This is a genomic window from Allobranchiibius huperziae (genome assembly GCF_013410455.1).
GTDB classification, from domain to species: domain Bacteria; phylum Actinomycetota; class Actinomycetes; order Actinomycetales; family Dermatophilaceae; genus Allobranchiibius; species Allobranchiibius huperziae.
Map to the genome: position 1 here is coordinate 1936639 of NZ_JACCFW010000001.1, position 115343 is coordinate 2051981.

Below are 115343 nucleotides of genomic sequence, written 5' to 3' on the forward strand. Positions count from 1 at the left end.
TGCACGTGAACGCGGCGGTGCAGCAGGGCATCTGCGATATGGCCTGATCCGGGCTCCTGTCACCGATGGCAGCGTGGGCGACGTCTTCTCGTCGTCCGCGCTGCCGACGCGCGACCGCCTGGCTGATCCGGACGTTGATGGTGCTCGCACCAGATCCGACCGCCTCCTAGTCACCGCCGAAGATCTCGCGGACTTCTTTGAGTGCGTAGTAGACCAGGACGTATCCGGCCACCGGATCCGCCCACCACCACCCCGCCAAGAGATTGAGCAGCAACCCGAGAAGCACGGCGGCCGCAAGCAGGCCGTCGATGAACGTGACGCGACCCTCGGTCGCCAACACAGGGTTGTCCAGAGCAGCGCCGGTGCGGGCCTTGCCCGCTGCGAGGACGAACATGACCGCCGCGGTCACGGCCGTCCACACGATGCCCAGCGGTGAGTGGCGTGGGTGATACCCGATGGCCAGCACCCAGGTGGACTGCACCAAGAGGTAGAGCGCCAGTGCGCCGAACGCACCGCCGATGAGGCGCAGCGCGAAACGCCGACGCTTTTCGCCGCTGCCGGCCAGTTCCCAGATCACGACGGTCGATGCGCCGATCTCGATGACCGAGTCCAGTCCGAAACCCGCCAGAGCCACCGATCTCGCGGCGACCGCCGCAGCCGCGAGCACCACGATGCCGACGACGTTCCAGGCCAGCGTCACGTACTCCAGCCGGAAGCCTCGACGTAGGAGCACCGCCCGCGCGGAGGCATCGACAGCAGTCACAGCCGAAGTATCGCCGCCGAAGGTTGAGGTCAGCTTCCGGGCGGCACCGGTGGGTCCGTGCTTCGTTCGGTGCCGACACATCCGCCGGGCCGGGTGGGCATCAGTCCGGGGGTGAGGTCCCAGGTGACACCGGTCGTGGTGACCTGAGCGGTGAGCAGGTCGCGGTGCACGATGGTGTGGTGGCGGGCGCACAGCAGCGCTGCGTTGGTCAGTGTTGTCTCGCCGCCGGCCCACCAGGGCCGCACATGATGTGCATCGCACCAGTCCGGTGGGCGGTCGCAGCCGGGGAAGGTGCAGTGCTGGTCTCGGTGAATGATCGCGGTGCGTAAGCCCCCGGTGAACAGGCGTTTGGCGCAGCCGACGTCCAACGGTTCCGACTCGGTGCCGAGGACTGCGGGGATGAGGTCGGCGTCGCAGGCCAGCCTGCGCAGGGTGCCCGCGTCGAGATAGTCCCCGTCGGTGGTGCGTCCAATCCCCGGAAGGTACGTCGGGGCGAATCCGTCTTCGCCCGAGCCGTGTTGGCCGAGCCGACCCGCGTCCCAGAGCCCCTCGTACAGGGTGTTGTAGTCCATCGTGACCAGGATCTTCGCGGTGCCGCCGAACTCCCCGACCGGCCGCGGGCTGGTGCCGTCGAGGACGCCGGCGGAGGTCTCGACGAGTCGCACCAGCGCATCCGCTCGCCGCTTGGCCGGGGTGCGGGTGTCCCGCCCGGGCGCACTGGTCCCGGTTTGCGGCAGCGGCCCGACGTTCGGTGCGTCGCACGGGTCGTCGGTGCTGGTGGCGCAGGGCTGTGGTGCAGGCGCGGACAGGGCGCGCAGGGCGTGTTTGACCACCGCGGCGTGGCCACCGGACAGTTCGGCGACGAACCGGGTCAACCCACTGGGTAGGTCAGCCCAGAACACCGACTCGCATTCCTGCTGGCGCTCCTCATCCCGCACCAACCGCTGCGGGGCGTACTCCCCCAAGATCCGGGTGGTCAACTCCCGCAAGGCGCGCGGCCCATGCTCCGACAGCGACAGGTACCGGCCCAGCAGCTCATCGCGGTCGGCGCTGGGTAGTTGCGGCAAGACGTGCGGCACCTCACGAAAGGCCGCCGCGGCGACCGGCACACTCGCCGACCCGGTCGCGAGGGCCTCGGCCACGACTCGGTTGCGCGGATCGGCGCAGTCCACCCCGACCGCCCCGACACGGCGCACCACCACCGGGTCCACGCCGGCAGCCTGCCGGGCCACCCACGCCGGAGCACCCGTGGCGGTGGAATTCGCCACGGTGCCCCGGCTCAGGGCGTCGGTCGTGGCCAGCGCGGCGACGTTCTCCGCCCGGGTGGTGATCCGCAGCATGCCCCCGACCACGTCACCCAGTGCCGCTTCGTCCAGCTGCCACAGGGCGCCCGGCCACTCGTCCAGGCCGTTGGTGAATTCGTTCAACAGGGCCACCAACCGGGCGCCGGTGCCCGGCGCTGCGGGCCGATGGGTGTCGGTCGTCGACTGCGCCATGGCCCCTCCTGCGCTGGCGATGGCACCCCTTGCCATCTACTGTGAATCATACGCCTGTTCGATGTATCGCGCAAGAGCAAAGATGACGAATACGACTGCAGATGATGATGATTCGAGCAATAGTTGTCCACATCCCCCTCGCGTGGCGTGGACGTTCTCGGGGTTATCCACACTGTGCTGCAAGCACCTCGACCCGCGATCCATGACCTCATCGCATCCGACCATTGAGGAGGTGCGTCAGCCCTCTTCAGCCCGTCCAGCGGGTGTGGAACGTCTCGGCGACCGGCACGCCATCGGGTGTCGCCAGCGTGCCGTGCTCGAGGGCGATGCCGCCGACGTTCTCCGCGAGGGCGTGATGCCGACGGAGACGACGGCCCCGGCCACCCCTATTCCTGCGATGGTCAGCCAGGCCAGACGGAACACGTGGTGTGCCTGTGTCAGGCCGACGGGGGTGCCGAGGATCGCGACCAGGATGGAGACACCGAGCACGGTGCCGATCTGTCGGTTCATGTTGATCACCGCACTGCCGGTGGCTGTGCGTTGCGGGGCCAGGTCCGACGTGCCGGAGGACAGGATCGTCGGCAGTGCGAAGCCGACGCCGCCACCGATCAGGAGTTGCCCCGGCAGCATCTGCGTCACCCACTGCGGATGCACTCCCACGGAGAACGCGATGAAGACGTATCCGGCGGCGAGCATCAGACAACCGAGCGCGGCGATCAGGCCGGCTGGGACGCCGCGCCGGGCCAGTCGGTTCGAGATCAGGGCGGTCACCTGGACCGTGGCCGGTCCGGGCGCGATCGCGAGACCGGATCGCACCGGGCCGTAGCCCCACACCTGCTGGAACCACAGGATGGTCGACAGCAGACCTGCGCCGAACGCGATGCTGAAGACCAGTGAGGCGATGTTGGACCAGGCGAAGGTGCGCACGGCCAGCATCGCCGGCTCGATCACCGGCACGGGGTGCCGGGTGGTGCGGTACGCGAAGAAGGCGATTCCGACTACGGCGACGACGAACCCGGCCACGTCGCGCGCGTCCGACCAGCCCCAGTCCGGCCCCTTGACGACGCTGAGCGCGAGGGCACCGATCGCGATGGCGAGGACACCGGCGCCCAGCAGGTCCGGTGTTCGTTCGACGGTGGCGTCGCGGGAGTCCGGGACCCAACGGATCGCGCTGATGACCGCGACGATCGCGATCGGCACGTTGACGACGAACACCCACTGCCACGCGGCCTGGACCAGCAGGCCCCCGACGACCGGACCGATGGCCGCAGCCAGTGCGCCCGTCGCCGCCCAGATGCGTACGGCGCGCGCCCTCCGGTCCGGCTCGGTGGCGCGTAGAAGCAGCGACAGGCTGGTCGGCGTAAGGGCCGCGGCACCGGCCGCCTGCAGGACGCGGAAGGTGACCAACCACCACAGTCCGGGGCTGAGGGCACAGGCAGCGCTCGCCAGTGCGAAGAGGGCGAGCCCGGCGAGGAAGCCCTCCTTACGGCCGTACCGGTCGGCGAGTCGACCGAGCGGCACCAGCAGTGCCGCGTACGCGATGGCGTAGCCGTTCAGGATCCAGCTGAGATCCGACAGCGACGCGCCGTGGAAGTCACGCCCGATCGAATCGAAGGCGACGTTGACGATGAACAGGTCGAGACTGGCCATGAACGCCGCCGCCGAGAGCACCAGGAGGACCCGACCTTGCCGATCCTTGGGAGCCTGCTCGTCGTTCGGCGACGTGGACCGCTTGTGGTTTCGGGTTGCAGGCGACACGTCGTGAGCCTGGCACCTAACTATGCAAATCACAAGCCAGGCTAGGATGGAGACATGGCTTTCGCCCTTTCCGGCGTCATGAGGCGCCGCAGCCGCACCTCACCGGGTGACCGCTGCCCCATCGACCGCACGATGCAGGTCGTGGGTACGCGGTCCGCGATCCTGTTGATGCGCGAGGCGCTCTTCGGGACGTTCAAGTTCGACGATTTCGTCGGCCGTACCGGGCTGACCGAAGCGGTCGTCGCCTCCCGCCTCCGTGCTCTCGTGATCGCCGGCCTCCTGGCGCGCGAGCCGTACCAGGAACCGGGCCAGCGCACCCGGCACGGTTACACGCTCACCGACAGCGGGCGCGATCTCATGCCCGCCGTCCTCTCCCTCGGGCAGTGGGGCGTCAAGCACGCCCCGGGCACGATGGGCCGCCAGTTCTGGCACGCCGACTGCGGAGAACCCGTGCGGGTCGTCGTCGAGTGCGCGGACCACCACGAGCTCGACGTCGAAGAGATCACCGTCGGCTGATCCGGGGCACCGCCTTCCCAAACGACCTCGGGGTGCCTAGCTTCGACGGGGACGATCGGTGACCGGGAGGCAGAGCAGTGATCGAGAGCGCCCTGAGCGTCGACACCGGCGACATCACCATGGAGACCTTCGTCGACGGAGTCGGCCCAGACGTCCTGCTCGTCCATGGCTTCCCGCATACCAGGCTCCTCTGGTCGCGCGTGGCGGACCGACTGATCCAGCGGCGCCGAGTGATCGCGCCCGACCTGCGCGGGACCGGTGGCAGCACCCGCGCGGCGGACGGGTACGACGCGGACAGTCTGTCGACCGACCTGGGCCTGCTGCTCGATCGGCTCGGATCCACCTCGACGGACATCGTGGCGATCGACGCGGGGGTGCCACCGGCGTTCCTGCTGGCCCTGCGTGAACCGGATCGGGTCCGCCGCCTCGTCCTGATGGAGTCGACGCTCGGGGTGCTTCCGGGAGCGGAGGACTTCTTCCGCGCCGGCCCTCCGTGGTGGTTCGGCTTCCATCAGGTGCCGGGCCTTGCGGAGGTGGTGCTCGAAGGACATGAGGACGACTACCTCGACTTCTTCTACCGGACAGGCACGTTCGACGGATCCGGGATCGATGCAGAGGTGCGTGACGCGTTCGTCGCTTCGTACTCCGGTCGCGAATCGCTGCGCTGCGCCTTCGAGATCTACCGGGCGATGCCACAGACCGCCGCGCAGATCGCTGACGCCGTCGCGGGTGCCAGGCTGCGGGTGCCCACGCTCGCGATCGGCGCTCAGCCGGTGGGTGATGCCCTGCACCGGCAACTGACACCGATCGCGGACGATCTGCGCGGCGCCCTGGTCCCGAAGCGCGGACACATCATCCCGCTCGATCAGCCGGATGCGCTGGTGACGTTGCTCGACCAGTTCCTCGACTGAACCCCGAGGCGCCGCAGCGCTCCACCGATTGCGCCCTGCAGCACTCCCCCGGCCGGCGGGTACGTTGGCGGCGTGGCAGGTCCGCCGCGGCAGGTGACGGCGGTGAGGGAGTTGACCCGGATGAGCGCACGGTTGCAGGAGCTCGCCTACAGCGAGACTCCGCGCGGCACCATCAGCCTGCGTCGCCGCCGGGAGCCCACGCTCGACGTCGACGTCTACGAGGTGAAGCTCGACGACGAGTTCCTCATGTCGAGCCTGTTCACCGTCGCGGAGATCGAGCTCGCCAGGCTCGGCCTCGCGCAGACCCGGGGCAGCGACCTGGACGTCGTCGTCGGCGGCCTCGGCCTCGGCTGCACCGCACGGGCCGCGTTGGAAGATCCCCGAGTGCGCTCGATGATCGTCGTCGATGCGTTGGCCGAGGTCATCGACTGGCACGAACGAAAGCTGCTGCCGGGAGCCGACGACCTCGTGGACGACCCGCGGACCCGGCTGGTGTTGGCGGACTTCTTCGCCATGGCCGCCTCCGACGACGGCTTCGACCCGGACGCTGCCGGCCGCCGGTTCGACGCCGTACTGCTCGACATCGACCACACGCCGCGCCACGTGTTGCACCCCGACCATGCGGCCTTCTACAGCCTCGACGGGTTGCGCCGGCTCAAGGGGCATCTGAAACCGGACGGTGTCTTCGCCCTCTGGTCCGACGACCCGCCGGACGATGACTTCATCACGTTGCTGGACGGGGTCTTCGACTCCTCGGAGGCGCACGTCGTCACCTTCGCGAACTTCCTCACCGGTGGCCACTCGGCCAACACGGTGTACGTCGCGCGGTGACCGCGCCGCGGACGCGGCTGCGGATGCACACCTCGGGCGCCCCACGGGTCTAGCCTGGCGAGACGCGCGAAACGAATAGAGGACGCACCGTGACCGTGAGCGAGCAGGACACCGCGACCGGCGAAGAGGCGCGTGGGCATTTCACGCCGGCGCTGTGGCTCGCGGCCATCGCATCGGCGATCTCCTCGTTCCTCTACGGCTACGACACCGGCATCATCTCCGCCGCGCTGCTGCAGATCCGCAAGGACTTCAACACCGGCCACAGCTCCGAGCAGGTGATCGCCGGCAGCATCCTCTTCGGAGCGGTCCTCGGCGCACTCGCCTGCAGTCGACTCTCGGAGCAGCGCGGCCGACGCGGCACCATCCTCATGCTGGCGTGCATCTTCATCGTCGGTGCTCTCGCGTGCGCCCTGTCCCCGAGTGCGCCCCTGCTGTGCGTCTCGCGTGTCATCCTCGGCTTCGCCGTCGGCGGCGCCACCCAGACCGTGCCGATGTACGTCGCCGAACTCGCCCCGCCCGCGCGCCGCGGTCAGCTGGTGCTCACCTTCCAGGTCGGCATCGGCACCGGCATCCTCGTCTCGACCATCGTCGGCGCGACACAGAGCCTCAGCTGGCGCGTCTCCATCGGACTCGCCGTCGTGCCGGCGACGATCCTGCTGCTCACCGTGCTGCGCCTGCCGGAGAGTCCCCGTTGGCTGGTGGCGCAGGACCGAGCGGACGATGCCCGAAGGTCGTTGTCGCTCATGCGTCCTCGAGGTGCATCACTGGACGGGGAGATCGGCGAGATCACCCAGAACGTCACCGAGGAGCTCGATGTCAAGGCCAGTCAGCGCGGATGGTCCGGGCTGCGGCAGGCATGGGTGCGGCCCGCCATCATCGTGGGCTGCGGCATCGCGATGTTCACGCAGTTGAGCGGCATCGAGATGATCATCTACTACGCGCCGACCATCCTCACGGATGCGGGATTCTCGACCAGCACCGCGCTACGCGTGAGTGTCGGACTGGCGAGCACCTACCTCGTGATGATGCTGGTCGGCCTCAACATCATCGACCGTGTCGGCCGACGACGGCTCACCCTCATCATGGTGCCGGGCACCGCGGCTGCACTCTTCGTGCTCGGCCTGCTCTTCGTGACCGGTCACAGCGGGCGGCACGACATCCCGTTCATCATCACCTGCCTGATCGTCTTCATGTTCTTCAACGCCGGCGGCTTGCAGCTGATGGGCTGGCTGACCGAGTCGGAGATCTACCCGCTCGCGGTGCGCGGCGCAGGATCGAGCCTGCAGGCGGCGGTGCTCTGGACGACCAACCTGGCCATCACACTCACCGTGCTCACCATCATCGACGCCGTCGGCGTCGGGCAGACGATGTGGCTCTACGCCCTCTTCAACGTCGCGGCATGGATCTTCGTCTTCGTGAGGATGCCGGAGCTCACCGGCCGCTCCCTGGAACAGATCGAGCACGCCCTGCGCGAGGGGCATTTCACTCCGCGCAGCTTCGCCCAGGCCACTCGCGACGAGGCGACCTGACCACCCGGGACAACGATGCCGTCGGCCGTCATGCGTCGACCGCTCGGGTCCCCGGCCCGCCACACCCCTTCCACCTCGCTATCAAGGAGCGCACGTGAACATCGTTGTCGGATACATCCCCAGCCCAGAAGGTCTGGCGGCCATCGACCACGCCGTCACCATGGCCAAGCTCGGCGAAGGACGACTCGTCGTCCTCAACTGCGGCACCCGTGGCAGCGACGCCGACCCCAGCTTCTCCGAGGCGGCGGACTGGGACGCCGTCGATCAGAAGCTCACGTCGCTCGGCCTCACCCACGAGATGCGTCAGCCCGCGCAGGCCAGGACACCCGCGGACGAGATTCTGAAGGCCGCGTCCGACATCGCCGCGGATCTCATCGTCATCGGCATCCGCCGCCGGTCCCCCGTTGGCAAGCTGATCGCGGGCAGCACCTCGCAGCAGGTGCTGCTGGACGCGAACTGCCCCGTCCTCGCGGTCAAGCGCCCCCTCGACGGGAGTTGACCGCGGGTCCTCGACAGGCGACCTGATTCGAGCCGACTTCCGTCGTCCCCGGTGATGCGCAGTGGTGCGGCCCGGTATGCAACGAAGCGGCCGGACACCCGATGGAGGGGGTCCGGCCGCGCCGCGTGCCGGGAGGTCAGGCGGGCATGAAGGGCAGCACCTCCTTCGCCGGAGTCTCGGTGCTCGCCATAGGTCGTGGAAGCCGTGGCTCAGGTGCACCACGTCCTCGGTGCGTTGGATGACGATGTCCGCGCCGACATTCACGGCGCCCGGCGGAGAGCTGCCTGGTCCAGTCACCGGCGGTGGCGACGGCCTCGAGCTGACGGTGCTCGGGATGGCTCGCCTCGGACTGGACGCCGTCGTGCTCGAGCCCCGGGCCATGACACGCCTCGAGCACCTCGCGGTCGCCCCTCACCCCGCGCTCGACACCGAAGGGACGGGCCGGGCAGGGACATGGCGGTGCATGAAGTCGCGGATGACACCCTGGAAGCGCGCGCGTTCCTCGGTCTGCGGGGAGTGACCCGATTCCTCGAAGACCACGAGCTCCGAGTGCGGCACCAGGGCGGCGATGGTCTCGGAGGAGCTCACGGGGGTGACCCAGTCGTGGCGGCCGACGGTGACGAGCACCGGGACCTCGATGGTGGGGAGGCGGTCCTTGAGGTCGTAGCTGCCCCAGTTGTGCTGGAAGCACCAGTTGTGGGCCTCGTGCCGGTAGTGACCGTTCTCGACCGCCTCGGCCGACCGGGCCGGGTCGTACTCGTGATCGTAGAGCCCGATCATCTCGCTCCAGCACTGCTTGAGGTCGGCGTCGTCGCGGATGCGGCCGCTCCAGTACCGGTTGAAGTTGTCCCAGTCGATCTCGATGCGGTCCTGGTTACGGGCGTTCTCGAAGGCGAGCTTCAGGTTCGATCCGTCCGCGGACGTGTCGCGCAGCATGACGGCCTCGACGTGCTCGGGGTAGGCCAGCGCGTACTCCAGAGCGATGAAGCCGCCGTACGAACCGCCGGCGACGGTGACCCTCTCGACACCGGCCCACCGACGCAGCGCGTCGACATCGGCTGCCCACTGCGCATGGGAGTACGGCGCCACGGCCTCGCTGACGCCGCAGCCGCGTGCGTCGAAGACGATGACGCGGTACTCATCGGCCAGCGGACCGAAGGTGTCCCGGGGTTCGGCGAGGGAGCCGATCCCTCCCCCGCCGTGGTGGGCGATGACGAGTGGTGCGTCCCTCGGCCCCAGATCCTCGACGTTGAGTCGGCATCCGTTGATGAGCAGGTCCATTCGTTCTCCTCGGGTCAGGTGATGAGGTCGCGGTCCACGAATGCCCGCTCGGCGGCCGGGTCGGTCAGAAGAGCGAGTGACCGCCGTCGATCGACAGGGTCTGTCCGCTGACCCATCCGGCGTCGGGGTCGGCGAAGAAGAGGACGCCGCGGGCGATGTCCTCCGCCCGCCCCGTCCTGCGGGTCGCGATGCGCGCGAGCAGCGCCGTCTGCCCGTCGGATCCGTAGCTGTCCCACTGCTTCTGGGTCGTGGGGTTGGAGAGCACGAAGCCCGGTGCGATGCAGTTGGCCGTGATGCCGTGAGGACCCAGTTCCCAGGCGAGTTGCCGCGTCAGGCCGATGAGCCCCGCCTTCGCGGACGTGTAGGCCTGCACGCCCGTCAGGCTGACGCTGCGCCCGGCACCGGACGAGATCGTGACGATGCGCCCGAAGGACCGCCGTTTCATCCCCGGTGTCACCGCTCGGACCACGTTGAACGCCGTCCGCAGGTTGGCGTCGACGACGGCGTCCCAGGCTTCGTCGGTGACCTGCTCGATCGGGGTGTGGGTCTGACCGCACACCCCGCCTGCGGAGTGCACGACGATGTCGACGTCACCCAGTCCGCGCAGGTAGTCGGTCGCGACGGACGCATCAGCCAGGTCGACCTGTTCGCGGTCCACCCGGTGCACCTGGGCTCCGGCCCCGGACAGCGCGTCCGCGATCGCTCGTCCGATCCCCTGCGCCGTCCCGGTCACCACGGCCGAGCGTGTGTCGAACGATGCCACTGGACTCTCCTCAGAAACAGTGCGAGTGCTGCGAGCAGTGCCGCCGGACCGATCCGACCGGCACTGCTCACGCCGATGCAGACGCGGCTAGGCGTACACCGCGCTGTGGTCGCCGTCGCCGTCCCAGTGACCGGCGAACATCGCGTTGCTGTTGTGCGCGATCAGCGCTTCGCCCTGCGGCGTGAGCGCGATGGTGCCGCCCGTCGCGCCACGGCCTGCCAGCTCCTCGTCGTAGGTGGCGCGCGTGGACCCCTCCAACGTCGCCCCTCCGTAGCGCACCCGCGCGGCGATGTCGTGGCCGACGACGCCTTGGATGAAGGCCTCGCCCTCGCCGGTGCAGGAGACGGCGATCGACTTGGAGCTCGCGAAGGACCCCGCGCCGATGAGCGCGGTGTCGCCGACGCGGCCGACGGCCTGCGCGACCATCCCGCCGGTCGAGGTCGCGCACGCGACGCCTCCGGAGGCGTCGATCGCGACGGCACCCACGGTGCCGGACTTCGACGGCGCGATCTCCCGCTGCAGGACCTCGTCCAGCTGCTTCTGTCGGTGGGCCGTGACGAAGTAGTCCGGCTCGACCGTCGCCAGGTACCATCCGGCAGCGAGCTCCGCGGTGGGACTCACGAGCAGTACGTGGTCGGTGCGCTCGAGTACCGCGCGGGCGGCGAGCACCGGATTGCGCGCGTACCGGCTGACGGCGACGGCTCCGGCCCGACCATCCCCGTCCATGACGGCGGCGTCCAGTTCGGCCGTCCCCTCGCGGGTCAAGGATGCCCCCCGCCCGGCGTTGAAGAGAGGGTTGTCCTCCAGGACCATGACGGCCGCGCACACCGCGTCCAATGCACTCTGACCGGCCACCAGGGCGCTGCGGCCGGAGTCGAGGGCATCCTGCAGTCCGCGTCGATAGTCCTGGGCGGCCTGCAGTGCCAGCTCGGTGGTGCGCGGCCCGGCTCCACCGTGGATGAGCAGCACCGGGCGGATCTCGCCGCGTGCCGAAGGCTGCCGCGAATAGAGGATGTTCATCCCGTCCACGGCTGTCAGCGCCCGCCGGCTTGGCGGGTGATGTAGTTGACGGCGACGAACGATTCGAAGGCCGCCAGGGAATCGTCCGACTCGATGCGGATCGTCCGGGTGCCGATGCGCTCCGCGCCCTTGACCCAACTCCCGACCTCGGCCATGTCGCCGGTCTGGACGTCGAGGTCGAGCTGGACGGGGTGGGTGAGATCCACCCGCGCCAGGCGTCCGGATGACGCGCGCTGCACCGCCTCCAGGGCACCCGCTCGGATCAGCCTCCGGGACGCTGTCGGGTGCAGATTCTTCGCGCTGAACCGGGAGTCGGAGTACTTCGTGACGACCCGGACCGCATTGCGCGCGAACGGCGCCGTCTGCTGCTGGGTCGCATCGTCACCGGTGACCAACCCGATCGGCACCGAGTAATGGTCGGCGACGAGAGCGTTGATCCCGCTCTCCCCCACCTCCACGCCGTTCACCCGGGCGGCGGAGAAGACCTCGGGGTTGTAGGTGTGCGAAAGCGTCGAGGCTGCACCGGAGATCGACCCGTGGTAGCCGACGAAGAAGATGACGTCGAAGGAATCGTCCAGCTGCTGCATCATGTAGTGCTGCTTGTGCCGGCCGGAGACGTACATCACCTCGTGGGCGAGCGCGCTCGGATCCAGGTTGCGCATGGTCGAGTGCGAGTCGTTCACCACGATCTCGTCCGCGCCGCCCTCGACGGCGCCGTCGATCGCCGCGTTGACCTCACCGAGCATCAGTTCGCAGCCCAGGGCGTACGCCGCGCCGCCCTCGCGGCACTGCTCCCAGTCCACGATCCCGGCGACGCCCTCGAAATCGAACGAGATGTAAACCTTCATGCAGACTCCTTCGTTGCTGCGATGGACCGGGGTTGCAACGCTCCGGCGAACAGGCATGCGGCCAGATGGTCGGGTGCGCCGGCCGGCTGCAGCGCCGGGTCCGTGTCGAGACACGAAGACTGCGCGTGCGCGCACCGCGGGTTGAACCTGCAGCCCTCGGGCAGATGGATCGGACTGGGCGGTTCGCCCTCGATGGCCGGCGCACGCTCCAGATCGACGGGTCGCATCCGGGGGACGGAGGCGATGAGCGCCTTGGTGTACGGGTGTTGCGGGTCGGCGAACAGGGCCTGCACCGGCGCGACCTCGACGATCCGGCCCAGGTACATCACCGCGATCCGGTCCACCAGATGCTGCACGACCGCCAGGTTGTGCGCGATGAAGAGGACGGACAGCCCCAGCTCGGTGCGCAGCGATCGGAACAGATCGAGGATGGTGGCCTGCACCGAGACGTCGAGGGCCGAGACCGGCTCGTCGGCGACCAGCACCTCCGGTCGCACCGCCAGAGCCCGGGCGATCGCGATGCGCTGCCGCTGCCCACCGGAGAACTGACCCGGATACGCATCGAGCGCACTGTCGTCCAGACCCACCAGGCCCATCAGGCGGGACACTTCCTTGTCGATCTGGTCCCGCGGCACGATCTTGTGGACCCGGAGCACCTCCGCCAGCGTCGAGCGGACGGTCAGCCGGGGGTTGAGGGATGAGTAGGGGTCCTGGAACACCATCTGGATCCGTCGGTGCTCGCCGGCGTTGCGACGTATCCCTATCTCCGACCCGTCGGACAGCACTCGTCCGGAGGTCTGACGGGTCCCTCCCGCGATGATCTTCGCCAGCGTCGACTTGCCGGAGCCGGACTCCCCCACCAGCCCCAGGATCTCCCCGCGCTGCAGCTCCAGGGACACTCCGTCCAGGGCCCGCAGGATGTTCCTGCGGCTGCCGTACTGCTTGGTGACGTCCTCGACGCGGAGCGCCTCGTTCACGCCCGAGTTGATGCTCATGCGTTGACCTCGAAGATCTCGTGGACGCGGTCGCAGGCCGAGAGCCTGCCGCCCGCCACCGGGGCGAGCTGCTTGGCACTCGTCGTGCACGCCTCGACGGCGTGGCGGCAGCGGGGAGCGAATGCGCACCCCGGGAGCGGATGGGTCAACGACGGTGGCAGTCCCGGGATGGGCTTGAGCATCCTCGCCGGGTCATCGAAGTCCGGTGCGGATTCGAAGAGGGCCTCGGTGTAGGGATGCAGGGGCGCGCGATACACATCGCGGACGCTGCCCTCCTCCATGATCTGCCCGCCGTACATCACGCTCAGGCGGCTGCATGTCTGGCTGATGACGGCCAGGTCGTGGGTGACGAACACCAGCGCGCTGCCCATGTCCTCGCACAGCGTGGCGAGCAGCCGCAGCACCTGGTCCTGCACGGTCACGTCCAGCGCGGTGGTGGGCTCGTCGCAGAGCACCAACGTCGGCTGGCACGACAGCGCCATCGCGATCATGACCCGCTGGCGCAGACCCCCGGACAGCTCGTGCGGAAAGGCCCTGGCCCGCCGTACGGGGTCGGGGATCCCGGTACGCGCGATCATCTGCACGGCCAGGTCCATCGCCGCCTTCTTCGACAGTCCCAGGTGACGACGCGGTCCCTCCGCGATCTGCGCGCCGACCCGCATGGTGGGGTTCAACGCGGTCATCGGCTCCTGGAAGATCATCGACAGCCTCGGGCCCATGATCTGCCGGCGTCTGGCCGCCGGCATCGACAGCAGATCCTCGCCGCCCAGCCAGGCCTGCCCCTCCATGACCTCCACGCCCCGGGGCAGCAGGCCGGCGATGGCCTTCAAGGTCATCGACTTGCCCGACCCCGACTCCCCCACCAGGCCGTACCGCACACCGGCAGGGACCTCGAAGGACACGTCGCGCACCAGGGGATCCCAGTGGCCTTCACTTCGGCGGATACCGAGGCTCAGGTGCTGCACGCTCAGCACCGGCGTCGACGGTGTGTCGGTCGGCACTATCTTCTCCGCTCCGGGGACATCAGGTCACCCAGGCCATCGCCGATCAGGGACAGTCCGAGCCCCGTGATCACGACGGCGACACCGGGCAGCACTGCCATCCACCACAAGGTGGTGATGAATTCCTGCGCATCGGAGATCATCGATCCCCATTCGGCGGTCGGTGGCGTGATGCCCAGGCCCAGATAGCCCAGGGTCACGATCACCATGATGTCCATGATGATGTCGGACATGGCGTAGGTGATGGCCTGGCTCACCACGTTCGGGCCGACGTGCCGAGCCAGCACCCGCAGATTTTTCAGGCCGCCGAGGCGGGCGGCCTGCACGTACTCCTGGCGCCTCGCAACGATCACCTCACCGCGCACGATCTTGCAGTAGGAGACCCACGAGACCAGGGCGATCGCGAGATAGATGCTGCGCTCGCCGGACCCCATGACGAAGACGAGGGCGATCACCAGCAGATACAGCGGGAAGGCGTAGAAGACGTCGACCACGCGCATGATGATGATGTCGACCCAGCCCCCGTAGTAGCCGGCGATCGCGCCGAGCACGGACCCCACCACGAAGGGGATGAGGACCGCGAGGAAGCCGATCTTGAGGTCGACGCGTGCGCCGTACAGCAGTCGGGAGAGGACGTCGCGACCGAGTTTGTCCGTCCCGAGCCAATGCGAGCCGCTGGGCCCCTGGAGCGCCTGGTCGAGGTTCTGGTGCAGCGGGTTGTCCGGCGAGATGAGCGGGGCCAGGACGGCGAGTAGCACCATGATCCCGACGATGATCAACCCGGCGACGAGCGAGCGGTTCTCATACCAGGGACGCAGCCGACGCGACGCCGGCTGCCCGCCGCGGCGTGACCGACGCAGCGTGGCGACGGCGCTCATACGTCACCCCGACGGGTGAGATCGACGCGTGGATCAAGGAGCGTGTAGACGATGTCGGTGAGCACACCCACCGCCACGACGAACACCGCGACGAACAGGGCCACAGCCTGCACCGACGGGAAGTCGCGCGCCTGGATCGACCCGATCAGCAACGATCCCAGTCCGGGAATCGCGAACACCTGCTCGATGACGAGCGTGCCGCCCACGAGGTAACCGACGTTCACCCCGACGATGCTGACGGCGGGGATCACCGCGTTCCGCAGGACGTGGCCTGAGAACAGCGACCAGCCACCCGCGCCTTTGGACCGTGCTGTCGCCACATAGTCGCTCTCCAGCACGTTGAGCATCGAGGACCGCAGGCTGCGGATGATCACCGGTGACACCGAGATGGCCAGCGTCAACGCGGGCAGGAAGAGATACCAGAGGTGTTGGGAGAACGTCTGCCCGTAGCCACCCACCGGGAACCACTTGAACCCGACCGCGAAGACCAGCAGCAGCATCACTCCCACCCAGAACTGGGGCATACCGAGCCCCACGAGCGGCACCACCCGCACGGCATGGTCGCGGGCTCCGCCGGGGCGGCTGGCAGCCCATGCCGACAGTGGGACGCTGATGATCAGCATCAGCACCACGGAGTAGAGGACCAGCAGCAAGGTCACCGGCACCCGCTGCAGGACCAGACTCAGGACCGAGGTCTGGTAGGTGTAGCTCTGCCCCAGATTCCCGTGCGCGATGTTGTCGAGGAAGTGCAGGTACTGCTGCGGCAGTGACTCGTCCAGACCCATCTGCTTGCTGAGCGCCGCGACCCTGGCGGGTGTCGCCTGGGCACCCAGAATGGATTCGGCCGGATTACCCGGAATGAGATGCACGAGCAGGAAGACCACGACGGTCACCCCGAAGGCCACCGGCACCGCCTGCACGATGCGCATGGGCACGAACTTGAGTCGCCCTAGCATGAGATCAGCCCTTCTCTCATTCGACGGAGGCCGGGGGCGATTACTTGCTCTTCCACACGTCGGCGAGGGGGTAGTTGCCGAGCGGTGTCACCTCGAACCTGTGCACCTTCTTGGAGACCCCATACGCGAACGGCGCGTAATACAGGTACGCCAGCGGGGCATCGTGCGCAGTCACGTCCTGCAGCTGGTTGTAGAGCGCGGCTCGCTTGGTCGGGTCCACCGTCTGCTCCGCCTCGCGGTTGAGTTTGATGGCGGTCGGGCTCGAATAGTTGGTGTAGGCCGACTTCGCGCCACCGGCGGGGTCCACCGCGAAGCTGGTCCACTCATCGGGGTCCGGAATGTCCATCGTCCACGCGGACAGACCCATCTCGTACTGCATGTTCTGCTGGGCGTTGTGGTTCGCGGTGGGGTCCAGCTGCTTGATGGTGACGTTGATGTTGTAGGGCTTCAGGTCGCTCTGGATGATCTGCGCGGTGGTCATCTTCGAGGCATCACCGGACGGGATCAGCAGCGTCGTACTAAAACCGTTCGGCACTGAGGACTGGGCGAGTTCGCTCTTCGCGAGGGCTGCGTCCTTCATGATCCCGGGTGTGCTCTTCTGGTAGAACGGCACACCGGGCATCAGCAGCGAGTTCGCCGCGGTCCCGTGGTTGAAGAGGACCGCCTTCACGATGGCCTGGCGATCGATCATCGCCGAGATCGCGCGGCGTACGTGGATGTCCTGGAACGGCTTCTTGGCCTCGTTGAACGCGACGTAGTCCAGCTCGGTCGAGGGGAACGCCGTGGCGGAGACCGTCGGGGAGCCCACCGACTGGAACGTCGACCAGTCCGGGTACTCGTCGACGTCGGCCTGCCCGCCCTGCACCTGCAGCTTGCGCGTGTTGGAGTCGGGCACGACGTTGAAGGTCACGGACTGCAGGTGGGGGTAGCCCTTCTGCCAGTAGTTGGGGTTGGCGAGCAGCTTCAGGTACTGCCCGCGCTTCCACTCCCCCCACTTGAACGGCCCCGTGCCCACCGGCGCCTGGTAGAAGGCGTCCATCGTCTTGCCGCCGTAGTTGTTCGGCACCACGGCGTTGGAGAAGAGCGCGAGGTCGGCGATCAGGGGTGCCCACGGGTGCTTCAGCGTCACCACGACCACGTACTTGCTGGGGGCCGAGACCTGCTTGATGGAGCTGTTGATGTAGCCCCAGCCCGTGGACGCGTACTTGGTGTCCTGGTCGATGGAGAACTTCACGTCGGCCGAGGTCATCTCCGTGCCGGTGGAGAACTTGATGCCCGGCTTGAGCTGGATCGTGTAGGTCATCTTGTCGGCGGAGATCGTGTATCCCTTCGCCAGCAGAGGGGTCGTGCCCTTGCCGTCGGGGGTGACGGTGAACAGGGGCTGCAGCATCTGCTCGAAGGTGAAGATCGACGTGTTGTCGAAGGTCAGGATGTTGTTCATGGACTTGGCGTCCTGGGCACGTGCGACGACCAGGTTCCCGCCCTGGACGGGGGTCCCCACGTCGGCGTTCGTCCCAGAGGTGCCGCCGGAGGCACCACCCGAACATGCGCTCAGCGCAACGCTGCCCATCGCGAGAGCACCCACGGTGGTCAGACTCAGAACCTTGCGTCTCATGGCCTACTCCTCGATGTCGGACGACCCGAGACCCGCGGCGCCAGTGCCCCGCGGGTCGTTGTGTCGAACGTACGGACGCTGCTCCCCTGGTACCAGGAGGGTGAGCAGGTCGTTACGCAAACGTTATTACGGATGTGTCTTGATCTCTGATTTTGTGTGGTCTGGTTACATCTGTTACGCACCGTCGTGACCCGTCCCGGTCATGCGATCGAGAGTGGAGGCCCTTGTATGCCAACGGAACCCTCGGCGTCGTCCACGGTCGACGCGCGGGTGCACCAGATGATGGACGGGCTGAGCGACGCCGAACGACGCGTCGCCAGGCGACTCCTGGCCGACTATCCGGCGTGCGGACTCGGCACCAGCCACAGCCTCGCCGCGGAGGCCGGGGTGAGCGCGCCGACCGTCGTGCGCCTCGCCACACGTCTGGGCTTCACCGGGTTCAGCGACATGCAGCGGGCGCTGCGCTCCGAGGTCTCCAGCGGGGCCAGCAGCCCGGTGCAGCGCACGATCGCGCAGAGCCATGATCCACACGGGCCCACGCCGTTCGCGGAAGCGATGCAGCGACGTGCCGATGCCGTCACCGCGACCGCGCGCAGGCTGCCCCCGTCCGAACTGGACTCGGCCATCGGCCTGATCACCGGTTGCACCAAACAGATCCTCATCACCGGCGGGTTCTTCTCCCGCTCCATCGCCCAGGTCCTCGCCCTGCAGCTCTCCCAGGTGCGCGGCGACGTCGTGTACGTCGACGATCCACTCCGCCACGACGCAGGGCTCATCCTGGATGCCCGAAGGCGTTCTGTCCTGGTGCTTTTCGATCTACGCCGATACGAGCCGGCGTCCCTCGAACTCGCCCAGCAGGTCAAGGCCGCCGGACTGGACGTCATCCTGATCACCGATCGATGGATGTCACCGGTCGCAGCGGTCGCCGACGTCGTCCTCACCGCGGAAGTCGAAGCCGTGCCCTTCGACACGTTCGTCGGGCTGCTCGCGCTGGTCGAGACCATCGTGGAGTCCGTGATGTCCCGGATGGGGGGACAGGGCATCCGTCGGATGCGCAAGTGGGAGGCCCAGGCGGTGGGTCACACCAGGGCCCACAACACCAACCCGCCACGTCAGTGACCACCAGCCGGCCGGGGAGGCCGGACTCGCGAACAGACCGCAACGAGGAGACACGATGACCGAGAACCTGCAGCACAAGACCGCGATCGTCACCGGCTCCGGCAACGGGATCGGTCGGGCCATCGCGACCGCTCTCGGTGCCGCGGGCGCACGGGTGATGGTGTCGGACGTGCTGGTCGACGACGGCGAACGCACCGTGCGGGAGATCATCGATAACGGCGGCGAGGCCGCCTTCACCGCCGCGGACGTCTCCGATGCGGACCAGGCGCAGGCGTTGGTCCGTACGACGGTGGAGCGCTTCGGATCCCTCGACATCCTGGTCAACAACGCCGGCGTCGGTGGGGGCAAGCTCCGGCTGCACGAGATCGAGCCGGCGGACTTCGACCGCGTGATCGACGTCAACCTGCGGGGCACCTTTCTCTGCACCAAGTACGCCCTGCACCACTTCCTCGAGCAGGGCAGCGGGTGCGTGGTCAACACCGCATCGACGTACGGACTCATCGGCGCACCGAACGCCGCCGCGTACTGCGCGTCCAAGGCGGCGATCATCAATCTGACCCGTCAGCTCGCCGTCGACTACGGTCACGACGGCCTGCGGTTCAATGCCATCTGCCCGGGATACATCGACACCGGGCTCGGGCGGCGCGGCCCACAGTTGTCACCTGAGGAGTTCGACGCGGCCACGGCCATCAGGGAGAAGGCCGCCGGCATGCAACCGCTGGGACGTCAGGCCCAGCCCAGCGAGGTGGCCAACCTTGCCGTCTTCCTGGCCTCCGACTCCGCGTCGTTCATGACCGGGTCGATCGTCACCGTGGACGGCGGGTGCACGACGACGTTCAACTACGGCGAGGCCAGCAACTAGCCGCCGCGTGGCAGCGTGTCCCGCCCGGGGAGCGCAGCCTCGCCGGCGTCCGAAGGTGTCGGGGCGCAAGTCCGCGCGGCGGGTCCACCTCGCGTGCATCAGGACGCGCACGATGTCGGGATCCTGCGCTCGTCCCGTGCGACCCGGACACAGCCACGACAAGAAGCGCTCTGGGGCGCGACGTCCGGGCGGCGAGGACCGCGTCCGTGCTGCCGAATCGGCCCGCACATCGTGGGTCACCGGCAAGACTAGGGCACCTCTCCCCCGCCACGTGGTCGCCGTGCGTGTGCCACTCAGGAATAGAGCCGGAGTCCGTCATGGCTTTCCTTCCGCTCCCCCGCAGCGCCGCCTGGTCCCACCGATACACCCGCACCGCGCTCGAGGTCGCGTTCTTCGAATCCAGCACTGAAGGCTACGTATTGGCGGGGTGTACGACCGCCGTCGAGGACGCGAGCCCGTGGCTCGTGAGCTACCGCATCGCGGTCGACACGCAGTGGCGCACCCGCCATGCCGAGATCACCGGTCGCTCCGAAGGCGGCCACCGCTCGCTGGTGCTGGACAGTGACGGCGAAGGACGTTGGTTCGTCGACGGGGTGATCCAACCCGGGCTGGAGGGGTGCTTCGATCTGGACCTCGAGTCATCGGCGCTCACCAACACCCTTCCCGTGCACCGACTCGCCCTGCCCCCAGGTGCCAGCAGCCAGGCACCAGCCGCGTACGTCAGAGCCCACGACCTCAGCGTCCATCGCCTCGAGCAGCAGTACGCACGCACTCACGACCCCAGCGCCCAGCGATACTCCTACGCCGCTCCGTCATTCGACTTCTCCTGCGAGTTGACCTACGACGCGGCGGGCCTGGTGCTCACCTACCCAGGGATCGCCACCCGCCTCGTTTAGGCGGGTGGCGGTGGTTTCGTGGCCCACCACGTCCTAACACTCAGAGTGACCCATGCCGCCGCGTTGCGGAACGTGGGCTCAGGCCGGGGGCAGCGCGCCTGCCAGCTCGCAGTAGATCTGGGCGATCGTGTCGGCGGTCAACAGTCCGTCGCCCTGCAGTTGGAGGCGAGCGCGCGTCGATCCCACGCGAGACTGGTGAGATTTGCCGGTCCGGCGCACCGACCCCGTCGGAGCCGATGCGCCGGTGATGCAGGCCCGGTCAGCCCTTGTGGCGGGGCCTGCGAGTCGGCCGGTCCTGGAAGGACTCCGCGGAGCCCTTTGTGCCGTCGTCCTCGGCCAGGTCGATCAGCCTGCCCGAGATGCGGGTGGTGCGCAGCTTGTCCCAGACCTCGGGGGGCAAGTCGGCCGGCAGCTCGACGAGCGAGAAGTTGGGCCGGATGGAGATGTTGCCGAAGTCGCTGTGGCTGAGGCCGCCCTCGTTGGCGATGGCGCCGACGATCTGGCGCGGCTCCACCTTGTGCCGCTTGCCGACGTTGATCCGGTAGCTCGCGAACGTCGTGTGGCCGGACCGGGCCCGCCGTTCGTGCTTGGCGCCGCGCTCGGGCCGGTCGCCCCGATCGCCCCGGCTGGACTTGCTTCCGCCGCGGTCGGGTCGCTCTTCACGGGCGGGGCCCTCCGCGCGCCGCGACTTCTCGGCGAGCGGGTCGAGCAGCAGCGGCTCCTCGCCCTGGGCCACCACGGCCAGCGCGGCGGCCACGTCGACCTCGGGCACGTCGTGCTCGCGGACGTAGTGGGCCACGATCTCTCGGAACCCCTCGATGCGATCCCTCGCCTGCAGCGCCTCGGTGATCTGGTCGTCGAAGCGAGCCAGACGCGTGGTGTTGACGTCCTCGACGCTGGGCCAGGACATCTGGGTCAACGGCTGGCGGGTGGCCTTCTCGATGTGCTTGAGCAGGTACCTCTCCCGCGGAGTGATGAACGAGATCGCGTCGCCGCTGCGCCCGGCCCGGCCAGTGCGCCCGATGCGGTGCACGTAGGACTCGGTGTCGGTCGGGATGTCGTAGTTCACCACGTGGCTGATCCGTTCCACGTCGAGGCCGCGGGCCGCTACATCGGTGGCCACCAGGATGTCCAGGGCGCCGGACTTGAGCTGGTTCACGGTCCGCTCCCGGACGTTCTGGGCCACGTCGCCGTTGATCGCCGTGGCCGAGAATCCCCGGGCCCGCAGCTTCTCGGCCAGGGTCTCGGTCTCGTTCTTGGTGCGGACGAACACGATCATGCCCTCGAAGTTCTCGACCTCGAGGATCCGCGTCAGAGCGTCGACCTTCTGCGGATAGCTCACCGTGAGGTAGCGCTGGGTGATGTTGGCCGCCGTGGACGTCTTGCCCTTGACGGTGATCTCGACAGGGTCGTTGAGGTACTTCTTCGACAGCCGGCGGATCTGAGCCGGCATCGTGGCCGAGAACAGCGCGACGTTCTTGTCCCTGGGAGTGTCTGCCAGGATCGTCTCGACATCCTCGGCGAAGCCCATCTTGAGCATCTCGTCGGCCTCGTCGAGCACCAGGAAGCGCAACTGGGTCAGATCGAGAGTGCCCTTGTCGAGGTGGTCCATGATCCGACCGGGAGTGCCGACGATCACATGGACGCCCCGGCGCAGCGCGGAGAGCTGCACGCCGTACCCCTGGCCGCCGTAGACGGGCAGGACCTTGACACCCTTGAGGTGGGCTGCGTACTTCTCGAAGGCCTCACATACCTGCAGCGCGAGCTCGCGCGTCGGGGCAAGCACGAGCGCCTGCGGCGCCTTCTGCGTGAGGTCCAGGCGGGACAGGATCGGCAGGGCGAACGCCGCGGTCTTGCCGGTGCCGGTCTGCGCGACGCCGACGACGTCACGGCCCTCGAGCAGCGGCGGAATGGTCGCGGCCTGCACGGCCGACGGGGTCTCGTAGCCCACGTCACGCAGCACGGCCTGCACCTTCTCGGGCAACCCGAGCTCGGCGAAGGTCGGCATCTCGCGTGCCGCCAGGGTCTCGTCCGCTACATCACTCACCCGTCGACGGTAGTGGGTGCGGGCACCCGCACCCGATGCAGCGTCGCGGTAGCCCAGTTCATGGCACGAGTGACTTCGTCGCGAATGCCCCATTCCGCCGCCCGTGACGCTCCGCCGGTTCGCCAACGCGTCCACCAGCAGCCGACGGCGCGGCACAAGCGCGGGTCGACGCCGGCTCGTGTCGATCTGCCTGCCGCACAGCACGGATCCCACCGCGCAGCGTTCGCGCGGCGGGACCCATGCGTCACCGATCGGTCAGGAGGTAGCGGAGGAAGAGGATGTGGTGCGTTTGCCAGCGTGTGAGTGCGGGACGCGGTCCGCGGCCTTGGCGATCGCGGCGTTCACGTCCTTGTCGATGACGGCGGTCAGGGTGGCGGTACTGACGTGCTGCGCGGTCGCGATCTGCTGCAACGTCTCACCCTTCTTCAAGTCGGCCGACAGTGTCTGCGGGCTCAGCTTCAATGTCGCGGCCACGTTCTTGTACGCCCCACCGAGCCCATGGCGCTTGGCCCACGCGTGGGCAGCCGGGTGCTTGCCCGTCTTGCGCACGGGAAGCTTGGTGTTGATCAGCTTGGTCACCCGCGCATCCGCGGTCGCGTCGAGGCGGGACAGCAGCGTCGCGCGGGACACGTGATGGCGGGCAGCGATCTGAACCAGCGACTCACCGGCCTTGCGACCCGCCTTCAGGCCCGCGACATCGGTGCCGGCGTCCTTGGCGATGGCGGCACGAGTCAGGCCCAGCTCATGAAGCCTGTCCCGGTGACCCTTGTGGTGGTGATGACGAGTGCTCTGGGCGGTGCCGGACTGTGTCGTGGAGGCCGATGACGCATAGGCCGGAACCCCCACACCCACCGCGGCGACCGCGGCCAGGCTCGAGCCGGTGATGATCTTGGTCCTGCGAAGCATGCAACTACCTTTCAACAGCGTCGGGCGAATGCCCGCTTACCCGCTCACAGTGGGGTCTGCGTCTGCAACAGGCCTGTGGGGCCCTGTGCTGAGCCTGTCAACCATGGGCGGGTGACCCGGATCGGGGCCCAGATCGGCTCATCTATCGCGATCACATCGTGACAAGTCGGAGTCCAGGTAGGCAGCTAGAAAGCCGATTACACAGTCACCTCGTGTTCATCCGACGACGCAGCCGACACGAAGACACCCGGTCCAATGACGACTCGACGAATTTCCGTGCACTGCAGGTCCCCGCGAAGCCAACCGGAAGACCGACCACCCTCGGCACTGCAACCTGGCGGCAGGTACGCCGGTCGGTCCCTGCGCAACCGGATGGGTGCTGGACAGGGTCGCGCGGTTCGTCAGTCGCGGTCGTCGCCTTCTTTACGCCGCTCGTCCTGGGAACCCTCGTCGTCCACGCCGCCGCCCGTGTCTTCGAACACCTCGTCGCGTGACTCCTGACGGCGCTCATCGTGTTCCAGCCGCTCTTCGGACGTCTCGTTCGGCTTGTGGTGGCCCATCGCGTCAGCCCCTCCGTCAGTCCAGTGACGTCATTCAAGTCATTGAAGTCTAGGAGAGACCGCGTCACCGGTCACCCGTCACCAGCCGCTCCCACGACAAGGCGGAGGATGACCTCCTCGTCCGCACGGAAGAGCCGGAGAGACCGCGTCGCAGAGCCCAAGGCCCGGTCGTCGAACGTGCCGAACGCGATCCGTCACGGTCCTACCCTTGCCGCATGGTGCTGGACTGGTGGTCGCACGAAATCATGCACGGCCACAAGCTTCCCCTCGTGTTGGCTCTGGGAGCCTTCCTGGTCACGTTCGTCACGACCCGCACGATCACTCGCCTGATCCGGGCCGGCAAGGGACCGTTCCACAACGTGGCCAGTGGCGGCGTTCACCTGCACCACTCCACTCCGGGCACGGTCCTGCTGGTCGCAGGCGCCTTCACCGAGGTCGGGGCGGACGGTCGGTCGCCCGGCTCCTACGTCGGCGCCGCGCTCATCGGTGTCGGCTCCTCGCTCGTCCTGGACGAGTTCGCCATGATCTTCCACCTGCAGGACGTGTACTGGTCACAAGAGGGCCAGCTCTCGGTCACCGTGGTCAGCCTCACCGCGGCGTGCGTCGCCCTCGCAGTCGTCGGAGTGTCACCCACCGGCGTCACCGGCCTCAGCCCTACTGCCCGGTTCATCCGCGGCGGCCTCACGACGGTGTTGGTCATCCACCTGGTCTGCGAGGCGGTGACCGCGCTGAAGGGCAAGATCCCGACGGCGTTGATCTCTCTCTTCCTAGGTCCCTTCGCGTGGTATGCGGCAGTACGAATCGCCCGGCCACGATCGCCGTGGGCGAAGTGGTTCTACGGGCCACACCGGATGGAGCGCGCGTCACGCCACACCCAGGAATTCGATGACCACTGGTATCCGGTACGACGACATTGGGACGACTTCATCGGAGGCGCACCTTCCGTTGCCGGCCAGCCCGCTCGGCGGCAGCAGACGCGCTGACAGATCCGCGGCCGCGCGTGAACAGGGGCTGCGGTCGAACCACCCGGCACCACCGCGGCCCGAGCGTGGGTCAGATTCGTCTGGCCGAGGTCGATCTCAGGCTTCGCGCGATGCCCCACGCCGCGACGAGTGTCCACACCGCCTGCAGGATGAGAAACCCCCATTGACCATCCAGATAGGCGACCGCGGTGAGGACCGCGGAGCCGGCCAGGTTCAGCGCGAGGTAGGCATAGCTGTGCTGCGACAGCCGGCCGATCTGCAGTAGTGCGAAGGGCACGAGGATGCCGATCGCGCCGATGAATTGCAGAGCAAGATCCATTGCCATCACCCCCCACTCAATGAGCAGCTCGCGGCGTGCGGCCCCGCAGCCGTTCGGTGATGCCCCATAGGGAGACGAGCGCCCAGACCGCTTCGAGGAAGACGAAACCCCACTCGGCGGTGAGGACGCCCGTGACGGTCATCGCGGCGGAGCCGATGGCGTTGGGAATGAGGTAGGTGTACGAGCGCTGGTCGAGCAGGTCCGCCTGGGCGGCGAGGAAGCCCGCGAGCACGAGCAGCGCTCCGATGATCTGAATGAATTGAGTCATAGGTTTCGGGAGCGTCGTCTTCACTGGGCCGGGTACGGCGCACATCTCGTCCGGGGCAGCCACATGACCACCTATGGTTTGCGCTCTCAAGGTAACGGCCGAGCGCGGTTCCCAGCCACTCGACGGCACGCAGGCCGCGCTGAATTCGTTCGGCCATCAGGCCCCGACGAATGCGTAGGACCAGCTTGAGGGGCGTCCGGCCCGCTGATCAAGTGCACTCCGACGATTCCGCTGATGCTTGATCCTCACATCTGCAGTGCAGAGACCTACGAGACATGGACGTGAACGGACTCGAATCAAATCGGGACCGTTCTTGCAGGCTCGAGTCCACCCGTGCGAACTACGCCACGGACTTCTGCGCATCGCCTTGCGGCGCCGCGATGTCCACCTTGCTCTGGGAGTCGTGCGCGTTGTGCGCAACGCAACACGTGCTGGCGGACAGAAGATGGTGGGTCCTTCCGCCCGGGACAGACGCCAGCAAACGGAATGTGTCGCGCTGCCGACCATCGTGGTGGAAGTTTCCACGACCACTTGCGGAACACCGCCGTACGTCGTCGCCGCGGCCTCATCTTCCTGGCCAGAACGGAGACCTGCTGGGCCCGACTGCGCTGGATAGCCGAACTGCCGCGTCGAGGCACGCAGCGGAAAGCGCGATGAGAAGAACGGATACGGCTTCTATGCGGCGCCGCGCATGTCGGGTAAACGGCGACGGCGGCGCACCCCAATGTGGTTCGATCGCACGGTCGCAACCTCTCGTTGCTGACGCTCACGAAGCTCGCTACAAGAGCCCGGGGGTAGCCCACGGCAGGGAACTTGAAGGTCGACCTCCAACGCGGTGACCGCGTTGGAGACTTCACGGTGCTTCGGAGGGTTCACTCCGGCGCACATACAGAGATCGTTCACGCACGCGACCAGAACGGGAATCTCGCCGCACTCAAGTTCGCTGCGGACGGCAATGAGGCCTCCCTTGCCGGCGAGCGCAGCCGCCTTCTTGAACTTGTCGGGTGCCCGTTGCCGACGGTGTTAGGACACGGTGATTTCGCGGGCGCCGAGTACCTCGCCTTGGAGTGGCGCTCGGGCGTGGACGTGCGACTGGCTGCCGGAGACGCACGTGGGGATTCTCTACGCGCGGCCGTTGCGCTCGCTTCGGACATCGTGCGCGCGTTTGCCAGTATCCATCAGCGCGGAGTCATTCACGGGCAGATCCACCCGCGCCATGTGCTCGTCGACGGCGATGGCTTGGTGTCGATCGTCGACATGGCGCAGACGGCTATAGACGTCGGTCAGCTCACCGACCCAGCGGCGGCGCGCCGATGGCTGAACGGGGACGCCGCACACATCCCCACTTTCGCCGATGAGCAGTATTCGGTTGCTGCACTGGTGGTTCTCCTGGTGACTGGGCACGCCCCGTTCGCGGCGACCCGGTCTCGGACAGAGCTTGCGCGGCAGGTCCTACAGGGTTCGGTGCCGACCATCTCCCAGATCCGGGGCGAATCCCTCCCGTCACTGGATCGGATACTCCGTCGGGCACTGCACCTAGATCCGGATCGCAGGTATCCCTCGCTGGACTCCTTCGCGGACGCCCTGGATACAAGTACCTCCCCCACACGCACCCGCGACGTGGCTCTCGGTCCTTCGGGCGATCTCCTTGCCTCTCACCTCGCCGACTTCCGGGCGCAGGCGACGGCACTCGACCCCGCCACCAACCCGATCGCCACGGCACCGACTTGCTCGGTGAACTACGGCGCGGCCGGTGTCGCCTATGCGTTGATCCACGTCGCGCGAGCACAGTCCGAACCAGAGCTGTTGGAAGCGGCCACGTGGTGGCTCGATGTTGCGCAGCACGATCAAGGGCGACCCGACGCCTTCTATGCCGATGGCCTCGAACCAGGAATGATCGGACGGATCTCGCCCTTTCACACAGGCAGCGGTCTCGCCGTCGTAGGAGCCCGACTGAGCCACGCGACCGGCGATGTTCAGGGCCACCGACGTTGGCTCGCGACGTACCGCGACCGAATCCGCCATCCCACCCGGAATCCCGACTCGACTCTCGGACGGTCCTCGGTGGTGCTCGGTGCCTGCCAGGCGCTGATCGGTGCGGACCCGACCTGGCCAGAGGTCCGGCAACTGGAGGACGACGTATCTGCGCTCTTGGACCAGGTGTGGCGCGACCTCGGCCCGTTGTCGTCGCTGGAGTACCTGGGAGTGGCGCACGGGTGGGCAGGCATCCTCTACGCGAGTCTGCTCTGGAGCGACACCGCGTCGTGGGCGCTTCCGGAGGATTTTCACTCGAGACTGCAGGATCTGGCGTCTTGCGCAGAAGGACTGGGACGCGGCGCGACGTGGCCCGTGTTCAGCGCCCTCGACCGACCCGACACCTGGTGGGGTTGGTGCAACGGTCAAGCCGGACACGTCATGCTCTGGGCCCTGGCGTACACGGTCCTCGGCGACGAGCGCTGGCGCCGGCTCGCAACGAGTGCGGCTTGGAGCGTCGTCGATGCACCCGTGGGTGTGTCGAGTCTGTGCTGTGGGTGCGCGGGTGAGATCTACGCTCTGCTCAGCGCGTACCGGTGCACCGGGGACGCGTCCTGGCATGCACGAGCCGTGGACAAGGCGCACCAGGCCTCCGTAGACGCCGTTCTTGCGAGCGATGCGCCGACTCCGCTGTCGTTGTACAAGGGTGATACCGGTTTGGCGATCCTGGCCTGCGACCTGATGAAGCCCGACACGTCGGCCATGCCTTTGTTCGAGGTCGAGACAGGGCGAGCGCCGTGACGTCGTGGGGAGTCTTGGACCTAGGTCAAGCGCTCGAGGATTGCCGTCCCGAGGCTCGAGTGGCGCTGACCGTACAGATGGCAGAGCTCGCCGAAGACCGTGGAATGACGCGGTACTGGGTGGCAGAGCACCACAACACGCAAGTTGGTCTCGCGGCGCCTGAGGTCGTCCTCGCCGTGATTGCCGCCCAGACAACATCGATCGCGGTGGGGTCAGGAGGCGTCCTTCTGCAGTACTACAGCCCGTTGAAGATCGCGGAGGTGTACCTCACCCTTGCCGCCTCGTTCCCGGGTCGCGTCGAACTAGGTGTGTGCCGCGGCCCGGGCGTCGCGGACGACGCCGTGCGTCTGGAGCTGGTTTCGGGCCACGACACGGAACTCGCGGCCGATGTCTATGACACGAAGGTCGCCGATCTCGTCAGATTCCTCGATCCGTCAGAAGATCTCGGACCTCTTGAGCCCGCACCCCGGGGCGTCTCGGCTCCGCCACTGTGGGTGCTGGGATCCAGCTCGTCGAGCATTGCCCAGGCGATCAGGCACCGCTCTCGGTACGGCTACATGTGCTTCTTCCCGGGGAGCGATGAGATCGGTCCACCGCTCATCGAGGAGTACCTGGCCGGGCTCGGAACCGACCCCGCCGACGGCCCGATCATCACCGTGTCCGTGATCTGCGGGCGCACTGAGGACGATGCGCAGGCGATGCACTCCCGGCTACGCAGCGCGGGCTACATGGTGATCAATGTGGTGGGCGACCCCGGCCAGTGCGTCGCAGCGATTGAAGCCCTCTGCGAGAGATACCACGCGCGATCGGTCCTCGTCGCGTTGGTGGCGCAATCCGGTGCTGAACAGCTGGAGCAGCTACGACGTCTGGCCGGGGCCGTTCGCCATTGATCGGTTTGCGGTCGTGCCCGCCTATTCCATGACCGTCGCCACGCACGAGGGGTTCAAGCAGGTGTAGGGCGGGCAGGTTGCCTGACACCTCATGTGCGGGTTGGCCTTCTCGGCGGGGGCCTGAAGGTCCTCGACGACATCGTCGCGATCTGGTTGTTCAGAGCGCTCGGGGTGCTCGGAGTCTGCCATGTCATCTCCTCAACGAATGACTGTCTTCTTGCAGGACTCGCCTACACAGGTGGGCTCACAGGTCGCGTCCGGGGAAACTCTTCTCCGCTCGGCCGGCGCCTCGAGATTCTCGACTTTCTCGTCGTCATCGCTCGGGGTCGTCTTATCGGTGGGATCGCTCATGTCGCCTCCATAGAGCTGACACGGTGTGGTGGATGGATGTGTGGCACGAAATCGTTTCGTGATCGTAAACCTGCGTGCATCCACGCGTCAGGAGATCCCCAGGATTTTGCTACCCCCGCGAGCCAATCTTTCCCTACTGATGCGAGCCACGATGTCGTGCACTCGAGCTTCATCTGCGCCGCCCCCATCACGCAGCAATCTGTTGAGCGCCATGTGCGCCAACGACTGGACGATGGCGAGATAGGGCTGAGAAAGGCGCCCCCTGGCGTCCTCACCACGAAGGTCCGCCAGGACAGGCGCCTGAACCGCCGAACGGTCGGCGAGGATGACCTGCACCCCTGGGTGGATGAGCTGCCCGTCGCCAGACGCGATGTCTGTGATCCTGTCGCGGACGGAACGAAATTCCGTGCCCAGGCGACGCGTTCCGGCGGGAGTGAGTCTGCGTACAAAGGCGTCCCGCAGCTGACGTGCGCACTCATCGAGCTGGTCGGGGTTGAGTCCTGCGTCGGAGTACAGCGCCATCACACTGGCGACGGCCAGGTCCAACCGCGTTTGCGACCTGACAGCACCAACCTGCAGGAGTGCGAGGAACGCGTCCGAGTCGGCTTCGGCGATGCGCTCCATCGCGCTGACTCCGGCCGCTCCCCCATATCGCTCGACCTCTCGTTCGTACGTGTCGAAGCTCATCGTGTGAAGGTCCCCGGCCGCGACGGCCTGCGTCACGGCGTCATGCAGGCGCGGCATCGCGACCCGTGTCAGGGCGTCCGGATCGCCGTTAAGGCGGAGGCGCACATGGCGATCGGGATCGGCGTAGCGGATGAAGAACCACTGTTGCACCACGTTCTCGTCCCGAAGTGAGGCAATCAACGGGGCGAGCCGCTCGGTCAGTACCCGGTCGGCGGCAGATGCCGGCCCGTACAGCTTCCCGAAGAGCCACGACGAGCCGGGCAGGAATGTCCGGTCCACATCTTCCGCGGCGCGAACGTCCGGGGGCCCACTCGCCACGAGCGCTGGTCCGGGCAGGTTCGTCGAACTGAACGCCACGACGAGTTCATGGGCGTACCGGCCGTCCGGGCCGCATACGGCACTCGCACCGGGCGCCACCGTCTCAGCGAGCCGCACGATTGCAGTACCGGTGGCCGTCGTGGGGGCGGCGGCCTCTGCACGGCGGCACTCGGTGAGGACGGCACCGACCATCAGAATGTTCTCCAGATCGACGAGCATGGGACCTTTGGAGAGCTCGAGCTGCACCCACCGTGGTAGGCCGAGTCCCTCACGCCAACACCTGACGGCATTCAGCAGATCGGCGCTCTTTTCGAGCGCGACCAAGTCTCGTGTCGGCACCATCCATCGACGCCCGACGAGCACGACTCGACCGCGCCGAAGCCTCGGCAGGAACGGCGCGTCCACGAGGTCTCCCCATGACCACCCGCGCGAATGCGACTCGCCCTCGGCGAGGAGTGCGAGGAATCGGGCCGCCGGCACTGTCAACCACTGCAGGTTCATCGCCGAGGCCATGCGAGGCCGGACTCGGCGGTTGTGCCGACGTGACCACAACACGACCTCGCCATCTGCGACCGTCACGAGCAGGTCCGCGGGTGACAGGACACCGGGATCTCTCGGGTTCGATGCGCCACCCATGTCGATCTGGAGGTCCCTGAGAGCCGGACGGTGGGTGACGTTCAGACCCCAGTCGACGTCGGGACACACTGCGATCTCGGCGAGCAGGTCATTGGGCCAGACCTGGGCCTCTCGGGCGAAGTGCCGGCGGACCGCGTGCGACAACTCGTCGTCGCCGTGGCAGAACCGACCCACGAGACGGCCGCCGCCGGGTGCGCTGATCGACGGCGTCCAGATCTGGTAATCGCCACGCTCGATGGCGTCGCCGTTCTCTGCCGCGATCGATGCCACCACGCTGAACGCGCCGTCCAGGCGGGGTGCGGACGGATCGGTCAGCGCCGCAACGTCGTCCGCGGTCAGCTCGACCTCGCCATCGGGACTTCGTGCACCGCGAACCAGGAGCGACTGAAGCGCTCGCCGCCTGCGGCGGGCGACGACATCCTCTTCGGTGGCGGCGCCTTGTTCGTCCTCGAGTCGAAGTCCGTGGTCTGGATCGAGCGCCTCCAGCAACGGGACGGCGCGTGTTCCGAATCGCCGGGAGAACGCGTCGACGAAGGATGCGAGCGGGTGAGGCGCCCTGCCCGCGACAGTTGTGACCAGTTCCGCCGCTCGCCGCAGCTGGTCGGTCGTCGCCGACGCAAGCCGGATCGAACCCGGTCGCACCGTGTCGACCTGAATCGTCCGTCGAGGCGGCGGCTCAAGGCCCACTCTTCTCAGAAGATGACGTACCTCTGTCGCGGCGGCGGCCAGATCGTCCGCGGACTCGATCACGTTGACGACTGCGTCCAGCGCGGCGCGCACGTCGTATGCGCCGAGTTCTTCCAGCAACTGCGACGCCTGCTGCGTCGGCTCGGTCCCGATGACCCCCACCGCCGGTGCCGGGATCACCAGCTCTCGGGACAACGCGCGCTGCACGATCGTCGCCGGGTCGGGAAACCCTTGACCAGCCAGCATCTCCATCGCTCGCTCGACCGTCGGCCATTCTGCTGCTGCGGCCACCGCGGCGTCCACGGATGGTGTCCCCAGCACGGCGAGCAGCGTTCGGCCGTTCGACGACCCGACATGAGCGGGCACCCTGTACCGATTGCCGATGCGGTAGGCGAGTGGATTCGGCCGGATCCGCAAGGCTTCCGCAGGAGCCCGGTCCGAGGCCGTCTGTGCCACCACTCGCTGCGTGTGGCCCGGGTCGAGGCGACGGACTGACCGCAGATCCCGGCGGTCGCCAAGCATCAGCTCGGTAGGACCGTCGAATGTCACGAGCGCATAACTCGCGAGCGACCCGAACGGGGTCGGGCGACCAGCCATGCGCGACAGGTAGCGCACCAGGGATCGCTCCGCGGCTGCGCCCTTTCGACTGTGCGGGTCGTCGCGCCAGTGTCGCAGTCCCTCACCGATATCGGACGAGCCCGACGCTAGAGCGTTCGCAATCGTGCTGTCGGCCAGCAACTTCTCGAGACCGCTGCGCAGGACCGCAACGTCATCCGCCCCCGCGTCGGTCCAGCGGGCGAGGTTGTCGACGGCGAGCAGTGGCGCACGGATCACGCCGAAGTCCGCGACCCACCTGCTCCCCGACGACCTGGCCACCGCCCAACCCTAGAATCTCGCACTCCGCGAGGGAGACGAATCCCGACGACAGGCGCCGAGGAACTGCTCCGTCATAGCGGTCTGGTGTTTGCCTTGATCCCAGTTCATCGCACGAAAACCCAACTGGACGATCGGATCAATCGCATCTTCGCAGGTCAGAAGCCTGCGATGTGGTGGACGTGAAGGGACTCGAACCCCTGACCTCTCGCGTGTGAGGCGAGCGCTCTAACCAGCTGAGCTACACGTCCGTAGACGGCGCAGACGAGCAGGTACGTCGTCCGGGCGCGAGGGAGAGGTTAACCCGGCGCCGTCGTCCACCGCCAATCGGCCCCGACCGACGCAGGTCAGAGTCCGGGAAGCCGGCCGAGCGGGGTCTCGACGAAGTCGGGCAGCCATGTCGGCACGCCCTTCCAGAGCAGGTAACCGTAGAGGCACGCCACCACGATGGCGGCCACGCCGAGACCCGCCAAGCCGCGTACAGCGGGGTTCTGCCGCCCCAGCCACGCCGTCCAGGCTTTGACCTGCCTCCTGGTCCAGGCGAGCAGCTTTGCGGCCCAAACGAATTCGGAGGCCCACACGCCGAGGCCGATGAAGATGATGACCCACCCAGGGCCGGGCAGGGGCAGCAGCACGATGCCGAGCGCGATGATCGCGAAGCCCAGGATGCCGACGAAGACGCGGTAGATCAGGTGGGTGGTGGCGTTGGCGCGGATCTTGCGCTGCCACTCCCAGCGCGCAGGGGCGGCCGCGCGCGCCGGGGACTTCTCGTCGTCCTGGGTCGAGGTACTCATGACGCGCCGTCGACGGGCTGAACGGCGTACCTCACGGTGCGGGGTCGTTGTCGAGGGCGGCGGCATCGGCGAAGACCCGAGCGGCCCGGGCGGTGACCGGACCGGGCGTGAGCGTTCGCGAGCCCACCGCATGCACGCCCTGCACCTCACGCAGCGAGGAGGTCAGGAAGATCTCCTCGGCCCGGTCCAGCACGTCGAGGGGCAGGGTGGCCTCACGGATCGGCAGTCCGGCCGCCTTGCACCACCGCAGGACGAGCGCCCGCGCGATGCCCGCCAGCGGACCGGCCGACAGCGGCGGGGTGAGGATCTCGCCGTCGACCACGATGAAGATGTTGGAGCCGGTGCCCTCGCACAGCTCATCGCGGGTGTTGGCGAAGATGCCCTCGTCCGCCCCGCGCTCCTTGGCGTACGCGAGCGCGACGACGTTCTCGGCGTACGACGTGGTCTTCAGTCCGGCGAGCGCGCCGCGTTCGTTGCGCACCCAGGGCACGACCTCGACCTTCGAGGAGACCGGCGGCGGGTCGGCGGGGCCGGCGGTCACGATGTAGGTCAGCGCCGAGTCCAGGCGCCCCGAGCCGAGCGGCCCTGCTCCCCCGGTGACCATGTAGCGCACCCGACCGAGCGGCATCGGCTCGCGCAGCACCGCATCTATGCCCTCGTCGACGCGGTCGCGGTCCGCTCGCGGCAGCCCCAGCCCGGCCAGCGTGCGGTCGAAGCGGGTGTGGTGCATGGTGCGCGCGAACACCTGCCCGTCGATCACCTTGCAGGTCTCGAAGCCGCCGTCGCCGACGGTCACCCCGTGGTCCAACGCGTTCAGGCTGGGCTTGTCGTCGACCCGCTCGCCGTCGACCCACACACGGATGCTCATTCCGACCTCGCGATCACCGATTCCGCGAGCGCCAGTAGGCGCCGCGCCTTGAGAGCAGTTTCCCACCACTCCCCCGCCGGGTCCGATCCCCAGGTGATGCCGGCGCCGGTCCCGTACCGCAGCCAACGAGTGCCGCCGCGGTCGTGTTCCAACCAGAACGTGCGGATCCCGACGGCGAGCGACGCCGTGCCCCGGTCGTTGTCGACGTACCCGATCGCGCCGCAGTACGGGCCCCGCTCCACCGGCTCGAGATCCCGAATGGCGGTCAGGGCGCTGGACTTCGGAGCACCTGAGACCGAGCCGGGCGGGAACGTCGCACCCAGGATGTCGGCCCACTGCGCCCCCTGGTCCAACTGCCCCGACACCGTGGACTCCAGGTGCACCAGCCCGGGGTTGTACTGCGGGGCGAGCAACGCGTCGACCGCGACGGTGCCCGGGCGGCATACGGCGGACAGGTCGTTGCGCACCAGGTCGGTGATCATCACGTTCTCGGTGCGGTCCTTGGGGAGCAGCTCTTCGACCGTCGGTGCGGTGCCTTTGATCGGGGCAGACCACACCCGGTCCCCGCTGCGACGCAGGTAGAGCTCCGGTGAGGCGCAGACGACCTCGAGCCGGGCGTGGGGGGTGTCGATGTACCCGTGTCGGGGCGCCGGATTTGCCTGTCGCACCAAGCGATTCAGCTCAGCCATCGAGAAGCCGCCCGGCACCGCGCGACTGAGCACCCGGCAGAGATTCACCTGGTAGACCTCTCCGGCCGCGATGCGGTCGCGGATCGCGCGCACGCCCCGTTCGTACGCCGATCGGTCCAACGAGGACGACCATGCGGACAGGTCGGGGTCCGCCACCAGGGGCTCGACCACACCGGCGGCGTCGGGGTGCTCCAGATACTCCACCGATCGCATCCGGACCGCTGTCAGCTCGCGCTCGAAGGTATCGACGACCACCCAGAAGCCCGGCTCGTCGAGTGCCACGAGGTCATGCCGCACCTCCACGACCCCGGTGGCCGTTACACCGGCGAACTGCGCCCGCCCGTCCTCGTCATCCATCGCGGCCCAAGTATGCCGACCACGCGACAGTCCCCCCGCTCCGCGTGGTCCACCCGTGGCCCGACGCGAGGACCCACCCGGATCGGTACGACACGGTCGGGCGCGGACTCGTCGGCAGTCGCATTCGGTCGTCGGAGGCGTAGCGTGCAGAACGCCCCGCAGGCGGTCACCGACCGCCCGCAACCGCCCCTTTGTCGGTGCGGAACGAAGCCCTCGGCCCAGACGGGTCGGGGGCTTCGCCGCCTAGCACTGCTGCCATCGCGTCGACCTGCACAGCCCTGATCAGGGAATCGACCGCGGCCGACCTTGGTTGCCGATGACATGACTTCTTCGACGAATATCGCCGCGCAGTCCGGGACGTTCTCCATCGGAGGCGACCTTCCCGTCGTTCGCCTGGGTTACGGCACCATGCAATTGACCGGGGACGGGGTCTGGGGCCCGCCGCGGGACCACGACGAGGCGGTCGCCGTCCTGCGTCGCGCGGTCGAACTCGGCACCACCTTCTTCGACACCGCCGACTCCTACGGGCCGGTCGTGGCCGAGGAGCTCCTGGCCGAGGCGCTGCACCCGTACGCCGACGACGTCGTGATCGCGACCAAGGCCGGACTCACCCGACAGGGCCCGGGCATCTGGACTCCGGTCGGTGTGCCTGCCTACCTGCGGCAGCAGGCCGAGCTCAGCCTGCGGCGCCTGAAGGTCGATGCCATCGACCTCTTCCAGTTGCACCGCATCGATCCCGCGGTCCCGCTCGAGGACCAGGTCGGCGAGCTGGCCAAGCTGAGGGACGAGGGCAAGATCAAGCACATCGGACTGTCCGAGGTGACCGTGGACGAACTGCAGGCCGCCGAGAAGATCGCGCCGATCGTCACGGTGCAGAACCGTTTCAGCCTCGGAACCCGTGACGCGGACGCACTTCTCGCGCACAGCGAGGCGAACGGTATCGGTTTCATCCCGTGGCGTCCGGTGGCCGACCACACCGGTGCCGCCGGAGCCCTTGCCGAGATCGCCGACGCCCACGACGCGACGGTCACCCAGATCGCCCTCGCCTGGCTGCTCCAGCTCTCCCCCGTGATGCTTCCCATCCCCGGGACGTCGCAGGTGGCACACCTGGAGTCCAACACCGCCGCCGCGAGCATCACACTGACCGCCGACGAGGTGAAACGACTCGGCGATCTGACCGACTGACACCCGCACCTATCACGACGAAGCCCCTCCACCCGCGCGGGTCGAGGGGCTTCGTCGTGCGTCCCGCGGGTCGGTCAGGTGCAGGTGTTGGCGAAGTTGCTGATGGTGATGTCGTCGCCGGTGGTTCCCGTCGCCGCGACGAAGTCGTATCGCAGCACCACGGGCGAGGTGACCGTCGTCGTGGGCGAGTACGTCACCGTCTTGGTGCCGGACCCGCCGTTCGTCGTGCTCGTGTCGATGGCGCCGGTCGATTGCGCCACGCCGTTGATCTGGAAGCTCATCGTCAACTTCCGAGGGTTCGATGAGTACGTCGTGTAGTTGTAGGTGAATTTGTACGTGCGGCCCGCGAGGAAGGTCTGGCTCGGGCTCTGCACCACTTCGGACGCCGCGGCGGTCGACGCAGGATCCTGCAGCAGGACGTACCCGTTGTTGGTGAACTGATCGGTCCCGCCGTTGGTGGACATGTTGGTCTTGGTGACAGTCCACCCCGCTGCCGTGCTCGGTGCCGCCACCCCGCCGCAGGCCGATGCTGCGGCGACGGGAACGACTGCACCGACCGCGATCACCGGCACAGACCAGGCTGTCGTGCCCAGCACGGCACGACGTGTCACCCGGCGCGTGTCACCGTCCACGTCCCGCTCCCGCTCCCGCCCCGTTGAATCGCTCCACCGAAGATACCGATCGCATCTCCTGTCTTGGTCAAGAAAGGGTAAGGGTTCGGCCAAGTCGGCGGTGTCGTATCAGTGACACGGTGATCAAAGATTTCGCCGTCACCAGGCCGCAACCGATCGTCTCGACCCCGCACGGTCCATCAGGGTCGTGGATATCGTGATCGGTCGTGCCTCCGGATACCGAGCTCCTCTTGGAGCAAGCCCACCTGACCTATGCCCGCGAGCAACTCACCCGAATGCGCGAGCGCACTTCGGCACTGGATCCGCTGAAAGCCAGCGACGCCGACTCCTCCGCCCAACTCCAGCGGACCCTGCGTGACCGGATCGCAGCACTCACGGATGACCCGCGCACCACGCTCTTCTTCGGTCGGCTGGATCTGGACGCCTCGGGCGCTCCGGGGGCGCGCGACCTGCCCCCCACGCTGCACATCGGCCGACGCCACATCAGCGATCTGCACGGCGACCCGGTGGTCATCGACTGGCGTGCGCCGGTCTCCACCGCCTTCTATCGCGCCTCCCCCGCCGAACCAATGGGAGTCCTGCGACGACGTCGTTTCGGGGTCGATCACGGTGCACTCACTGCCATCGAGGACGAGGACCTCGCCGCTCCCGGCGTCGACGCCGCCGGCCGAGACAGTCGAATCCTGGCCGAGGAGATCGAGCGGCCGCGGACCGGGCCGATGCGCGACATCGTCGCCACCATCCAGCCCGAGCAGGACGAGATCGTGCGAGCCGAGCTGGGTCGGTCGATCTGCGTGCAAGGGGCACCCGGGACCGGCAAGACAGCGGTCGGGCTGCACCGTGCCGCCTGGCTCCTCTATGAGTTCCGGGATCGTTTGGAACGCAGCGGGGTGCTGGTGATCGGACCGAACGAGGCGTTCCTGGACCACATCGGGGCGGTGCTGCCCGCACTGGGCGAGGTGCGGGTGGTGCACACCAGTCTCGAGGGCCTGGTCGCCTCCTCGCCGGTCCGGGGTGAGGACCTGCCGGAGGCCGCGGCCCTCAAGGGTGACGCCAGGATGGCCGAGGTCCTGCGTCGAGCGGTGTGGGCGCGGCTGGTCGCGCCGACCGAGGCGCTCGTGGTGCCGCGGGGCGTCCGGCGCTGGCGCGTCCCCGCGTACGAGGTCGCCGAGATCATGGAGCGGCTCCGGGCCCGCGGGGTGCGCTACGCCGCCGCCGGCGAGATGCTGCCTCAACGGCTCGCGCACGAGGTGCTGTTGCAGATGGAGCAGGCCGGTGACTCCCCCGACGACCGGGTGCAGGACGCGGTCGCGCGGAGCGCACCGGTACGTAGCTACACGAAGTCGGTGTGGCCCAAGGTGGATCCGCGTCAGGTGCTGTTCGAGCTCCTGAGTGACCGGGTGCTGCTCGCCGCGGCCGCCGACGGCATCCTGACCGAGCAGGAGCAGACCACCCTGCTCTGGCCGCACCCTCCACGCGCCAAGGGCAGCGCTCGGTGGTCCATCGCGGACCTCTTCCTTCTCGACGAGCTGGGTGACGTGCTCGTCCGCACCCCCAGCCTCGGACACGTGATCCTGGATGAGGCGCAGGACCTGTCACCGATGCAGTTGCGCGCGGTCGGCCGCCGATGCGCAACCGGTTCGGTGACCGTGCTCGGCGACCTGGCGCAAGGCACGACGCCGTGGGCGACCACTTCATGGGATGTCGCGATGGCCCACCTCGACAAGCCCGACTTCCATCTGGAGGAGCTGGAGCGCGGGTTCCGGGTGCCGGCCGCGGTGCTCGGTTTCGCCTCCCGGCTACTGCCCCTGATCGCACCGGATCTGCGAGCACCGCAGGCGATCCGTACCAACCCTGGAAGGCTGTCCATCCTGCCTGTCCCGGAACCGGTCGTCGCCGTCGTCGACCGGGTGCAGGTGGCCCTGCGGTCCGCCGGGACCGTGGGAGTGATCGTCCCGGACGCCGACCTCCCGGATCACCTGGCCGCCATGAAGGATGCGCGGATCGACTTCTCGGTGCTGGGAGTCCACGACCCCGGTGCGGTGGATCACCGGGTGCAACTGGTCCCCGCCGGTCTTGCCAAGGGTCTGGAGTTCGACCAGGCGGTCGTCGTCGAACCAGCCCGGATCGTCGCCGCAGAGCCGGACCTGCGCACCGGCCTGCGCCGCCTGTACATCGTGCTCACCCGAGCCGTTTCCGGGCTGGACGTGGTGCACGGCATGCCGCTGCCCGGGCCCCTCGTGGACTGAACGACCAGTGCACCGGCGCACGTACGTCAAGGCCGCCCCGACGCGCCCGATCGACCGACCGTCGAGCTCAGGGCCAGTCGGCAGTGGTGACCTGGGCGCCCACGACCGAGACGGTCAGCACGGTCGGCCCGTCGGGCCGCACCCACAGGTCGTAGGTGCCCTCGACCAGTCCGGGATACACCGCGCACGGGTGCAGGCCCGTGGGCGAGGGACGCGGGATGACCGCCACGTGCGGCCATGCCGCATGGGCATGGTGATGACCGTGACCGACAGGGCCCCCGGACGGGTGGTCGTGAGAGCGCCACTCACCGATCCACCAGTCCAGGCCCTCGTCGGGTTCGTGCCCACGACGCCCACTGGGACAGATCTCGATCTCCACGCCGGCCATGTCGGCCGGCGTGGAGACGACGAGAGCGCCGACATCGCCGCCGATGTCGAGGACCACCATGCCCTGACCGGCATGCGGATTCTCGGCGTCGGTCAACTGACGTGCCCCTTGCCTGCGAACCGGCGGATCAATTGACGGTCTGCCCGCCCGGCTTGCCCGGCTTGGAGGTGAAACCACTGTTCGGGTTCGACAGGTACGGGAACGAACTGAGGTACGCCACACCGTACGGCGCATTGTCGTTGGCCGTGCCCTCGGTCGAACCGTCGTTCAGCGAGGTTGCCGCTGCGTCCGGCTTGTAGCTCTTGTCGACCAGCGGGATGGTCGCTCCCGCCACCGCACGCAGCTCGATGGCGGTGACGTCGTCGATCGGGCGTCGCCCGTTCGGGAATCCAGCCGCATCTCCGGCGATCAAGCCGATCTTGTTGGCCTTGCTGGGGGCCGTGGGCGGGACTGCCAGATTCAACCGCAGCATGTCGGCCTGGACCGAACCGGTGTAGTTCTGGAAGCCCGGGACAACACCCTTCGGGATGCCCGTCAGCAGGATGGCTGCAAGGTCCGCACGCGGCTTCTTGGACTTGACGTACGCCGCCAGGTTGGGGAACGCCGTCGGGTAGAGGACGTTGGCGATGAGGTTGGCAAGCTCGGGCTGCAGCACGTACTTGGCGAACTGGCTGTCCAACCGGGGCGGGTTGATGTTCCAGAGGTCCTTCTCGCCCATCGGGTTGATGACCTCGTTGACCAGCGGGTTGCCCAGTCGCGAGACCTGCGTCCACGCACCGTAGTTGTCGTACTTGCCGGTCTTCTTGTTGAGGATACGGCTGGTGGAGCGGCTGGCCGTGGCCCACACACCGATCACCGAGTTCGCGGACATCACGTCCGTCGGGGTCTTGCCGTCGACCGTCAGATCGGACAACGGCACCTGGATGGCGATGGTGTGCACATTCAAGTCCAACAGGCCGTTCACACCGGGCATGTTGGCCAGGACCGGTGGGATGCCCTTGTTGTACGCACCCTGGAAGGGACGCAGGTCGCCCAGGTCGAAGATGCTGCCGAGGTCGACGTGGAACCCATCGGCGCGCTGTCCTGCGAACACCATGCGCCCGCCCGCGAGCTGGTGGTAGCTCTTCGCCGCCAGGGTCGGATAGTTCGGGGTGCTGCGGATACCGACGTTGACCGGCGGGCAGGTCAGATCCTTACCCAGGATCCCGCTGAGGTGTCGCGGGAAGTACTTCGGCGGCGGCGTGAGGTCCACGCGCTCCACGGTGAACGTCTGCGGGCGGTTCCAGTTCGCATCGGTCGGGGAAGAGATGGGCCCCACGTTGTAGAGGAAGGAGTTGGGGTTACGCACCTGCGTCTTGAAGGTGAACTGGTAGGAGATGTCGGCGAGAGCGCGGCCGCTGTTCGACACGTTGATGGTGTAGACCACCGTGTCCGCGAATTCGTTGAAATTCGGTCCGCCGTAAGGCAGTTCGAACGGCATGAAGTTGGCGATCAACGTCACGGTGCCCGGTTTGTCGGGGCTGACGAATGCATAGACATCCGTGTTATCAGCGGAGGGATCCTTGGAGATTTCTGGCGCTTCGCGGTGCGAGGACATGAACGACCTTTCAAACGGGCGGAGGGTGAACGACGAGCTAATTCCCGATGAACGGGACCAAGCGGGGAGGCCGGGTCTCAGGCTCGAGTTGCGTGGTGGAAAGCGTGGGCCAACCGAGCGGCCAGTTGCTTGTCGGTCACGGTGACCTCGTCACCGTCCACCATCAGGGTCACCTCACCGCGATGGACGTCGCTGACGAACGCAGCCATCGACGATGCGGCACCGCGAGGCACCTGCACCCTGTCCGACGCCTGATCCACCGTGGCCGCGTTCGCGGCCGACGGCGCGGCCATCGCTGCGATGCCCACCGCCGTGCCCAAGCCGGTGATGGTGACGAAATTCCGCCGAGATGACTTTTCCATACGATCTCCGATCGCAGAATTCTGCAGTCCTCGCAGGGACCTGCACCACGGCGCGTGGCGCTCGCTGAATCTAACACCCGAAGTCAGTTTTCCCCGAGGAAATCTGGGCATCGTGTTCAGCCAATATCCTGGGAATTGGCTGGGCGGCTTCTTGACAGTTTGGAATTTCCATGTTAATTCGTAGCCGATCCACTGTCGGATTGCTTTTCTTCACGATCTGGTTACGGGTCAAAACTCGTCTTCGGCTCGTATGCTGCCGACGTGAGCGGTCGCTCACGACCGGCTCTCGCAAAGGATGCAAGCATGCTGAAGAAAATCGCCGTCGCGGTAGGGGCCACCGCGCTCGCCGGCACCGGCCTCGCGTTGTCGAGTCCCTCGGCGCACGCGGCACCCCTCCACCCGGCAGGTTCGATCTATCTGCACGGCACCACGCACCTCGCCCACTTCTGGAGTCGCACCGACTGCGAGGCCCACGCGAAGTACGAGGTCGGTCTCGTCACGAAGGCGTCGGCGACGCAGACCCTGCTGCCTGCGGTGCAGCGCGCCAACGACGAGGGCCCGGAGTACCGATTCGCCTGCTATCCCTTACGCAGCGGTCAGTGGAGCTATCTGACGGCATACATGTCGAAGACCGGGAATCCGATCCAGTCCGCGGATCTCTACCTCGACACCACCAACCGGCAGTCGCAGGTCGAAGCGGGCACGAGCATCGACACCCAGGACGTGTGGCCGTTCGCTCACGTGGTGACGCACGACGCCGCGACCACCAAGACGTCGACCTGCAACGCGCAGCGCAACTACATCGTCAACGAGATCAAGAAGAGCCTCAGCCTGCGGTTGATCGGAGCCGACAAGGTCTGCACGGTGTCCAACGGCAAGGTCGGCTATGAGGCCGACTACGCCTCGACGGGCCCGAGCGGGCTGCCCTACGACCACGTGTCCCCATCCGCCTCGGAGTTCCAGCCCATCCTGGACGTGCTGGGCTACAAGTACCCCGGCGCCCCGACCTACAACAAGGTGAGCTCCCACCACCTGGTGGCCTGGAAGTAAGCACACCCGGCCCACACGGGCCCGACCTACGACAGCCCCTGCCCGCCATCGCGGTCAGGGGCTGTCGTAGGTCGGGGGTGGATCTGCACCCGGCGCCGCGCGCGCTCCACCGGCGTTCTCTCCTGCCCATCACCCGATGGAGATCTGTCCTGTCACTCAGGGGATCGGGAAGATCCGTAGCTGCAGTAGAGCGGCGAACCGCGCGTCCGGATCGGCAAGGTCCAGCTCGCCCACCTCTGCCAGGCGACGCAGCCGATAGCGGAAGGTGTTGGGGTGCACGAAGAGCACGGCCGCCGCCGCGTTCACGTCGCCGAACGCGTCCAGCCACGCTCGCAGGGTCTGGACCAGATCCGTGCCGTGCACGGCGTCGTACGACACCAGCCGCGCGAGCGGACCGGTGACCCGGTCGCCGCGAACCGTGACCTGGTCCCGCAGCTCGGACAGCAGCGACGAGATGTAGACATCAGACATCTGGGCGACTCGAGGGGCGCCGCCCAACTCTCGCAGCACCCGTACGGTCCGATCGGCGTACTGCCGGGCGTGCGCGAGCCCTTCAGCATCCAACGCTGTCGGGCCGACACCCACGATCGAGGGCAACCGGTCGCCGATCCTGTCGATGAAGTCGGTGGCGACTCGGACGGCCCACGGCTCCTGGTCGGCGCCGGACACCGGCAGCAGCCCGTAGACGGTGGTACCGATGAGCGCGGTCGCGGATGCCGGCTGCACGGCCGACAAGTGCATGGCGAAGGCGTCGGTGAGCCGCTGCCGGTCATTCGCATGGTCGGCGACCTGCACTGCGGCCGCCGTGCGGGTGTCGGCCGGTGTCCGCATCTCGCACAGCGCGAGCACCACCGTCGGGCGCCCCTTCAGGCCGAGCCGGTCGACGGCCTCGCGGGCTCCGGCACCGCCCTCCAACGCCGTGCCCACCAGTTCCGCTCGTAGCCGTCGCCCCACATCTGCTCCAGCGCGCACCCGCAACAGGTGCAAGGCGACCAGCTTCGCCGCCTCCTTCAGGGTCGCCGCGCGCGCGTCGTCCAACGGCTGGTCCAACACCGCCCAGATCGATCCGAGCAACTCATCCCCCGCCCGGACCGCGATCGCCGCCCTGGGAAGGCTGGCGCCCGGGTCACCCAGGCGGTCGGGCACCGGGTCGACCGCGATCGGCTCGCTGCTGCGGAAGAGTTCTCCGAAGACGCCCCTCTCGGTGAGCACCCTGGCGTACCGGTCAGGGACCTGCAGTCCGAGCACGGTCTCGATCCGGCCCTGATCGGTCTCGTCCTGCCGCCCCGAGAACGCCAGGACCCGGTTGCTGCGGTCCTCGATCGTGACGGGGGCGTCCAGGAGCGCGGCGATCGCGTTCGCCACCGCGAACAGATCACCGGACGGCAACCCTCCGAGTGATTCGGGACCGCCGGGTCCCGCGCCCACGTCACCGTCGGCGAGCAACGAGCGCAGCATCGCGTCCAGTTGCACCCACGTCGCACCGCGCGTCAGGCCGAGCAGAACCACCCCGGCATCATCGGCGGCCTCGGACACCCGCGGGTTCAACGTGACGGGCGACCGCAGCACCAGGGCGGCAGCGCGACTCCTGCCGAGTTCACCGAGAAGATCGGTGATGTCCTCGACGCCGGACAAGCCGACTCCCAGCACGAGAGCGCCGACCGGCAGGACCGGCCGGTCCAGCGGGTCGTGGATGGCGACGCCCCCGACCTCGGCGACCGCGTCAGGGTCACCGCGCACCAGCTCCAGAAGGGTGCTGCCCAGGTCGTCCATCACCCGTCGCAGACTGGCCCGTTGTCGCCCGATCGTCACTGGTCGCACCGCCTGAGCTCTCGACAACGAGGCGGTCAGGATAGACCGCACCGATGGGCCTTGGTCCGGCGTGCGACCCGTTCCGCCCAGGCAGCGCCGTACGGGCTCACAACGGGATCCATTGCGTCCATGTCGTCGTGGCGTCCAGCTCCTCGGCCAGGGGCTCGACCCCGATGCCCGCGCCGGCGGGCACGTCGAGGTAGCCGTCGTCCAGGACGAAGGGCGACGTGATGTCGGTGCGGTAGTACCGGTCGGATGCCGACGTGTCACCGGGGAGCGTGAAGCCCGGCAGGGCTGCCAACGCGACGTTCGCCGCTCGCCCGATGCCGGTCTCCAACATGCCTCCGCACCAGACCGCGACGCCGTGCGCGACGCACAGGTCGTGGATTCGGCGGGCCTCGAGGTAACCGCCCACGCGACCGGGTTTGATGTTGATGACCGAGCATGCGCCGAGCGAGATGGCCGCGGCGGCCGTGCGAGCGGAGGTGATGGACTCGTCCAGACACACCGGTGTGCTCAACTGCCGAGCCAGCTGGGCGTGCCCGAGGATGTCGTCCTCCTCCAACGGCTGCTCGATGAGCAGCAGGTCGAACGCATCCAGCTGAGCGAGGTGCCGCGCGTCGGCGAGGGTGTAGGCGGTGTTGGCGTCCACCTGCAACAGCACCTCGCCGCCGAAGCGATTCCGGACCGCGCGGACCGGCGCGACGTCCCACCCCGGCTCGATCTTGAGCTTGACGCGCACATACCCCTGCTCGAGATACCCGCCGACCGCGTCCAGCAGCTGGGGCACCGAGTCCATGATCCCGACCGAGACCCCGCAGGGCACCCGCGGATGGACGGCTCCGAGCTCGCGCGCGAGCGGCCTTCCCAGCTCTTTCAGCTCCGCGTCGAGCACCGCCATCTCCAGGGCGGCCTTCGCCATCCGATGTCCTTTGAACGGGGCCAGCACCGTGGCGACCCGGGCGCCGTCCACGTCATCGGCCCCGGCCAGTGCTGGGATCAGGAAGCGGGTGAGCACGTCGACGGCGCCGTCGACGTACTCCTCGGAGTACAACGGGTCGGGAAGTGTCACACACTCGCCCCAGCCCTCCGCGTCCCCGGTGACCGCTCGTACCAGCAGGATGTCGCGGTGGGTCTGGGTGCCGAACGACGTCCGGAACGGCGCCGCGAGCGGCAGCCCGATCCTGCGCAGTTCGAACCCGGTGAGCTTCATCGGGCGCCTCCTGAGTGTCGGGCGGTGATCGGTGGTGCGGTGTCCTGACGCACGACGTACCAGCCGCTGCGATCGAATCCGTCGATCCACGCACCGGACGTCAGCAGCCCGCCGAGCGACTCCCGCAGGGCGATCCGCCAGTCGGTGGCCAGCCGGGGCCGCGTCGCGCGCAGACCCTCGATGTCCGGGGGTACGGCGACCAGGTGCGTGGACGCGTCGCCGGAGCCGGCGACCGGCGCCCCGGAGGCGGAGATCCCGAGGGCGACGCAGGCCCCCAGGGCGCGCTCGTGCGCGGCGTCCCCGGGCCGGATCTGCCCCAGGCACGCTCTCGCGACCGATCCGGCTCCCAACTCCCAGCTCACCAGCAGCCGGTCGCTCCCGTCGGGACCGTTGATGCCGTCGTGCATACCGCCGTAGAAGTCGGTCAGGTATTCCGACGGGTCGGCTGCGAGCTTGACCACGTTGAACCACGCGTTGCGCGCCACCAGAGGGTCGAACGTCCAGGTGATCCGGGACGCTCCGCGTCGCATGGCCCACGCCCGTTGGTGCACCTTCATCGCGAATCCGACGTTGCGTCGGCGCGCGGCGGTGGACACCCCGGAGATGTGACTGTGCAACGAACTGTCGGCGGGCGCGGAGAAGAATCCGACGCAGGCGCCCACCAGGGATCTGCCGTCGAACGCGCCCACCACGTAGTTGCCCGCCTTCGCGAACGCGCGCAGCAGCTCCGCTGTGAGCAACGGTCCCGATTCGCGCTGCCAGACACTGTCGTAGAGCGCCACGATGTCCTGCAGATCCGCGACCTCGCTCAATTCCCGGATGACCACACCGGCCCGTCGCGCCGCTTCGTCCGCGGCCCGCGTCGCAGCGCCCAGACCCACTTCGACGTGCACGCTCATCAGCGCCCACCCGCCGAGGAGCGGGACGGTCCCGCGAAGACCGGCCGACGCAGGATGTCGGCGATCAACGCCCCCACCAGAGCGGTCCGTCCCACCAGGTCGGTGACGTCCACGTGCTCGTCGTCGGCGTGGGCTCCACCACCGGTGGCGCCCAGTCCGTCCAAGGTGGGAACGCCGATCCCGGCCGTGAGATTGCCGTCGGACGCACCTCCCACGCTGGCACGTGCGAGCCGCGGAAGTCCCAACTCGTCGGCCAGCGCGACCGCGCGGTCGTACAGAGCGCACGAGGCCACGGATTCCAGCGGTGCCCGGTTGGCTCCTCCGGTCACGTCGATCGCCGCTCCGGGCACCGCCGGGCGCAGCGCCCGGATGGCGTCGTCCACCCGGGTCTGCTCCGCACTCTCACGCACCCGCACATCGACCGCGAGCTCGGCCCGGGCGGGGACCGTATTGCGTGCGCTGCCGGCCGACAGCACCGTCGGGGTCACCGTCGTACCGCGAGCCGGATCCGCCAGTGCGGCCACGGCGAGCACCTGGTGGGCCAGCTCGATCGCGGCGTTGACCCCCGTTTCGGGTGCCAGTCCGGCGTGCGCGGCCCGCCCGGTGACGGCGACCTGGTAGATCGAGACACCCTTGCGTTCGGTCTTGAGCGCTCCGCCGTCCGCAGCCGACTCGAGCACCAGCACCGCGTCGCAGCCGGTGGCCTCGCGTTCGATGAGCGCGCGCGAGCTCGGCGAGCCCAGTTCCTCGTCGCCGGTGATCAGCAGACTGATCCCCGTCCTGTCGGGGAGGCCGGCGATGGCGTGGAACGCGATCACCAACCCGGCCTTCATGTCCACGCAGCCCGGTCCCCGTAGCACGCCGTCCCGCACCCGACACGGGTGAGTCTCGAGGGTCCCGATCGGCCACACCGTGTCGTGGTGACCGAGGACCAGCACGCGGGGCAGGTCGTCTCCCCACCGCCACCTCAGGTGGCTGCGCCCGTCGATCACGATGCGCTCGGGACGCACGGCCAGTCGCTGCATACCGACCTGGGCGACCACGTCGGCGCTGCGGGCGACCGCGTCGAGGTCGCTCGACGGTGATTCACACCCGACCAGCGCGGCGATGTCGCCCAGTATCGAGGCGAGGAGAGACGCGTCGGACGCGACGGCCGTCATCGGACTGCGTCCTTGGACGCCGGGTGCGCCTGGGGCCCCGATCCCGGCGGGAGACCCTCGGCGAAGTGGCACGCCGCCGCGTGACGATGCAGCGTGGTCGGCTCGGTGGCGGCGCAGACCTCACGAGTCGGATCGACCAGCGGACCCACCGGGCATCGCAGGTGATACCGGCAGCCCGGTGGCGGATCGTGCGGGTCGGCAGGCTCGAGCAGCGTCGCGTCCGCAGTCTCGCCCGTCGCGCCCTCACCCCACAGTCCGCCGTCCGTTCCGGGAACGGCCGACAGCAACTCCTTGGTGTACGGGTGCTGCGGATCGGCGAGTACCTCTGCGGTCGGACCGTGTTCGACGATCTGCCCGAGGTACATCACGGCGATCTCGCTCGCGACGTATCGCACGACCGCGAGATTGTGCGAGATGAACAGCATCGACATGTTGAGGTCGCGCTGCAGGGTGCGCACCAGATTCAGCACGGTCCCCTGGATGGACACGTCCAGGGCGGAGGTGATCTCGTCGGCGACCACCACCTCGGGGCGGGCCGCCAGTGCCCGGGCTATAGCGACCCGCTGGCGCTGGCCGCCCGAGAGCTGCGCGGGGTAGGCGTCGGAGCGCGCCGGGCCGATCTCGACCAGGTCCAGCAACCGCCCCACCTCCCGCCGACGGGCTGCGGCGTCCGTTCTGCGAGGGACGGCCTCGGCGATGCTGTCGCCGACGGTCATCCGGGGGTCCAGCGAGGAGTAAGGATCCTGGAAGACCATCTGCACCGGCCGCCGTCCCGCGCGCCGTGTCAGCGGCTTGCCGTCCAACAGGATGCGGCCGCTGTGCACGGGGATCAGTCCGACCGCCGCACGCGCCAACGTCGACTTCCCCGAACCGGACTCCCCGACCAGTCCGACGATCGACCCGTCGGGGACCACCAGGTCGACCCGGTCGACCGCCGTCATCGCGGTGCGGCCGCTGCCATACCGGATGCTGACGTCCTCGAAGTGCAAGGTGCTCATGACGCCTCCCTGCCCGCGAGAGCCTCCCGGCTCGTCACCAGCTCCTGCCACCGATCCGGCAGCGGCTCCCCCGCGTGCCAGCAGGCGACGCGGCGGCCGGCGGCGTCGGTGACCAACTCGGGATCCTCTGCGAGACAACGCTGGTCGGCCAGCGGACACCGCGCGGCGTACGCGCACCCGACCGGCTGGTGCCCGGGGTCGACGGGCCGGCCGGGGATGACCGGCAGTGGAAGGTCGACCGAGACGTTCATGTCGGGTACGGCGGTCACCAGTGCCCGGGTGTAGGGGTGCCGTGCGCCGGTGGTCAGTTCGTCGGCCGGCAGGTCCTCCACGATGCGTCCGGCGTACATCACCAGGACCCGGTCGCAGACCTGTCGGACCACGGCGACGTCGTGACTGATCAGCACGAGCGCCACGCCGTTCTCGTCGCGGATCCGCGCGAGCAGCTGCAGCACCTGTCGTTGCACGGTCACGTCCAGCGCCGTCGTCGGCTCGTCGGCGATGATCAGGGCCGGGTCGTTCATCAGACCCATGCCGATCATCGCCCGCTGCCGCATGCCGCCGGAGAACTCGTGCGGGTACTGCCGTGCCCGACGGCCCGCAGCGGGCACCCGTACGGCGCTCAGCCGTTCCACGGCTCGGGCCGCGGCCTGGCCCCGGCTGATGTCCTGATGCTGCGCGGCGACCTCGGCCAACTGCCGTCCGACCCGCCGGGTGGGGTTGAAGGACGTCGTGGGGTCTTGGAAGACCATGGCGAACGAACGGCCCAGCAGGGTCCGATGATCACGCGCACTCCCCGCCAACAGGTCGGTGCCGAGAAGCCGCAGCCGCTGCGCCGCGACCTGACCGGGCTCCTCGATCAGGCGGGCGATCGCCATGGCTGTGACGGACTTGCCGGATCCGGACTCGCCGACGATGCCGACGGTCTCGGCACGGCGTACCTCGAACGTCACCGACCGGACCGGGCACAACGGCCCGTTCGCGCCGGGCAGGGTCACGGTCAGGTCCTGCACCTGCAACACGACGTCGGTGTCTTCGGCGCTCGGCGCGGAAGGCGCCTGCGCGGGCGGGGACGCCGCCGGCCGCAGCGGGAGGTGGCCGATCGTCGCGGTCAGCCCGATGCCTTTGGCGACCGCTTCGCCGAACAGGTTGAACGCCAGGCCCGCGATGACGATCGCGACCCCGGGGGCCAGCGCGCCGGCGGGATGCACGTAGATCCCCGTCAGCCCGTCCTGCAGCAGGGCGCCCCAGTCGTAACTGGGCGCCTGCACCCCCAGCCCGAGGAAGGACAGCCCCGCAAAGGCCAGCAGCGCGCCGCCCGCGCCGATCGTCGCGTTGACGACCAGTGGCTCGGCGATGTTGGGCAGGATGTGCCGGATCAACAGCCGGATCCGGCCGGCCCCGGCGATCCGGGCCGCAGCGACGAAGTCGCGCTGGGCGACACCTGCCGCCAGGGTCTGGGTCAGCCGGGCGAAGGTCGGGGCGCCGGCGACTCCGATGGCCAGGACGGCGCCTTTGATGCCGATTCCGAAGATGACCGCGAAGAACAACGCGAGCAGCAAGCCGGGGAACGCCACGGCGATGTTGATGGCTGCGGTGATCGCCCTGCCGGCGAGTCGACCGGTCAGGACCGGGAGGGCGCCGAGGACCAGCCCGAGCACGACCGCGATGAGCGTCGCGAGCAGCGCCAGTCCCACCGAGAGCCTGGTCGCGACAAGCACCCGGTAGAACAGGTCCCGCCCCAGGTTGTCGGTGCCGACCCAGTGACTGCCGGACGGACCGGCCAGGATGTTGTTGGTGTCGACCGCGTTCGCCTGGTGGGTCCAGATCACCGGGGCGAAGACCGCGAACAGCAGCACCAGGGCGAGCAGGAGTCCGGCGCTGGCGCCCACCGGCGTACGCAGCACCGCCAGCCAGCGATCCAGGCTGCGGGGGCGACGGCGGGCGCGTTCGAGGGGCACATCGTCGCGGGTCGGGTCCAGGGTGGTAGCCATCGCTCAGCTCTCCTTGATGACCGAGCGCGGGTCGAGCAGCGCCAGCGCGATGTCGACGATCAGGTTGATGAGCAGCACGCCGGCGCCGTAGACCAGCACGATGCCCTGCACGACGGGGTAGTCCTTGGCGAGGATCGACGCCACGATGGTCGAGCCGAGTCCCGGCCATGCGAAGACGGTCTCGACCAGCACGGTGCCGGCGATCAGGGCGCTGAGCAGCAATCCGCCCAGGGTGATGGTGGCCGTCAGCGCGTTCGGGAGCGCGTGACCGAGGTAGATCCGCAGTGCGGGCAATCGTTTGGCGCGCGCCGTCCGGACGTAGTCGGTGTCCAGGACCGAGATCATCTCCACCCGCATGATCCGGGCGAGCGCCGCCGCGGGACCGATCGAGAGCGACAGGACGGGCAGCACGTAGGAGCCCGGACCGGATCGTCCCGCGACCGGGAAGATGCCCGCGCTCACCGCGAAGATGTAGACCAGCCCGACTCCCAGGAGGAAGTCCGGCATCGAATTGAACACGACGCTGGTGCTGGAGAAGACGAGCTCCGTACGACGGGCCCGCCCGCCGCGGGTGACCACCCCCATCAGCACCCCGAGGGGGATCGCGATGACGATGACAACCAGGAACGCCAGCATCGCGAGCAGCAGGGTGGGGGGAAGTCGCTGACCGATGATCTGGCGCACCGGCAGCTGCGAACTGATCGAGGTGCCCAGATCGCCGGTGAACACGCCCTTGAGGTACTGCCCGTACTGGGTCGGTAACGGCTTGTCCAGGCCCAGCGCGTGACGACGGGCGGCGATCAGCGACTGTGATGCGGTCGGCCCGAGCGATGAGCGCACCGGGTCGCCGGGGATCAGGTGGATCATCAGGAACGACGCGGTGATCAGCACCCACACCGAGACGACCAACTGCCCGAGGCGGCGCACGCCGAAACGGACCCACGCGTTGACGCGCGCACGGTCGAATGCGGAGACGCTCTTGTGCGACGTCGTGGTGAGGGTCGTCATGCTGGGGCTCCTTGGCGCGGGCGGCAACTCATGCGCATGTCGAACGAGCGGGCATCCGGCGGTCGGTCAGCCGGTCGTCATCCGGATGGTGGTCGGGTCGATCGCGCTGAAACCTGCGGCGAACCGGGCGCCCTTGGCGAAGGTCCTCACCGACTGGTTGGCGAACGGGATGACGTCAGCGTTCTTGACGAGCTGCGACTCCGCCGCCAACCAGTCCGCGCACCCCGCCTTGCCCTGCTTGGTGGTCGCTCGGGCCACTTCGGCGGCGTACGCCGGGTTGTCGATCTGGCCGAAGTTGTTGCCGGCGGTCGGTGACGGTCCGGACATGAAGGGGACGAGCTGGTCAGGGCTGCTGACGTTCAAGGGCAGCCATCCGACGTCCCAGTTGCCGCTCCCGCCCAGCACGGTCTGGGTGATCTCGGTGTCGCTCTGGGCCCGCATGGTGACGGCGGCCCCGAGCGTCTTCCAGACGGACGCGGCGAGTTCCGCAGCGGCGGAGGCGCTGCTCCCACCGGCGGTGTCGTAGATGAACGTCAGCGCGAGGCGCTGTCCGTTCTTGCTGCGGGTGCCGCCTGCTCCGACCTTCCACCCGGCGGCCTCCAGGGTTGCTTTCGCCTGGTCCACGCCGTGCGGGGGTAGGGCCGACTGGATCGAGTTGCCCGTGCACGCGACGGGGGGTGCCGTGGCGAACGTCGTGGCGGCCGTGCCTTCACCGGAACTCATGACCTTGGCCAGCTGCGTGAGGTCGACCGCCTGGGTCAGCGCCTTGCGCACGGCCAGGTCCGAGCCGGGGCGGGTCTTCGCGTGGTTGAACCACATCTCCCCGAGCAGGACCTGCACCGGTGCGGCGAACAGACCCGCGCCCTGCAGCCGCTTGGCATCCGGTCCGGTCACGGTCGCGGCGCTGAGCCCGCCGGACAGCAGCAGGTTCGCGGCGGTCGTGAGGCTGCTGACGAACTTGATGACCACCTTGTCGGGCAGGCCCGGTGTCGAACTGGTGACACCGAGGGGGCCCCAGGTGTACCCGGTGCGCTTCGTGAATGCGATGTGGTCGCTCGCGACGTCCTCGGTGAGTTTGAAGAGCCCGGTGCCGTCGGTCTTCGTCGCCAACGTGGAACGGTTGGCGAGTCCGGCCTTGCAGACCATCGGGATGTTGGCGAGGCCGTTCAGCACGAACGGCGACGGCGAGGCGAGCTTGAGCGTCACGGTCGAGCCCGACGCGGTCGCGGTGGCGCCGGGGGGCGCGAACGCGCCGGTCAGCGGGCTCTTGTTCTTGGGGTTGGTGACGTAGTTGAGATTGCTGGCCGCGTCCCGCGCGGTGAACGTCGATCCGTCCGAGCAGGTCACCCCTGAACGCATCGTGAAGGTGACGGTCGAACCGGACACCTTCCACGCGGACGCGAGTTGCGGGCTGAGCCGCCCGTCCAGATCGATGTGGATCAATGTGTCGTAGGCGAAGTTGACGACCTGCAGGGTGGCGCTGTTCGCCGTCATCTGCGGATCCAGGTTGCCCGGGTCGGTCGACAGCGCCGTGGTGAACGTGCCGCCGCTCACGACCTTGGCGTTCTTGGACGTGCCGGCGCCCCCTCCGCCTCCCCCACAGGCCCCGAGCGCGGTGGCGACGACGCAGACGCCGGCGACGGCCCCGATGATCTTCATGGGATGTCCTCTCGGTGGGTTGAGCCTCGTGAAGAATGCTGCGCCGGAGCGGGCAGGTCATGTTGGTCCGATACGACGAGACAGCGGGTGTCTAACTGTGCAGTCACACAAACGACACGGAGAATTCCGTCAGCCGGTGGGTGCGCGTGGGACCACCCGCCCGATGTGCAGGAACCGGGCACGTCCAGCGCCGTCCTCGTCGACGAAGGCATGCGGCATGTGGAGCCCGTGCTCGGCATCCTTGGCGATGAGCATCCCGTCCTCCCAGTCGACGAGCTCACTGCGCTGCGGCGCCTCCCCCATGTCGGCCAGGTCGCCCTTCGGCCGCACCTCCCGCCAGATCCGGCCGTCGTCGTCCTGCTCGACGACCACGTCCGCGATCCTGCTGGCGTAGGTGCCGGTGTAGCGGGAGGCATCCACCCGTCGCGGATGCTGCGGCGGAGCAGGCAGCGGCGGCAGCTGGGTCTCCCCCAGTCCGGCGAGCAGATGGCCGACCACGTCGCGGTAGAGCGGGAAGGGCTGACCGCCGTTGGTCAGGAGCACCACAGCGACACCGGTGGCGGGCACCATCCGTAGGAACGACGCCTGTCCCAGCGTCGTGCCGTCGTGTCCGATGACCGGACCGGCCGGGGTGTCGTAGATCTCCCATCCGAGGCCCCATGCGTCGCCCATCACCCGCAGTCGTGGCAACTGCACCTGTCGCTCCTGCATCGCGTCGACGGTCTCGCCGCGCAGGACCTGCGTGCCGTCAGCGGCCCGACCGGCGTTCAGGTGGAGCTGCGCGAACGCCAGCAGGTCGCGGGCCCGCATCGCCAGGATCGACCCGGCTGGCGCGTTGGAGCGGGGCAGGTTCCACACCGGCGCCGGCTGCTGTTCGGCCTCGGGGGTCGGGAGCACATGCCCGACCGCCGGCCGAAGGAGGATCGCCCGCCCGGCGTCGGTCGCCGCGTGTCGCAGATCGAGGGGTTCGAAAAGGCGGCTGCGCAGGCACTCGTCGTACGTCGCTCCGCGCAGCTTCTCCACCAGCCGGCCCAGGACGCAGTATCCGGCGTTGTTGTAGGAGAACCGTTCGCCTGGCTCGAAGAGCTGCTCCACGTCGTCCAGTCCGGCGACGTACTTCTCCAGGCTGTCGTCACCCGGCCCGGTGTCGGTGAAGATGTCACCTTCGAATCCGGCTGTGTGGCTGAGCAGCTGGCGCACCGTCATCGCCGCGGACGCCGCGGCGTCCGCGACCCGGAAGTCGGGCAGGTAACGGCGCACCGGTGCATCCAGCTCCACCTCGCCCTGCTCCACCAGCTGCATCACCAGCGTTGCCGTCCACACCTTGGTGATGGACCCGATCTGGAACACCGAGTCGGGTGTCGCGGTCACGCCCGACGACAGGTTCAGCACGCCCGCCGCGGCATCGATGCTCTCCCCGCCGACACCGACAGCCACGGCGGCTGCGGGCACGTCGTACCGCGCGATGAGCTCGGGCAGGTGGTCGCCGAGCCACGACTCGACCTCTTTCAACGTCGTCATACCGCGAAGCTACGAACCCTCGGATCGCGCCACGTCGTCGCATCCGTCAAGCAACGGGCCGCCAATTCATCCGATCCGACAAAGCGCCCCGTGCACCACCCGCGGCAGCCTTCGAGGATGACCCGACCGCTACGGCTGGACGACCTGGCCGACCTGCAGCTGCCCAGCGCCCCGACGCTGTCGCCCGACGGCCGGTCCGTCGTGTACGTCGTGCGCACGACGGACCCCGAGGCCGATCGCGACATGCACGCACTGCGGGCCGTTCGCGACGAAGGTGGCGGATGGGGTGAGCCTTTCGCGCTGACCCACGATCGCGACGACACGGCTCCGGCGTTCTCGCCTGGCGGTGATCGCGTCGCCTTCCTGCGCGGCAACCCCGCCCCCCAGCTGCACCTGCTGCCGCTGAGCGGCGGTGAGGCGCAGCGGCTGACGAACCTGCCAGCGGGTGCCGGGACACCGGTGTGGAGCCCGGCCGGAGACCGCATCGCCTTCGTGGCGCCGGTCCGCATCGACGGCAGTGAACCGGACCTCCACGCTCCGATCGAGGTGGCCAGACTGGGCTACAAGTCCGACGATGCCGGGCTCCACGGCCCGGTGCGGACCCACCTTCACGTCCTCGACCTCACGACACTCGAGGTGCGCCGGCTCACCGATGGCGACTGGGATGCCCGGTCCCCCGCGTGGTCGCCGGACGGCGCCCGGCTCGCCTTCACCGCCGCCATGAACGAGGATGCCGACCGCACGCTGCGCTCGAGCCCGTTCGTGCTGGACCCCTCCGGCGACGCCGCACCACGCCGGATCGGACCGGGTGTCGGCGTCGCGGGTGCCGTCACGTGGAGCGCCGACTCCGCGGCGCTGCTGGTCGCCGGTCAGACCCGGCCGCGCATCGGTCACACCGCGCTCTTGCGGATGACGGTCGACGACCCCTCCGACGAGGGGATCGACCTGATCGGCCGCCTCGACCGCAACGTGATGCCGGGCGGGCCCGGTTACCCCGGCGGCCGCCCGCAACTCGCCCCGGACGGGCGGCAGGTCGTGTTCTGCATCCGGGACCGCGGATGCTCGCACGTCTACGCCGCACCGGTCGACGGGTCCGCGGCACCGCGACCCCTCATCGACGATCCGCAGGTGAGCGTGTCCGGTCTGTCGGTGGCCCGGGACGTCGACCTGGCGGCGGTGGTGCTCGCCGACCCGTCGACGTACGGCGAGATCGCGATCGTGCCGGTCTCGGGCGGGGATCCGGTCCGCCTCACGAAGCACACCGCCGCCGGCCTGCCGGACGTACGTCTGCTGCGCCCCGAATCCCGCACGTTCCGGGTGCACGACGGCACGCAGATGCACGGCTGGGTGCTGCGCGACCCGGAGGCGACAGTGCCGGGTCCGCTGCTGCTCGACGCACACGGCGGACCGCACAACGCGTGGTCACCGGCCCCGGACCCCGCACACGCCTACCACCAGGTGCTGGCCTCGCGGGGCTGGACGGTCCTGACCCTCAACCCGCGCGGCAGCGACGGATACGGGGAGGAGTTCTGGAGGGGTGCCGCCTTCGCCTGGGGCACCGCCGACGAGCGGGATCTGCTGGATCCCCTGGACGAACTGGTCGACGAGGGGATCGCCGACCCGGACCGCCTCGCCCTGACCGGCTACAGCTACGGCGGCTACCTCACGTGCTGGCTGACCGGCCGGACCGACCGGTTCGCGGCAGCTGTGGCAGGGGGCGTGGTCGCCGACCTGACGAGCCTCTGGGGCACCAGCGACGAGAGCCCGGCGCTCGGGGCGCAGGAGTGGCCGGACCCGTTCACCGAGCCCGACGAGCTGACGGCCATCTCCCCCTGGTCGCACGTGGCCGACGTGCGCACCCCGACCCTGCTGCTGCACGGGCTGGCCGATCAGACGTGCCCGCCCGGGCAGGCCGAGCTGTGGTTCGCCGCCCTCCGCACGCGCGGCGTTCCGACGCAGATGGTGCTCTACCCGGGCTCCTCGCACGTCTTCATCCTCGACGGGCGACCCTCGCACCGCATCGACTACAACCGCCGACTCATCGATTGGACGGAGCACCACATGAGCACCCGGACCACCACACCAGCACGCCTCGACCAGCATCACTGGGAACGGCGCCTGGACCAGCTGGCCGCACGGCACCAGGTCGTGGGAGCCAGTCTCGCGATCCGCAGGGTGTCCGAGTCCGGCGACGTGACCGACGACGAGCTGCTCCAGGCCGCGACCGGCGTCCTCAGCAAGACCACCATGTATCCGGCCACCACCGATTCGGTCTTCCAGATCGGCTCCATCAGCAAGGTATGGACCACCACCTTGCTCATGCAGCTGATCGACGAGGGCCAACTCACCCTCGACACCCCCGTCGTGGAACTGCTGCCCGACCTGCGACTCGGCAGCGAGGAGGTCACCCAGAAGATCACGGTGCGTCATCTGCTCACCCACACCAGCGGCATCGACGGCGACGTCTTCACCGACACGGGGCGCGGCGACGACTGTCTCGAGAAGTACGTGGCGGGCCTGCACGACGTGGCCCAGAACCACCCCCTGGGCGCGACCTTCTCCTACTGCAACTCCGGATTCGTCCTCGCGGGCCGAGTCATCGAGGTGCTCACCGGAAAGACCTGGGACCAGGTCCTGCGTGAGCGGATCATCGAGCCGCTGGGACTGACCCACACGTCCACCCTGCCCGAAGAGGCCATCCTGCAGCGCGTCGCCATCGGGCACATCTCCCCCGATCCGGAGGGTGACCCCCAGGTGGTGCCGACCTTCCTGATGCCACGCTCCGTCGGCCCGGCCGGTCTGATCACCGCGACTGCAGCCGACGTGACGTCGTTCGCGCGGATGCATCTGCGTGACGGTCTCGCCCCCGACGGCACCCGGGTGCTTTCCGCGCAGTCCACGACGGCGATGCAGTCCCATCAGGTCGACGTCCCCGAGAAGTACACCCTCGGCGACTCGTGGGGCGTCGGCTGGATCCGCTTCGAATGGGACGGCGAGCGGCTCTACGGTCATGACGGCTCGACGTACGGCCAGAACGCCTACCTGAAAGTGCTGCCCTCCCAGGGCCTCGCGGTCGCTCTGCTCACGAACGGCGGGCACACGACCGATCTGTACAACGACCTCTTCGACGAGATCTTCCGGGAGGTCGCCGACGTCGCCATGGCGCCCCAGCTCACTCCGCCCGCTGATACACCGGATGTCGATCTGTCACCATACGTCGGCACCTACGAACGCAGCTCGGTCACCTCCGAGGTGACCGAGCGCGACGGGAACCTGGTCATCAAGGTCATCCCGACGGGGACGGTCGCCGAGGCGTCCGGAGCGACCGTCGAACACCTCGTGCTGCAGCCGGTCGAGCAGGGACTGTTCGTCACCCAGCCGCCCGGTCAGCAGAGTTGGCTCCCGGTGTACTTCTACAACCTGCCCGACGGCAGCCCCTACCTGCACTACGGCGCGCGCGCCCAACCCAGAAGGAGCTGAGCCGTCGCGAACCGGTCTCACGGCGCCGGCACCCGGAAACAGACCAGCAGTGACGACACCATCTGGTACTGCGCGATCAAGCTGAGGATCGCGATCGTCCCCGACTCGCCGAAGACGCGCAGACACGCCTCGTAGACCACGTCGGGCACGTCGTGCGTCCGCAGCAGGGCGGCAGCCAGGTCATGGGCCACGGTGGCCTCTGCGCCGAGTCCGTCCGGGGCAGCGCCCGCAAGGATCGCGTCGATCGTGTTGTCGGACATGCCGATTGCTCGCGCGGCCGCCCGGTGGGCGTAGATCTCGTACTCGGCGTCCCACGCGCCGGCGACGGTCAGGATGACGACCTGACGTACGTCGTCGGACAGCCCGGAGCGCGCGATCTCGCGAATCCAGCCGCCCAAGCCGATCGTCAACTCCGGGCTTCGCAGCATCGCGTTGAACGGATCGATGAACCGGCCGTCGTCCAACTGGGCGACGAAGCCGTCGTGTCGGGTCTCGGGGCCGGTCAACGCTTCGAGTTGGCGGTGCACGGATCGCTGTGCATCGTCGAGTTCATCGGGACTAAGCAGCGCGAGCCGCCCGCCCAGCCGATCGAGATCGGATCGATCGGATGTCATGAGGGCGGGCCCCCTCGCGAACGGGCCTGCATCACGAACCGCCCGGGACGCGCGACTGGTCCATGCGCGCGTCGAACCCGGTGTCCGGATCGAGGGCACGCCCGTCGGCCCACCAGTTCTCCGACGGCGACGGCACCACGTTGAGGTAGATGTCGCGAGTCTGCAGACCGGCCAGCTCCTGCAGATTGGCGACCACGGACGTGTACAACGCGTTGAGCACAGCAGCCGGGCGCTGCGAGAAGTAGAACTGGATGAAGACGGCCTCGCGGCGGCGTTCCAGCCCGAACGCGACGGGCGCGGAGATGAGGTTGGCGTCGTCCAGCTCATGGAAGACGTGGTACCGGTCGTCCTCCGGGATGCCGAGCACCTCGACGAGCGAACGGTGGATGGACTCGGAGATGGCTTGTCGGTGCTCGACAGGGCTTCCGGTCCGCAGATAGATCTTGGTCATCGGCATGCTGCACTCCTGGTGCTCGTAGAGTCCTCCGTGCTGTTACGACTCCAGTCAACGCCGGATCCAGGCATGCACAAGCGATGATTCCGCAGCCCCCACATGCGCATCGCGCATGTCAGATGTACCGACGTATCGCCTAGGAGACCGGCAGGTCGGCCGCAGCGTCTCGCAGCGCCCTGACCACATGCTCGGTCGCAGCAGAGATGTCACCAGGTTGCCGCGCGACGATCGCACGCCGGAGCACCGGCGTCCCTCCGACGACGCGCACCAGCCGCACGTCGGGGGGCACCAACGCGGCAAGCGTCGGAGGCACCGTCGTCACTCCCCAGCCCTGGCCGACGAGCTGCAACTTGGCGAGCCAGTCGTGCACGACGTGCGTGATCCGCGGGGAACTCGGCAGCGCGGGCCACACCCCGAACACCGGGTCGGTGCCAGATCTCGGGGACGAGATCCAGCACGCCGCCTCCAGCTGTTCGAGCGTCACCTCACCGACGCGTGCGGCGTCGCTGTCGGCGGCGACGGCCACCATCAACTCGCCCTCCAGCAGCACGTCGATCTCAAGCTGAGGCATCAGGTCATCGAGAGCCGCGTACGGGGGCAGCGACGCGATCAGAGCCACCTCGATCGTCCCGGAGCGCAGGCTCCGCGTCAGAGCACGACTCGTAGCGTCGCGGGTCACGACCTCGATCGCAGGATGCTCGTCGCGCAGCACCGCCAGCACTCGCGGCACCAGGGCAGCGCCCACACTGTGATTCACCCCGAGCCGCACGATGCCCTGGACCGGCTCGGTGCCGTGGATCACCCGTTCGGCGCGATCGATCGCGTCGAGGGCACCCGATGCGGCCCGCAGCATGATCCATCCCTGCGGGGTCAACGTCGCGCCGCCCGGATGCCGATCGAACAGCCGTGTACCGACCGACTGTTCGAGAGCTGCGACCTGGCGAGAGACCGCGGACTGGGTGAAGTGCAGCGAGCCGGCGGCGGCGGTGAACGAGCCGGTCTCCGCGATGACCCGCATCAGCCGGAGCGTGGCGGAGCTCCATTCCATGCATTCGGAGCATAGTCAGACCATCCCTGGTGCCCTCAACGCATGGCAGTGTCGCTGCGAGCTTCGCGGCCAGAAAGGCGCGCACCCTCGTTCTGGGAGATGGGTCCTATTACCGACCATTCGGGTATTTCCTTATTCCTGAGCTCCGCCGACGCCGTGGACAAAGGGCCACCACGAACGTCCCTCGATTCGCACGGCCACCCCGTGCGGAATCAGAAAGACAGTCCTCGGACAATTCGAGAGATCTATTCGCGCTTCGATGAATTCTCGGTGTGGGTGATCGCTTCGTACGGCGCCAACTGCGAACGGACGTCGCGGGGCACCCGCACGCCCCTCGTCTGCAGGTTGGCGACGAACCGCTCGGCGAGCGGGTGCACGTGCGACGGGGACACGGCGACCAGCTGCCGCACCCAGCGAGGCGAGAAGGATCGAACCGTCCCGGGCAGCCCGGCGCTCACCGCACTGACCGGCGTCACCGCGACGCCCAAGCCGGCAGCTGCCAACTGAGGGGCCGCCGAGGTGACGGACGTCCGCATGACGATCTCCGGGCGGACACCGGCCTCGGTGGACGAGCGATCCAGCCAGGCACTCAGACCGTTGTCGGTGGCGAAATGGACCAGGGCCACGGATTCCAGATCCTCCAGTCGCACCGCGGACTGCTGCGCGAAGGGATGCGAGGTCGCTGCGGTCAGGACGATCTCCTCCTTCGCGATCGGCGTACTCGTGTACTTCGGCGACACGGGCCCTGGAACGAGCAGTACGTCGACCTGATCGGTGTCGATGAGCGCCAACATCTCGTCGGGATCTGCCGACTCGCGAAGACTGATGCTCACCTTCGGGCGCCGCCGGTGCCAGTCGCGGATGACGGGAGCCACGACCGACACGGTGAGGCTCTGCGCGCACGCCAGGCGAAGCGACCCTCCGGCGGCGTCCGCAGCGGCGCGAGCAGAGCGAACGGCCGAGGTAGCCGCGTCGATCGCACGACGCGCGTCGGCGACCGCAGCGCGGCCCGCCGGCGTGAGCTTGACCCCGCGGGGCTCTCGACGCAGCAGAGGCGTGCGCGCCTCACGTTCCAGCGTCGCAAGTTGGTGGGACACCGCCGGCTGGGAGGAGTGCAACACGTGCGCCGCCAGCGTGATGGACCCCGAATCAGCAACTGCGACCAAACATTCGAGCGCGCGCAGAGAAACCATTGATATAGGTTATCCCCGTTCCACTAATGACGAACGTCGCTTCGAATTCGACCGATGGCGGACGATCGCGAATATTGGGGCATTACTCGTTCGATGATTTGAGTCCGCGGACAGCGACCGGCCCGTCGGCGATCATCGCGGGAGGCTCTCGGCCGCATCGGCCGGAGCGGGCGGCCCGGGTGTCAGTAGTGAATCGACCCCAGCTGTCCCCCGCCGACCGCGACGGCGTCACCGGTGATCGCCACGCTCAGCGGAGAACAGAGGAAGGTCACCACATGGGCGACCTCGACAGGCTCCACCAAGCGTCCGGTGATGACGTCCTGTGCCAGATTCTTCGCCATCTCGGGCTCGGTGATACCGCGGTCCGAAGCGCCGGCACGGATCATCTCGTGCACGCCGTCGGTCAGCGTCAACCCGGGATGCACCACGGTCACGTTGACGCCGTGCGGGCCGAGCTCATCGGCCAGGTTCTTCGACATCGCGACCACTGAGACGTTGCGGATCGCGCCGAACATCGAGCCGGTACGGCGCAGGTTCAGGCCGCTGATGTTGATCACGCGACCCCACCCTCGGTCGATCATCTGAGGTGCGACCGCCCGGGCACATCGCAGGTACCCGAGCACCTTGGTCTCCATCTCGGTGCGAAGGGCGTCGTCATCCAGGTCCTGGAAACCGGTAGGGGGACCGCCGGCGGCCTTGGCGGCAGCGTTGACCAGGATGTCCACCCCGCCGAGGTCTTCGGTGACCTTCGCGACCGCCGCGTCGACCTCGTCGTCGCGCGACGTGTCCGCGCTGACCGCGATCGCGTCGTACCCGCGAGAGCGAAGCGTCGAGGCGGCGCGTTCCACGGTCTCTGCATCCCGGGCCAGGAGCGCGACTCGCGCACCCTCGTCGCAGAGTTCGCTCGCGATGGCGAACCCCAGTCCGCGGCTGCCCCCTGTCACCAGGGCCCTCTTTCCTTGCAGTTGCAGGTCCACGTTCGTTCTCCTTCTCTGGTAGGTCGCACCTGACAGCGTCATGCCCTCATCCGCTGTGACGTTCAGAACTCGTCGGCCGTGGCGAACCGATAGAGGACGAGGCCGCCGGAGTCCGCCACGATGGCGTTCAGGAGATAGCCGAACGCTTCGTCGGTGGCCGCACGATCCAGTGGGCCGCCGTTCACGGCGCGGAAGCCGATGTCGGAGCTCAGCTGCTCGACAACCGGTCGGGCATCCTCGTCCCCCACCCAGATGTTGCTCGGTCGGGACGAGGCGCCGGATGCCTTCTCGTAGAGGTCTCCGTAGTTCAGGTTGAACGCCTTGGCCACCGGGCCGCCGGTCGTCGCCTTCACGTATTCCGCGATGGAGGAGTGCCCGATGGGCGGCTCCTCGCCGTCGAGGCGATTGGTGGCGTCGATGATGACCTTGCCCTGCAGCCCGGACACCGCCGCGAGGGCGGCCGGCACCTGCAGGTTGGGGACGGCGAGCAGGACGACGTCCGCATCGCCGGCGTCTCCGCCGTCGTGGCCGAGCTCGATCACCTCGTGCCCGGCCGACTGCCAGAGCCGGGCGAGGGTGCCTCCGATGGTGCCTCTGCCGATGGTCGTGATCTTCATGTCTCCACTCCTTCATCTGATGACGGTGCCGCTGTGGCGGCGAGAATCTCCGGCGCCGCTGCCGGTGCTAGCTGTGCGCGACCGACTCCCGCAGGACGTCGAGCGCGATCTCGTGGGGCACGACCGGTTCGTACCCCAGGTCCGATACGGCCTTGCCGGTGCGCAGGGTGCAGGTCTGGCCGAGGAACCATCGAGCGGGGACGGGGATGGACTGCTCCGCTTCGGCTGAGGTGATGTCGGGGATCTCGGTGTCGACGCCGTAGATCGAGAAGAGTTGCCCGAGGAACTCGCGCAGCACGACGCGGTGCCGGTCCGTGACGAAGTAGGCCTCACCCGGAGTGCCGCGCTGCCATCCGAGGACGAGGCCCTCGACGGCGTTGTCGACGTATGTGACGTCCGTGGTGTGGCGCCCTCCGTCGATCCAAGCGAACTCCCCCGCCTTCGCGGCGGCCACCAGGCCGTCGATCAGGATGCTGTGCGGTCCCCACACGAACCGGGGACGCACGGACACCGTGGCCATGGTGGTGCTGTTCGCGTCGAGGACCAGCTGCTCGGCCTCGGCCTTCGTCGCGGAGTACGCCGCGTCGGAGTCGGGACGCAAAGGAGCCGACTCGTCGACGTCGATGAGCGGGGCGCCGGCGAGCAGCGCGGCTTCGGTCCCGCAGTGGACGAACCGCGGCACGCCCGCGTGGACGGCGGCTTCGAGAGCGGCGCGCGTGCCATGCACGGTCACGCGCTCGTGGTCGGCACGGTCGGCGTCGACGTCGGTCTGAGCAGCCAGATGGAAGAAGACGTCGCTGTCCTCGACCTCATGGCGCCACATCGTGGAGTCGCTCACGTCGCCGCGTACGGCCTTCGCCCCGGGCGATTCGACCCGCTCTGCGGATGAGTCGCTGCGGACGAGGGCCCGTACGTCGAGCCCGGCATCGACGAGTCTTCGCACCAGCACCTGGCCGATGAACCCTGAACCGCCCGTCACGAATGCCTGTGCCATGAGTCGTCCTTGCCTCGGATCTGGGATCGTGCGATGTCCCTAGGTCCAACGAGCAGGATCGGACGCCGCTTCCCGTCGCCGCCTCGATAGATCGACGGGTGGCGATAACTTTCATGGATGGCAGAGCGCGCGTGGAGGTCGGAGCCGGGTGCCCACGCGCCCCCGACAGCCGCGGATCGCACCGACACGGTCGCTGGTCAGCTACTCGAGATTGGCGTGGCGGCGCTGCATCGCGACTCGAGCTGAGGCATCGTCGCTTTCGAGGGCCAGGGCGACCGTGTCCAGCATGATCAGGGCGGTCTGTTCGAAGAGGCTGCCGCCGAACTGACGGCTCGTGGCGGCTGGGACCGTGACGACGATGTCCCCGAGTGCCGCCAACTCGCTGGACGCCGAGCAGGTGACGACGGCCAGTACAGCCTGCCGCTCTTTGATGGCCCGGGCATGAGCGATGCTGGTCGTGGTGCGACCTGATGCCGACAGGATCAGCGCGCCGTCACCACCTCTAATCGCCGGCGTAGTGGTGTCACCGATGACGTGGACCGCTCGTCCCAGATGCATGAGCCGCATTGCGGTCATCCTGGCCACCAGGCCGGATCTGCCCTGTCCGCCGCAGAACCACGTGTCGGTCGAGCGGAACTGATCGACCAACCGATCGATCTGGCCGGGGTCGATCTCCCTCAGGGCGGTGCCCACCTCGTTGAGGACGAGGTCACGTCTGTCCGCGAAAGCGCTCACAGCACCGAGTCTGCGACGTTGCCGGTCACCAGGCCCCGTCCGACCACGACATGCCGAGCGCCTGCGGCGGCGACCTGGTCGAAGTTGGCGAGTGTCACTCCCCCATCGACACCGGCGCGCAGGCCGTGGCGGCACGCGCTCCGGACCGTGGCGAGGCGGCGAAGGTCGGCCACATGGCCCGGTTGACCTGGTGGTGTGAGCATGACCAGGACACCGTCGATGGGCAGCCGACTGAGCCGAACCCAGTCGATGTGCGTCTCGGCGGTGTCCACGACGAGCCACACCCGCTGGGCACAACGACGGGCGTGCTCGACGAGTTCGGCGAGACCCGGCTGGCGGCTGCTGCACTGCAGGTCGATCTGGGCGACACGACGCGGCAGAGATGGCAGGTGAGCGGCGGGGTCGTCGACCATGAAATGCACGTCGAGGTGGTCGGGGTCGGACTCGGCGAGCTGATGCAACTCTCCCGGACCGACACCGCGTTGCCCGGCGTACGTGCCGCCGATGACGTCGATGTGCAGCGACAGCTCGTGCGCGAGCACCGTTGAGATGAGCAGGTCTCGGCGCTCGGGGGCCACGGCGATCAGGCTCGCGCTCAGGTGGACGTCGGCTGCGGCCGCTCTGTCGAGCAGCTCGCGGGACACGGCGATGGGGGGCGCCGGCAGGGGTGGTAGCGGCCGATGCTTCTCGCGCGCCGGTCCGCAGGCATCAGGGATGTTCACGAGTATCACCGCCGCGCCAGTTGCTGACGCTGAGATATCTGGCGTACGCGTCACGGCCGGTCACGCTGCGGGGTTCGAGGTCGGGTATCGGATCCGATGCCAGCTGGTTGCGCACCTCGGTGATCGAGCGCCCGGACCAGCAGGCGAGGGCTTGGAGAGCAGCACCGTCGGCGACGGGTTCGTGAGCCGGTGACACGTAGACCGTCCGACCGGTGAGGTCCGACAGCACCTGCCGGTAGGCCGGTGAGCGGCCGGCACCCCCGGTGACGATGGTGCGACCGCCGAGCGGCGCGCCGGCGGACTGCAGTGCTTCCTGACCTCGGAACAAGCCGAACACGACGCCCTCGACGGCGGCTCGGGCCAGGTCCTCGCGCGTGGTGGCGTTGCTGAGTCCGGTAAGCGTGCCGGTGGCGTGGGGAAGGTTGGGCTTGCGTTCACCATCGAGGTAGGGCACGAGAGTGGTGGCGTGTGCGCTGCCGGCCAGGGCGAGCCGTGCGAACTCGTCGTGGTCGACGCCCAGAAGTCGGGCGATGGTGTCGGTCACTTTGGCCGCGTTCAGAGTCGAGACGAGGGGGAGGTAGCCGCCGGCGGCGTCCGCTACTCCATCGACCATGCCGCTGCTGTCCCGAATCGGTTCGTCGGTCGTCGTGAAGACGACCCCGGAGGTGCCGAACACGTAGACGACGTCGCCGGTGCGTGCGCCGAGCCCCAGGGCGCTGGCGTGTTGGTCGCCGGCGCCCGGGCCGACGACGGTGTCTTGCCCCAGGCCCAGGGCGCGGCTCGCTTCCGCACTGATATGGCCGGCGGGTGTCTGTGGATCCAGGACGGTGGGCACTCGCGGCGTCCAGTCGACGTCGTCGTCGATCAGGGCGAGGATCGCGGTGTCGTAGCGGCCCGTGGACGCGTCGAAATATCCGGTGCCGCTGGCTTCGGATCGATCGCTGACCTTGCGTCCGGTGAGACGCCATGTGAGCCAGTCGTGAGGCAGCAGCACGGTAGCCAGTGCCGCGAAGTGAGCAGGTTCGTGGCGACGCAGCCACAGCAGCTTGGAGACGGTGAAGGCTGCGGTCGGGACCGAACCGGTACGGCGAGCCCACTCGGCGGGCGGTAGCTGTCGAAGGAGCCATGCCATCTCAGGAGCTGACGTGGTGTCGTTCCACAGCTTCGCCGGTCGGATCACCGCACCGTCGGCGTCCATCGCGACCAGTCCGTGGCATTGGGCGGCGACGCTGATCGCTTTCACGTCGCGATGGTGGACGCCGCTGTCAGCAACCGCGGCGTGAAATGCCTCGACGAGGGCATCCCACCAACGTCGCGGGTCATGTTCGCTGATCGGCGGATGCGTAGGGGGGTGAGGCGAACTTCCCGCACCGAGGGTGGCGAACGTGTCGGCGTCGTGCAGCACGACTTTCGTGGACTGGGTGGACGAGTCGACTCCGGCGACGACGGGCATGAGTCAGTCCTGGAATGCGGCCGCTGCTGCGCGCGCACCCTTGTCGACGAGCGTCGCGTAGGCCCCCTCGAAGGCGGACTTGAAGCGGTCGTCGGTTGCGAGCCGCCCGAAGAGTGAGGATTCGGCGATGAAGGCCGACGGGTCGGTGAGTTGCGCGGCGGCCAGTCGGGCGAGGAGATCGGCGCGGTGGTCCAGAATCGGCAAGACCTCGTCGGCGTCGGTACGTCCCTGGCAGGCGTGCGCCCAGGCGGCGCAGGCCAGTGAGCTGGCCACGATCGGTCCGCCCGTCCGCAGGTTGTCCTCGACGACCGGCAGCAGCCAGGTCGGAAGCCGGTCGCTGGAGTCGGTACGGATCCGGTCGAGGGTGTCGGCGATGGCCGCGTTCCGCCAGCGCGGGAGCAGGGCGTCTCGGAACGTCTCGGCGCCGAGGCCGGGAGCATCGGTCAGCGTCGGAAGGGCTTCCTCCAGATACGCCCCCAGGTAGGCGCCGATTGCCGGGTCGCCTGCCGCCTCGTGCGCGTACGTGTATCCGGCGAGCGCACCCAGGTGGCACAACGCTTGGTGACCGCCATTGGCCAGGCGCAGCTTCATCGTCTCCCAGGGCGACACGTCGTCCACGACCTGCACACCGGCACGTTCCCACGCCGGTCGGCCCAGGGTGAACGAGTCTTCGAGCACCCACTGAACGTACGGCTCGGTGACGACCGGCCACTCATCGTCGATGCCCAACGTTTCGACGGCAGCCCGATCTCCATCGGTGGTGACCGGGGTGATCCGATCAACCATCGAGTTGGGAAACCTGCCTTCGCCATCGATCCAGTCGGCCAGGTCCGGGTCGCGGCCTCGGGCGTAGCCGACCACGGCGGCGCGTGCGATCTGACCGTTGTGGGCGAGGTTGTCGCACGACATCACCGTGAAGGGGGCCTGCCCTCGCTCGTGCCGACGGCGCAGTGCTTCGACGATCAATCCGAACGCGGAAGGTACGAACGGCGACTGCCGTCCCGTCGGCCACCCGACGGCGGCATCGAGCGTCGCCGCTTTCTCGGCAAGATATGCGCGGGTCCGTGGATCGACCGGATAACCGCCCTCGGTGATGGTCAGAGAGACGGTCCTGGTCGTCGGGGCAGCCATCTTCTCCACCACCTCCTGAGGGCCGTCGGGGGCGAACAGGTACTCGGTGATGCTGCCGATCACCTGCGGCTTGAGAGAACCGTCGGGGTGCTTGATGACCAGCGTGTACAGACAACCCTGCCGGGACATGACGTCGCGGATGTGGTCGTCGGAAGGCAGCACGCCGACACCGCAGATCGACTCTCGACCGATGCCCATCTCCAGCAGGCGGTTCAGGTACATCGCCTGGTGGGCTCGATGGAATCCGCCGACGCCCACGTGCACGATCGAGGTCGTGAGGCTCGCACGGTCATAGGTCGGGATGGCGACTCCACGTCGCGCGATCTCCTGCAGCGAGTCCGGCTGGAGCTTCACCGCACGCTCGATGCGCTCAGTCATCGGAATCCTCTCTGGAGAGTGGGGGTTCATTCCCGGTACTGCACCGACCGCCGCCTGCGGACACGTTGGTGGCGGCGTTCGATGCGGCAGCGTAGGCTCCGAAATCTCACCTGAGCAACCGTTGCTCAGGTGAGCACCAACGGGAAGAGGGGATGGCTCGATGCCTGCCTCACCGGGACATCAGCGCACGCTGCTCGCCGAGGTGGCCCGTGCGTTCTACCTGCACGACCTGCCCAAGACCAAGATCGGCGAAGCGTTCGGCATCAGCAGGTTTCAGGTGGCACGACTGTTGGATCAGGCACGCGCAACGGGCGTCGTCACGATCGAGATTCACGACTCGCGAGCAGACGCGCACGGGTCCGAGACCGACCTCGCGTCCCTTCTGGGAGTCGACTCGGTGAAGGTCATCGAGCTCGCCGACACCTCCGCCGAGCAACGCATCGAGCAGTTCGGGGCGGCAGTGCTGACCGTGGCCGTTCAGACCATCCGGCCCCACACGACCGTCGGGTTGGCCTGGTCGCGCACGCTCGACCTCATCGCACCGTCCATGCCCGCGCTCCCGCCCTGCCACCTCGTCCAACTCACCGGGGCGGTCGAGACAGCGGGGGGAAGCCTCTTCGCCCGCATACTGACCCAGCTCGACCGGCAAGGGGGCGCCCGTACCTTCCCGCTGCACGCACCCCTCGTGGTCGATCGACGTGAGACCGCCGACGACCTCCGACGACAGCCCGTGGTCGCGGAGACCTTGGCCATGGCGGACGCGCTCGACCTGGCGGTGGTCGCTATCGGCGGTTGGACGGCGGGCGAGTCAGCCGTCTACGAGAACATCCCGTCGGCGCTGCGCGCACAGTGCGCCGCCGCCGGGGTTATCAGTGAGTTCTCCGGGATCCTGCTCAACGGAGAGGGTCACGCCGTACCGACGCCGCTGGACGGGCGCGTCATGGCGATTCGCCTGCCGCAGCTGCGGGCAGCCAAACAGGTGATCGGCTTCGCACACGGCGCCGGACGCGCCGCGGCGGTGCGCGCAGCAGCGCGTAGCCGAACCTTCACCGACCTCATCATCGATCGGTCTCTGGCCTCAGCGCTCCTCGCCGCCAACGACATTCCGACCCATGCAGATCCCTAGCGAGTCGGGTGCGACGAAGCGATCCGTCGACCGCATCACGCCGGTCGCGCGCCGCCGCACCTGAAGGCGATCGGGCCGCAGTGTTCACCGCCGGCCTGACCATGGCGCAACGAACCGATGTGCAGCGGGCTGCTGATGATGCGTCCGGTGATCGCCGACCCAGCACAGCGCCGCCCGGCGACGAGACCGCACCACGCTCGTCGAGTCGGACAACCGCATGAAGGTCGGTTCGTCTCTTGCCCCAATGCGGTGGTATCGCGGTCGCGCGACGATCGCCGGGTATCGCCCCCCAACAAACGACCATGAGGTGACGACGGTGCGATTCCCATCCAAGGCGCTCGGTGGCTGTGCGGCCACCCTGCTGGTGGCAGGTGTCCTGCTTCCCGCCGGCAGCGCGCGGGCTGCAACGACAACGACTTCGACCATCAACTGGAAGGCCTGCACGGAGAGCACCGAGAGCGGGCTGCACTGCGCAGCCGTGCAGGTGCCATTGGACTACAACCAGCCGAACGGACCCCAGATCAAGATCGCGGTCGTGGCTCACCCGGCCACTGATCCCGCGCAGCGCAAGGGTTCACTGTTCTGGAACCCGGGCGGCCCAGGCGGATCCGGGACACAAACGCTCAAGGCAGCACTGCCGGACTTCACCGGCTACGAGCAGGCCCACTTCGACATCATCAGCTTCGACCCGCGCGGGATCCAGGAGAGCGATGGTCTGAAGTGCTACGACAGCCCGGCGCAGGAGCAAGCGGCATTGGCTGACGTCCCGGCCGGACTTTTCCCCTCCAACCCGGCACAGGAACGCGCCGAGATCAATGCCTGGACCCGGTTCGACAAGGCCTGCGCCACGCACGGCGGCCCGATCCAGAACCATATGGGCACCGCCGACGTGGCTCGAGACATGGACCGGATCCGCGCAGCGATCGGCGATCGGCAGATCACCTTCGACGGGACCTCCTACGGCACCTACCTCGGAGTCACTTACGCCAACCTGTTCCCCTCCCGTGTGGCGGCGATGGTGCTCGACGGCAACGTCGACCCGAACGCCTGGAACGATGCCCGCACAGGTACACAGATCAGCACCTTCGACAGGCTCAACTCGCCACTCGGATCCGAACTGGGCTTCCGAACCTTCATCCGCGACTGCGCCGAAGCCGGTACGGACAAGTGCGCGTTCGCCGCAGGCAGCGACGTGGCAACGCTCGCGAAGTGGCGCACCCTGAAGAAGCGCCTCGCAACGCAGACCGTCACCGTCGCCGGACAATCGTTCGACGCAGCCTTCCTGACCACGTACACCGCCGCCGAGTTGGAGAGCGTGCAGCCCTCAAGCCTGGGTATGCCCGGCTGGGCGGGCCTGGCCCAGGTGTTGCAAGCGGTCTGGTCGGGCTCACTGCCCGGCTCCGACCACCACGTCGCGGCGCCACAGTTGCGCGGTGAGGTTCGCCCTGCGCAGCACTCGGCACTCGCTGCGGCCATGATGGGCACGGGCGCGGCAGTGGGACTCGCCGCCGATGTCCCGCAAGGAGCCGAGGGCACGGACGGCGTCCTGTGCGGGGAAACCCCGAACCCGCGCGATCCGTACAGCTACCAGCCGCAAGCCGCCCTCTACAACCGGGCCGAATCACCCGACGGATTCGGATCGACCTGGACCTGGGAAGCCGGTGCGTGCCCGAATTGGCAGGCCCGTGACCAAGACGAGTACCGCGGGCCGTGGAACCGCCTACCGGCCAGCAAGTACCTGATCATCGGCACCCTCGCGGACTCCAACACCGCGTACACCTCATCGCTGGCGATGGCCGGCGAAGTCGGCGGCGCAAGACTCCTCACCGAAACCGGTGGCGGTCACACGTCATTCCTGAACCAGAGCACCTGCGTGAACAACGCGATCGACGCCTTCGTCGGACGAGGACAGCTCCCGCCCGTGGGCACGGTCTGCAACCAGGACGAACCGCCGTTCTGACCGACCTCCGCTGACACGCACCGACGAGAACGGACTGCAGAGTTCGACGAAGAAGCCCCTGACCTGGCGTTTCCGCAGGTCAGGGGCCGTTTCGTACTGGTGGGCGATACTGGGATCGAATCCGATTTCAAAGGACGCGCCGCGAGGCAGCTCATCAGCAGAAAACCGCCCTGCCCTGCAGCTTTGGGCAAATCGTGTTGTGGCACGAGATGACAGACGCGGGCTGAATTACACTCTGATCCGATGCATATCCGATGCAGCAAAGGTGATGATGACCGGACGCAAGCGTGGTTTTGGTCAGATCAGCAAACAGCGGAGCGGGCGGCTCCAGGCCCGCTACACCGGTCCTGATCTGCAGCTCCACACCGCCCCACACACCTTCGCGCTCCGCCTCGACGCGGAAGCTTGGCTCGCCGATGAACGCCGCTCGATCGTTGCCGACACCTGGACACCACCGGCCAATCGTCGGCTTGCGCAACTCGGTCCCGTGATCTTCGCAACGTATGCCCGTGCGTGGCTCATCGAACGCGATCTCAAGCCTCGCACCCGAGCGCACTACACGTCGCTCCTGCAGGTGCAGCTGCAGCCGCTCGCCAACACTCCGCTGACTGCGATCACTCCCCCGTTAGTTCGGCATTGGTACAGCACTCTGGACCCCACGCGGCCAACTTTGCGCAGCCACGCATACGGCCTTCTACGCACGATCCTCAACACCGCTGTGCAAGACGAGGAGATCGCGGCCAACCCCTGCCACATCCGCGGCGCAGGGTCAGCACGACGGGTCAAACAGATCACACCAGCGACGCTTAACGAGCTAGAGGCCATCGCGCTAGCCATGCCGGAGCACTATCGCCCACTGGTGCTTCTTGCAGCTTGGACCGGGCTTCGGTTCGGCGAGATCACCGAGCTCCGCCGCAAGGACATCGATGTTCCCAACGGCACCCTGCACGTGCGGCGCGGAGTGGTCCGCTCTGCCGGACGGACGATTGTCGGAAGCCCTAAGAGCGCTGCCGGCGTCCGGGACGTCGCCATCCCTCCTCATCTCTTGCCCATGCTCGACGCACATCTGATGAGAATGGCGCCTGGCAGGGACAGGCTCGTGTTCCCGGCCGCTGACGGCAAGTCACACCTTGCACCGAGCACGCTCTATCGCGTCTTCTATCCGGCGCGACAGGCTGCAGGTCGCACGGATCTGCGCTGGCACGATCTTCGGCACACAGGAGCGGTGCTGGCGGCCTAGACTGGGGCGACACTCGCAGAGCTCATGGCCCGGCTCGGTCACTCGACCCCGCATGCGGCCCTCAGATACCAACACGCAGCACACGGGAGAGACGCCCAGATCGCTATTGCACTCAGCCGAATTGCGTCGGAAGCAGCAGATGAGTCCATGTGGCGACAGATACGACCGGACGTGTCTCCGTGACTATCCGTGGCCTCATCTCCCATACGACCCGACGAACACAAGCCCCACAGGCTCATCGACGAGACGGCCACCGAGAAGTTCTGCCTCGTCCTGGTCGCGGCAGAAGGTCGCTTCGTCGCCAAAGAGGACATGGCAGCCTGCCTGAAGAAGTCTTCGCCAGCCCTAGCTGAGACCGCCGTATCGCCGCGCTGCAGCGGGAAGTGTAGCGGCGCGGAACGACCATGGATTAGAAGTTCATCTCGATGTCAGTCCAGATCGAGTCACTGGTGATCGGCGTAACGGTGCCGGCCTGGTGCACGGCGTCCTGGATGAGCTCGACGATGCTGTCGACTGTGGCGCGCGGCCCTTCGCTAGCGATGACGGTGCCCTCTACGTTCTCGTACCCGAGCACCCGCTGGTGATCCCAGGCGGTGAAATCGGACGTCAGATGGTCGTCAAACCGGAAAATTGAGGTCCCGGGAACAACCCCGATACGAAGGCTGTAATCGCCTGTAGCGCCGAAGAGGGGCTGAGTGGCGCGTAGAAGAGCGAGCAAATCGAGTCCCACCTGCTCAATGTCGCGGACGGCTACGTCAGTGCCGCTGCCACTCACGCCCGATCTCATAAATCCTCCGTCTGTTCGGTGGACCCCTACCGCGAGGGTGCCGTCGCCGTGAATCTCCACCCGCCCTTGTGCGTTCATGGCTCGCGGTGTTTGACGGTAGTAGCGCTGCAGTCCACGGCGCATATCTTCGCCGCGAGTGACGTCGATCGAACTAATGCCTCCCCTTACACCCCTGTTGCGAAGCGCGGGCTCACAGTTGGTCAACACACGCCAAGCTGCCCCGATGCTGAGCCGGCGGGGCTGCGCGTGGGGCCGCTCAGGTTGCAACACCCCCAACACCCACTGGTCCTGGGCTCCCTGGGTGCACGCGACTGACAGAGATTTCCACGTCTGCGCCATGTTCTTCTCGCGCTGACGACGACCCTCTTGCCGCTCTCGATAGGCGTTTGCGAGCTGCCTTTCGCTCATCCAGTGCGTGTCGGGCCCGTTGCGCCAGGGAGCCATGAACCAGTCCGAGCTCGCAGGGCCCCCCTTGGGTGGGTGAATCAGGTGTGGGGTGTCAGGACTGTCATGAACTATCGCAAGCAACACGCGATCGCCTGAGCTGGGGTCGATGAGTTCGACCAGTGCGAGACCGCTGATTGCCGGGTAGATGAGGTTGCCGGCCACCTGCCGGATGGTCTTGGTGATGGTGTCGTTGATGGGTCCAACGGACACCACGCTCGCCGCCGTTGACACGTCGGAGCCCCTGACCTCATCGACTCCGTACACAATGAGACCGCCCCCGCTGTTAGCCATCGCAGCGAGATCCTTGGCTAGTTCCAGCTGCTGGGCTTGTTTGCCCACTGGGTCCACAGCCTTGAGTGGCAGTTCCTTCTTCCAATCCAGCTGCGTTGACTCAGCAACCTTCTGGGCGCAGGCTTCCGCGACCAGTTGGAAGGTCAGATCGGAGTCTGAGACGCCGAGCGCCGCGTGCAGTGGAGTCCAGGGCATAGCTCAACCTAGATGTCATTGACTTCCTCCACGCCCTGGCCACCACCAGCGTGGAGGTCCTGGACGCAGACGCTGCGGGTCTGATGCTGGCCGACCAGCGCGGCCAGTTGCACCGTAAGCAGTCGAGAGCGTGACCAACCCCAACAACGCCGATGGGCGCAGGGCCGCACACGCGTGTGCGGCACGCGCGCCCCAGTCGTGTCCAACCGAAGTGACGTCGCGTAGTTCAAGGTGCGCCATCAAATCCAGGACATCACTGGCGAGGGCGGCCACCTGTCCTGACTGAGCGTCGCGCGTCAGAGCGCGGGTGCCACCAACCCCCCAACTCGACGAAGAAATGCAGGTGGTAGTTCTGGCGTGTTCCCAGTTGCGACCCAGGGACCTGGTCACTCGTAGCCTGGACCCCCCGGGCACCGGACAGGCCCGACGACACAGCACCGAAGGCTTCGCGTCATCGTTACCAACCGGCGAAGTCTCTGAAGATGGAGTGCCGGAGACACGATTCGTGGGGCGGGCGCTGCGAGATCAGGACCGGGTCAGTGAGGCGAACACCACGGTGTTGGATTCGTAGTGGTGAGTGGTGGTGTTGAACCGGCCCCCGCAGGTGATCAATCGCAGGCCGGCGTAGTCGATGGGGCCGTACACGGCCTGGGAGGGAAACTGATCTTTGAGGTAGCTATCGACTGCATCGACGCGGAAGTACGCCAGGCTTCCATCGGCGCGGGTGACCTCTATTCTCTGGCCCGGGCGCAGAGCACCCAGTTTGTAGAACACCCCGGGGCCGGAGGTGGAGTCGACGTGGCCGAGAATCACAGCCGGGCCGAGCGCACCGGGTGTCGGTCCGAGGCGGTACCACGCCGCCTCGGCTGCGGTGGTGGGAACTTCGATCGTCTGGTTTGTGTTCAGCCCCACCGTCAGCAGGTGGGACTTGATGCCGACCGAGGGCACGCGTATCGACACCGGTGCCGAAGCGCTCAGATGGAAGGCCGATGGTGCGGCTGCCGAGGTGGCCGGCTTCTTGCCCGCCGCCTTCGTGGCAGGAGCAGCGGGGATCGTCACGGCCTGCTGGACCGGGCTCGCCATGGCTGCAGGAATGGTGCCTAGGTCGCCGGCAGCAGGCGGGGCTGGAGACATCGTCAGGTAGCGACCGATCAGGCCGACGGCAATCACGGCCAGCATCACGCTCAACACCAACGGGACATGCCGTTGCGCGCGTCGTCCTCGAGGTTCCTGGACCGTCCACAACGGGTGGCATCCAGCGACGCGCCTCGTCCGCCCGTTCCGTCGTCCTACGGGTTCCTGGAACAACGGGTGGCATCCGGCGACACGCTTCATGTACTCAACTCTTCTTCGCGAACCGCCCTGACACGTCCGCGGACGTGTCTCGAACGGTCAAACCCGGCCGGTTACTGAATCTCGTGCATCAACAACGCATTCCGGTGCTTCGCATCTGTCGCACCGGTACGCGCAACATCCCTATCGTACGTCGGCGAGGCGGTCCGCCACCCGTGCTCGGAAAGCGCCCTGCAGATCGACTCGACACCCCACCGGGCTCACACCTGTGGCGTAGGTAACGACGGAGCCCACGATCAGCCCGTGGCTGGTCGAGCTTGGCGGCGAGGAAAGCCGATACCGCTCAAAGCTCTCGTCGGCCCTCACGAAGTCAGCGTTCTCCCGCCGCAACCGGCGTACTTCCTGCGTTTTCCGCCGTCGTGGTCCCGTCCCGAGCGCCGGCACCGGTCTGCGCCTGACGCACCCACGTGCGCTGCATTTCTGCGGCAGTGACCCCGAGCAACGGCGCGATGCGCTGCATGACCGCCCACTGCGACTCGCTCGATAGTCGTCCCGCGACCGTCTGGACCGCTCGAACCGTCAACCCGGCCGAACACCGCCTCGAGGTGCCCCTGGATCGTGGTTGGCACCAGGCGGATATCGACGATCGCTGGTCGGGGTTGAAATTGGGACCGGGCCGAAGGCATGTGCTCGCCGGCGCGGGTCGCGGCGCGCCTGGATCGGCACCGGCCGGTCGTGCCGCGAGACCGCCCGCACACCGCCCAACGTACGAGGGCGTGTCCGCCCAGGCTGCTCCCCCCGCGATGCGGGCCGTGGGCACCTCTGGGCGGCTGTCGATGACCAGGCAAAGCCCCGCGTCCGCCCCACCCGCAGAGCGTGTCTTCTCCAGATTTACGGAGCGACAACCTCGGTTGTATCCAAACGGCGCGCAGCGACGTAGCGTGTCTAGCAGAGCGACGGCAAGTGCTGCACAAGGGGTTTTGGGGTTGAATCTCGACCCGTTCGATCCGGCTCTCGGGTGTGCCCCGCTCACGATCCTCCACGTCCGCATCCGAAAGGTTTCACCATGGCTGGTAGTAATCGTCGCAATTTCCTCAAGAGTGCCTCCCTGGGGGCGGTCGGGGTAGCGGCGGTCGCTGCCCCGGAATTGCTGTTCGGTGGGGCGGCGCAGGCGGGCACCCCCGCCTTGGAGACGCCCATCCCCGCGAAGGGGGTGAACGGACCGATCGTGGTGTTCCTGCGCGACGCCGGCAGTGGAGAGTTCACCGTGATGCACGGTGAACGGTCTTCAACATTTGTCGACAAGGGGCTCGCCGCGCGCCTGACTCATGAGGTACCCAAGGCCTGAGCTGGCAGCTCGACTGTTTTCACTCCTGCCGCACCTGGCGGGCACAGACACCCATTTCTGGTTTGGCGCGAACGCGCCGGACTTACTTTGCCGATAAAGAGGTAGTTCATGTCGTCTCACAAGGAAGCCCCGTCGATCAGCAACGATGCGGCCGCGGACAACACCGACGTTTATGTCTTCGTCAGCCCAGACAATCCGGACACCGTCACGATGATCGCCAACTTCGTGCCGTTCGAGGATCCGGCCGGTGGGCCGAACTTCGATGAGTTCGGTGACGACGTGCTGTATGAGATCCACATCGACAACAACGGCGACGGCCTGGCCGAGATCGTCTACCAGTTCACGTTCAACACCGAATACACCATTCCGAACACGTTCTTGTACAACGTGGGGCCGATCGAGTCGCTGACCAGCAAGAACTGGAACAGGCGGCAGTACGTGTCCGTGAATCGGCGGGACGTCGCCGCCGGCAAGGACCTGCGCCTGGCAGACAAACTTCCCTGCCCGCCCTGCAACATCGGCCCCTTCTCCACCCCGGACTACGTGAAGCTGGCCAACGCGGCCATCCACCACCTCGACGGCGGTCGCACCCTGTTCGCAGGGCAGCGGGCCGAGGGGTTCTACGTCGACCTCGGAGCGATCTTCGACCTCGGTGATCTACGGCCGTTCCAGAACCTGCATGTGGGCTCGCAGATGCCGGCCGCCGGAGGCATCAGCGGCACGAACGCCAAGAACGTGCACTCCATCACCCTGCAAGTCCCCAAAACCGACCTGAGCGCGGGCGGGCACGCGCCGACCGATCCCACCAACCCCCGTTCCACGATCGGGGTGTGGGCCACCGCCAGCCGGCAGCAAACCCGCATGTACGACACGCAACGCCCAGGCACCACCATCAACACCGGGCCCTGGGTGCAGGTCTCCCGACAGGCGAACCCGCTGTTCAACGAGGTACTCATCCCCATCACCAAGAAAGACCTCTTCAATTCCCAGCAGCCCGGTAATGACAAGCAGTTCGCTCAATATGTCACCAGTCCCGAACTGGGCAAGCTGCTCCCCAACCTCTACCCCGGTGAGTTCCCCCACCTCGCGGCGTTGAACGCCTCCGGCAAGCCGCGGGCGGACCTGGCAGCCATCTTGCTCACTGGCATTCCGGCGGGGATCGTCCCCGGTTTCCAGAACAACACCGGCACGGTGATGGCCGATCAGCTACGACTGAACATGGCCATCCCGCCCACCACCAAATCGCCCAGCAACCTCGGCCTGATCGGGATGGATCCGGCCGGGTTCCCCAACGGGCGCCGCGTGTTCGACGACGTGACCACCATCGAGCTGCGCGCTATCGCCGGGGTGACCTACGCCCTGGTCGACAAATCCTTCACCCCCGACAAGGCAGCCGGGGCAATCACCCAAGGCCTGACCTCCTCCAACACCGACGTCCATGCCAAGAACACCCAGCACTACCTGCCCGGCTTCCCCTACCTGGGCACCCCGCACAACGGTCACGACAACCCCGCCAACAACGACCCGGCACCCTACCCGGGTACCAGTGCCGGCCCGACCGTGCCAATCGGTGGCCCCAGCACGGGTGCCGGCGGCACCAGCGGTGGGCGGGACACCGGGCTGCTCGTCGGGGGCGCCGTAGCGGCGGCAGGGGCCGCCGCCGCCGCCGTCGCACACCAACACCGCTCAGGCAACGACATCACACCCGAGACCCCGGCATGACCGCCGCCACGCTCGGCGTACCGAAATGGCGGGCCGGGTAGATGACCGAACAGCCCTACGGGCCGACGGACGCCGGCGCAGTGGTGCTCGACATCGGTGGGGACATCGGCGCCCTGGTCCTGCACACCACCCCTGAGCTCGTCGGCGCAGAGATCGAGGTCAGCCGCGTCGGGTCCGGAACCCCCCGCACACACACCGCGGTCCGGCAACGCCGCGACGGACCAAGCGTGCAGTACGCGGCAATCTTTGCCGCACTGCATGCCGGTGACTATGTCGTCCACGACCTCGATGGCACCCCCACCGACACCGTCACCATCATTGGTGGCCACGTCGCTACCCTCGACTGGTCCCAGCACTGACCCACCCACAACAGCCGCTCCGGGTGCCACCGCCGTCGCCGGGGTGAGGCCGCACCAACCCACCCAAGCTGTCCATGCCGGCGTCTCGAGCCGCGGCAGCGAGGACCAGCTCAGTCGTTGACCTAGTGCAGGCTCGCTGCAACGTTCGTAGGTGAGTTGGATGATGTGGCCTCACCGCCCCAGCCCTGGTGGTACTTCCTAAAGGAAGCGCTGGCCACAGTGGCCGACGAAGCTGGGCTGTCACTCATCTACCTGGCGCTCGGATTCGTTCTTGCCCACCCAGGGGTGGCCACCGCAATCTACTTGACGGGTGCCGCAATGCGGGCCTCACGGTTGTCCTTGCGACGAGCGGGGCCAAGTCTGATCTTGACTGGATGTTGCCCCGGATCGGCGCGCATGACGTAGTGATGGGCGCGATCACCTCCGATGACGTCGTTGCTTCCAAACCAGCACCGGACCTGCTGACCGCGGCGCTGAAGGAGCACAGGTTGGACTCGGCACGCACAGCCGTCGTCGGAGACACCGTGTGGGATGTAGAGGCAGCGCAACGGGCCGGATTGCCCTGCATCGCGCTGCTGTCTGGCGGGATTGCCGAGGCAAAGCTGCGTGACGCGGGCGCGATAGAGGTCTACGAAGATCCGGCCGACCTACTCGCCAAGCTGGAGTCATCCCTCCTAAGAACGCTGGTCCGGCGGGTCCCCCGTAACACGCGTCGATGATTGACCCACTACTGGCTGGCTCGTTGGTCGGACTCCGCCATTCTCAGCTGCTGCCGTCGGCCTTCCGGCCGGTCTGGGTCGTGGCTAGATGAGATCGAACGCGCACGGTGGGAGCGTTGGGGTCATGTAGCTGAGGGATCGCGGCAAGGTTGAAGGCCTTGATGACTCCGGGGCCAAAGATCAGGCAGTGGGTGGACCCACCGAACTGGAAGTACCCCAGCTCGTCGCCCTTGCCTACATGCTGACCGGGTGTCAGACCCGCGCCGATCACGCAGGAGGAGACCTCGTTCATTCCGACGGGCATGAACGCCACCAGGCCGATGGCCGGGTTGTCAGCTTGGATGAGAAAAATGGCCCGGGCGGCGACGTGCGCCTGGTAGCCCTGGGAGTTGCGTGGGTCCACAGCGTCGGCGCCTTCTGCGTCGGCTTCGGAGTAGTAGGTGCCCTGTTGGACCGAGGCGCGCACGATGGTGCCGGCAATGGGGCTGTGCCAGCGGTGGTAGTCCGTGGCGCTGAGGAACGCCTGGTAGACGGTCCCGCCGACGAACTGGTCCACGGCCTCATCGCCGGCGAGCATGTCGTGTAGGGAGTAGGGCTGGTTCTTGATCCAGAAGCGGTCGTTGCGCTGCACATCGGTCTTGATGCTGTACGGAGTGGACTCGCACGCATTGGCGATGATCGCGTCGTCGTCAGGCTCGGCAACGGGACGTTGCCCGTCTTTAAAAGTGCGGGTGAAGTAGTCGTTCCAGGATGCGAATCCCCAGTACGGGTCTTGCGGGTCGTGCTGGAACTGCTCGATGCCGACGGCCTTGCAGGCCTGCTCGCTCTTCCAACCGGTGGGGGTGTCGTTCAGGACGTAGCGGGACTCGTTGCTGCTGAGGAATTGGCACCACGCGTTCAGGATTTTCTGCAGCATGGCGTTGAGCTGGGGGTTGCGGTAGGCGGCGAACCCGGCGGTGGTGCCCATCGTCCAGTCCAGGATCCCGGCCAGTGGCAAGGTCACGGCCTGGTCCCCGAATTCCGGTGCCACCGTCAGCACCTCGTTGATCAGCAGCAGCATCTGATCGACGCTGGTCAGGTGCTGCCGGCTGTAGGACCTGCTGCGGGGCACCTCGGTAATCATCCGATCCAGGTACATCCGCACCACCGGGTCCCCAGCGATGAGTTCTTTGAACTCCACGATGACCGGGTGCAGCACTACCTGGTCGCCCTTGGCCTCAGCACGCTGCTGGTGACCCTTCAACCACTCCTCCAGAGCGTCTTGGTCAGGTAACCATCCAGCCCGGCGCCGAAGATCCGTATTCGGAGAGGTATCGCTCATCCGGCAACTTAAGCACCTTTCGAGACCGGCACCCTCACCGGTCTAGAACGCTGTCTGCGGTGACCCACGTGCAACGCGGCGCTCCCACTTCCCAGCTGGCGTGGGTACGAGTCACGGCGTGCATGGGCGAACCAGATCTCGCGCGCTATCGCGTGTCAGCAAGAGGCGGTGCGACCACCGTTGCCGATTCATCAGGGCCTGTGGTCACGTGTTCAGGCAGCCCCGATCTGGCGGCGGCGGCAGTTGCGTGATGAACCGGTCTTCAGTTTCCGGACCCGCTTCGGCGGACCAGCTTCCCTCATGCGCAACCCCGGCGACGGCCATCGGCGGGGTCATCGCCGCATCGGGCGCAAGAAGCGCCGCCCGGCCCGCACTAGGAAAACGACCCACAACACCACGGGGACTGGCTATGGTCGCGCCGGGCGCCACCGCACCCGTGAGCTGCTCCTCCAGGACGTCGTGACGAGACGGCCGCGAATGGTTGACACCTGCTGCTGACCCCCAGCGGCACCCATCTCTGTCGAAGGGGTTTCATGAATGAGATGAAGCCAGATAGCCACGGGAACAGCATCGCGGCTTGGACCGGAGTCGTAGTGATACTTCTGGGGTCCGTTTTGATCGGTTGTGGCGTGGCATTCGGTCGCCACGCTCTCGACATTGCAGGTGTGGTCGCCTGCGCCGTCGGGGCTGGCTCCGCAAACATCCTGAGTAGGGCAGGTTTTGGTGCGCCTCACCTGCAGCCACCACCACGGGCCAGCATTGGCGAAAGCAGGCGCCGGTCCTCGAGTTCTTGATAAGCGACCCCCTGGTGACAGCTGGGATTGTTCGACAACCCACAGGACGGTCGCCGTGGCGAGGACGCCACCCACGGGCACAATGACGGCGACGACCAGCAAGGCCACTCCCGGCATTCGCACATGGAGGTGCCAGGACTGAACGTTGTGAGCCCACCCCATCTGCTGAGCCGTCGTTGTAGCGTGACCGCAACGGCGTTACGCCGCATCACTTGTTGAGCTGCGACCCCCTGCGGGCGGGCTGTCGATGATGAGAGGTCTTGATGGCATCGAGACCCTAGAAGATTCCGACGTCGCAGCAGATCGCGCAGATCGGGCTCGCCGCAGGAATGATGTTCGCGGACGTAGGCCACTGGACGTTCGCGCGCAAACCGTTCCAGGCGCAGGTACCCAAGTGGTTCTTCTCGACAAGGACGCGGTCGTCTTGGCCTCGGGCGTGGTGGAGCTTGCGCTGGGTGCCATCGGTGCCCCGCAGCGTCAGGCGGATTCCGCTCGCGGGCTCCACGAGGCGGGTCGGCGCGGGCTCGGTGACCGAGGATTACGGGTGCCAGAGGTGGTCACGGTCGTAGGACACAGCTGCGACGGGTTGGACTCCCCCGCATCTAACCAGCCGGTCCCGGTCCGGTCCAGCTCGTCGAGCGGTGGTTCCAACAGGTCGGCGCACACCCTGCGCAGAGGACCCTCCGGGTGCAACGATGAGGAACCCCCGGTCAGCCGGGCGGTCCGCTCGCCCGTCGTATGAGGTAGCCGATCGGAGAAGATTCATGGTGACGCCCCTGCGCTGGCCGGTCCTGCGCCAACTCACGTCCGGAGACCCGAGCGGACGCTATCGAGCGGCGACCTCCCGAGCCACCGAGGAGCTCACGGCCCGGACCGCGACGGCCGACAGGGTGGTCGGCTCGATCTGCCCGTTCTGCGCGGTGGGGTGCGCTCAGAAGGTCTACGTCAAGGACGACCGAGTCATCCAGATCGAGGGCGACAAGGATTCTCCGATCAGCCGAGGACGCTTGTGCCCCAAAGGATCTGCGACTCTGGAGCTGACGACCGGCAACGCCCGGGAGCGTCACGTCCTCTACCGTCGCCCGTACGGTACCGACTGGGAACGGCTCGATCTGGACACGGCCATGGAGATGGTCGTCGACCGGGTGCTGAGCGCACGGGAGGAGGGGTGGCAGCAGGAGGACGACGAGGGGCGCACCACCCGCCGCACGATGGGCCTGGCGAGCCTCGGTGGTGCCACCCTGGACAACGAGGAGAACTACCTCATCAAGAAGCTGCTGACCTCGCTCGGGGTGGTGCAGGTCGAGAACCAGGCACGGGTCTGCCACAGTTCGACGGTCGCGGCGCTCGGTACGTCGTTCGGTCGGGGCGGCTCCACGACGTATCTGCAGGATCTGGCGAACTCCGACTGCATCGTGATCGAGGGGTCCAACTTCGCCGAGGCACACCCGGTCGGTTTCCAATGGGTGATGGAGGCCAAGGCGCGAGGCGCCAAGATCATCCACGTCGACCCGCGCTTCTCGCGGACCAGCGCCATGGCCGACCTGTACGTCCCCATCCGTGCGGGCACCGACATCGCGTGGCTCGGCGGCCTGATCAACCACGTGCTGAGCACCGAGTCGTACTTCCACGAGTACGTCCTGAACTACACCAACGCGGCAACGATCCTGAACGAGGACTTTCAGGACACCGAGGACCTGGACGGAGTCTTCTCGGGCCTGGACCGCGACGGCTCCACGTACGACCCCTCGTCATGGCAGTACGACGGGGTGCAGGTCGCGGCAGCGTCCGGCGCCCGCGACAGCGGGTACGACGAGAAGGTCCAGAAGAGCTCCAGCACCGACGAGTCGGGGCACGCGCACTCGTTCGGGTCCGGTGGTCCATCGCTGCGCGGCACCTGGCACCGCGACGAGACCCTGCAGGACCCGCGGTGCGTCTTCCAGGTGCTGCGTCGGCACTACGCGCGCTATACCCCCGAGATGGTGCACGAGGTGTGCGGCGTACCCCCGGAGCTGTTCCACCAGGTCGCCGACGCGCTGATCGCCAACTCCGGTCGGGAGCGCACCTCGGCGTTCGCATACGCGGTGGGCTGGACCCAGCACACGGTCGGGACGCAGTACATCCGCACCGCCAGCATCCTGCAGCTGCTGCTGGGCAACATTGGTCGACCAGGCGGCGGGGTAATGGCGTTGCGGGGGCACGCGAGCATTCAAGGCTCTAGCGACATCCCCACGCTGTTCGACCTGCTGCCGGGGTACATCCCGACCCCTCACGCGCACCGCCACGAGACCCTCGACGACTTCATCAAGGCCGACGAAGCGGAGGTCGGGTTCTGGTCCGGGATGCGCTCGTACATGGTGAGTCTGCTGAAGGCCTGGTGGGGTGACGCCGCGACCGAGGACAACGACTTCTGCTTCGACTACCTCCCGCGGATCACCGGCAGCCACGGCACCTACGACACGGTGCAGGAGCAGCTCGCCGGGCGGTGCAAGGGGTACTTCCTGATCGGGGAGAACCCGGCGGTGGGGTCGGCGAACGCCGGCTTGCAGCGCCGCGGGATGGCCGAGCTCGAATGGCTCGTGGTGCGCGACTTCTCGCTCATCGAGAGTGCCACCTGGTGGAAGGACGGCCCGGAGATCGCGACCGGTGAGCTGAGCACCGAGCAGATTGCCACCGAGGTGTTCTTCTTCCCGGCCGCCGCGCACACCGAGAAGAGCGGCACCTTCACCAACACCAACCGGCTGCTGCAGTGGCACAACGCCGCGATCGAGCCGTCGGACGACCGGCGTAGCGACCTGTGGTTCATGTGGCACCTGGGACGGATGATCCGCGAACGACTCGCCGGGTCCACCGACTCCCGAGACCGGCCGGTGCTCGACCTGACCTGGGACTACCCGACCGAGGGCCGATATGACGAGCCGAGCGCCGAAGCCGTCCTGGCCGAGATCAACGGCACCGGCGCCGACGGTGCACCGCTGTCGGCGTACACGCAGTTGCGTCCCGACGGCTCGACCTCGTGCGGGTGCTGGATCTACGCCGGCTGCTACGCCGACGGCGTCAACCAGCCGGCACGGCGCCGCCCACACCACGAGCAGGGGCAGGCCGCACTGGAGTGGGGATGGGCCTGGCCCGCCAACCGGCGCGAGCTCTACAACCGCGCGTCGGCCGATCCGCAGGGCCGGCCGTGGAGCGAGCGCAAGAAGTTGATCTGGTGGGACGAGGACGAGAAGAAGTGGGTCGGCGACGACGTGCCGGACGTGCAGCCGGACAAACCGCCGTCCTACCGGCCGGCCGAGGACGCGACGGGTGTCGACGCCCTGTCCGGGATCGACCCGTTCATCATGCAGTCCGACGGCAAGGGCTGGCTGTACGCGCCCGCGGGTCTGGTCGACGGCCCGCTCCCGACGCACTACGAGCCCCAGGAATCGCCGTTCGAGAATGCGATCTACCCCGACCAGCGCCAGAACCCCGTACGCAAGCTGGTGATCCGTCGAGGGAACAGGTACCACCCGAGCGGGAAGGAACCCGGGGCGGACGTCTACCCCTTCGTGCTCACGACCTACCGGCTGACCGAGCACTTCACCGCCGGGGGCATGACGCGGTGGCTCTCCCGGCTGGCCGAGCTGCAGCCGGCGATGTTCGCCGAGGTGTCCCACGAGCTCGCCGCGGAGCGCGGCCTGCACAACGGCGGATGGGCCACCGTGGTGTCGGCTCGGAGCGCCATCGAGGTGCGGGTGCTCGTCACCCACCGGATGCGGCCGCTCACGGTGGCGGGCACCCAGCTGCATCAGATCGGTATGCCCTACCACTGGGGCGGCAACGGCCTCACCACAGGAGACGCGATGAACAACCTGAGCTCGATCGCGATGGACCCCAACGCCCACATCCAGGAGGTGAAGGCGCTGACCGTCGACATCAGACCCGGGCGACGACCGCGCGGGGCCGATCTGCCGCGCTTCGTGGCGGAGTACCGGCGTCGGGCCGGCATCGATGAGCACACCGGCGTCGAGCACGGGGTGATGTCGTGAGCACGGTGGACCTCGGGATGCCCCGGGTCGGATTCTTCACCGACACCAGCGTCTGCATCGGGTGCAAGGCCTGCGAGGTGGCCTGCAAGGAGTGGAACGCCGTCCCCACCAAGGGTGCACTGGAGCTGACCGGGGAGTCGTTCGACAACACCTCCGAGCTGTCGGCCGACTCGTGGCGGCACGTGGCGTTCATCGAGCAGCAGGTGCAGACCCCTTCCGAGAACGGGCCGCAGGAGGGGGTGCGATGGCTGATGTCCTCGGACGTGTGCAAGCACTGCACCCATTCCGCCTGCCTGGACGTCTGCCCGACCGGGTCGCTCTTCCGCACCGAGTTCGGCACCGTCGTGGTCCAGCAGGACATCTGCAACGGGTGCGGCTACTGCGTGTCCGCGTGTCCGTACGGCGTCATCGCCCAGCGCGAGGACGACGGCCGGGTGTTCAAGTGCACGATGTGCTACGACCGGCTCAAGGTCGGGTCCGAGCCGGCATGCGCCCAGGCGTGCCCGACCCAGTCCATCCAGTTCGGCGACCTGGACGAGCTGCGCGAGCGCGCGCAGACCCGGGTGGAGGAGCTGCACGCCGCCGGGCAGGACAAGGCCCGGTTGTACGGCGAGTCCCCCGACGACGGCGTCGGGGGAGCTGGCGCGTTCTTCCTGCTGCTCGACGAACCCGAGGTCTACGGGCTGCCGCCAGACCCGATCGTGACCACCCGCGACCTGGGCGCCATGTGGCGACGCGTCGGCGCGGCCGGAGCCGCCCTGCTGGCCGGAGTGGCCGCGGCGTACCTGTCGGACCGCGGATGAGCCCGCGCCGCGGGCCCGAGGAGGAGTTCACCTCCTACTACGGCAGACCCATCCTCAAGGCGCCGACCTGGGAGCCCCTCGATATCGCCGGCTACCTCTTCGCCGGGGGACTCGCAGGCGCCTCGTCGGCACTCGCCGCCGGTGCCGAGCTCACCGGCCGCCCGGCGTTGGCCCGATCGACGCGGCTCACCGCTCTCGGTGCGATCGGGGTGTCCCTGGCGGCGCTGGTGCACGACCTCGGGCGACCGGCCCGGTTCGTCAACATGCTGCGCGTCGCCAAACCGACCTCCCCGATGAGCATGGGGTCGTGGCTGCTGGCGGCCTACAGTCCGCTGGTCGGTCTGGCCGCCGGCGCCGAACTCGTGTCGCTGCCGATGCTGCGTCGGGTCGCCCCGATCGCCGGGCGCGGTGCCGCCGTGCTCGGGGCGGGGGTCGCGACCTACACCGCCGCGCTCATCGGCGACACCGCCGTGCCGACCTGGCACGACGGGCACCGCCACCTGCCGTTCGTCTTCGCCGGATCGGCCGCGGCGAGCGCCGGTGGTGTCGCCAGCGCGCTCACGCCCCTCGCGCAGTCGGGGCCCGCGCGGCGGGTCGCTGTCGGTGCTGCCGTCGCGGAGTTGGCGGCCACAACAGCGATGGAACGCAGCGGCCACCTGTCCACCCAGACACTGCGGGAGGGTCGCGCACACACGCTAATGGCCTCCGCGAAGGTCCTCACCGGGGTCGGCGCGGGGGTGCTGGGCGCCCTCGGCGGTCGGTCCCGGGTAGCGGCCGCGGCCGGTGGTCTGGCGCTGGCTGCTGGTTCGGTCTGCCTGCGATTCGGGATTTTCGAGGCGGGCCGCGCATCCACGCTCGACCCCCGATACGTCATCGAACCGCAACGCCGGTCCTCCCGTTCCCCGTCGGCCGCCGATTCGGCGCCCTCCGAGACTGCCGCGGACGCACCCACCGGCGGGTGACCTCAGCGCGGATGGCACCGCAGCCACACACCTGACCCCGCTCCCCCGCCTCGAGGCGCACCAACCGGCGCTGAGAAGTCCGATTCAGCACGAAGCCAACGAGGGTCGCCCAGTTGCGTCCTGGTTTCGCGCGCCGCTCCTCAACGCTCGCGCAACGCGTTGATCAGCTCGTCTTTGGTCATTGTGGAGCGGCCCTCCACCCCAATGTCCCGGGCGCGGTCCAAGAGTTGCTGCTTAGTCCGTTCGTCGTAGGAAGGATGCCTGCCGCCCTTGCGGCCAACACTCGAACGGGAGGAGTTTGCAGCAGCGTTGGCGATGCGCGCTGACTTCTCCTTGCTGTTTCCCTCATCGCGCAGCTTTTCGTACAGCTCGTCATCCTTGACCGAAGGGCCAGGATCTTCGCGTGGAGTCACGATGTCTCATCCCCATCACCTAGTTGACGTCATCCCGCCCGCGCCGGCCGAGGGCATCCGCAGCGGCCTCGCCCAATTTACCGCCGCACGTGTCAGCTCGAGCCAAAAATCCTGCGGCACGGGCACGCGCCGGCCGGTACGGCGCACCACGTGCAGCACGCGCTCAGCGCAGCCTCCAGCACAGGGCCCACGCGGTGCTGCCTCCGGTCGCCCGACGCCTGCCTGACGTGCGGGTTGCGCACGTCAGGCACGTGCCGGCGTTGCGCTCAGGGGTGCAGGAGCACCTTGGTCCACCCATCGAGTCGGTCGTCGAAGTTCTTGTAGCCCTCGGCGGCCTGGTCCAGGTTCAGTTCGTGGGACACGATCAGGCCCGGGTTCAGCTTGCCGCGGTGGATCAGGTTGCGCAGCTGGCGGTTGTACTGCTTGGTGTTGCACTGCCCGGTGCCCATGGCCTGGCCCTTGAAGAAGAACGTGCCGAAATCGAACCCGAACTTGCCCTCCTTGGCGAGGTCATCTTCGGCCTCGGGGTCCTCGGGCACGAAAACGCCAACAACCCCAATGCGCCCGGTGGGTCGCACGGCCTGGATCAGGCTGTTGATCGTCAGACCCGGTCGCTCCTGCCCTTCGTGGTCATGCGCCTGGTAGCCCACGGCCTCCACGCCCTTGTCAGCGCCCTCACCACGGGTCGCATCCAGGATTTGCTGCACAGCGTCACCCTTGCTGTCGTCAATGGGGGTGGCGTCCAGTTGCTCCGCCAGCTTCAACCGGTCGGACTGGCGGTCGACCACGAACACCTGGTCCGCGCCGCGCAACCGGGCCGACATCGCCGCCATGAGCCCCACCGGGCCGGCGCCCCAGATCACCACGGACTCCCCGATCCCGACCTGCGCGAGCTCAGTGCCGTGATACCCCGTCGGCAGGATGTCGGACAACATGACGTAGTCCTTCTCCTTCTCCCGCGCGTCCTCGGGCAGGACCAAGGCGTTCCAGTCCGCGTACGGCACCCGCAGCAACTCCGCCTGTCCCCCGTTGTAGGGGCCCATGTCGGCGTACCCGTACGCAGCCCCGGCGTTTCCGGGGTTGGCGGTCAGGCAGAAACCGGTCCGGCCCGCCTCGCAGTTCTTACAGAACCCGCAGCCGATGTTGAACGGCAGACAGACCATGTCACCGACTTTCACCCGGTCGACCCCGTCGCCGACCTCGATGACCTCACCCATGTTCTCGTGACCGAGGACCTTGCCCTCCTCCACGTCGGTACGGCCTTCGTACATGTGCAGGTCGCTGCCACAAATGTTGGTGGTGGTGATCTTGATCAGAGCATCCGTCGGCTTCTCGATCTTCGCGTCGGGGACTTCGTCGACCGAGACGTTCTTCGGGCCGTGGTAGACCAATGCGCGCATCATGCGTCCTTTGCTGTGAAGGGGGTTCCACGTTGCAGGTTGTGGACTGACTGGGTTGCTCGGCGGCCGTCACGCCGAGGTAGCGGCCCCCTTCATTTGTACCCTTTACAGCGTCTTGGTGCTGGCCCTCATCGTGGTCACCCCACCTACCTCAGAGCTTCCTCGTGAACCTGGTGATGGTCCTGGGAGTGGCCCCTTGTACCGGCGCCGGGCAACCAGCTGCCTGAGGCCTAACCAGTGAGGTGGCTGATCGGTCCGCCGCAAACGAGCGATCAGTGATCTCGGTGGCCCTATAGGCGGGGCCGGCCGGCACCAGTCGTCGCACCCATAGCCCCGTTGATGGGACCCAAGCGTGAACGGGTGGTGGTGTGCGCAGATCTTCCGCAAGGCCGTCTCTTGCCGGTCGATGCGCTCAACGGGGATGGACGCGGCTGCTCGAGGTGTGGCGCCGTTCCCAATCTCCGTGGTAGGTCGTCGACGCCCGCAACGGCTATTGCGCAGGGGGTCATCCTCGGCGCAAGCTATGTGCACGAGTCGACGGACGTTGCGATAGCCGCCTATTCGCTTGGCCCCAGACCCTGGCCTCGTTGACATCACCGCGAGCCGAGGGCCAACCCATGAGTCAATACTCCAGCACTACTTCGACGCCGACCAACCATCGCACGACGCGGGAGGATTGCATCGCGCGACTTTCGCCAGTCCATCAGGCCCGGGTTCGCGCGGCTCTGAGCGGTGTCGACCTGGAGCAGCTCGACGTGGAGGAGGTCGTTGACCTGTGCGACCGAGTTGCAGGAGTGATTAGTTTCACCGAGTACCAAGCACGTGGCCGCGCACGGCGAAGGCGCGCCACGATGCACCTGGCGTAGCCACAGCGCCCGTTGCCCTAAGACGTGCTGTTTTCAAGCTGCGCGCCGGGCCGTCGGGATGGTGGCTGAGGATTCGTGCCTTTGGATCCTGCAATGGCGGATGGCAGTTGTCGCCACGGGCACTTCGGAAATCCTTAGGTCCCGAAATCGTAAGGTCCCCCTTCGAGCCGTGGGCCCGTGCGGCCTTGGCGACGGCTCGGCACTCTCAACGCGGGCACCCTGCAGCCATCCGTGGCTCCTATGAGCAGGTGCCGGTCATTGAGACGGTGGGAGTGTTCGGGCCGGCAGGGAGCACGGAAGACAGCGGGTGGCCGTCTTCGTCGGTTGTGGGGCCGGGTCCGGTGGTGGCGGCGCAGCCGGTGATGAGGACGGTGCAGCCTAGGGCCAGGCACAAGCGCCACCCATGGGAAGGGTGGCGCTTGTGCCTGGACCGTGCTTGGTGAGCACGAAGGGAGGGCATGGGTCAGTTGCGGTAGGCCTGTACTGAGGTCTTGTCGATCTTGCGGTGGTAGTGCATTCCGGCCAGGCCGCCGAGGATCGCTCCGACGAGGCTGGCGACCGCAACCGCGATCAGGGCGATGACGCCGGTGGTCGTGAGGGTGCCCTCCTTGACCGGGATCCGCGGGAAAGCGTTCAGCTTGGACAGGACGTTGTACTTGTCACCGGCCACGGCCGCGACGATGGCGAGCACGATCGCAATGACCAGGGCCCACACCCAGACCGCGATGCCCTGGCGGATTCCGTTGAACCGGGCCATCCGACCCGCGACGTAACCACCGCAGTAGTACGCGACGAGCACGATGACCAGCAGCGCGATCGCGCCCACGATGCCCACCGTGGTGGAGTTGTTGCTGGCGGCGTTGGTGGCCTTGGTGACGTCGGTCTTGTTTGCCAGCCCGACGCCTGCGCCGATGGCGGCCAGCAGCGCGGTCAGCAGTACCGCCATACCGGTCGCGGTCAGCCAGCCGAAGAAGGCTGACCCGATCTTGATGCCGCCGTGCTCCTCCTTCTGCGCTGTGGTGATCGACTCGTGGTCGATGTTTCGAGGTCGGCGATGATCTCGATGGTCGCGCTCATCACTGCCTCGGCCCTGATGCGTGTCCTGGTCATCGGCCGGCCACTGGCCCCGTGTAGTACGAGGATTGGTTGAGTCAGCTGATCCTTGTGCGTTGGAGTCGAAGGTGTGGGCGCCGCCGCGGTCGTTGGCCATGGGTCATCTCTCTTTGGGATTGTGCGTTGGTAGGCCAGCGCACACGTGACCCGTGGCCTGGGGTGGAGCAAGACCACGCCGCCCCTCCATTTCAGGAAGCGCGGCGTGGTGGGACCTCAACGGTTGTTGATGTCTCGGCGGGGTTCGTTGCCCTCGCCGGTGTCAGTCTCGATCTGCTCCTTGCGGACCTGCTCGGTGACTTCCTGCTCACCGGAGACGGTCTCGGTGTCAAGCTTCACGCGCTCCACCGGGACGGTCTCCTTCTGCACGACGGGCTGCTCGGCATGCAGCGTCACCTCGTGCTCCTCCTCGGTCAGGTCGCCACCAGACAGGGCGTCACCGCGGTTGGCCTCGGTGATCGGTTCACGGACGACGCGGACCTCTTCGTGGCTGACGGGGACCGTGGTGGTCACATTCTCGGTGACCACGTACTTGCGCAGACGCGCGCGTCCGGTCTCCACCTTCTCGGTGCCCACATTCAACCGCTCCTCCGAGCGGGTCATGGCGTCGTCAGTCGTGGGACCGGAGGAGTCCCGACCCACGACACCGGGCTCACCAGCGCGGTCGCGACGGTCGTCGTGCTCGCGCTCGCGCTCGTGCTCATGGTCGCTGTCCTGGACGCCGTCCTGCACCGTTCCCCGGCCGCCGACCACGTCGTCGTGTCCGTTGCCGCCCGTAGACGATGTGCCATAGGCGAGGCCGTAGTACTCGTACAGCTTCTGCTCCTGCTCGACGTCGAGGTGCTCGTCGGCATCGCTGACCCGGGGGGCGTCCTTGACCTTGTCCTTGCTGTACGGCAGCCGCAGGTCGTTGCCGTCGACTTCGGCGTCCCGGACGGGGATGAACGTCTCTGAGGTGCCGAACAGACCGGTCTTGACGGTGACCCACTCGGGCTGACCGGACTGGTCGTCCAGGTAGATCTGCCCGATTGATCCGATCTTGGCGCCTTCGGAGTCGACGGCGTTGCCGCCGGAGATGGTCTGGATCTGCTCTGTGGAAATCATGTGTAGTCCCTCACATAGAGATGGTGGTGCGGTCGGATCACCGGACTGGGCCGGCATCCGTGGGTTCCCGATCCGCCTACTAGGGGTCGGAGTTGAAGCAGTAAGAACAGGTCGCGCCGGTTCTACTGGTCGGTGGTTCGTTCCCTGATCCGGGCTGCTTCCTCGGCCTCGCGTTGCTGAGGCTCATCCAGCTTGCGGGTGTCGCGCAGCTCCGCGAAGGGCTCCACGTCGTGCGGGAAGCCGGCGCGGATCGCCCGTTCGCGTTGAGTCTCGGCGTTGAACTCCGCGCCCAGCAGCACGCAGATGTTGCTGATCCACAACCAGACCAGGAACACGATCACGGTCGCGAACGAGCCGTAGGTCTTGTTGTAGGACCCGGAGAAGGAGACGTAGAGCGCGAACAACGCTGAGGCGATGATCCAGATCACGACGGCGATGACGCCGCCGAGGCTGATCCACCGCAGACCGGGTTGTTTGACATTCGGGCACGCTTTGTACAGCAGCGAGAACATCAGGCTGACCACGATCACCAGCACCGGCCATTTGGCGATCTCCCACACGAGCACCGCGGAGTGGCCGACGCCGAAGACCTTGCCCAGTTGAGAGGCCACCGGACCGGTGGCGATGACCATCACCGCACTGGCGGCCAGCAAAACCACCAGCACCAGCGTCACCAGCAGACGCACCGGTGCGGTCTTCCAGATGGGTCGGCCTTCGTCGACGTTGTAGATCGCGTTGGAAGCGCGCATGAACGCTGAGACGTACCCCGAGGCCGACCACAACGCCAGCGCCAGGCTCACGATCAGCGCGATACCGGCGGCGCCGGCCTTGCCCTGCACCTGGGTGATGATGGACTTCAAGACACTCGTGACCCCACTGGGGGCAATCGAGGAGATGTTGGACAGCAGTGAGTCGGTCTGGTGTTTTCCGAGCAGTCCCAGCACTGACACCAATGCCAGCATGGCCGGGAAGATGGCCAGGATCCCGAAGTAGGTCAACGCGGCGGCGTAGTCGGTGACGTTGTCGTGTTTGAACTGTTTCATCGATCGCCGCAGGATCGCGAACCACCCGGCTTTGGGCAGGTCGGTGGGCCGGTCCGGGGCGTGATCGGCACTGTCGGCGGCGCTACCGCCGCGGCCCGCGTCAAAGTTCTGTCGGCCTCGCTCAGGTTGGCCCGGCTGGGCGACCGCGTCAGCCGGCATAGTGCCCGCCGATAGAGCCTGAGCCTCTGCCTTGGCCTGACCCGTTGTCCGTGACGTCTTGGGAGGCGTCTTGGGCGTGTTCCTTCACGTCGGAGGTCGCGCTCTTGGCGTGCTCGGCAGTCCGGTTCGCTGCCTCGGTCGCGGTTTGCTGCACCGATTGGGCGGCATCACGTGCTGGCTGTTTGAGGTTGGAGGCCACGTCCTGTGCGGACTGCTTCACCGAATCAGTGAGCCCGCTGGCGCGGTCTTCGACCGTGGCGGCGGCCTTCTGCTCGGTATCGCTGGCGGGTAGGAGCGAGGAAAGCAACCAGCCGGCGCCGAACGCGATCACGCCTGCGGCGATGGGGTTGCCCGACGCCCGGTCGCGGACCGCGTCCGGCGCGGAGCCGGCTGCGCCCTGTGCGGACCCGCCCGCGTTCTGCGCGGAGTCAGCGGCCGACTGCGCCGTCTCCTTCGCGGCCTGCGCGGCACTGGTGCCCACGCCCATCACCCGATCCTTGATCGAGCTCAGGCCGCGGGAGACCTTCTCGCGGCGGGTACCCACGAACTGCTGTGGGTTGACCCGGTTGGTCAACCGGGTCACGTCCTGGGACAGGGCGTCCTGGGTACGGCGGGTGTCGGCTGCGAGCTGGTCGGGGTCACTCATGCTGGTCTCCTTGGCGTGGCTTGATCGCACTGGGGATGCGCTTGATGGAATCGATGGTGCGTTGCGGGGTGAGGCTGATGGATCGCAGGACACCGCGGCCCACGATGAACAGCACCGCGGCGATCACGGCCCACACCAGGGCCACAATCAGCGCGGCCCAGGCAATCCCCACGAGGTGACCCAAGCCCCACCACGCTGCGGTCGAGGCGAAGATGACCGCCATCAGCGCCGCGAAGCCCGCGCCGCCCAACATGCCGGCGCCCTTGCCGGCCTTGCCTGCCTCGGCACCGATCTCGGCCTTCGCGAGCTCGACCTCCTGGCTCATCAACGCTTTGAGGTCCCGCGTGACGTCGGACATGAAGTCGCGGACCGCGGCCTTCTCATCGGTGCTGGGCGGCAGTTGGCTGCCCAGGTCGGTCACGTCGTCGCGTAAACCGCCGACCTCTTCGCGCAGGTCACTCACGGCCGGCCCGCCCCTCAGACGTCACACCGGTCTCCGAAGGAGCCGGTGTGACGGTGGACTGATCGTCATCGGAGTCCGTGTTCGTGTCTATGTGCTGAGCAACGACCCCGCGGGTGAGGCGGCCGGCTGCCACCCCGGCCAATGCAGCAGACAGCAGAAACGCACCGGGGCGCTGCCGACCAAACTTCCTGACGTCATTCAGCACCTGATCGGTGTCGCGCCGCTCGAGCCACTCCGTAGCGGCACTCACCCGGTCACGGGCCGTGGTCACCGCGTCGATGGCGGCACCTTGAGCGTCGTTTGACGACGCGTTGTCTGTCATGGCCGACAACTGCCGACCCAGATCCTGCAGAGCCTGCACCGCGGTGGTGCGCTGGGTCTCTGCCTGCTCGCGCAGCTGGGTGCGGGTCTGACCCAGCAAGTCGCTAGCCCGTTCTTTGGCTTCACCCGCGACCTGAGCGGCGGCCTGCTGGCCGGTGCGGGCCACGTCGGCTGCGGCCTGTTGGCCGTGGCTGGCGACATCGGCGGCCGCGTCCTTGGCCTGCCCTGCCGTGGACTCCTGCGAGCCATCGCCCGCTGGGCGCTCTGCTCGCCGCGAGAATGACTCGTTCGTTGGACTATTCATCGTTGCCTCCTGGTGCGTCGCACCCTGTTGCTTCACATCGGTCGCCCCTGTAGGCCGGCCGCAAGCTGTGGCCCGTCGAGCCGTCTACACCGTAGACGCAATATGCGTACGGCGTATACAACCGCGTCCGAACAGGCCGCTTCGCAGCAGATTCACCTAGAGTGCACAACACCCCACGGTGGGTTTCGAGTGGCTCGACAGGGGGTCGATTCGAGTCGTACAGCCAAGACGTGAAGGCCAGGTGACGGGATGCGCGAGCTAGAGGCGCAACGCGCTGAAAGTAGGCGGCGGCTGAGTCTGGATCAGATCGTCTCCGCCACGGTGGACCTCATCGACGAGCAGGGGATTGCCGCGGCCTCGATGCGCACTGTCGCCCGCCAACTGGGTGTACAAGTGATGGCGCTCTACCGCTACGTTGCCAACCGAGAAGATCTCTTCGACGCGGTCGTGGACCATATTGTCGGCGAACTGGACGATGACCCGACCATTCAGCAAGACGTCGGCGATGACGGGTGGCAGTCCTACCTGACCGACCTCGCATGGGGTGTGCGTCGGTACGCCCGAGCCCACCCTCACGCCTTCCCCCTGGTGGCCACCCGCCCCCCCAGCGCTCCGTGGATCAATCCGCCCCTGCGTTCGCTGCGCTGGATCGAGACCATGTTAGCCAACCTTTCTCAGGCCGGGTTCAACGACGAACAGGTGCTGTTCACCTACCGGTCCTTCAACAGTTTCCTGCTGGGACACCTTCTCCTAGAGACCAGCGCCATGGTCATCGACGACCCCAAACCCGGCGATGGCTCCTTTCAGGCTGGCGACGACACCGGAGCCCACGATCCAGTGGACCCGGCAGACCCCGTCCCCGGTTCCATCAGCCCCACCCGCACCACCGCCAAACGAAAAGCACTGGCCAACGCTGAGACCACCAGCGAACTACTCGGCGTCAAACCCAGCGACTATCCCGTGATCCATCGACTGCGCGCCGGTCTCACCGAGGACCATTTCGAGCAAGAATTCGGGGCCGGACTCGACATCCTGTTCGGTCGCATTGCCAACAAAATGGACCACGTTTGACGACCCGGATTGCTCACAAGGCCTGGGATTCTCACACGATAGGTTCCGCGCGTCACCGCAGGATGCGCACTCTAACGTGGGCTCACTCGCACGTCAGGTCCACGGTCGAATCGCCGGGCAACAGATCTTGCCCGGGTTGTTCAGCCGGCGGAGGACCGCTGCTCGCGTGGCCTGGTCGGTCGTTGCGGCTCTTCTTCGCGTTGATCGTCGGTGATGATCAGCACGTGCCGGTGGTCAGTCGTCAGCCCGCGGGTGGCGGCCCAGCGCGTAGTTGTGGGCCGCAGTTGCGGAGGTACCTGACGCGTCGGGATCGGGCTCAGCTGGTAGATGTGCAAGGCGCGCATCAACCAGACGCGCATTGCGTCGGGCCCCCTGCGAGGCACGAGATCAATGCGCACCCACGGGCCGGCTTCGCGACCTTCACTGCGGTAAATCTTCATGCTCATCGCGACCCCGCCGGCTGGGTAGCTCGAACCCTCGAGCGTGGGGCTACCGGATTGCCGAAGACACGTCGTGCGCGGTATCCGAAGATACGTCGTGCGCGGTAGCGGGAGATCAAGGTCATTGCTGGCATGAGGGTCACTTTCCGTGAGATGGCGCAGGCTCGGCATGCACTGGGCGGCGTGGTCAGTCAGGACGCCGCTTCAGCGGTGTCATTGGTCAGAGTGGCGCGCAACCGGGCAATGACCGAGGACAGCTGACGGGAGACCTGCATCTGGCTGATTCCCAGGCGCACACCGATCTGCTGTTGGGTCAGGTCCTCGGCGAATCGCAGGTGCAGCATCAGTTGCTCCCGTGGTGGGAGCAGCCGGATGCTCTGGCGTAGGTCCAGACCTGCGAGCTGGGCATCGACGCTGCGCACCCGGCCGACGTTCACCGGCTCACCCCACGGAATGTCGTCGCCACCGGGCCAGGCGTCCAAGGATGCGGCGGCATAGGACCCGCTGACGTTCTGGGCTTCTCGTACTTGCTGCGAGGTCACGCCCAAGGCTTGGGCAATTTGCCCCGTGCTGGGCACAGCCTGCAGCGACTGGGCCAGATCATCACCAATGCGGACGATTTGCAGGTATGTGTCGTGCAAGGCCCGCGGTGGTCGAACTGCCCACGCATGATCGCGCAGGTGTCGTTTGAGCTCACCGTGCATGGTCACCTGCGCGAATGCGCCGAACCCTCGTCCCTGTTCCGGCTCGAAGCGGCGGGCGGCCAGCACCAACGCCATCCCGGCGACCTGCTGCAGATCTTCCAGCTCCACCCCGCGGCCGGCATAGCGCCGGGCGACCCCACGGACCAGTCTCAGGTTCAAAGCGACCGCCTCGCCACGCAACTGGCTAGCGATACCGGGATCGTCGACGCGGCCGGCCCGGATCAGCAACGCCACCGTGCGTGCTTCGCGTTCCTTGCCGCTTGTCTGCTGCTCAGCGTCGTGATCCTCGGTGGCCGACACCGCAGCTGGCGGGGTCTTTTCGGCAACCCACGGGCGCGGGTGGACTCGTGCGGTCACATTCATCACGACGAGTGAGAATCGTCGCTGCTGCCGGTACCGGTTTGCGCACGGTCAGCCAGGGCGGCCAGCCGCTGCGCGACCCTTGCTTGGGACATCCCCAGGGCTTGAGCGATCTCCGCGGGCCTCAAGCCGTGGACGAAGCGCAATGTCAGCAGCTGCTGATCAGACCCGGAAAGGGGGTGTGGGGCGCCGGTGCCAGGTTTATCGGCGTCGGGCTTACCGAACGCGGCCCCGGTAGGGGAATCGGTGATCATGAGCAGCGCCCTCCGCTCACGATCAGGACAGCAGCGCGCATAAGTAAAACCCCGCCCCAATGCTTCCTCATTGAAAAGAAGTCGCACCGGGTCCGGGGTGCACAGCCACCTGCGGCGGCCAGGTTCAATATTGCTCCGCCGGGGGGTGGTGTCAAGCATCTCTCAACAGCGATAGCGGGGGACGGCAGGGCGTGCTGGACGACGAGCTGAGCGGGTCGGGCTGCGCTACGGTGATTGAGGTCGCGGTCGCCCCGGACCTGGCGTCGGATTCACCAGAACGGATGATCCCTGGTCGAAAGAAGTGGGGTGACGTGGACAGGGCGCAACAGATCCTCCAGCAGGTACAGGCCACCGATGCCGCTGATGAAACCTTGCCCCAGGTTCTGTGCCAGGCGTGTGCGGCGGCGTTGCCGGTGACCGGTGTCGCCATGGCACTGATGAGTGCGCAAGGTCCTGAGGGGCTGATCGCAGCCAGCAACGATACAGCTGGTGCGCTCGAAGAGCTGCAGTTCGCTCTCGGGGATGGACCTAGCGTGGATGCTTCCCGCCATCACCGTCCAGTCCTTGAACCGCATTTCAGGGCCACCGCGATGGCGCGATGGCCTGGGTTGGGGCAGCCAGCGCTGATCGTTGGGGTCGAAGCGGTCTTCGCGTTTCCGTTGCAGGTCGGCGCGATACGACTGGGAGTGTTGACGTTGTACTGCGACCGCCCGGGGCACCTGTCCTCGAATGCGTTGACCGAGGCCTGGTCGTTCAGCGATGCCGCCACCAAGCTGATGTTGCACCTGCAGGGTCAAATGCCGGCCGGTGCCCTGCACCCGGCCCTGGCTCTGCCGGGCCATTCCCGCCCCGAGGTGCACCAGGCCACCGGCATGATCTCGGTCCAGGCCGCCGTCGGGCTCGCCGAAGCCCTGTTGCTATTGCGTGCCCGCGCCTTCACCGAGGACAGGGACATCCTGGCCGTGGCCCGTGACGTGATCGCCCGGACATTACGGTTCACACCCCCCACGGAGGATCATGACTAGCAGGCACCCCACACCTTCCCAATGCCCCACCCAGTACGGAAGCGACTCACCATGGTCACCCAGCAACGCCTGATCCAGATCTTCGTCGAGCTCGCCGACACCCTCGTTGACGAGTTCGACGTCGTCGACTTTCTGCACACCTTGGCCTCTACCAGCGTCGAGGTACTAGATGCAGACGCCGCGGGTCTGATGCTGGCCGATCAGCGAGGGCAGCTGCAGTTGATCGCGGCCTCGTCGGAGGAGATGCGCACCCTGGAGCTGTTCGAGCTGCAAGGGGACGATGGCCCCTGTGTGGACGCCTACCGCCACGGACACGCGATCACCAACGTCGATCAGGACACCGCCGAGCAGCGCTGGCCGTCCTTTGGTGCTGCCGTGCGCGCCGGAAACTTCACCTCGGTCCACGCGGTGCCGCTACGGCTGCGCGACCAAACCATCGGCGCGATGAATCTGTTCATGGTCCGCGCCGGGCAACTATCCGACAGCGACTTGGACCTGGCACGCGGGCTAGCCGACATGGCCACCATCGGCCTGCTGCAAGAACGCGCGGTTCGCGAACAACACATCCTGGCCGAACAGCTGCAAGGCGCCCTGAACAGCCGTGTCGTCATCGAACAAGCCAAAGGCATCCTTGCCGAACGCCACAACCTCCCGCTGCCTCAGGCATTCAGCGTGATGCGCACCTACGCCCGCCGCACCGGCCAACCCTTGTCTCAGATCGCCATCGCGGTCATCGACGGGACCCTGGACCAAGCAACACTGACCGCGACCTAAGACGCGCACATCAGAACGGTATGGCTACCGCGAGCGACGCTCGGTATCTCAACCTGACCAATGGCCGACGCACATCCGCAGCCCACAACTCCCACCAGATCACCACGCTCCCCGACGTGGACCCGGCACGAACCAGCCATCAGTCAGGTGCGCTTGGGTGGCCCGCCGCGGCCAACACCCGACGTAGCGGTCGTTCCGCCAGCAGCAGGACCATCGGCCACAGATACATCCGTGGCGCGCACAGCACCACGACGAACGCGACCAGCGACAGCGCCGGAAGCAGAGCCCGGGACAGGATCTCCGCTCGGCCGTCCGCGTCTTCTGGATCGGTCGGCGTCAGCCGATGCCGCCGCGGCTGCCACCCCATCACCTCGGCGCTACCAATGGCGGATGGTGACAACCGCGACGTAGATCCCTGAACTGACCCGGTCCTGGCCGCCGGAGGAGATGTTGAGGACGGTGGCGATGGGTAGGAACGTGATGCACGCTAACCACAGTGAATTGATCCACATCACCGCGTCGGTGTAACCGTGGGCCTGAAGGAACAGGCGGTGGTGCCCCCGCCACAGGGCGAACAGCGCCACGAAGCTGACGCCTGCTGCCAGGAGCGCGAAGGCGTTGTGCTGCAGCTGCCCGTCAGCTGAACGCATTAGCGAGGAGGCGTTCGCACCCGGTCTGCGGCAGGACGACAGCACGAGGCTGTCTGGCCGGAGGTCAAATCGAACGTCAATTAGGCGAAGCGTGGCACGTGTGCCAGTCGGACTGCATATTCGCAGGTCAGAACCCTGCAACGGGGTGGACCTGAAGGGCCTCAAACCCCTGCGTGCTCGGTCACCGAGAACCCAACACGGCCGGCGGCCCGGCTCGCGCAACTTCGTGAGGCAGCGATGACGTTGGTAGTGCCTCGCGAGCTGACGGCTTGAGGTCACAGACGGGCCCTGCAATCCGACACGAACCGCAAAAACTACGTCCCCTGACCTGGCGTTTCCGCAGGTCAGGGGACGTTTCGTACTCGTGGGCGATACTGGGATCGAACCAGTGACCTCTTCCGTGTCAGGGAAGCGCGCTACCGCTGCGCCAATCGCCCAAAATCATGGGTGGAGCGGACAACCGGGCTCGAACCGGCGACCTCAACCTTGGCAAGGTTGCGCTCTACCAACTGAGCTATGTCCGCCTGCTGCACTCCCCGGCGTACGCCCGGGTGAACAACGAGGGGAACTGTAGCCGAGGTGGTGCCCGGCACCCAAAACGGCACCGATCACGGCGCGTTCCTGGCGCGATCGCGTCCGTCGTACGGCGACCGCTCAGGCCCAGAACTCCGCTACCCGAGCGGCTCTGGCCCGGCCCACCGCACGGCCCGCCTCGGCGGACGGAGCACGGGTCGCCGGGGACAGCGGGTTGCGCCCGAACGCTGCCATCGAGCGCACGTTGGCCGGTACGACGAGCACCTGAGCGTCCGCCGGCGGGACCACGTCGGCGTCCAGATCGCCGAGCAGCGATGGCGCACCGGGCAGTGTCGGCGACAGCACCAGGATCCGGTCGCAGCCTGCCGCCAAATCGACGTTCGTGCCCGAGCGCATCCCCCCGTCCATGTAGAGGCGCCCGCCGATCGTCACGGGCGGCCATACGCCGGGCACCGCGCAGCTCGCGGCCACGGCGTCGGTCAGGCTCGTAAGCCCTTGCGGCGTGAAGATCTCCAACTCGCCGGTCGCGGTGTCGATGGCCGTGATGAGCAGCCGGCGGTCGGGCCAGTCGAGCGAGGGCAACCTGGCCTCGATCGCCGTACGCCGGTCGGCCTCGGACACCGTGCGGGCGGCGAGCGCCAGCTCACCGAACCGGCGACGCGCATCGACCGCGGAGGTCGCGCCACGAGCCGCTGCCTCGTACGACGCGGCCAACGCCTCGGCGTCCAGGTCCACCTCGATCTCGGCGCTCGCAGGATCCAACTGCGCGGCGTAGAGCTCCTCGAGATCGACACCGGACGTGATCTGAGCGCCCACGGCGGCGCCGGCGGACGTCCCGACGACGACGTCGGCGTCCACCAGAGCGGGCAGCAGATCGGGCGCGCCGTCGCGCAGCCCGAGGAGCACCCCGAGCTCCCACGCGATGCCGGCGACCCCTCCGCCGGCCAGGACCAGGGCTCTCATCGTCGTTCCCGTCCGCGGGTCATGCCCCGAACCCTGCCAGTTGTCGGTGACACCGGGCATGCTGGGCGCGACCCACCCACCCAGCGACACTCAGGAGACCCCACCCATGGACATGCGCCTCGAGCTCGTCCCGCTGCCCGTCACGGACGTCGACCGCAGCAAGGCGTTCTACGTCGACCGGGTGGGTTTCGTGCTCGACCACGACATCGAGCCGGGCAACGGGATGCGCATCGTGCAGCTGACTCCCCCGGGGTCGGCGTGCTCGGTGGTCGTCGGCGTCGGGATCAGCGATCCGGATGCGGGTCGGGTCAACGGCCTGCACCTGGTCGTCGACGACATCGCCTCGGCGCGCGAGGAGCTGCGCAGTCGGGAGGTCGACATCTCCGATGTGCAGGACATGGGAGGGGTGAAGTACGCCTACTTCTCGGACCCGGACGGGAATTCGTGGGCGCTGCAGGAGATCTCCAGCCGCAGCCCTGAGCCCCCGGCGTAGGACGTGATGGAGGTGGCGACGGGATTTGAACCCGTGTAGACGGCTTTGCAGGCCGTTGCCTCGCCTCTCGGCCACGCCACCACGTCCGGGCCGGTGCGCCCGAGGGCGCCGACCGGTCCCGGAGCAGAGCGGACAACCGGGCTCGAACCGGCGACCTCAACCTTGGCAAGGTTGCGCTCTACCAACTGAGCTATGTCCGCATCTACACGTCGACGGAAAGGGCCGTCGAACGCTCCGCGAGGTTATCCGATCGCCCACAGCGAGTCCAACCGCGCTGCTCCAAACCCGTAGCGCCGTACGCCGAGTCGCGGGATGAGCGACCGGTCGGCCCAGCGATTGTCCGCAGATTCGGGCCGCGGGCGCCACGAAACCGCGGACAACCGGAGCACAGCAGGCAGGGAGCGCGCCGCTAGGAGCGGGAAGGCTGCGAGGCCCGCGCGTCTTCCTCGACGGCGGCCGCCGGTGCGGGCTTGGGCGCGGGCGCGGTCACCGTCGGTATCCCGGGCGGGGGCTGCTCCACGGGCGTCTCCCGGCGGGCGCGGATCCACGCGGCGCGCCGGCCCGGCAGCCGCGCGGCGACCGGCTGCTCGTCGTCGCGCGACCGTGCGTCCATCCAGCCGCGGGCCCGGTCGCGCACGGTCTGCACCTCGCGCATCGGCCAGATGCGGGAGGCGGCGGCGTTGAACGCGGCGCCGATCAACACCCCGATCCCGAGGAAGTACAGCCAGATGAGCACCACGATGGTGGCCGCCAGCGGCCCGTAGATGCTCACGCCGTTGATCGACGCGCCGAGGAACCAGCGCAACGCCATCGAGGTGACCACCCAGATCGCAAGCGTCAGCGTGGCCCCCGGCAGCGCGCGTACCCACGGCGTACGTCGCGGCGTGGCGATGTAGTAAAGCGTCGCGAAGCCCAGGATCGTCAGACCCCCGACAAGGGGCCAGTAGAAGTTCATCAGGAAGAGGAACTTCGCCGGCAGTCGCTGCTCGAGCAGTCCCGGGCCCACCACGATGAGCGGCACGACCAGTGCGCCGAAGACCAGCGTCACGAAGTAGAGCGACAGGCTGAGCACGCGGGTGCGCACGATCCCGCGACGCCCGCCCTGCCCGTACATGATCGAGATCGTGTCGAGCAGCACGTTCAGGGCACGTGATCCTGACCACAGGGAGAGCACGAAACCGACCGATACGACGTCCGGCCGTCCGCCGTTCAGGGCCTGTCGCAGCGTCGGGACGAGCACCTCCTGCAGGCTGTCCTCGGTCAGGAAGCGCGCGGCGTACCGCACGATGCTGTTGGTCACGTCCTGCCGCACGCCGGCGCCGAGCCAGTTGCCGACATACCCCACCAGACCCAGCAGCCCGTAGAGCAGTGGCGGAAAGGAGAGGAGGGCGAAGAAGCCTGCTTCGGCGGCCAGTCCGGTCACGCGGTAGCGCATGCAGATGCGCACGGTGCCGAGCACGAGCCGTACGAACGAAACCAGCCCGGGCACCCGCCCGAGCTTCTCGCGGAGGGCCGATCTGTCCAGGCTCACGGGGTGCAGTGGGCCTGCGTGCGATTGGTCACGACAGCCACGGTAGCTGTCAGGAGCCCCAACTCCATGCACCATGATGGTCCGATGGACATTTGGCCCGGCCGCCCATATCCCCTCGGCGCGACCTTCGACGGCAGCGGAGTCAACTTCGCGCTCTTCTCCGAGGTCGCCACGGGGGTGACCCTCTGCCTGATCGGCGAGGGCAACGAAGAGACCCGCTACGCCCTGACCGAGGTCGACGGACACGTCTGGCACGGCTACATCCAGGGCGTGCAGCCCGGCCAGCGCTACGGCTACCGCGTCGAGGGGCCGTTCGACCCCGCGCAGGGGCACCGTTGCAACCCCGCCAAGCTGCTCCTCGACCCGTACGCGAAGGCGATCGACGGCCAGATCGACGGCCACGAGTCGCTCTTCTCCTACCGGTTCAAGGACCCCAAGAAGTTCAACGACGACGACTCCCTGGGTCACACCATGACCTCGGTCGTCATCAACCCGTTCTTCGACTGGGGCCACGACCGCCCGCCGCAGCACGAGTACCACAACAGCGTCTTCTACGAGATGCACGTCAAGGGCCTCACGATGACCCACCCGGACGTGCCCGAGGAGATCCGCGGCACGTACGCGGCCGTCGCGCACCCCGCGATCATCGAGCACCTCAAGGAGCTCGGCGTGACCGCCGTGGAGCTGCTGCCGGTGCACCAGTTCATCCAGGACACCACGCTGACCGACCAGGGGTTGTCCAACTACTGGGGTTACAACACCATCGGCTTCCTGGCGCCGCACAACGCGTACGCCGCAGCGGGCACCGACGGCCAGCAGGTCACCGAGTTCAAGACGATGGTGAAGGCGCTGCACGACGCGGACATCGAGGTCATCCTCGACGTCGTCTACAACCACACCGCCGAGGGCAACGAGCTCGGCCCCACCATCTGCTTCCGCGGCATCGACAACTCGGCGTACTACCGCCTGGTCGACGACGCGAAGGAGCACTACTACGACACCACGGGCACCGGCAACAGCCTGCTGATGCGCCACCCGCACGTACTGCAGCTGATCATGGACTCGCTGCGCTACTGGGTGCAGGAGATGCACGTCGACGGGTTCCGCTTCGACCTCGCCGCGACGCTCGCCCGCCAGTTCCACGAGGTCGACCGCCTGTCGGCGTTCTTCGACATCATCCAGCAGGACCCGGTCATCTCCCAGGTCAAGCTCATCGCCGAGCCCTGGGACCTCGGCGACGGCGGCTACCAGGTCGGCAACTTCCCCCCGCTGTGGACGGAATGGAACGGCAAGTACCGCGACACCGTGCGCGACTTCTGGCGCGGCGACGGCGCGACCCTCGGCGAATTCGCTTCTCGCCTCACCGGTTCCAGCGATCTGTATGAGCACTCCGGGCGTCGTCCGATCGCGTCGATCAACTTCGTGGTCGCCCACGACGGCTTCACGCTGCGGGACCTGGTGTCCTACAACGAGAAGCACAACGAGGCCAACGGCGAGGGCAACAAGGACGGCGAGAGCAACAACAGCTCGTGGAACTGCGGCGTCGAGGGTCCGACCGACGATCCGGACATCAACGCACTGCGCCAGCAGCAGGAGCGCAACTTCATCGCGACCCTGCTGCTCAGCCAGGGCGTGCCGATGGTCGCGCACGGGGACGAGCTCGGACGCACCCAGGGCGGCAACAACAACGTCTACTGCCAGGACAACGAGATCGCCTGGGTCGACTGGGAGTTGGACGACTACGACCAGTCGTTGCTCGATTTCACCCAGCAGGCGATCGCCCTGCGGACGGCCCACCCGACGTTCCACCGACGCCGGTTCTTCCAAGGTGCCGCGACCCGAGGCGGCGCCAGCGACATCGGCGACATCATCTGGTACTCCCCCGGTGGTTCGCCGATGGGCGAGGAGGACTGGACGAACGGCTACGCCCGCACGCTGATGGTCTTCCTGAACGGCGCCGAGATCCGCACCCCCGACACCGTCGGGCGCGATGTCACGGACGACCACTTCCTGATGCTCTTCAACGCCCACTACGAGGACGTCGACTTCGTCGTGCCGAAGGACGTGCCGGACGCGTCGTGGTCGGTCGCGCTGCGTACCTCACCGGTCAGCGCGGAGGACGCCGCGCAGACGACCACCTATTCACCGGGCGAGACGATCGCGCTCCCGGCGCGCTCGATGCTCGTCCTACAGAGCCCGCTCGGCTGATTTCGGCCGAGGACGGCGCAGGCGCGCCGGTTGGGTTATCGGCGGTGCGGCCACTTTCCTGCGCCGGCTGACACTGACCGGGTGGGTTATAGGCGGTGCGGTCATTTTCCTGCACCGGCTGACCTGCGAACGAGAGTCGGGGGCTGATCAGCTGGACGCGAGCCGCGCCTTCTGCTCCGACACGTCGTACGACGGCGCCGGCCACTGGGGGTCCATCGCCCGCAGGTGGTGCAGCAGCAGGTGGTGCACCGCGAGGCGCGCGTACCACTTGTGGTCCGCCGGCACGACGTACCACGGCGCGGCGTCGGTCGAGGTCTTGTCCATGACGAGCTGGTAGGCCTCCTGGTACGCCGGCCAGAAGCCGCGCTCGTCGACATCGTTCGGGTTGAACTTCCACTGCTTGTCGACCCGGTCGAGTCGCCCGGCGAGACGCTCACCCTGCTCCTCGCGCGAGACGTGCAGCATCACCTTGATCACGGTGGTGCCGTTGTCGACGAGGGTCTGCTCGAAGCCGTCGATCTGCCCGTATCGACGACTGATCGTCGCGGGCGGCACGAGGTTGTGCACCCGTGCCACCAGGACGTCCTCGTAGTGGGACCGGTCGAAGACACCCACGCTGCCCGCCGGCGGGAGCGCGTTGCGCACGCGCCACAGGAAGGGGTGACTCAGCTCCTCGCGCGTCGGCTTCTTGAACGCGTGGTGCGTGACGCCCTGCGGGTCGAGGGACCCGACGACGTGCCGCATGATGCCGCCCTTGCCGGACGTGTCCATCCCCTGCACGACCAGCAGCACGTTGCGCCGGCCGCCCTGGGTGCTCTCGGCGTACATCCGCTCCTGGAGGTCGTCGAGCTCGGCCGCCGTGGTTTCCTGTGCCGCGACCGCGGTCTTCTTTCCCTTCGTGAAGCCCGGTGTCGATGCAGGCGCACGGTCGGCCAGGACGAACCCCTGGTGCACCCGCAGCGCCTTCTCCAACGTCGTCGCGAGGTCCTTGGCGGCTGCCTTCTTACCCATGCGGGTCTCCCTGATCGCTCCCGGTTGCTTGGATGGCACAGTGCGCCAACTCATTCCAAGCCCTTCCGCCGAGCTTAGCGATGCCGAGCTGGTGCGGCTCTACTCCACGGAACCCGCCCAGGACGAGCCGCGGACGCACGTGCGGCTCAACATGGTCTCCACCGTCGACGGCGCCGCTGCCGGTCCGGACGGCCTGTCCGGGTCGATCGGCTCCCCCGCCGACCGACGGGTCTTCGACGTGCTGCGCGCCTGGGCGGACGTCGTCCTCATCGGGCGCGGAACGTATGCAGCAGAGCAGTATTCGGCGCTGACCACCCCGGAACACCTGGCGTCCTTCCGCACCGGCCCCGCACCCCACCCGGACCTTGCCGTGCTGACGTCCACTCAGCTGCTGGCGCAGCCCACGACGCCGGAGCGCGGAGCCGTCTACTCCGTGGCGGGCGCGCTCGAGGAGGTGCTCGCCCGGTTCCGACGGGGCCGGATGACACGGGTGCTCTGCGAAGGCGGTCCGCACCTGGCGAGCTCGATGCTCGAGCACGGGCTCGTCGATGAGATCTGCACGACGACGACGCCGATGACGCTGTCCGGCACCGCGATCCGCACGCTGTCCGGCCCCACTCACCGATCCGACCTGCAACTGCTGTCGCTGGTGGAGCAGGACTCCACGCTCATCGCCCGCTGGGGGGTCGGGAGCGCAGGGTGACGCGTCGCCGTACACACGACGAAGCCCGCGGCCGATGGCCGCGGGCAACGTGTGTCAGTTGGGGACGATCAGCCGATCGACTCCGGTTCGTTGCTGAGGTCGACCTTGGCGACCGCCTGCTGGCCCTTGTCGGCCAGGTAGGACTCCGCGGCGACGTAGGCGCCACCGAGGGCGAGCGCGGCGGGCACCCGGCCGAGCGGCAGGAGCCGCGCGAGACCGATGACCGGCACCGACGCGAGGCCGACGATCAGGCTGGGCAGAGCGATCTTGGCGAGCTGCTCCTGCGCGGGCGGGATCGGCAGCCCCTTGGTCGAGACCGTGAACGCACGGGGGCTCGACGGGTCCTGCACGATCGTCGCGGCGTAGGCGCCGCCGACCAGCGCCACGGACAGCAGCCGCCGCTTGGGGAGCGCGCTCGGCAGCAGAACACCGAGGGCGAGTGCTGCGGCGGGGCCGGCGGAGAACGGGTTGACCTTCACGTGGCTTCACTCCTGGTGCTCGGGGTCATGCGAGATGAACCGACTCTACTCACAGACGCGAGACCCCGGCCCGGGTCGACCGTCAAGAGCAGCCGCGCTATTCGTCGTCGGCGCCTCGCCCGGACTCGGCCACCCGCGTCCGCACGAAGGTCTCGACCACGGAGCGCCACCGCTGCGGGTCGACGTTCCACTCCCGACAGTGCAGCGCGGTGTGCCAGGTCTCGAGCTGGATGACGTCGGGTCGGGCCTCGGCCAGGTCGCGCGAGGGCTCGTAGGGCACGAAGTCGTCGTCCACGGAGTGGATCAGCAGGGTCGGCACCCTCAGTTCGTCGGCCCGCGCGATCCAGTCGGTGTGCGGGATCGACAGCGGCATGCTGACCCCACCGAACGACTTGCTCCACGACTGACCGACGAGGCGCTGGGCGGCATGGCTGAGCGCGAGCGGCAGCCGGTGCGCGGCCGCATGGGAGTCGATGACCTGCCGCCAGCTCACCACCGGGGCGTCGAGGACGACCCCGACCACTTTGTCGGCGTACGCCGAGTGGTCCAGCAGCTGCAGCACGATCGCGCCGCCCATCGACCACCCGAAGAGCACGATGCGCTGCGCGCCGCGCTCGACGGCGTACGCGAGCGAAGCTTCGATGTCGCGCCATTCGGACAGTCCCAGGTGGTAGCGACCGTCGGCGTTGGGCGGGGTGTCGACGTCGTTGCGGTAGCCGGGCACCAGGATCGCGAGACCGAGGTCGTGCAGCAGGGGTACGGCGCGCAGCGCCTCGGCGCGGAACGCCCCGCGACCGTGCACGAGGACCGCCCACACGTCGTCCTGCGGCTGCGCCGGCTCGCTCACCCACCCGGGCATGGTGCCCAGCGGGCCGTCGTACGTCATCTCCTGCAGCTTCGTGCCGTCCTCTACCGACGGCGCGGGGTAGAAGTAGCTGCTGAACCGGGCCGGGCCGGGGGTCAGCCGTCCGAAGTCGACCGCCAGCACCTCGCGAGTGACCGATTCGTCGTCCTCGTGGAGGATCTCCCCGATCCGCGCATGGCCTGAGAACGACTGCCAATACAGGCTGTAGCGCCCCGGTGACGCCGACGCCGGCGTGCGTCGGAGGGTGACGGTGTCGGCGTCGACGGCAAGCACCGTCTCGTCCTCGGCCACCGTCTTGGCAGGTGTCAGGATCTGGCGGACGAAGTAGCCGCCGAGCCCGACGAGTGAGGCTCCGGCGACGGTGACCCCCACGGCTCCGGCGGTCGCTGTCCTTCGGATGACGTGGCTCACGGCGTCATCGTGTCAGGTCGGACCGGCCGGCAGGGCGCGGCATGACCCTGACGGCGTTCACGTTCGTTGACGGTGTTCAAAGACCGTCAACCGACGCGAACGCCGTCAGGGTGGGGAGCGGCCCGCAGAGCCCGGGCGGACGGCGGAGCTGAAACGCAGTGCGGGTCAGTCCGCTGCCACCCCGAGCCCCGGCACGATGTCGGTGAGGCGGAAGTTGACCGGCTCCTCGAGCTGCTCGTAGGTGCACGACTCCGGCGTGCGGTCATCCCGCCAGCGGATGAAGTGCGCGAGATGCCGGAAGCGTGTGCCCTCCATGTGCTCGTACTTCACCTCGAGCACCCGCTCGGGACGCAGGGGGACGAACGACAGATCTTTCGTCGCGTTCCAGCGGCTCACGTTGCCCGGCAGCCGCTGACCCTCGTGCGCGGCGGGGCTGGACCACTCCTGCCAAGGGTGGTCCTCCCCGTCGCCGAGCAGCAGGGGTTCCAACTCCTCGACCAGCTCCGCACGCCGTTTCGCTGTGAACGCTCCGACGACGCCGACGTTCTGCAGGCGACCGTCCTCGTACAACCCGAGCAGCAGCGAACCGATGAGCGGCTTCTCCTGCGTCGAGGTCTTGTGCCAGCGATATCCGGCGAGCACGCAGTCGGCGGTCCGCGTGTGCTTGATCTTGAACATCACCCGCTTGTCCTGCTGATACGTGCCGTCCAGCGGCTTCGCGACGACCCCGTCCAGCCCGGCGCCCTCGAACTCGGTGAACCAGCGCTGCGCGACCTTCGGATCGGTCGTCGCCGGCGTGACGTGCACCGACGGCCCGGCACCGGACAGCGCCTCGACGAGCATCGCCCGGCGATCCTCGAAGGGGCGGCCGCTCAGGTCCTCGTCACCCAGCGCCAGCAGGTCGAACGCCACGAACGACGCCGGCGTCTTCTCGCTCAACATCGTCACTCGCGACACCGCCGGATGGATGCGCTGCTGCAGCGCCTCGAAGTCCAGGCCGTGGTCGGTCGCGATCACGATCTCGCCGTCGACCACGCAGCGCTCCGGCAACTCCTTCAGCACCGCTGCCACCAGCTCCGGGAAGTACCGCGTCATCGGCCGCTCGTTGCGGCTGCCGAGCTCGACCTCGTCGCCGTCCCGGAAGACCAGCGAGCGGAACCCGTCCCACTTCGGTTCGTACGACGCGCCGTCCGGGATGCCGGGCACCGACTTGGCCAGCATCGGCTTGACGGGTGGGTTCACGGGAAGTCGCACGACTCAGCCCTCCATCTTCTTGCGCGACGGCTGCACGCGCGGTGGCTCGCCCGGCATCTTCGGATAGTCCGGCGGGAAGGGCATCTCCCCCAGGCCTCGTTCGTCGACGTCCCTGTCCCACAACGCGACCGCGCCGCGTACGTCGCCCACGGCACCTCGCTGCGCCCACGCGTCACCACGGTCGTCCAGCAGCTTCGGCACCGTCGCGATGGTGAAATCCTTCGTGGCGATGTCGCCCAACTCCTCCCAGCGCACCGGCATTGACACGGGCGCCCCGGGCAACGGCCGCGGGCTGTACGCGCCCGCGATGGTGCGGTCCCGGCATGCCTGGTTGAAGTCGACGAAGATCTTCTCCCCGCGCTCCTCCTTCCACCAGGCGGTGGTGACCAGCTCCGGCATCCGGCGCTCCAGCTCGCGGGCGACGCCGATGACGCCGTGACGGACGTCGAGGAACTCGTGTGTCGGCTCGATGCTCGCGTAGATGTGCAGGCCCCGGTTGCCGGACGTCTTCACCCGCGGATCGAAACCCGCCTCCCGCAGCACGTCCCGCAGCTCGGTGGCCGCCTCGACGACGTCGGCGAACGACCGCTCGGGCTGCGGGTCCAGGTCGATGCGCAATTCGTCCGGGTGGTCGTTGTCGTCGGCACGGACCGGCCACGGGTGGAAGGTGACGGTGTTCATCTGGATCGCCCACACGGCCGTGGCGACCTCGTCGAGCACCAACTGCGGGTGCGAGCGACCGGAGGGATAGGTGCAGGTGACCGATCGTGCGTACTCAGGAACCCCGCGCGGCGGGTTCTTGGAGAAGAACCGCTCCCCGTCGACCCCGTCCGGGAAACGTTCGAGGGCGACCGGCCGGTCGCCGTTCGCGCGCAGGAACGACTCCCCCACGGCGATCAGATACTGCGCCAGATCCAACTTCGTGTAGCCGTCGTCCGGCCACATCACCCGGTCCGGGCTGGAGAGCCGGACGGTACGCGGCTCGCCGCCCGGCGACTCGATCTCGAGCATGACCGGCTTGCTGGCGCTCATGCTGCCCGACCCTAGCCGCGTGCACCCCCAGCACTGCGGGATCCGCCGGGCGAGCGCCCGTCCGACGCCGAAGAGGGCAGCTCCGCGTTCACCGAATGGTCATCCGCGCCCCTCCCGCGGGCCCTCTCAGGATGCATACAGTCGAACGACCGACTCCACCCGCGATCCACCGTCGCGCCGCGGAGAACCGCACCGTCACAGATAGGAAAGCTCACCATGCCCCGCATCTCGACCAGCAGACGCACCCTCAGCGCCTTCGGCACCGTCACCCTCTGCGCCACGGCAGGCCTCGCCCTGTGGCAGCCGGCCGCCCACGCCGCATCCGGCACGACCATCGACCAGATCCAGGGCGCGGCGCATGTCTCGCCGCTGAAGGGTCAGACCGTGCAGGGCGTCGCCGGCCGCGTCACGGCCACCAGCCGCACCGGCTTCTGGATGCAGTCGATGACGCCCGACTCCGACCCCGCGACCAGCGAGGGGATCTTCGTCTACACCAAATCCGTGCCCACGGTCAGCGCCGGCGACGACGTCACCGTCGCGGGCACTGTCGTGGAGTTCCGCCCCGGCGGCAGCGGCGGCGTCGGCAACCTCAGCACCACCGAGCTGAGCGGGGTCACCGTCACCGTCGTCAGCACGGGCAACCCGCTGCCCGCCCCCGTCGTCATCGGCCGCGACCGGATCGCGCCGCAGCAGACCGTCGAGCAGGGCAATCCCGGCAACGTCGAGACGGCCGGGACCCCGTTCGACCCGTCCCGCAACGCCCTCGACTTCGATGAGTCCCTGGAGGGCATGCGCGTCGCCGAGCTGAACGCGAAGGCCGTCGGCCCGACCGCCGTGTCGTACGGCGAGACGCCCATCGTCCCCGGGCAGAACGTCCGCGCCATCTCCACCCCGCGCGGCGGAGTCCTCTACTCCGGATACGACCACCCCAACTCGATGCGGCTGATCCTCGACACCGCGCTGCTGCCGACGGCGAGTGTGCCCAGCGCTGCGAACGTCGGCGACCGGTACGCCGGCCTCACCACCGGCGTCATGGACTACACCTTCGGCAACTTCCACCTGATGGCGACCTCGGTGGGCCAGCGGCGCTCCGCCGGCCTCACCCGCGAGGTGACGGCACGCGCCTCCCGCTCCCAGCTCGCGGTCGCGACATTCAACGTGGAGAACCTCGCGCCGCAGGACCCCGCGACCAAGTTCAGCCGGCTCGCCGGCCAGATCGTCACCAACCTGCGCGCCCCCGATCTGGTCGCGCTGGAGGAGATCCAGGACAACAGCGGCGCCACCGACGACGGGACCACCGACTCCTCCGCGACCGTCGCGAAGCTCGTCGCCGCGATCAGCGCTGCGGGCGGCCCGTCGTACCAGGCGCGGTGGATCAACCCGCAGGACAAGACCGACGGCGGCCAGCCGGGCGGCAACATCCGGCAGGTCTTCCTCTTCCGCACCGACCGCGGGCTGTCCTTCGTGGACAAGAGCGGCGGTTCGGCGACCTCGTCGACGACCGTGACCGGGAAGGGCTCTCGCACCTCGATCAGCGCCTCGCCCGGGCGCATCGACCCGACGAATGCCGCGTGGGACGACTCCCGCAAGCCGCTGGTCGGAGAGTTCCGCTGGCAGGGCGCCCCGGTCTTCGTCATCGCCAACCACTTCGATTCCAAGGGTGGCGACGACCCGCTGATGGGCCGCTGGCAGCAGCCGGTCCGCAGCTCGGAGAACCAGCGGCACCAGCAGGCCACCCTCGTCCGTGGTTTCGTCGACAGCCTGTTGTCGGCGAACAAGAAGGCGAACGTCGTCGTGCTGGGCGACCTCAACGACTTCGAGTTCAGCGCGACCGCCGACATCCTGGCCGGTCACGGTGGCACCCGCCTCACGGACCTGCCGCGCACGCTCCCGAAGAACCAGCGCTACACCTACGACTTCGAGGGCAACAGCCAGGTGCTCGACCACATCCTGCTGAGCCCGGCGCTGTCCGAGGGCTCGGCGTACAGCTACGACATCGTGCACACGAACGCGGAGTTCAGCGACCAGGACTCCGACCACGACCCGCAGATCGTCCGGCTGCACATCGGCGGCTGAGCACCAGCTGACGCGCCGCGACCCGTACGCCGCCGAGCTGCCGGAAACAACCGGCCGCTCGGCGGCGTTGGTCTAGGTAGTCCACCCGAGAGGAATACGCCATGTTCGGTCGCACCACCGACAAGTCCGAAGGCACCAACGAGAAGACCTACCCCGTCACCAAGTCCGACGCGGAATGGCGCGAGCAGCTGTCTCCGGAGGAGTACCAGGTGC

General features: G+C 67.8%; 105 protein-coding genes, 5 tRNA genes and 1 riboswitch (2 of these 111 only partly in view). Of the genes, 35 read left to right on the forward strand and 75 right to left on the reverse strand.

Annotated elements, in window-relative coordinates; translation table 11 throughout:
• Positions 1-47, forward strand: the end of a protein-coding gene (locus HNR15_RS09160; RefSeq protein WP_218883632.1) for a serine hydrolase domain-containing protein. 1279 nt of this gene lie to the left of the window's left edge; only the last 47 of its 1326 coding nucleotides appear in the window; its start codon lies off the left edge, out of view; the stop codon is at positions 45-47.
• A 119-nt stretch (positions 48-166) separates the two neighbouring features.
• Here the strand turns inward: HNR15_RS09160 and HNR15_RS09165 are convergent, their stop codons facing one another.
• The 3 genes from HNR15_RS09165 to HNR15_RS09175 form a co-directional block, all read right to left on the reverse strand.
• On the reverse strand, positions 167-763 hold the full coding sequence (locus HNR15_RS09165) for a cation transporter (protein ID WP_179481079.1): 597 nt from the start codon (positions 761-763) through the stop codon (positions 167-169).
• 29 nt (positions 764-792) lie between these two features.
• The gene (locus tag HNR15_RS09170) at positions 793-2259 is read right to left on the reverse strand and encodes an HNH endonuclease signature motif containing protein (RefSeq protein ID WP_179481081.1); all 1467 of its coding nucleotides are present in this window, start codon (positions 2257-2259) and stop codon (positions 793-795) included.
• Between the two features lie 237 nt (positions 2260-2496).
• Positions 2497-4017, reverse strand: a complete 1521-nt coding sequence (locus HNR15_RS09175) for an MFS transporter (RefSeq protein ID WP_218883634.1) — start codon at positions 4015-4017, stop codon at positions 2497-2499.
• 54 nt (positions 4018-4071) lie between these two features.
• Here HNR15_RS09175 and HNR15_RS09180 point away from each other — a divergent pair, with 54 nt between their 5' ends.
• The 5 genes from HNR15_RS09180 to HNR15_RS09200 all read left to right on the forward strand — a co-directional run bounded on the left by HNR15_RS09180 (position 4072) and on the right by HNR15_RS09200 (position 8303).
• The gene (locus HNR15_RS09180; protein ID WP_218883635.1) at positions 4072-4533 is read left to right on the forward strand and encodes a winged helix-turn-helix transcriptional regulator; all 462 of its coding nucleotides are present in this window, start codon (positions 4072-4074) and stop codon (positions 4531-4533) included.
• Between the two features lie 77 nt (positions 4534-4610).
• Positions 4611-5444, forward strand: coding sequence for an alpha/beta fold hydrolase (locus HNR15_RS09185; RefSeq protein WP_218883637.1), 834 nt, complete (start codon positions 4611-4613; stop codon positions 5442-5444).
• A gap of 72 nt (positions 5445-5516) precedes the next feature.
• Positions 5517-6275: a spermidine synthase family protein gene (locus HNR15_RS09190; RefSeq protein ID WP_343048483.1), complete on the forward strand. Its 759-nt coding sequence runs from the start codon at positions 5517-5519 to the stop codon at positions 6273-6275.
• Positions 6276-6364: 89 nt separating this feature from the next.
• Entirely contained in the window at positions 6365-7804 is a 1440-nt protein-coding gene (locus tag HNR15_RS09195) for a sugar porter family MFS transporter (RefSeq protein ID WP_179481084.1), read from the forward strand.
• 94 nt (positions 7805-7898) lie between these two features.
• Entirely contained in the window at positions 7899-8303 is a 405-nt protein-coding gene (locus tag HNR15_RS09200) for a universal stress protein (RefSeq protein WP_179481086.1), read from the forward strand.
• A gap of 411 nt (positions 8304-8714) precedes the next feature.
• On the opposite strand, the gene HNR15_RS09205 is transcribed toward HNR15_RS09200, so the two are convergent.
• The 9 genes from HNR15_RS09205 to HNR15_RS09245 form a co-directional block, all read right to left on the reverse strand.
• Positions 8715-9584: an alpha/beta fold hydrolase gene (locus tag HNR15_RS09205; protein ID WP_179481088.1), complete on the reverse strand. Its 870-nt coding sequence runs from the start codon at positions 9582-9584 to the stop codon at positions 8715-8717.
• 64 nt (positions 9585-9648) lie between these two features.
• Positions 9649-10347: an SDR family oxidoreductase gene (locus HNR15_RS09210; RefSeq protein WP_179481090.1), complete on the reverse strand. Its 699-nt coding sequence runs from the start codon at positions 10345-10347 to the stop codon at positions 9649-9651.
• An 87-nt stretch (positions 10348-10434) separates the two neighbouring features.
• Positions 10435-11367 (reverse strand): isoaspartyl peptidase/L-asparaginase family protein, encoded by a 933-nt coding sequence (locus HNR15_RS09215; RefSeq protein ID WP_179481092.1) that lies wholly within the window; start codon positions 11365-11367, stop codon positions 10435-10437.
• Positions 11368-11381: 14 nt separating this feature from the next.
• On the reverse strand, positions 11382-12215 hold the full coding sequence (locus HNR15_RS09220) for a M55 family metallopeptidase (RefSeq protein ID WP_179481094.1): 834 nt from the start codon (positions 12213-12215) through the stop codon (positions 11382-11384).
• Positions 12212-13210, reverse strand: a complete 999-nt coding sequence (locus tag HNR15_RS09225; protein WP_179481096.1) for an ABC transporter ATP-binding protein — start codon at positions 13208-13210, stop codon at positions 12212-12214. Before HNR15_RS09225 ends, HNR15_RS09220 begins: the two co-directional genes overlap by 4 nt.
• Positions 13207-14211, reverse strand: coding sequence for an oligopeptide/dipeptide ABC transporter ATP-binding protein (locus tag HNR15_RS09230; protein WP_218883638.1), 1005 nt, complete (start codon positions 14209-14211; stop codon positions 13207-13209). The genes HNR15_RS09225 and HNR15_RS09230 overlap by 4 nt, the downstream gene beginning before the upstream one ends.
• Positions 14211-15089 (reverse strand): ABC transporter permease, encoded by an 879-nt coding sequence (locus tag HNR15_RS09235; RefSeq protein WP_179481098.1) that lies wholly within the window; start codon positions 15087-15089, stop codon positions 14211-14213. Before HNR15_RS09235 ends, HNR15_RS09230 begins: the two co-directional genes overlap by 1 nt.
• Positions 15086-16045, reverse strand: a complete 960-nt coding sequence (locus HNR15_RS09240; protein WP_179481100.1) for an ABC transporter permease — start codon at positions 16043-16045, stop codon at positions 15086-15088. The genes HNR15_RS09235 and HNR15_RS09240 overlap by 4 nt, the downstream gene beginning before the upstream one ends.
• A 40-nt stretch (positions 16046-16085) precedes the next feature.
• A complete protein-coding gene (locus HNR15_RS09245; protein ID WP_179481102.1) occupies positions 16086-17660 on the reverse strand; it encodes an ABC transporter substrate-binding protein in 1575 nt (524 codons plus the stop codon).
• Between the two features lie 228 nt (positions 17661-17888).
• Between HNR15_RS09245 and HNR15_RS09250 the strand changes: the two genes are divergently transcribed.
• The 3 genes from HNR15_RS09250 to HNR15_RS09260 all read left to right on the forward strand — a co-directional run bounded on the left by HNR15_RS09250 (position 17889) and on the right by HNR15_RS09260 (position 20537).
• Complete coding sequence (locus HNR15_RS09250) at positions 17889-18779, forward strand: MurR/RpiR family transcriptional regulator (RefSeq protein ID WP_179481104.1); 891 nt, start codon at positions 17889-17891, stop codon at positions 18777-18779.
• A 55-nt stretch (positions 18780-18834) separates the two neighbouring features.
• A complete protein-coding gene (locus HNR15_RS09255) occupies positions 18835-19641 on the forward strand; it encodes an SDR family NAD(P)-dependent oxidoreductase (RefSeq protein WP_179481106.1) in 807 nt (268 codons plus the stop codon).
• A gap of 317 nt (positions 19642-19958) precedes the next feature.
• Positions 19959-20537 carry a putative glycolipid-binding domain-containing protein gene (locus tag HNR15_RS09260; RefSeq protein ID WP_179481108.1) on the forward strand — a complete coding sequence of 193 codons (579 nt, stop codon included), beginning with the start codon at positions 19959-19961 and terminating at the stop codon, positions 20535-20537.
• Between the two features lie 259 nt (positions 20538-20796).
• Here HNR15_RS09260 and HNR15_RS09265 read toward each other — a convergent pair whose 3' ends face one another.
• The 3 genes from HNR15_RS09265 to HNR15_RS09275 form a co-directional block, all read right to left on the reverse strand.
• A complete protein-coding gene (locus HNR15_RS09265) occupies positions 20797-22545 on the reverse strand; it encodes a DEAD/DEAH box helicase (protein WP_179483687.1) in 1749 nt (582 codons plus the stop codon).
• Positions 22546-22839: 294 nt separating this feature from the next.
• On the reverse strand, positions 22840-23490 hold the full coding sequence (locus HNR15_RS09270; RefSeq protein ID WP_179481111.1) for a LysM peptidoglycan-binding domain-containing protein: 651 nt from the start codon (positions 23488-23490) through the stop codon (positions 22840-22842).
• A 401-nt stretch (positions 23491-23891) separates the two neighbouring features.
• Positions 23892-24050 (reverse strand): hypothetical protein, encoded by a 159-nt coding sequence (locus tag HNR15_RS09275; RefSeq protein WP_179481113.1) that lies wholly within the window; start codon positions 24048-24050, stop codon positions 23892-23894.
• 215 nt (positions 24051-24265) lie between these two features.
• Here HNR15_RS09275 and HNR15_RS09280 point away from each other — a divergent pair, with 215 nt between their 5' ends.
• Complete coding sequence (locus HNR15_RS09280; RefSeq protein WP_179481115.1) at positions 24266-25033, forward strand: hypothetical protein; 768 nt, start codon at positions 24266-24268, stop codon at positions 25031-25033.
• Positions 25034-25103: 70 nt separating this feature from the next.
• Here the strand turns inward: HNR15_RS09280 and HNR15_RS09285 are convergent, their stop codons facing one another.
• Positions 25104-25352 carry a CBU_0592 family membrane protein gene (locus HNR15_RS09285; protein ID WP_179481117.1) on the reverse strand — a complete coding sequence of 83 codons (249 nt, stop codon included), beginning with the start codon at positions 25350-25352 and terminating at the stop codon, positions 25104-25106.
• Between the two features lie 16 nt (positions 25353-25368).
• The gene (locus HNR15_RS09290) at positions 25369-25620 is read right to left on the reverse strand and encodes a CBU_0592 family membrane protein (RefSeq protein WP_179481119.1); all 252 of its coding nucleotides are present in this window, start codon (positions 25618-25620) and stop codon (positions 25369-25371) included.
• 8 nt (positions 25621-25628) lie between these two features.
• Positions 25629-25695, reverse strand: a riboswitch (guanidine-III (ykkC-III) riboswitch).
• A 738-nt stretch (positions 25696-26433) separates the two neighbouring features.
• On the opposite strand from HNR15_RS09290, the gene HNR15_RS09295 reads away from it, so the two are divergent.
• Together HNR15_RS09295 and HNR15_RS09300 are read left to right on the forward strand one after the other, a co-directional pair.
• Positions 26434-28395, forward strand: coding sequence for a lanthionine synthetase LanC family protein (locus HNR15_RS09295; protein WP_179481121.1), 1962 nt, complete (start codon positions 26434-26436; stop codon positions 28393-28395).
• Positions 28392-29285, forward strand: a complete 894-nt coding sequence (locus tag HNR15_RS09300) for an MsnO8 family LLM class oxidoreductase (RefSeq protein WP_179481123.1) — start codon at positions 28392-28394, stop codon at positions 29283-29285. Before HNR15_RS09295 ends, HNR15_RS09300 begins: the two co-directional genes overlap by 4 nt.
• Before the next feature lie 198 nt (positions 29286-29483).
• On the opposite strand, the gene HNR15_RS09305 is transcribed toward HNR15_RS09300, so the two are convergent.
• The 6 genes from HNR15_RS09305 to HNR15_RS09330 all read right to left on the reverse strand — a co-directional run bounded on the left by HNR15_RS09305 (position 29484) and on the right by HNR15_RS09330 (position 35545).
• Positions 29484-29636, reverse strand: a complete 153-nt coding sequence (locus HNR15_RS09305; protein WP_179481125.1) for a hypothetical protein — start codon at positions 29634-29636, stop codon at positions 29484-29486.
• Between the two features lie 87 nt (positions 29637-29723).
• Positions 29724-32798, reverse strand: a complete 3075-nt coding sequence (locus HNR15_RS09310; protein WP_179481127.1) for a thiopeptide-type bacteriocin biosynthesis protein — start codon at positions 32796-32798, stop codon at positions 29724-29726.
• Between the two features lie 213 nt (positions 32799-33011).
• Positions 33012-33088: transfer RNA gene (locus HNR15_RS09315), tRNA-Val, on the reverse strand.
• Positions 33089-33184: 96 nt separating this feature from the next.
• Positions 33185-33631 (reverse strand): TIGR02611 family protein, encoded by a 447-nt coding sequence (locus HNR15_RS09320; RefSeq protein ID WP_179481129.1) that lies wholly within the window; start codon positions 33629-33631, stop codon positions 33185-33187.
• A gap of 31 nt (positions 33632-33662) precedes the next feature.
• Positions 33663-34499, reverse strand: a complete 837-nt coding sequence (locus HNR15_RS09325) for an aminotransferase class IV (protein WP_218883640.1) — start codon at positions 34497-34499, stop codon at positions 33663-33665.
• Entirely contained in the window at positions 34496-35545 is a 1050-nt protein-coding gene (locus HNR15_RS09330; protein ID WP_179481131.1) for a chorismate-binding protein, read from the reverse strand. Before HNR15_RS09330 ends, HNR15_RS09325 begins: the two co-directional genes overlap by 4 nt.
• Positions 35546-35866: 321 nt before the next feature.
• Here HNR15_RS09330 and HNR15_RS09335 point away from each other — a divergent pair, with 321 nt between their 5' ends.
• Positions 35867-36730: an aldo/keto reductase gene (locus HNR15_RS09335; RefSeq protein ID WP_179481133.1), complete on the forward strand. Its 864-nt coding sequence runs from the start codon at positions 35867-35869 to the stop codon at positions 36728-36730.
• Between the two features lie 74 nt (positions 36731-36804).
• Here the strand turns inward: HNR15_RS09335 and HNR15_RS09340 are convergent, their stop codons facing one another.
• The gene (locus HNR15_RS09340) at positions 36805-37362 is read right to left on the reverse strand and encodes a hypothetical protein (RefSeq protein ID WP_179481135.1); all 558 of its coding nucleotides are present in this window, start codon (positions 37360-37362) and stop codon (positions 36805-36807) included.
• Positions 37363-37568: 206 nt separating this feature from the next.
• Between HNR15_RS09340 and HNR15_RS09345 the strand changes: the two genes are divergently transcribed.
• Positions 37569-39611: a helicase domain-containing protein gene (locus HNR15_RS09345; protein ID WP_179481137.1), complete on the forward strand. Its 2043-nt coding sequence runs from the start codon at positions 37569-37571 to the stop codon at positions 39609-39611.
• A gap of 67 nt (positions 39612-39678) precedes the next feature.
• On the opposite strand, the gene HNR15_RS09350 is transcribed toward HNR15_RS09345, so the two are convergent.
• From HNR15_RS09350 to HNR15_RS09360, 3 genes are all read right to left on the reverse strand, one after another.
• Complete coding sequence (locus HNR15_RS09350; RefSeq protein WP_218883641.1) at positions 39679-40095, reverse strand: hypothetical protein; 417 nt, start codon at positions 40093-40095, stop codon at positions 39679-39681.
• A 31-nt stretch (positions 40096-40126) separates the two neighbouring features.
• Positions 40127-41596: a DUF4331 domain-containing protein gene (locus tag HNR15_RS09355; RefSeq protein ID WP_179481139.1), complete on the reverse strand. Its 1470-nt coding sequence runs from the start codon at positions 41594-41596 to the stop codon at positions 40127-40129.
• Between the two features lie 77 nt (positions 41597-41673).
• Entirely contained in the window at positions 41674-41958 is a 285-nt protein-coding gene (locus HNR15_RS09360; protein WP_179481141.1) for a hypothetical protein, read from the reverse strand.
• A 303-nt stretch (positions 41959-42261) separates the two neighbouring features.
• Between HNR15_RS09360 and HNR15_RS09365 the strand changes: the two genes are divergently transcribed.
• Complete coding sequence (locus HNR15_RS09365; protein ID WP_179481143.1) at positions 42262-43008, forward strand: hypothetical protein; 747 nt, start codon at positions 42262-42264, stop codon at positions 43006-43008.
• A 156-nt stretch (positions 43009-43164) separates the two neighbouring features.
• On the opposite strand, the gene HNR15_RS09370 is transcribed toward HNR15_RS09365, so the two are convergent.
• The 9 genes from HNR15_RS09370 to HNR15_RS09410 form a co-directional block, all read right to left on the reverse strand.
• Positions 43165-44781, reverse strand: coding sequence for a PucR family transcriptional regulator (locus HNR15_RS09370; RefSeq protein ID WP_179483690.1), 1617 nt, complete (start codon positions 44779-44781; stop codon positions 43165-43167).
• 145 nt (positions 44782-44926) lie between these two features.
• A complete protein-coding gene (menC, locus tag HNR15_RS09375; RefSeq protein WP_179481145.1) occupies positions 44927-46033 on the reverse strand; it encodes an o-succinylbenzoate synthase in 1107 nt (368 codons plus the stop codon).
• Positions 46030-46932 carry a GNAT family N-acetyltransferase gene (locus tag HNR15_RS09380; protein ID WP_179481147.1) on the reverse strand — a complete coding sequence of 301 codons (903 nt, stop codon included), beginning with the start codon at positions 46930-46932 and terminating at the stop codon, positions 46030-46032. The genes menC and HNR15_RS09380 overlap by 4 nt, the downstream gene beginning before the upstream one ends.
• The gene (locus HNR15_RS09385; RefSeq protein WP_179481149.1) at positions 46932-48092 is read right to left on the reverse strand and encodes a M20 family metallopeptidase; all 1161 of its coding nucleotides are present in this window, start codon (positions 48090-48092) and stop codon (positions 46932-46934) included. The genes HNR15_RS09380 and HNR15_RS09385 overlap by 1 nt, the downstream gene beginning before the upstream one ends.
• Positions 48089-49090 carry an ABC transporter ATP-binding protein gene (locus HNR15_RS09390; RefSeq protein WP_179481151.1) on the reverse strand — a complete coding sequence of 334 codons (1002 nt, stop codon included), beginning with the start codon at positions 49088-49090 and terminating at the stop codon, positions 48089-48091. Before HNR15_RS09390 ends, HNR15_RS09385 begins: the two co-directional genes overlap by 4 nt.
• Positions 49087-51084 (reverse strand): dipeptide/oligopeptide/nickel ABC transporter permease/ATP-binding protein, encoded by a 1998-nt coding sequence (locus tag HNR15_RS09395; protein WP_179481153.1) that lies wholly within the window; start codon positions 51082-51084, stop codon positions 49087-49089. The genes HNR15_RS09390 and HNR15_RS09395 overlap by 4 nt, the downstream gene beginning before the upstream one ends.
• Positions 51085-51087: 3 nt before the next feature.
• Complete coding sequence (locus HNR15_RS09400; protein WP_179481155.1) at positions 51088-52092, reverse strand: ABC transporter permease; 1005 nt, start codon at positions 52090-52092, stop codon at positions 51088-51090.
• Positions 52093-52158: 66 nt separating this feature from the next.
• Positions 52159-53751 carry an ABC transporter substrate-binding protein gene (locus HNR15_RS09405; protein ID WP_179481158.1) on the reverse strand — a complete coding sequence of 531 codons (1593 nt, stop codon included), beginning with the start codon at positions 53749-53751 and terminating at the stop codon, positions 52159-52161.
• A 129-nt stretch (positions 53752-53880) separates the two neighbouring features.
• The gene (locus tag HNR15_RS09410; RefSeq protein ID WP_179481160.1) at positions 53881-55272 is read right to left on the reverse strand and encodes a serine hydrolase domain-containing protein; all 1392 of its coding nucleotides are present in this window, start codon (positions 55270-55272) and stop codon (positions 53881-53883) included.
• 117 nt (positions 55273-55389) lie between these two features.
• Between HNR15_RS09410 and HNR15_RS09415 the strand changes: the two genes are divergently transcribed.
• Positions 55390-58752, forward strand: coding sequence for a serine hydrolase (locus HNR15_RS09415; protein WP_179481163.1), 3363 nt, complete (start codon positions 55390-55392; stop codon positions 58750-58752).
• A 17-nt stretch (positions 58753-58769) separates the two neighbouring features.
• On the opposite strand, the gene HNR15_RS09420 is transcribed toward HNR15_RS09415, so the two are convergent.
• The 11 genes from HNR15_RS09420 to HNR15_RS09470 form a co-directional block, all read right to left on the reverse strand.
• Positions 58770-59366, reverse strand: a complete 597-nt coding sequence (locus tag HNR15_RS09420) for a carboxymuconolactone decarboxylase family protein (protein WP_179481165.1) — start codon at positions 59364-59366, stop codon at positions 58770-58772.
• A 31-nt stretch (positions 59367-59397) separates the two neighbouring features.
• Complete coding sequence (locus HNR15_RS09425; protein ID WP_179481167.1) at positions 59398-59823, reverse strand: tautomerase family protein; 426 nt, start codon at positions 59821-59823, stop codon at positions 59398-59400.
• A gap of 133 nt (positions 59824-59956) precedes the next feature.
• Positions 59957-60868 carry a LysR family transcriptional regulator gene (locus HNR15_RS09430; RefSeq protein WP_179481169.1) on the reverse strand — a complete coding sequence of 304 codons (912 nt, stop codon included), beginning with the start codon at positions 60866-60868 and terminating at the stop codon, positions 59957-59959.
• A 245-nt stretch (positions 60869-61113) separates the two neighbouring features.
• On the reverse strand, positions 61114-62061 hold the full coding sequence (locus HNR15_RS09435) for a LysR family transcriptional regulator (protein WP_179481171.1): 948 nt from the start codon (positions 62059-62061) through the stop codon (positions 61114-61116).
• Positions 62062-62243: 182 nt separating this feature from the next.
• Positions 62244-63038: an SDR family NAD(P)-dependent oxidoreductase gene (locus HNR15_RS09440; RefSeq protein WP_179481173.1), complete on the reverse strand. Its 795-nt coding sequence runs from the start codon at positions 63036-63038 to the stop codon at positions 62244-62246.
• Between the two features lie 62 nt (positions 63039-63100).
• On the reverse strand, positions 63101-63655 hold the full coding sequence (locus HNR15_RS09445) for an NADPH-dependent F420 reductase (protein ID WP_179481175.1): 555 nt from the start codon (positions 63653-63655) through the stop codon (positions 63101-63103).
• 67 nt (positions 63656-63722) lie between these two features.
• Positions 63723-64649, reverse strand: coding sequence for an NAD-dependent epimerase/dehydratase family protein (locus tag HNR15_RS09450; RefSeq protein WP_179481177.1), 927 nt, complete (start codon positions 64647-64649; stop codon positions 63723-63725).
• A gap of 201 nt (positions 64650-64850) precedes the next feature.
• Positions 64851-65384 carry an SIS domain-containing protein gene (locus HNR15_RS09455; RefSeq protein ID WP_179481179.1) on the reverse strand — a complete coding sequence of 178 codons (534 nt, stop codon included), beginning with the start codon at positions 65382-65384 and terminating at the stop codon, positions 64851-64853.
• Complete coding sequence (locus HNR15_RS09460) at positions 65381-66106, reverse strand: beta/alpha barrel domain-containing protein (protein WP_179481181.1); 726 nt, start codon at positions 66104-66106, stop codon at positions 65381-65383. Before HNR15_RS09460 ends, HNR15_RS09455 begins: the two co-directional genes overlap by 4 nt.
• A complete protein-coding gene (gene xylB / locus HNR15_RS09465; protein WP_179481183.1) occupies positions 66093-67559 on the reverse strand; it encodes a xylulokinase in 1467 nt (488 codons plus the stop codon). Before xylB ends, HNR15_RS09460 begins: the two co-directional genes overlap by 14 nt.
• 3 nt (positions 67560-67562) lie before the next feature.
• A complete protein-coding gene (locus HNR15_RS09470; protein ID WP_179481185.1) occupies positions 67563-69068 on the reverse strand; it encodes a mannitol dehydrogenase family protein in 1506 nt (501 codons plus the stop codon).
• Between the two features lie 160 nt (positions 69069-69228).
• Between HNR15_RS09470 and HNR15_RS09475 the strand changes: the two genes are divergently transcribed.
• The 3 genes from HNR15_RS09475 (at position 69229) to HNR15_RS09485 (ending at position 73394) form a co-directional block, all read left to right on the forward strand.
• A complete protein-coding gene (locus HNR15_RS09475; protein WP_179481187.1) occupies positions 69229-70194 on the forward strand; it encodes a sugar-binding transcriptional regulator in 966 nt (321 codons plus the stop codon).
• A 316-nt stretch (positions 70195-70510) separates the two neighbouring features.
• Positions 70511-72154, forward strand: a complete 1644-nt coding sequence (locus tag HNR15_RS09480; RefSeq protein WP_179481189.1) for an alpha/beta fold hydrolase — start codon at positions 70511-70513, stop codon at positions 72152-72154.
• Between the two features lie 268 nt (positions 72155-72422).
• The gene (locus HNR15_RS09485) at positions 72423-73394 is read left to right on the forward strand and encodes a tyrosine-type recombinase/integrase (RefSeq protein ID WP_246306199.1); all 972 of its coding nucleotides are present in this window, start codon (positions 72423-72425) and stop codon (positions 73392-73394) included.
• Between the two features lie 409 nt (positions 73395-73803).
• On the opposite strand, the gene HNR15_RS09490 is transcribed toward HNR15_RS09485, so the two are convergent.
• The 3 genes from HNR15_RS09490 to HNR15_RS09500 form a co-directional block, all read right to left on the reverse strand.
• Positions 73804-75114 (reverse strand): AlbA family DNA-binding domain-containing protein, encoded by a 1311-nt coding sequence (locus HNR15_RS09490; RefSeq protein ID WP_179481191.1) that lies wholly within the window; start codon positions 75112-75114, stop codon positions 73804-73806.
• A gap of 15 nt (positions 75115-75129) precedes the next feature.
• On the reverse strand, positions 75130-75552 hold the full coding sequence (locus HNR15_RS18980) for an alpha/beta fold hydrolase (protein ID WP_425484528.1): 423 nt from the start codon (positions 75550-75552) through the stop codon (positions 75130-75132).
• 87 nt (positions 75553-75639) lie between these two features.
• Positions 75640-76293 carry a class F sortase gene (locus HNR15_RS09500; RefSeq protein WP_246306200.1) on the reverse strand — a complete coding sequence of 218 codons (654 nt, stop codon included), beginning with the start codon at positions 76291-76293 and terminating at the stop codon, positions 75640-75642.
• A gap of 1180 nt (positions 76294-77473) precedes the next feature.
• On the opposite strand from HNR15_RS09500, the gene HNR15_RS09505 reads away from it, so the two are divergent.
• The 4 genes from HNR15_RS09505 to HNR15_RS09520 all read left to right on the forward strand — a co-directional run bounded on the left by HNR15_RS09505 (position 77474) and on the right by HNR15_RS09520 (position 80555).
• Positions 77474-77755, forward strand: coding sequence for a twin-arginine translocation signal domain-containing protein (locus HNR15_RS09505; RefSeq protein WP_179481197.1), 282 nt, complete (start codon positions 77474-77476; stop codon positions 77753-77755).
• Positions 77756-77863: 108 nt separating this feature from the next.
• Complete coding sequence (locus tag HNR15_RS09510; RefSeq protein WP_179481199.1) at positions 77864-79477, forward strand: DUF4331 domain-containing protein; 1614 nt, start codon at positions 77864-77866, stop codon at positions 79475-79477.
• Positions 79478-79518: 41 nt separating this feature from the next.
• Complete coding sequence (locus tag HNR15_RS09515; RefSeq protein ID WP_179481200.1) at positions 79519-79836, forward strand: phospholipase; 318 nt, start codon at positions 79519-79521, stop codon at positions 79834-79836.
• 188 nt (positions 79837-80024) lie between these two features.
• A complete protein-coding gene (locus HNR15_RS09520) occupies positions 80025-80555 on the forward strand; it encodes an HAD family hydrolase (RefSeq protein ID WP_343048484.1) in 531 nt (176 codons plus the stop codon).
• 43 nt (positions 80556-80598) lie between these two features.
• Here HNR15_RS09520 and HNR15_RS09525 read toward each other — a convergent pair whose 3' ends face one another.
• A complete protein-coding gene (locus tag HNR15_RS09525; RefSeq protein ID WP_218883645.1) occupies positions 80599-81798 on the reverse strand; it encodes a phosphatidylserine decarboxylase family protein in 1200 nt (399 codons plus the stop codon).
• Positions 81799-82418: 620 nt separating this feature from the next.
• On the opposite strand from HNR15_RS09525, the gene HNR15_RS18985 reads away from it, so the two are divergent.
• The 4 genes from HNR15_RS18985 (at position 82419) to nrfD (ending at position 88463) form a co-directional block, all read left to right on the forward strand.
• Positions 82419-82670, forward strand: a complete 252-nt coding sequence (locus tag HNR15_RS18985) for an HGxxPAAW family protein (protein WP_425484559.1) — start codon at positions 82419-82421, stop codon at positions 82668-82670.
• 764 nt (positions 82671-83434) lie between these two features.
• Positions 83435-86698 (forward strand): formate dehydrogenase, encoded by a 3264-nt coding sequence (gene fdh, locus HNR15_RS09530; protein ID WP_179481204.1) that lies wholly within the window; start codon positions 83435-83437, stop codon positions 86696-86698.
• 17 nt (positions 86699-86715) lie between these two features.
• Positions 86716-87501, forward strand: coding sequence for a 4Fe-4S dicluster domain-containing protein (locus HNR15_RS09535; RefSeq protein ID WP_179483692.1), 786 nt, complete (start codon positions 86716-86718; stop codon positions 87499-87501).
• The gene (nrfD, locus tag HNR15_RS09540; protein WP_179481206.1) at positions 87498-88463 is read left to right on the forward strand and encodes an NrfD/PsrC family molybdoenzyme membrane anchor subunit; all 966 of its coding nucleotides are present in this window, start codon (positions 87498-87500) and stop codon (positions 88461-88463) included. The genes HNR15_RS09535 and nrfD overlap by 4 nt, the downstream gene beginning before the upstream one ends.
• Positions 88464-88603: 140 nt before the next feature.
• Here the strand turns inward: nrfD and HNR15_RS09545 are convergent, their stop codons facing one another.
• From HNR15_RS09545 to HNR15_RS09580, 8 genes are all read right to left on the reverse strand, one after another.
• Positions 88604-88876 carry a DUF7218 family protein gene (locus HNR15_RS09545; protein ID WP_179481208.1) on the reverse strand — a complete coding sequence of 91 codons (273 nt, stop codon included), beginning with the start codon at positions 88874-88876 and terminating at the stop codon, positions 88604-88606.
• A 266-nt stretch (positions 88877-89142) separates the two neighbouring features.
• Complete coding sequence (locus HNR15_RS09550) at positions 89143-90279, reverse strand: glutathione-independent formaldehyde dehydrogenase (RefSeq protein WP_246305906.1); 1137 nt, start codon at positions 90277-90279, stop codon at positions 89143-89145.
• A 1326-nt stretch (positions 90280-91605) separates the two neighbouring features.
• A complete protein-coding gene (locus HNR15_RS09555; protein ID WP_179481210.1) occupies positions 91606-92352 on the reverse strand; it encodes a hypothetical protein in 747 nt (248 codons plus the stop codon).
• Positions 92353-92468: 116 nt separating this feature from the next.
• Positions 92469-93356: a DUF2382 domain-containing protein gene (locus HNR15_RS09560; protein ID WP_179481212.1), complete on the reverse strand. Its 888-nt coding sequence runs from the start codon at positions 93354-93356 to the stop codon at positions 92469-92471.
• A 122-nt stretch (positions 93357-93478) separates the two neighbouring features.
• A complete protein-coding gene (locus HNR15_RS09565) occupies positions 93479-94399 on the reverse strand; it encodes a YihY/virulence factor BrkB family protein (RefSeq protein WP_246305907.1) in 921 nt (306 codons plus the stop codon).
• Between the two features lie 148 nt (positions 94400-94547).
• Positions 94548-95204, reverse strand: a complete 657-nt coding sequence (locus HNR15_RS09570) for a DUF3618 domain-containing protein (protein ID WP_179481216.1) — start codon at positions 95202-95204, stop codon at positions 94548-94550.
• Positions 95197-95667, reverse strand: a complete 471-nt coding sequence (locus HNR15_RS09575) for a phage holin family protein (RefSeq protein ID WP_343048485.1) — start codon at positions 95665-95667, stop codon at positions 95197-95199. Before HNR15_RS09575 ends, HNR15_RS09570 begins: the two co-directional genes overlap by 8 nt.
• Positions 95660-96328: a hypothetical protein gene (locus HNR15_RS09580; protein ID WP_179481218.1), complete on the reverse strand. Its 669-nt coding sequence runs from the start codon at positions 96326-96328 to the stop codon at positions 95660-95662. The genes HNR15_RS09575 and HNR15_RS09580 overlap by 8 nt, the downstream gene beginning before the upstream one ends.
• Before the next feature lie 213 nt (positions 96329-96541).
• Here HNR15_RS09580 and HNR15_RS09585 point away from each other — a divergent pair, with 213 nt between their 5' ends.
• A complete protein-coding gene (locus tag HNR15_RS09585) occupies positions 96542-97363 on the forward strand; it encodes a TetR/AcrR family transcriptional regulator (RefSeq protein WP_179481220.1) in 822 nt (273 codons plus the stop codon).
• 140 nt (positions 97364-97503) lie between these two features.
• Here the strand turns inward: HNR15_RS09585 and HNR15_RS09590 are convergent, their stop codons facing one another.
• From HNR15_RS09590 to HNR15_RS09600, 3 genes are all read right to left on the reverse strand, one after another.
• A complete protein-coding gene (locus HNR15_RS09590) occupies positions 97504-97809 on the reverse strand; it encodes a hypothetical protein (protein WP_179481222.1) in 306 nt (101 codons plus the stop codon).
• Between the two features lie 185 nt (positions 97810-97994).
• Positions 97995-98870 (reverse strand): sigma-70 family RNA polymerase sigma factor, encoded by an 876-nt coding sequence (locus HNR15_RS09595; protein ID WP_246306201.1) that lies wholly within the window; start codon positions 98868-98870, stop codon positions 97995-97997.
• On the reverse strand, positions 98870-99121 hold the full coding sequence (locus HNR15_RS09600) for a sigma-70 family RNA polymerase sigma factor (protein WP_179481226.1): 252 nt from the start codon (positions 99119-99121) through the stop codon (positions 98870-98872). The genes HNR15_RS09595 and HNR15_RS09600 overlap by 1 nt, the downstream gene beginning before the upstream one ends.
• 191 nt (positions 99122-99312) lie before the next feature.
• Between HNR15_RS09600 and HNR15_RS09605 the strand changes: the two genes are divergently transcribed.
• Together HNR15_RS09605 and HNR15_RS09610 are read left to right on the forward strand one after the other, a co-directional pair.
• Positions 99313-100146 (forward strand): GAF domain-containing protein, encoded by an 834-nt coding sequence (locus tag HNR15_RS09605; RefSeq protein ID WP_179481228.1) that lies wholly within the window; start codon positions 99313-99315, stop codon positions 100144-100146.
• 51 nt (positions 100147-100197) lie between these two features.
• Entirely contained in the window at positions 100198-100920 is a 723-nt protein-coding gene (locus HNR15_RS09610; RefSeq protein ID WP_179481231.1) for a GAF and ANTAR domain-containing protein, read from the forward strand.
• Between the two features lie 139 nt (positions 100921-101059).
• Here the strand turns inward: HNR15_RS09610 and HNR15_RS09615 are convergent, their stop codons facing one another.
• The 5 genes from HNR15_RS09615 to HNR15_RS09635 form a co-directional block, all read right to left on the reverse strand.
• Complete coding sequence (locus tag HNR15_RS09615) at positions 101060-101287, reverse strand: hypothetical protein (protein ID WP_179481233.1); 228 nt, start codon at positions 101285-101287, stop codon at positions 101060-101062.
• Positions 101288-101297: 10 nt separating this feature from the next.
• Positions 101298-101570 carry a TMEM175 family protein gene (locus tag HNR15_RS09620; RefSeq protein ID WP_179481235.1) on the reverse strand — a complete coding sequence of 91 codons (273 nt, stop codon included), beginning with the start codon at positions 101568-101570 and terminating at the stop codon, positions 101298-101300.
• A gap of 365 nt (positions 101571-101935) precedes the next feature.
• A tRNA-Val gene (locus HNR15_RS09625) sits at positions 101936-102007 on the reverse strand.
• An 11-nt stretch (positions 102008-102018) separates the two neighbouring features.
• Positions 102019-102094 (reverse strand) — tRNA-Gly (locus tag HNR15_RS09630).
• A 130-nt stretch (positions 102095-102224) separates the two neighbouring features.
• Entirely contained in the window at positions 102225-103067 is an 843-nt protein-coding gene (locus tag HNR15_RS09635) for a patatin-like phospholipase family protein (RefSeq protein WP_179481237.1), read from the reverse strand.
• Positions 103068-103173: 106 nt separating this feature from the next.
• On the opposite strand from HNR15_RS09635, the gene HNR15_RS09640 reads away from it, so the two are divergent.
• Positions 103174-103560, forward strand: a complete 387-nt coding sequence (locus HNR15_RS09640; RefSeq protein WP_179481239.1) for a VOC family protein — start codon at positions 103174-103176, stop codon at positions 103558-103560.
• Positions 103561-103567: 7 nt separating this feature from the next.
• Here HNR15_RS09640 and HNR15_RS09645 read toward each other — a convergent pair.
• The 3 genes from HNR15_RS09645 to HNR15_RS09655 all read right to left on the reverse strand — a co-directional run bounded on the left by HNR15_RS09645 (position 103568) and on the right by HNR15_RS09655 (position 105091).
• Positions 103568-103641, reverse strand: a tRNA-Cys gene (locus HNR15_RS09645).
• Between the two features lie 46 nt (positions 103642-103687).
• Positions 103688-103760, reverse strand: a tRNA-Gly gene (locus HNR15_RS09650).
• 209 nt (positions 103761-103969) lie between these two features.
• Positions 103970-105091: a YihY/virulence factor BrkB family protein gene (locus HNR15_RS09655; RefSeq protein WP_343048486.1), complete on the reverse strand. Its 1122-nt coding sequence runs from the start codon at positions 105089-105091 to the stop codon at positions 103970-103972.
• Between the two features lie 84 nt (positions 105092-105175).
• Between HNR15_RS09655 and glgX the strand changes: the two genes are divergently transcribed.
• On the forward strand, positions 105176-107299 hold the full coding sequence (gene glgX / locus HNR15_RS09660; protein WP_179481243.1) for a glycogen debranching protein GlgX: 2124 nt from the start codon (positions 105176-105178) through the stop codon (positions 107297-107299).
• A gap of 147 nt (positions 107300-107446) precedes the next feature.
• Here glgX and HNR15_RS09665 read toward each other — a convergent pair whose 3' ends face one another.
• Entirely contained in the window at positions 107447-108310 is an 864-nt protein-coding gene (locus HNR15_RS09665; protein WP_179481245.1) for a PPK2 family polyphosphate kinase, read from the reverse strand.
• Between HNR15_RS09665 and HNR15_RS09670 the strand changes: the two genes are divergently transcribed.
• Entirely contained in the window at positions 108309-109013 is a 705-nt protein-coding gene (locus tag HNR15_RS09670) for a dihydrofolate reductase family protein (RefSeq protein ID WP_179481247.1), read from the forward strand. The genes HNR15_RS09665 and HNR15_RS09670 overlap by 2 nt on opposite strands.
• Before the next feature lie 68 nt (positions 109014-109081).
• Here the strand turns inward: HNR15_RS09670 and HNR15_RS09675 are convergent, their stop codons facing one another.
• The 4 genes from HNR15_RS09675 to ligD all read right to left on the reverse strand — a co-directional run bounded on the left by HNR15_RS09675 (position 109082) and on the right by ligD (position 113054).
• Positions 109082-109492: a hypothetical protein gene (locus tag HNR15_RS09675; RefSeq protein ID WP_179481249.1), complete on the reverse strand. Its 411-nt coding sequence runs from the start codon at positions 109490-109492 to the stop codon at positions 109082-109084.
• A 97-nt stretch (positions 109493-109589) separates the two neighbouring features.
• A complete protein-coding gene (locus HNR15_RS18815) occupies positions 109590-110768 on the reverse strand; it encodes an alpha/beta fold hydrolase (RefSeq protein WP_179481251.1) in 1179 nt (392 codons plus the stop codon).
• Positions 110769-110933: 165 nt separating this feature from the next.
• Entirely contained in the window at positions 110934-112022 is a 1089-nt protein-coding gene (locus HNR15_RS18230; protein WP_343048487.1) for an ATP-dependent DNA ligase, read from the reverse strand.
• Positions 112023-112025: 3 nt separating this feature from the next.
• Positions 112026-113054, reverse strand: coding sequence for a non-homologous end-joining DNA ligase (gene ligD / locus HNR15_RS18235; protein ID WP_246305908.1), 1029 nt, complete (start codon positions 113052-113054; stop codon positions 112026-112028).
• Between the two features lie 216 nt (positions 113055-113270).
• On the opposite strand from ligD, the gene HNR15_RS09690 reads away from it, so the two are divergent.
• Both HNR15_RS09690 and msrB read left to right on the forward strand, forming a co-directional pair.
• Positions 113271-115130: an endonuclease/exonuclease/phosphatase family protein gene (locus tag HNR15_RS09690; protein ID WP_179481253.1), complete on the forward strand. Its 1860-nt coding sequence runs from the start codon at positions 113271-113273 to the stop codon at positions 115128-115130.
• A 101-nt stretch (positions 115131-115231) separates the two neighbouring features.
• On the forward strand, positions 115232-115343 hold the 5' end (the start) of the coding sequence (gene msrB, locus HNR15_RS09695) for a peptide-methionine (R)-S-oxide reductase MsrB (RefSeq protein ID WP_179481255.1). 335 nt of this gene lie beyond the right edge of the window; the window shows 112 of its 447 coding nt (coding positions 1-112); the start codon lies at positions 115232-115234; its stop codon lies off the right edge, out of view.

Bases quoted from the DNA above. Each gene is read 5' to 3' on its own strand.
- HNR15_RS09380 (WP_179481147.1), bottom strand. From the start codon at position 46,932: ATGAGCGTGCACGTCGAAGTGGGTCTGGGCGCTGCGACGCGGGCCGCG.
- HNR15_RS09565 (WP_246305907.1), bottom strand. From the start codon at position 94,399: ATGAAACAGTTCAAACACGACAACGTCACCGACTACGCCGCCGCGTTG.
- HNR15_RS09640 (WP_179481239.1), top strand. From the start codon at position 103,174: ATGGACATGCGCCTCGAGCTCGTCCCGCTGCCCGTCACGGACGTCGAC.
- HNR15_RS09600 (WP_179481226.1), bottom strand. From the start codon at position 99,121: ATGATCACCGATTCCCCTACCGGGGCCGCGTTCGGTAAGCCCGACGCC.
- HNR15_RS09235 (WP_179481098.1), bottom strand. From the start codon at position 15,089: ATGAGCGCCGTCGCCACGCTGCGTCGGTCACGCCGCGGCGGGCAGCCG.
- HNR15_RS09270 (WP_179481111.1), bottom strand. From the start codon at position 23,490: ATGCTTCGCAGGACCAAGATCATCACCGGCTCGAGCCTGGCCGCGGTC.
- HNR15_RS09505 (WP_179481197.1), top strand. From the start codon at position 77,474: ATGGCTGGTAGTAATCGTCGCAATTTCCTCAAGAGTGCCTCCCTGGGG.
- HNR15_RS09430 (WP_179481169.1), bottom strand. From the start codon at position 60,868: ATGGAATGGAGCTCCGCCACGCTCCGGCTGATGCGGGTCATCGCGGAG.
- HNR15_RS09360 (WP_179481141.1), bottom strand. From the start codon at position 41,958: ATGGAAAAGTCATCTCGGCGGAATTTCGTCACCATCACCGGCTTGGGC.
- HNR15_RS09400 (WP_179481155.1), bottom strand. From the start codon at position 52,092: ATGACGACCCTCACCACGACGTCGCACAAGAGCGTCTCCGCATTCGAC.
- HNR15_RS09610 (WP_179481231.1), top strand. From the start codon at position 100,198: ATGGTCACCCAGCAACGCCTGATCCAGATCTTCGTCGAGCTCGCCGAC.
- HNR15_RS09285 (WP_179481117.1), bottom strand. From the start codon at position 25,352: ATGGATCTTGCTCTGCAATTCATCGGCGCGATCGGCATCCTCGTGCCC.
- HNR15_RS09615 (WP_179481233.1), bottom strand. From the start codon at position 101,287: ATGGGGTGGCAGCCGCGGCGGCATCGGCTGACGCCGACCGATCCAGAA.
- HNR15_RS09535 (WP_179483692.1), top strand. From the start codon at position 86,716: ATGCCCCGGGTCGGATTCTTCACCGACACCAGCGTCTGCATCGGGTGC.
- HNR15_RS09245 (WP_179481102.1), bottom strand. From the start codon at position 17,660: ATGAGACGCAAGGTTCTGAGTCTGACCACCGTGGGTGCTCTCGCGATG.
- HNR15_RS09385 (WP_179481149.1), bottom strand. From the start codon at position 48,092: ATGACGGCCGTCGCGTCCGACGCGTCTCTCCTCGCCTCGATACTGGGC.
- HNR15_RS09560 (WP_179481212.1), bottom strand. From the start codon at position 93,356: ATGATTTCCACAGAGCAGATCCAGACCATCTCCGGCGGCAACGCCGTC.
- HNR15_RS09180 (WP_218883635.1), top strand. From the start codon at position 4,072: ATGGCTTTCGCCCTTTCCGGCGTCATGAGGCGCCGCAGCCGCACCTCA.
- HNR15_RS09670 (WP_179481247.1), top strand. From the start codon at position 108,309: ATGCGGGTCTCCCTGATCGCTCCCGGTTGCTTGGATGGCACAGTGCGC.
- xylB (WP_179481183.1), bottom strand. From the start codon at position 67,559: ATGCCCGTCGTCGCCGGAGTCGACTCGTCCACCCAGTCCACGAAAGTC.
- HNR15_RS09225 (WP_179481096.1), bottom strand. From the start codon at position 13,210: ATGAGCATCAACTCGGGCGTGAACGAGGCGCTCCGCGTCGAGGACGTC.
- HNR15_RS09470 (WP_179481185.1), bottom strand. From the start codon at position 69,068: ATGACTGAGCGCATCGAGCGTGCGGTGAAGCTCCAGCCGGACTCGCTG.
- HNR15_RS09305 (WP_179481125.1), bottom strand. From the start codon at position 29,636: ATGAGCGATCCCACCGATAAGACGACCCCGAGCGATGACGACGAGAAA.
- HNR15_RS09445 (WP_179481175.1), bottom strand. From the start codon at position 63,655: ATGAAGATCACGACCATCGGCAGAGGCACCATCGGAGGCACCCTCGCC.
- HNR15_RS09510 (WP_179481199.1), top strand. From the start codon at position 77,864: ATGTCGTCTCACAAGGAAGCCCCGTCGATCAGCAACGATGCGGCCGCG.
- HNR15_RS09450 (WP_179481177.1), bottom strand. From the start codon at position 64,649: ATGGCACAGGCATTCGTGACGGGCGGTTCAGGGTTCATCGGCCAGGTG.
- HNR15_RS09170 (WP_179481081.1), bottom strand. From the start codon at position 2,259: ATGGCGCAGTCGACGACCGACACCCATCGGCCCGCAGCGCCGGGCACC.
- HNR15_RS09325 (WP_218883640.1), bottom strand. From the start codon at position 34,499: ATGAGCATCCGTGTGTGGGTCGACGGCGAGCGGGTCGACGACAAGCCC.
- HNR15_RS09620 (WP_179481235.1), bottom strand. From the start codon at position 101,570: ATGCGTTCAGCTGACGGGCAGCTGCAGCACAACGCCTTCGCGCTCCTG.
- HNR15_RS09405 (WP_179481158.1), bottom strand. From the start codon at position 53,751: ATGAAGATCATCGGGGCCGTCGCCGGCGTCTGCGTCGTCGCCACCGCG.
- HNR15_RS09415 (WP_179481163.1), top strand. From the start codon at position 55,390: ATGACCCGACCGCTACGGCTGGACGACCTGGCCGACCTGCAGCTGCCC.
- glgX (WP_179481243.1), top strand. From the start codon at position 105,176: ATGGACATTTGGCCCGGCCGCCCATATCCCCTCGGCGCGACCTTCGAC.
- HNR15_RS09220 (WP_179481094.1), bottom strand. From the start codon at position 12,215: ATGAAGGTTTACATCTCGTTCGATTTCGAGGGCGTCGCCGGGATCGTG.
- ligD (WP_246305908.1), bottom strand. From the start codon at position 113,054: ATGAGCGCCAGCAAGCCGGTCATGCTCGAGATCGAGTCGCCGGGCGGC.
- HNR15_RS09635 (WP_179481237.1), bottom strand. From the start codon at position 103,067: ATGAGAGCCCTGGTCCTGGCCGGCGGAGGGGTCGCCGGCATCGCGTGG.
- HNR15_RS09330 (WP_179481131.1), bottom strand. From the start codon at position 35,545: ATGGATGACGAGGACGGGCGGGCGCAGTTCGCCGGTGTAACGGCCACC.
- HNR15_RS09320 (WP_179481129.1), bottom strand. From the start codon at position 33,631: ATGAGTACCTCGACCCAGGACGACGAGAAGTCCCCGGCGCGCGCGGCC.
- HNR15_RS09205 (WP_179481088.1), bottom strand. From the start codon at position 9,584: ATGGACCTGCTCATCAACGGATGCCGACTCAACGTCGAGGATCTGGGG.
- HNR15_RS09435 (WP_179481171.1), bottom strand. From the start codon at position 62,061: ATGGTTTCTCTGCGCGCGCTCGAATGTTTGGTCGCAGTTGCTGATTCG.
- menC (WP_179481145.1), bottom strand. From the start codon at position 46,033: ATGAAGCTCACCGGGTTCGAACTGCGCAGGATCGGGCTGCCGCTCGCG.
- HNR15_RS09365 (WP_179481143.1), top strand. From the start codon at position 42,262: ATGCTGAAGAAAATCGCCGTCGCGGTAGGGGCCACCGCGCTCGCCGGC.
- HNR15_RS09420 (WP_179481165.1), bottom strand. From the start codon at position 59,366: ATGACATCCGATCGATCCGATCTCGATCGGCTGGGCGGGCGGCTCGCG.
- HNR15_RS09550 (WP_246305906.1), bottom strand. From the start codon at position 90,279: ATGATGCGCGCATTGGTCTACCACGGCCCGAAGAACGTCTCGGTCGAC.
- HNR15_RS09475 (WP_179481187.1), top strand. From the start codon at position 69,229: ATGCCTGCCTCACCGGGACATCAGCGCACGCTGCTCGCCGAGGTGGCC.
- HNR15_RS09290 (WP_179481119.1), bottom strand. From the start codon at position 25,620: ATGACTCAATTCATTCAGATCATCGGAGCGCTGCTCGTGCTCGCGGGC.
- HNR15_RS09240 (WP_179481100.1), bottom strand. From the start codon at position 16,045: ATGCTAGGGCGACTCAAGTTCGTGCCCATGCGCATCGTGCAGGCGGTG.
- HNR15_RS09280 (WP_179481115.1), top strand. From the start codon at position 24,266: ATGGTGCTGGACTGGTGGTCGCACGAAATCATGCACGGCCACAAGCTT.
- HNR15_RS09570 (WP_179481216.1), bottom strand. From the start codon at position 95,204: ATGAGTGACCCCGACCAGCTCGCAGCCGACACCCGCCGTACCCAGGAC.
- fdh (WP_179481204.1), top strand. From the start codon at position 83,435: ATGGTGACGCCCCTGCGCTGGCCGGTCCTGCGCCAACTCACGTCCGGA.
- HNR15_RS09490 (WP_179481191.1), bottom strand. From the start codon at position 75,114: ATGCCCTGGACTCCACTGCACGCGGCGCTCGGCGTCTCAGACTCCGAT.
- HNR15_RS09395 (WP_179481153.1), bottom strand. From the start codon at position 51,084: ATGGCTACCACCCTGGACCCGACCCGCGACGATGTGCCCCTCGAACGC.
- HNR15_RS18985 (WP_425484559.1), top strand. From the start codon at position 82,419: ATGAAGCCAGATAGCCACGGGAACAGCATCGCGGCTTGGACCGGAGTC.
- HNR15_RS09555 (WP_179481210.1), bottom strand. From the start codon at position 92,352: ATGGCCAACGACCGCGGCGGCGCCCACACCTTCGACTCCAACGCACAA.
- HNR15_RS09665 (WP_179481245.1), bottom strand. From the start codon at position 108,310: ATGGGTAAGAAGGCAGCCGCCAAGGACCTCGCGACGACGTTGGAGAAG.
- HNR15_RS09500 (WP_246306200.1), bottom strand. From the start codon at position 76,293: ATGCTGGCCGTGATTGCCGTCGGCCTGATCGGTCGCTACCTGACGATG.
- HNR15_RS09590 (WP_179481222.1), bottom strand. From the start codon at position 97,809: ATGAGCATGAAGATTTACCGCAGTGAAGGTCGCGAAGCCGGCCCGTGG.
- HNR15_RS09585 (WP_179481220.1), top strand. From the start codon at position 96,542: ATGCGCGAGCTAGAGGCGCAACGCGCTGAAAGTAGGCGGCGGCTGAGT.
- nrfD (WP_179481206.1), top strand. From the start codon at position 87,498: ATGAGCCCGCGCCGCGGGCCCGAGGAGGAGTTCACCTCCTACTACGGC.
- HNR15_RS09425 (WP_179481167.1), bottom strand. From the start codon at position 59,823: ATGCCGATGACCAAGATCTATCTGCGGACCGGAAGCCCTGTCGAGCAC.
- HNR15_RS09690 (WP_179481253.1), top strand. From the start codon at position 113,271: ATGCCCCGCATCTCGACCAGCAGACGCACCCTCAGCGCCTTCGGCACC.
- HNR15_RS09370 (WP_179483690.1), bottom strand. From the start codon at position 44,781: ATGGACGACCTGGGCAGCACCCTTCTGGAGCTGGTGCGCGGTGACCCT.
- HNR15_RS09390 (WP_179481151.1), bottom strand. From the start codon at position 49,090: ATGAGCACCTTGCACTTCGAGGACGTCAGCATCCGGTATGGCAGCGGC.
- HNR15_RS09335 (WP_179481133.1), top strand. From the start codon at position 35,867: ATGACTTCTTCGACGAATATCGCCGCGCAGTCCGGGACGTTCTCCATC.
- HNR15_RS09410 (WP_179481160.1), bottom strand. From the start codon at position 55,272: ATGACGACGTTGAAAGAGGTCGAGTCGTGGCTCGGCGACCACCTGCCC.
- HNR15_RS09215 (WP_179481092.1), bottom strand. From the start codon at position 11,367: ATGAACATCCTCTATTCGCGGCAGCCTTCGGCACGCGGCGAGATCCGC.
- HNR15_RS09260 (WP_179481108.1), top strand. From the start codon at position 19,959: ATGGCTTTCCTTCCGCTCCCCCGCAGCGCCGCCTGGTCCCACCGATAC.
- HNR15_RS09255 (WP_179481106.1), top strand. From the start codon at position 18,835: ATGACCGAGAACCTGCAGCACAAGACCGCGATCGTCACCGGCTCCGGC.
- HNR15_RS09275 (WP_179481113.1), bottom strand. From the start codon at position 24,050: ATGGGCCACCACAAGCCGAACGAGACGTCCGAAGAGCGGCTGGAACAC.
- HNR15_RS09515 (WP_179481200.1), top strand. From the start codon at position 79,519: ATGACCGAACAGCCCTACGGGCCGACGGACGCCGGCGCAGTGGTGCTC.
- HNR15_RS09595 (WP_246306201.1), bottom strand. From the start codon at position 98,870: ATGAATGTGACCGCACGAGTCCACCCGCGCCCGTGGGTTGCCGAAAAG.
- HNR15_RS09250 (WP_179481104.1), top strand. From the start codon at position 17,889: ATGCCAACGGAACCCTCGGCGTCGTCCACGGTCGACGCGCGGGTGCAC.
- HNR15_RS09265 (WP_179483687.1), bottom strand. From the start codon at position 22,545: ATGCCGACCTTCGCCGAGCTCGGGTTGCCCGAGAAGGTGCAGGCCGTG.
- HNR15_RS09485 (WP_246306199.1), top strand. From the start codon at position 72,423: ATGATGACCGGACGCAAGCGTGGTTTTGGTCAGATCAGCAAACAGCGG.
- HNR15_RS09355 (WP_179481139.1), bottom strand. From the start codon at position 41,596: ATGTCCTCGCACCGCGAAGCGCCAGAAATCTCCAAGGATCCCTCCGCT.